Source organism: Stappia indica, assembly GCF_020177335.1.
Classification (GTDB): Bacteria; Pseudomonadota; Alphaproteobacteria; order Rhizobiales; family Stappiaceae; genus Stappia; species Stappia indica_B.
Genome location: NZ_JAIVMG010000003.1, coordinates 396222 through 506788 on the forward strand (window position 1 = coordinate 396222; position 110567 = coordinate 506788).

Sequence of the window (110567 nt, forward strand, 5' to 3'; positions counted from 1 at the left end):
GGCCGTGTCGCGATGCTTCTGGGGAACGCTTCCGGCGATCAGGGACAGGGTTTCCTGCAGACCGTTGTCTTCCTGCAGCCGGGCACCGCAGCCTTGCGCGACCTCCAGCAGGCGCTCCGGATCGAAATCCTTGAACACGGGCAGGGTGCGGATCACCTCGCCCATGGACTGCAATTCCTTGTCGGTCATGCTGCTGTCGGCGGCCGAAACCATCACCATCACGTAGATCAGGGCTTCCTGGAGGCTAATGCGCTCACTCATGTTGCGGTTCGAGCCTTTCTTGACTTCAAGCATGGGACGTTCTGACGTAAGCCGGGGGCGGGGAGAGTTCAAGCATGTTCTGCCGCTCGCGGGCGGCAGAGCGAAGCGGACCGGTTTTTTTGCCGTTTCCGGTTTCGTTTGCCCGGCGGTTGAATTAGTGTCCGCGCGCCCCCTCATGCGGCCCTCGTGCCCGTGCCGGGTATTCCAGAACACCTTCAAACCGAATGGTCCAAGACCCATGACCTCACCTCAGTTGCCCCCGCTCGATCTGTCACGATCTGTTGTCGAGGCGGCCCGGGACTCCAAAGCCTGGCCGTTCGAGGAGGCGCGGAAACTGCTGAAACGGGTCGAGGCCCGGGGGCTGGACCGCCCGGTGCTGTTCGAGACCGGCTATGGCCCCTCGGGCCTGCCGCATATCGGCACCTTTGGCGAGGTGGCGCGCACGACCATGGTGCGCACCGCCTTTCGCCTGCTGACCGAGGACAAGATCCCGACGCGGCTGATGTGCTTTTCCGACGACATGGACGGGATGCGCAAGATCCCGGACAATGTGCCGGACAAGGCGTTTCTCGAACCGCATCTGCACAAGCCGCTGACGGCGGTTCCCAATCCGTTCGGCGGCGACTATGCCAGCTTCGGCGATCACAACAACGCCATGCTGCGCCGGTTCCTCGACACCTTCGGCTTCGATTACGAGTTCGCCAGCGCGACGGAGTATTACAAGTCCGGCCGGTTCGACGCGGTCCTCCTGAAGGCGGTGGAGAAGTACCAGGCCATCATGGATGTGATGCTGCCGACCCTCGGCGAGGAGCGGCAGGCGACCTACAGCCCGTTCCTGCCGATCTCGCCGCTGTCCGGTCGGGTGCTCTATGTGCCGATGAAGGACGTCAATGCCTCCGAGGGCACCATCACCTTTGCCGACGAGGATGGGCGCGACGTGACCCTTCCGGTCACCGGCGGCAATGTGAAGCTGCAGTGGAAGCCGGATTTCGGCGCCCGCTGGGCCGCGCTTGATGTCGACTTCGAGATGTTCGGCAAGGATCACCTGACCAACGCGAAGATCTACGACAGCATCTGCGAAATCCTGGGCGGCACCGCGCCGGAGCATTTCGTCTACGAGCTGTTCCTTGATGAGAACGGCCAGAAGATCTCCAAGTCCAAGGGCAATGGCGTCACCATCGACGAATGGCTGACCTATGCCTCGCCGGAGAGCCTCGCGCTGTACATGTACACAAAGCCCCGGACGGCGAAGAAGCTGCACTTCGATGTCATCCCGAAGGCGGTGGACGAGTATTTCACCTTCGCCCAGAAATACACGGCGATGCCGGTGGAACAGCAGCTCGTCAATCCGGTCTGGCACATCCATTCCGGACAGCCGCCGCGCGTCGACATGCCGGTGCCCTTCGCCATGCTGCTCAACCTGGTGTCCGCCTCCAACGCGGAGAACAAGGATGTGCTGTGGGCGTTCATCTCCCGCTATGCGCCGGGGGTGACGGCCGAGACCCATCCCAAGCTCGATGAGCTTGTCGGCTACGCGATCCGCTACTTCGAGGACTTCGTGCGGCCGAACAAGACCTTCCACACCCCGGATGAGGTCGAGCTGGCCGCGCTGCGGGCTCTGGATGAGAAGCTGGCAGCCCTGCCGGCCGATGCGGATGGGGCGGCGATCCAGGATGCGGTGCTCGATGTCGGCCGCGCCATCGAGCGCTATCAGGACCCGAAGAAGAAGAGCCCGGACGGTGGTCCGGGGGTGTCGGTGGCCTGGTTCTCCGCGCTCTACCGGCTGTTGCTGGGGCAGGAGCGGGGGCCGCGCTTCGGTTCCTTCGTCGCGCTCTACGGCATTGCCGAGACCCGGGCGCTGATCGGCAAGGCACTGTCCGGCGAGCTTGCATCCGAGAGCTGACGAGCAGGACACGCATGATGCGGGAGGGGTGAGATGGTGGATGTCGCTGCGGGGCTAAGCTGGATCGCCTTTCCGCTTTATGCGGTGCTTGGCTTGCATGTGCGCGGGCGCACCCCGCGCCTGCCGCCGGCGGCGGGCAGCCCTCTCGGTCAGGCGGGGGAGGCCGGGAAACCGCCCGCCAGGCTGTTGGTGATCGGCGATTCCTCCGCCGCTTCGGTCGGCATTGCCCGCCAGTCCGACGGCATGGCCAGCCGGCTGGCGGAGACGCTGGCGCCCCGCTTGGGGGCGCCGGTGGAATGGCGCGCCGCCGGGTTCAACTCGGCGACCGCCGGCTCGCTGCGCGACCATGTGGTGCACAATCTGGAGCCGGTGGCCTATAGCCACATCCTGATCACCGTCGGCTTCAACGACATGAAGAACTTCCACTCCGGACGCCGCTGGGCGAAGGAATTCGGCGGCCTCATCTATGCGCTGAAGGCACGCTTCCCCGAGGCCCGGCTTTATTGGTCGCAGATGCTGGATCCGGCGGAAATGCCGGCCCTGCCGCCGGTGCTTGCCGCGATCCTGCGCCAGCGGATGCGCCTGTTCAACCGGCTCGGGGCATGCCTGTGCGGCGAGCGCGGCGCGGTGGCGATCCCGCCGGCGGCGGGGCTTCCCCCGATCGGCTTCTGCCCGGATGGCATTCACCCGTCCGAGGCGGGCTATCTCGGCTGGGCGGAGCAAGTGGCGCCCTACATGGCGTTGGACACGGCGGAGGCGCCGCAGGGGTAGCGTTCCTTGCGTCGTTCGCGCTCAGTTGTCGCTGAGCGGAGCCAGGGGGCTGCCATCCCACCCGGCGTTCTCCTCGACGCCCATGGTGTCTTCCCCTTCGTCCTCACTGGTTTCCATGCCTGGGAACCAGGGCGTGTCGATGATCTCCACTTCGCCGCCCGGCATCTCCAGTTGCGGCAGACCGGCGCCGTCTTCCGCCGGGTCGGGTGAGGGCAGACGTGTCGCCGGCGCGGCCGGGCCATCCAGTTGCCAGATCCCCTTTTTCGCAGCGCGCGCGGCCGCGGCGGCCTCGACGATCTCGGCCGGGGCGCCCGTGGCGGCCCGGGCCCAGCCATGTTGCACCAGCCATAGCGACAGGTCGGTGTCGCCCCGGCGGCAGCGGGCGGTAACCGTGTCGCTGTCGGAGCCCGCATCGCCTGCGGTGTTCGCGCCAGCCTCGGGCTCCTCCTTTGGGTCTGTCTCGCACGTGACGGTTTGTCGGCGGACGAAGCCGCGCAGCGCCGTGCGCGCGCGCATGCCGCAGGGCCAGTCGCCGCCAAGCCGCGAGGGGCAGGTTTCCTCCAGCCCCGGCGCGTCGATATCGGCAAGGCGCAAGGTCAGCCGCTTGTGGCGCAGGGTTCCTGCGTCGACGATCAACGGACGGCGGAACGCGAGCTCCTTGGGAACGTCCGGTGGCGGCGGGCGGGTTTCCGTTCCTGCCACCCGTTTGAGCGGTCCGGAGATCACCGGTGGCGGCAGAATGCCGGAAGGGGTGACATTGCGAATGCTGCTCGGGTGCGGTGCCTCGGGCAGGGACGGGGCGACGGCTGCCTTCGGGGGGGCGGTCTCTGCGCCGGCCTGAGCGTCCGTCTCGGGCTGGTCGGCGGCGGGCGTGTCTGGCGGGAGCGTTGCCACTGCTGGCGCCTCGGCGGGCGTCCCTGGGGACGGCGGAGTGCCGGCAAACCAGGTGGCAAGCCCGGCAAGACCGGCGGCCAGGGCCAGGCCGGTAACGATCAGCAAGAGGAGCGAGGCGCTGCGGCGCATGAAACCACCTGTGTCGGGGCGTTACTGGCTTGCCCAGATGATGCGGGCGATCCAGTCGATCTCGCTGAGACGGATCGTCGTTTTCGCCACGTCGTCTTTCACGCTGCCGCCGACCAGCGATCGGGTTTCCAGGAATGTCGTGGTCTTGCGTTGGAAGATCCGGACCGTCAACTCGCCACTGTGCGGCTTGATGATGATCCGGTCGCCGCGCCGCACCTTCGTCCGCGGCGAGACCACCACGATATCGCCGTCGCGGTAGAGCGGCAGCATGCCATCTCCGGTCACCTTGAGGGCATAGTCGCCGGCACCGCGTAGACTGGGCAGCGGCACCTCGTTCCAGCCGGAGCCGAGCGGATAGCCGCCATCATCGAAGAAGCCGCCGGCCCCGGCCTCGGCGCTGGCCAGCAGTGGCACGGTCTGCGGCAGGGGCAGCAGCAGGTCCTCCGCGTCTTCGGCCTTCAGGGCATCGGCAGCGACCGCATCGCCCGCCGCCGCACCGCTGCCGGTGAGCGCGACGAACTCCGACAGGTCCGCCTGGGTGGCGCTGAGGATCTTGGCGATGGATTCCATCGACGGCCAGCGCGGCCGCCCATCTCCGGCGGTGCGCTTGGACGGGTTGAAGGTGGTTGGATCGAGGCCGGCGCGGCGGGCGAGGCCGGAGGGGGTGAGCCCGTTCTTGCGGGCCAGAAGGTCGATGGCGCACCATACGCTCTCATGCGACAGCATTGTTCGGCTCCGGTTCGAAACTCCCGCGAGGGCGGCGCATCCGGTCTCAGGATATCCCCGTTTCGGTATATATTCCTAGATTGGCCAAACTGCCAGTCCGCGCGGGAATGCCTTTCGCCTTGTCTGGCAGGCCCAGCCCCTGTACTCCCACAACAATGCAAACCACGAATGTCGGGATGCTGCCAGCATGTCACTGATTTACAAGATTTCTCCTGCTCCGGCTTGGCGCGAGGCCGAAGCTCTGGGGCGTTTTACCGGTGCGCCGGTCGATGTTGCCGACGGCTTTATTCACTTTTCCACCGCCGAACAGGTCCGGGAGACGGCAAAAAAACATTTCCACGGCCAGGCGGATCTCCTGCTTGCGGCGATCGACGCCGACCGGCTCGGGGCGGCGCTCAAGTGGGAGCCCTCGCGCGGCGGCCAGCTCTTTCCCCATCTTTACGGCGCGCTGGAGATAAGCGCGGTGGTCTGGGTGTGCGAACTGCCGCTCGGTGCCAATGGGGAGCACAGCTTTCCGGAGGAACTGGAATGCTGACGCATCTGGCCGGGCGCGTTGCCCGCAAGGCGCTGTTTTCGATCGATCCGGAAACCGCACACGGCCTGACGATCAAGGCGCTCGCCAGCGGTCTGGCGCCGTCCTGCCCGGTGCCGCAGGACGGGCGCCTGGCGGTGACCCTTGCCGATCTGACCTTTCCCAACCCGCTCGGCATGGCCGCCGGGTTCGACAAGAACGGCGAGGTGCCGGACGCCCTGCTGGCGCTGGGCTTCGGCTTCAGCGAGATCGGCACCGTGACGCCTCGGCCGCAGGAGGGAAACCCCAAGCCCCGGATCTTCCGTCTTGCCGAGGATCATGCGGTGATCAACCGGCTCGGTTTCAACAATGCCGGCCATGCGGCGCTGCGCGCGCGGCTGATTGCGCGTCGGCACCGCGGCGGCGTCGTCGGCATCAACATCGGCGCCAACAAGGACGCGGCCGACCGGGTGGCCGATTATGTGACCGGGATCGAGACCTTCGCCGATCTGGCCTCCTATTTCACCGTCAACATCTCCTCGCCGAACACGCCGGGCCTGCGCGATCTGCAAGGCCGCGCGGCGCTGCGCGAGCTGCTTGCCCGGGTGCTGGATGCCCGCGACGGCGCGGCGGAAAAGCATGGGCGCTCCGTGCCGGTGCTGCTGAAGATCGCTCCCGATGTGGATGAGGCTGGGCTCGACGACATCGCCGCCGAGGTGCTGGCCGCACGGGTGGACGGGATGATCGTCTCCAACACCACGGTGTCGCGCCAGGGCCTGCGGGATCGGGCCAAGGCGGGCGAGGCGGGCGGTCTGTCCGGCCGGCCGCTGTTTCGCCGCGCCACCATTACCCTCGCCCGCACCCGTCAGCGGGTCGGCCCCAGCCTGCCGATCATCGGCGTTGGCGGCATCGACAGCGGCGAGAGCGCCTGGACCAAGATCACCGCCGGCGCAACGCTGATCCAGCTCTACACCGGACTGGTCTATCAGGGGCCGGAACTGGTCGGCGACATAGTGGGCCACCTGTCTCATTGCCTCGACCGGCATGGGCTGGCCCGGATCGACATGGCGGTTGGCCGAAATGTCGATGCCTGGTCGCGGGCCGATCCCGAAGGAGAAGGAGACCCGGAATGAGCTTGTCCATCTGGCACAACCCGCGCTGTTCCAAGTCGCGCCAGACCCTTGAGCTTTTGCGCGAGAAGGGCGTGGAGCCCGAGGTGCGGCTCTACCTCAAGGATGCGCCGGACGCGGCGGAGATCCGCGCCGCGCTGACCGCGCTCGGGCTCACCGACCCGCGCGCGCTGATGCGCAAGGGCGAGGCGCTTTACCGCGAGCTCGACCTGGCCTCCGAGTCCGATCCGGACCGGCTGATCGCCGCCATGGCCGCGAACCCGGTGCTGATCGAGCGTCCGGTGGTCTTCAACGGGACCCGCGCCGCCATCGGCCGCCCGCCGGAGGATGTGCTGGCGATCCTGTGACGGCGGGGCACCGCCTCAATAGGCGCTTTCCACGTCGCCCATCTCCACATAGACCGATTTGATCTGGCTGTAATGCTCGATCGCCGCGTGGCCGTTCTCCCGGCCGATGCCGGATTTCTTGTAGCCGCCGAAGGGCATTTCGATCGGCGTCAGATTGTAGGTGTTGATCCAGCAGGTACCCGCGTGCAGCGCGCCGATCACCCGGTGGGCGCGGCTGATGTCGCGGGTGAAGACGCCGGCGGCGAGGCCGAATTCGGTGGCATTGGCCCGGGCGACCGCCTCCTCCTCGCTGTCGAAGTCGAGCACGCACATCACCGGGCCGAAGATCTCCTCCCGGGCGATGGTCATGTGATCGGCCACATCGGCGAAGACGGTCGGCGCCACGAACAACCCGTCGGGCAGGCCCGGCACGTCGAGCCGGCCACCGCCGCACACAAGCCGCGCGCCTTCGCTGCGGCCGGCCTCCAGATAGCCCATCACCTTGTCGAACTGGCCGGTGGAGACCAGCGGGCCGGTGTCGACCGTCTCGTCCAGCGGGTCGCCCGCCCGGGCCTTGGCGGTGCGCTCGGCCAGACGCTGCAGGAAGCGCTCCTTCAGACCCTTCTGCACGAACACCCGGGTGCCGTTGGAGCAGACCTGGCCGCTGGAATAGAAATTGGCGTTGATCGCCGCCGAGACCGCGTTTTCCAGATCCGCATCGTCAAAGATGATCAGCGGCGACTTGCCGCCCAGCTCAAGCGTCACGTGCTTCAGCGTGTGGGCGGCGGTCTCCGCGACCCGCGTTCCGGTCGGCACCGAGCCGGTGAGCGACACCTTGGCGACGTCGGGGTGGGAGACGAGCCGGGCGCCGGTCTCGCCAAAGCCCTGCACCACGTTGAAGACCCCGTCGGGCAGGCCGGCTTCCTTGAAGATTTCCGCCAGCTTCAGGGCGGAGAGCGGGGTCAGCTCGGAGGGCTTGAACACCATGGCATTGCCGCAGGCCAGGGCCGGAGCCGCCTTCCAGCAGGCGATCTGGATCGGATAGTTCCAGGCGCCGATGGCGGCGACGACGCCGAGCGGTTCGCGTTTGGTGTAGGCGAAAGAGCCGCCAAGGTCGATGTGCTCGCCGGTGAGCGTTGCGGCCAGGCCGCCGAAATACTCAAGGCAGTCGGCGCCCGAGGCCGCATCCGCGACGAGGGTTTCCTGCAAGGGCTTGCCGGTGTCCAGCGTCTCCAGCACCGAAAGCTCGCGATTGCGCGCGCGCAAAAGGTCGGCGGCCCGGCGCAGCACCCGGCCACGCTCCGCCGCCGGGGTGGCCGACCAGACCTTGAAGCCTGTACGGGCCGCGGCAACGGCGGCATTGACCGTGGCGTCGCTCGCCCCGTTCAGGGCGGCGATGACCTCACCGGTCGCCGGGTAGCGGCTTTCCAGGTGGGGGCCGTCGGTATCGTCGAAATATGCGCCGCCGATGAAATGCGACGCGCTGGGTTGAGCACGCATGTCCGTCCCTTTCGGTTGTCGTGGCCTCGGCGGTCAGCGCTGCGAGGCGCGCCAGTCCGGATGGATCCAGGGCTGCCGGGTGGAGGCGGGCAGCGGATCGCGTCCGAGAATATGGTCGGCGATCTTCTCGCCCACCATGATCGACGGCGCATTGAGGTTGCCATTGGTAATTTGCGGAAAGATCGAGCTGTCGGCAACGCGCAATCCCTGGACGCCGATCACTCTTCCCTCAGGATCAACCACCGCGTGCCGATCTTCGGGGTTTCCCATCCGGCATGTGCCGCAGGGGTGGTAGGCGCTTTCCACATGCGCGCGGATGAAGTCGTCAAGCTCCGCGTCGGAGCGCACGTCGGCGCCCGGCTGGATCTCGTGGCCGCGATAGGGGGCGAAGGCGTCTTGCGCGAAAATCTCCCGGGTCAGCCGGATCGCCGTGCGGAAGTCTTCCCAGTCCTCCGGTTCGGACATGTAGTTGAACAGGATCGACGGGGCGACTTGAGGATCCGGCGAGGTCAGTGCCACCCGGCCGCGCGATTTGGAGCGCATCGGCCCCACATGGGCCTGGAAGCCATGCCCCTCCGCCGCCGCTTTGCCGTCGTAGCGCACGGCGAAGGGCAGGAAATGGTACTGGATGTCCGGGTATTCGATGCCGGCGCGCGAGCGGATGAAGGCGCAGCTCTCGAAGTGGTTGGAGCCACCAAGGCCGGTGCCGGTGAACAGCCAGCGGGCGCCGATCAGCGCCTTGGAAAAAAGGTTCCAGTGCTTGTAGAGGGTGATCGGTTGGGTACAGGTCTGCTGGATATAAAGCTCCAGATGGTCCTGCAGATTGGCGCCGACGCCGGGCCGGTCGGCCAGCACCTCGATGCCGAGCGATTGCAGCGCCTCGCCCGCGCCGATGCCGGAGAGCATCAGAAGGCGCGGTGAGTTGATCGAGGAGGCGGCGAGGATCACCTCGCGCGCCGCATGGGCGGTCTCGATGCGTCCGCCGCGCTCGTATTCGACCCCGGTGGCGCGGCGCCCGTCGAACAGGATGCGCCGGGCGTTGGCGCCTGAGATCAGGGTGACGTTGGGCCGCTTCAGGGCCGGTTTCAGATAGGCATTGGCGGCGGACCAGCGGCGGCCGCGCCACACGGTCATTTCCATGTCGGCGAAGCCTTCCTGCTTCAGCCCGTTGTAATCCTCGGTGGTCTCGTAGCCGGCCTGCCGTCCCGCCTCGATGAAGGCCTGGTAGAGCGGGCTCCACTTGCTGCCGCGCGTCACATGCAAGGGGCCGGAGGTGCCGCGCACGCCCGCTTCGCCGCCATGGCTGGTTTCCATGCGCTCGTAGTAGGGCGCGACATCCGCGTAGGACCAGCCGCGCGCGCCCATCTCGGCCCAGGTGTCGAAATCGCGGGCATGGCCGCGCACATAGACCATGCCGTTGATCGAGGAGGAGCCGCCGATCACCCGGCCGCGCGGAGTCGCCAGCCGGCGCCCGCCCAGATGCGGTTCCGGGTCGCTTTCGAAGCCCCAGTCGTAGCGGGCCATGTTCATCGGATAGCTGAGAGCCGCCGGCATCTGGATGAAGGGGCCGACGTCGCTGCCGCCCGCCTCCAGCACCAGAATCCTGTTCTGCGGCTCTTCCGAAAGGCGAAGGGCCAGGGCACAGCCGGCGGATCCGGCGCCGACGATGATGTGGGTGACCTCAGACATGGGTCTCCTCCCCGAGCTGGCGTTCGACATAGTCCTCGACCTGGCGCATGGCGCTCTTCGGCTGGGCGGCGCCATCGGCGAACACCCGCTGCAGCCACAGCCCGTCGATCAGCGCGGCGGTGCCCTCCGCCGCCCGGCGGGCGTGCTCGGCCGGCAGATAGGCGGCAAAGCCATGGGCGAGATTCGAGACGAGCCGGCGGTGGTAGATGCGCAGCAGCCGCCGCGTGTCGCTGTCGGTCCGGGCCTGCAGATAGAACGCAAGCCAGGCGGAAATCAGCGCCGGCTGAAACTGGTTGGGCGCGAAGCTTGCCCCGATCAGGGCGGAGATGCGCTCGCGAGCGGTGCCGGCCGTGGCCATGCGCGCCTGGGTCTCGCGCGACAGATCGGTCAGCAGCGCCCGCATGGTGGCGTTGAGCAGCCCGGCCTTGGAACCGAAATAGTGATGCGCGAGCCCACCGGACACACCGGCGCGGCGGGCGATCTCCGCCATGGTCGCGTCATTGAAGCCGCGTACGTGGATTGTTTCCACAGTTGCGTCGATCAGCGCCTTGCGACGCGAGGTTTCCATTCCGATCCGAGGCATGTCCCGTACGGCCTTCACATTCGAGTGCTGCGTGTGGCTGGCAGGATAGCAGGGATAATTTTGATTGGCCGTTCAATCAACAAAAAACAGAAAAAACGGCGGGAATTGCGTGAGGAACGTAAAAGTGTTTTGATGTCTTCCGCCAAGGGGAGGGGCTGGCGCGCTTGGCGCTGCCTGAAAAGAGGTCGCCCGGACAGGCGCCGCCTGGAGCGGGTTTGCTGCCGCGCATCCATTGCGGTGCCGCGGCCTGTCCGCCCGGATGGGACGCCGGTTCGGCGGTGCCGTTCCCCTGCCGAAACAGCCGCCGCGCCTTGCGGCGGAGGATGCAAGATCCGCCGGTGCGTGTTTTCTCGCGCAGCCGGCAGCCCAACGGAGGATGCGAATTCATGAAGACCCTTGCCAAGCGCCTTGGCCTTGCCGCGCTGGCCCTCGGCCTGAGCGCCGCGAGCGTTCAGGCCGCCGAGCCCGCCGCCTGCCAGACCGTCCGCCTGTCCGATGTGGGCTGGACCGACATCACCGCGACCACGGCGACCACCGCCGTGCTGCTCGATGCCATGGGCTACAAGAGCGACGTGAAGATCCTGTCGGTTCCGGTGACCTATGCGTCGCTGAAGAACAAGGACATCGACGTCTTCCTCGGCAACTGGATGCCGACCATGGAAGGCGACATCAAGGCCTATCGCGAGGATGGGTCGGTCGAGACCGTGCGCGAGAATCTGGAAGGGGCGAAATACACCCTTGCCGTGCCGAAATACACCTATGACAAGGGGCTGAAGTCCTTCGCCGACATCGCCAAGTTCAAGGACGATCTTGATGGCAAGATCTACGGCATCGAGGCGGGCAATGACGGCAACCGGCTGATCATCGACATGATCGAGGCCGATACCTTCGGGCTCAAGGGCTTCGAGGTGGTGGAAAGCTCCGAATCCGGCATGCTGGCGCAGGTGGCCCGCGCCGCCAAGCGCAAGCAGGACGTGGTGTTCCTCGGCTGGGAGCCGCATCCGATGAACGCCAATTTCGAGATGGCGTATCTCGATGGCGGCGATGACGTGTTCGGTCCCAACTATGGCGGTGCGACGGTCTACACCAATGTGCGCGCCGGCTACGTGGCCGAATGCCCGAACGTCGGCCAGCTGCTGAAGAACCTCAAGTTCTCGCTGGCCATGGAAAACGAGATCATGGGCGCGATCCTCAATGACGGCGAGGAGCCGGAAAAGGCCGCAACCGCATGGCTGAAGGCCAACCCGGAGGCGTTCGACGGCTGGCTTGAGGGCGTGACCACCTTCGACGGTGGCGATGCCAAGGCGGCGGTGAAGTCGGCGCTCGGCCTCTGAGCCTTTCAGATGACAGGTGCGGCGCGCCGGTCTTTCCCCGCGCGCGCCGCACCTTCCTGAGAAAAGAACCCGATAAGACAGAAAACGAAGGACGGGCCTGAACGTGGAGTGGCTGACCGAGAACAAACTGCCGATTGGCGCGGGGGCGAAGGCCCTGGTCGACTGGCTCACCGACAATGCCTATTGGCTGTTCGACGGCATCTCGCTGACGCTTCAGGCGATGATCGACGGGATCTTGTGGCTGTTGCAGACGCCGCCGGCGCTGGTGATCGTGCTCTTTGCCACCGGCCTTGCCTATCTGGTCCGGCGCAAGCTCTCCTTCGCCCTGTTCGTGCTGGCAAGTCTGCTCTTGATCATCAATCAGGGCTACTGGGAAGAGACCACCGAAACCCTGTCGCTGGTGATCGGCGCTTCGCTGGTGTGCATGATCGTCGGCGTGCCGCTCGGGGTTGCCGCCGCGCATCGGCCCAAGCTGTTCGCGGCCATGCGTCCGGTGCTCGACCTGATGCAGACCATCCCCACCTTCGTCTATCTGATCCCGGCGCTGATCCTGTTCGGCCTTGGCATGGTGCCGGGCCTGATCGCCACGGTGATCTTCGCCATTCCCGCGCCGATCCGCCTGACCCAGCTTGGCGTGTCCTCCACGCCGACCCAGCTTCTGGAGGCGGGCGAGGCGTTCGGCGCCACCCGGCGGCAGTTGCTCTGGAAGGTGGAACTGCCTTACGCGCTGCCGCAGATCATGGCCGGCCTGACCCAGACCATCATGCTTTCCCTGTCGATGGTGGTGATCGCCGCGCTTGTCGGCGCCGACGGGCTGGGCGTTCCCACCTTGCGCGCGCTTAACACGGTCAACATCGCCAAGGGCTTCGAGGTTGGTATCGCCATCGTGCTGATCGCCATCATCCTCGATCGCTTCTTCCGCACCAATGCAGCAGGAGGGCAGGGCTGATGAGCGAGCCAATCGTTTCCTTCCGCGATGTGGATATCGTTTTCGGCGATGATCCTGAGAGCGCGCTGCCGCTGGTCGATGCCGGTCAAAGCCGGTCGGACATTCAGGAAAAGACCGGCCAGATCCTCGGCGTCGCCGGCGCCAGCTTCGACATTCACGAGGGCGAGCTGATCGTGCTGATGGGCCTGTCCGGCTCGGGCAAGTCCACCCTGTTGCGCGCGGTCAACGGGCTCAACAGGATCACCCGCGGCGAGGTCGCCGTTCACGATGGCGACCAGGTGGTCAATCCCAGTAGTTGCTCCCCGGCCGAGTTGCGGCATCTGCGCCGCGGCCGCATCGCCATGGTGTTCCAGCAATTCGCCCTTCTGCCCTGGCGCACCGTGGCGGAAAACGTCGGTTTCGGGCTGGAGCTGGCCGGCATGCCGTCCCGCCAGCGCACGGCCAAGGTGGCCGAGCAGCTCGAACTGGTCGGCCTTGCCGAATGGGGCGGCAAATACGTGCATGAACTGTCCGGCGGTATGCAGCAGCGGGTGGGGCTTGCCCGGGCCTTTGCCACCGATGCGCCGATCCTGTTGATGGACGAACCGTTTTCCGCGCTCGATCCGCTCATTCGCGACCATCTTCAGGATGAGCTGCTGGCGCTTCAGGAAAAGCTCAACAAGACGATCATCTTCGTCAGTCACGATCTCGACGAGGCGGCGAAGATCGGCTCGCGCATCGCCATCATGGAGGGCGGCCGGGTGATCCAGCTCGGTACCCCGCAGGAGATCGTCCGCAAGCCCGCGACCGACTATGTCGCCGAATTCGTGGCGCATATGAACCCGCTCGGCGTCCTGCGCGCCCGTGACATCATGCGCGCGCCGCTGTCGGAAGACACGATCAATGGCGAGCGCTGCCCGCCGCGCACCCCGGTGCGGGAGGTGATCGAGCTGAAACGCCGCTCCGCCGATCCTGTGGTGGTCGAGGATGGCGGCAAGGTGATCGGGCTGATCGGCGAGGCGGAAATCCTTGATTGCCTGCGGTAGAGCTCCGGCGTTGCCGGGCGGTCGCTACTTGCCGGTGACGGCCGAGCGCGGCGCGGGGCCGAAAGTCGCGTCCGCTCGCCGCCGGCAGATCAAGGCCATGGTCACCCCGCGCGCGGCGAGGAACAGGTCGAACGCCAGCCACAGGCCGTGATTGCCGAGCAGGGGCGCCAGTGCGGCATAGGCGGCGAGATAGACGATGATGGAGGCGAGCATCATGTTGCGCATGTCCCGCGACCAGGTCGCGCCGATGAACACCCCATCCATCTGATAGGCGAGCGCGCCAAGAAGCGGCGCGGCGGCGGCCCAGGGCAGGTAGTCCATCGCCGCCGTGCGCACCTCTGGCGCGGTGGTCATCAGGTGGAGCAGCCAGCCGCCGCCGGCGTAGAACACCAGCGCGGCAAGCAGCGCAAGGGCAAAGCCCCAGATCAGGCACAGCCGCACCGACCGGTCGAAGGCGGGACGGTAGCGGGCGCCAACCGCCTTGCCCGCCAGCTGTTCCGCCGCCGTGGCGATGCCGTCGAGAAAATAACCGCCGATCAGCAGGAACTTTTCCAACAGCGCATTGGCGGCGAGGATCGTGTCGCCCTGCACCGCCGAGCGGGAGATGAAGAAGCCGACGGCGAACAGCAGCGCGAAGGAGCGGATCATGATGTCGCGGTTGAGCGCGACCATCCGCAGGAACCGGCGTTTGTTGAAGATGCGCACGCGGCTGGGCAGCGGTCCGCCGCGAAGGGCGCGGGCGGCCAGCGCCGTACCGGCAAGCGCCGCCACCAACTCGCTGACCACCGTCGCGGCGGCGACACCGGCAACGCCCCATTCAAGCTGCAGCACAAACCACAAGGACAGGGCGATGTTGAGCCCGTTCAGCCCGCTTTGCAGCACCAGCGCGGTGCCCGCCTGTCCCCGGCCGATGAACCAGCCAAGAAAGGCGTAGTTGAGAAGGGCGAAGGGAGCGGACAGCACCCGAACGAGGAAATAGGCGGTGGTCGCCTGTTTCACCGCCTCGCTGCCCCCCATCACCCAGAGCCCGGAGCCGAGCACCGGGCCGCGCAACAGCACGACCAGAACGCCGATGCCGAGGGCAACGAGACAGGCGCGATAAAGCACTGCCCGCTCTTCCTTGAGATCGCCGGCACCCACCGCCTGGGCGGTCAGCCCGGTGGTGCCGGAGCGCAGGAAGTTGAAGGTGGTGAACACCAGATCGAACAGGATGCCGCCAAGGGCGATGCCGCCCAGCAGCGCCGCGTCGCCGAGCTGGCCGATCACCACCGTGTCGACCAGCCCGAGCAGCGGCGTCGACAGATAGGCGAGGGTCATCGGTACGGCAATCGCCAGCACCGTGCGGCTGCTGACGTCGAACGGGCGCACCACGTGGCGGTCTCTGGCGGGCGTGAGGGTGTCCAAGAAGGGATGCTTTCGGCGAACGGGGCGGGAGTCGATGGGGCGTGACGCTAGCGAGCAAACGGGAGACGGTCAAACCGGGCATGGTGCTTGCCGGCGGGATCGGTGGTCCTGTTGCCCCATGCTTGCGTATGCCGCACATAGTCAGAGCATCGAACCGCCACCGGGGGAGGGGATCCGCCCATGCCGCTTGCCATTGTCCATCATCCAGCGTTTTGCGCGGACATGCCCGAGGGGCACCGGTTTCCCATGAACAAGTTCCGCCGCGTCGCGGAGCAGCTCGTGGCCGATGGGTTGGTGGCGCCAGGCGGGTTTCACGTGCCCCGTCCCGCGCCGGCGGCCTGGGCGGCGCTGGCCCATGAGCGCGCCTATGTGGATCAGGTGTTTTCCGCCGATGTGCCGCGCGCGGTGGCCCGCGAGATCGGCCTGCCGATGACCGAGGCGGTGGCGTTCCGCGCCCGCTGCGCCACCGCTGGCACCGTGCTGACGGCAACGCTGGCGATGGAGCGGGGCATTGCCTGCAACACCGCCGGCGGCAGCCATCACGCCCGGCGCGCCCATGGCGCGGGCTTCTGCGTCTTCAACGATGTGGCGGTGGCGATCCGGCTTGGCCTCTCGGTCGGGGCGATCCGCCGGGCGCTGGTGATCGACCTCGATGTGCATCAGGGCGACGGCACGGCGGATATCCTGACGGGCGATCCGGCGGTGTTCACCCTGTCGGTGCATGCAAGGCGCAATTATCCGGTGCGCAAGCGGGCCTCGACCCTCGATATCGCCCTTGAGGATGCGACCGGCGATGTCGCCTATCTGGCGATGCTGGCCGAAACGCTGCCGGGCATCCTTTCCCGCTTTCGCCCCGATATCGTCTTCTACAATGCAGGTGTCGATCCGCATGAGGAGGACCGGCTTGGCCGGCTGTCCCTGAGCGATGCCGGGCTGGAGGCGCGTGACCGCTATGTCATCGGCGCGGTGCGGCGGCTGGGCATTCCCCTCGCCGGGGTGATCGGCGGCGGTTATCTCGATGACATCGACCGGCTGGCACGCCGCCACACGATCCTGCACCGGGTGGCGGCGGAATTTGTGTGAACTGGGGGCGTCAGTCGTCCCGGCCCATGCTCAACAGCCGCAGCACCAGCCACACGGGAAGGACCACCACCGCGCCGAGCACGAAATAGCCGCCAAGGCGCCCGAGCGCCTCAAAGCCCATGGTCCACAGATGGCGGATGAAGGAGATGACACCGTCGAACAGGTCGAGCGGGTGCAGGTCGAGCGCGGAAAGCAGCACCCCGACGACGAAGGACAGGAACAGAAGGCGCAAGAGCACCCGCAAGGGGGAACCACCGATAAAGCGTTCGAGCGAGGTGTTGGACATCAAGGTTCCTGTCGTTCATGGGCGTGGCGTGCATCGGCGGCCGGATGGGGCTGCCGGGGCCGCTCTGCGAGATGTAGGCGCAAGCCGGGCTGCAATCAACGCCGCAGACGCGCGCGACGGGCGATTGGTCGAGGTGGGCGGTGAGATGTGATCTCCGGCACAGGCGGCGGGCCTCCAAGCTGCCACATTGCCGGTTGAAGACGGGCCTTGCGATCCATCGCCTCATGCGGTGTCATCGCAAGCGACGTCTTGACCGTGATTCGGCCTCTCATCGAGGCGGGTGCGAAAACGTCCATTCCGATCAGATCCTTCGCTGCGCGCAAGATGGCGCGGGCGCCGGATCGCTTCATTTGCCAGGGATTTTCCGAGCGCATGAAAGCCTTTTCTCTCGTTACCGCAGTCCTTCTCGGCCTGGCGTCGGCCGTGGCCCCGGCCGCCGCCGGGGGCGACAAGCCGCAGATTGCCGGGACATGGCGCATCGCCGCCCTTGCCACCTCCGGCGGCGCGCTGGTCGATCTCGATCTTGCCCTTGCCGCGCGCACCGAGGTGGTGGTCGACCGTCATGGCCTGTGGATGGCGTCCGCCGGCTGCAACCGGCTGCGCGGCACGCTGGAGCAGGATGGCCTTGATCTCAAGGTGTCGGACAAGGTGATGGCGACGCGAATGGCCTGTGAGGGCGTTGCCGGCGATCTGGAGCGGCGGTTCCTGAAGTTCTTCCCCGCAGCGGTCAAGGTCGACGGCATGCCGCAGCGCCTGTTGTTGCGCGATGGCGCTGGCGCCGCCGTGGTGCTTCTGGTCGGCAAGTAACCGGTTCCGCCTCCCTCTCCGCGTCTTCCCGGGTAAGCGTTCGCGCGACCCGGGATCGGCGAGCCACGGCCTGTCGGTTCCGGTCTTCTGAAAACGTTGGCCGTCCAGCTCCCGGCTCGGGGATGGGGTGCCCCTCCAAAAAGCTCTGGCCCATACGCTGACGGGCGGCCAATGGCCGCCCGTCTTTGTGTGCCAGCTGCTGCCGGTTCCGGTGCGGATCAGGCGGCCTTCTGTTCCTCGGCGGCTTTTTCCGGCGCAAACCGCGTGTAGAAGCGCTCGTCGGTCTTGGCCATTTCCCGCAGCAGCTTGTTCGGCTTGAAGCGCGGCCCCCATTTCTTGGTGAACTTGCGGCACAGCTCGACGAAGGCAGCGGTGCCCATGCCGTCGATGTAGGAGATCGTGCCGCCGGTGAAGGGCGCGAAGCCGAAGCCGAGGATCGACCCCACATCCGCCTCGCGCACGTCGGTCAGGCATTTCTCCTCGAAGATCCGCGCGGTCTCCAGCGCCTGCATCACCAGGAAGCGCTGCTTCAGCTCCTCCACCGAGAAGGCGGAGGCGGGCTTCGGCTTGCCGGTCACCTCCGGGATGCCCGGCCACAGCGACTTGTCGCGGCCGTCGTAGTCGTAAAACCCCTTGCCGTTCTTGCGGCCGAAGCGTTCACGCTTCACCACCATCTCTTCCAGGATGTTGTCGAGCGGCCCTTCCACGTATTTCACGCCAAGGTCCTTGCGGGTGGCGGAGACGATCTTCCAGGCCAGATCGAGTGCGACCTCGTCGCCGAGCGACAGCGGGCCGACCGGCATTCCGGCCATCCGGCCGCAGTTTTCGATCATCGCCGCCGGCACCCCGTCGGCCAGCATCATCAGGCCTTCGCGAATGTAGGTCATCACCACGCGCGAGGTGTAGAAGCCGCGCGAGTCGTTGACCACGATCGGCGTCTTCTTGATGGCCTTGATGTAGTCCAGCGCCATGGCCAGTGCCTTGTCACCGGTCTTGTTGCCCATGATCACTTCCACCAGCATCATCTTGTCGACCGGCGAGAAGAAATGGATGCCGATGAAGTTCTTCGGCCGTTTCGAGGCCTCCGCCAGCGAGGAAATCGGCAGCGTGGAGGTGTTGGAGGCGTAGATCGCCCGCGGCTTCAGCACCGCTTCGGCCTTCTCCGTCACCACCCGCTTGATCTCCCGGTCCTCGAACACCGCCTCGATCACCAGATCGCAATCGGCGAGAAGATCGTAATCCGCCGTCGGCGTGATCCGCGCCAGAAGTTGCTCCTTGTCCTCGGCGGTGGCGCGACCGCGCTGCACCGCCTTGCTGACGAGCTGGTCCGAATGGGCCTTGCCCTTGTCGGCCGCTTCCTGGTCCCGGTCGATCAGCACCACGTCGATGCCGGCCTTGGCGGTGACATAGGCAATGCCCGCGCCCATGAAGCCGGCGCCGAGAATGCCGATCTTGCGGATCTTGTTGGGCTTGATGTCCGCCGGTCGCCGGGCGCCCTTGTTCAACTCCTGCATGGAGACGAACAGCGAGCGGATCATGGCCGCCGCCTCCGGGGATTGCAGCACATGGGCGAAGTAGCGGCTCTCGACGGTCAGCGCCTGATCCATCGGCAGTTGCAGCCCCTCATAGACCGACTGCAGGATGCCGCGTGCGCCCGGATAGTTGTCATGGGTCTCGCGCCGGTAGATGGCATTCGCCGCCGGCCAGAACTGGAAGCCGGCGGGCGAGTAGATCGGACCGCTCGGCAGCTTGAAGCCCTTCTTGTCCCAGGGCTTTACCGGATCGACGCCATCCTTCAGCATCCGCACGGCGGTCGCCACCAGCTTTTTCGCCGGGGCGATCTCGTCCACCAGCTTCATTGCCTTCGCCTTGTCGGCGGTGAGCGTCTTGCCCTGCAGCAGGAACTGAAGGCCCGGCTGGGCCTCGGCCATGCGCATCACCCGCTGGGTGCCGCCGGCGCCGGGGAACAGGCCCACCTTGATTTCCGGCAAGGCCATCTTGACCGCATCGCCCTCGGCGGCGACCCGGGCATGACAGGCCAGCGCCAGCTCCGTCGCCCCGCCCATGCAGGTGCCGTTGATCGCCGCGACGAACGGCTTGCCGCAGGTTTCCAGCTTGCGGAAGATCAGCGTCAGACGCCGGGAGCCGTCGAACAGCAGCCGGGCCGCGCCCTCCGGATCCTTGCTGCGCTGGCCGTGGAACTCGCGCAGCAGTCCTTCCAGCATGGTCAGATCGGCGCCGCCGGAGAAGGTCGGCTTGCCGGAGGTGATCACCGCGCCGGTGATGGCCTCGTCCTCGGCGACCCGGTCGACGATCGCGTCCAGGTCGTCCATCACGGTGATGTCGATCACATTCATCGACTTGCCGGCCATGTCCCAGACAATGTGGGCAATGCCATCGGCGTCGACGTCAAGGGTGAAGTTCTTGTAAGTCATAGGGTAATCCTCCGCGTCCGCCGTCACACTCGCTCGATGATCGTCGCCGTGCCCATGCCGGCGCCGATGCACAGGGTGACCAGCGCGGTGTTGAGATCGCGCCGCTCCAACTCATCCAGCACCGTGCCGAGGATCATCGCCCCGGTCGCCCCGAGCGGGTGGCCAAGGGCAATGGCGCCGCCGTTCACATTGACGATATCCGCGTCGAGATCGAAGGCCTGGCGGTAGCGCAGCACCACCGAGGCAAACGCCTCGTTGATTTCGAACAGGTCGATGTCCTTTAGCGACATCTTCGCCGAGGCGAGCAGCTTTTCGGTAACGTCCACCGGCCCGGTCAGCATCAGCGCCGGTTCGGAGCCGATGTTGGCGAAGGCCTTGATCCGCGCCCGCGGCGTCAGCCCGGCCTTGCGCCCGGCGCGGCGGTTGCCGATCAGGATCGCCGAGGCGCCATCGACGATGCCGGAGGAATTGCCCGCGTGGTGCACGTGGCGCAGCTTTTCCAGCTCCGGATGCGCCTGGATGGCGACCGCGTCGAAGCCGCCCATCGCGCCCATCATCTCGAAGGAGGCATTGAGCGAGGCCAGCGACTGCATGTCGGTTTCCGGACGCATGTGCTCGTCGCGGTCAAGGATCGTCAGACCGTTGATGTCCTTCACCGGGGTCACCGAGCGGGAGAAATAGCCCTGGTCCCAGGCATGGGCGGCGCGGCGCTGGCTCTCCGCCGCATAGGCGTCGACATCGTCGCGGCTAAAGCCGTATTTGGTGGCGATCAGGTCGGCGGAAACGCCCTGCGGCATGAAATAGGAGGGAAGGGCCACCTGAGGATCGACCGGCCAGGCACCGCCGCTGGCGCCGATGCCGATGCGGCTCATGGATTCCACCCCGCCGGCGACCACCAGGTCATGCTGGCCGGACATCACCTGGGCCGCGCCGAAATTCACCGCGTCGAGGCCGGAGGCGCAGAAACGGTTGATCTGGATGCCGGGGACGGACTGGTCGTAGCCGGCGGCGAACACCGCCGCGCGGGCCACATCGCCGCCGGCCTCGCCGATCGGGTCGACGCAGCCGAGCACCACGTCGTCCACCTGTGCGGTGTCCAGCGTGTTGCGGTCGCGAATTTCCTCCAGCACGCCGGCGGCGAGCCGCACCGCCGGCACTTCATGCAGGGAGCCGTCCTTCTTGCCGCGTCCGCGCGGCGTGCGAACATGATCGAATATCAGTGCATCGGCCATGAAAGTCTCCTTGTTGAACTAATGGGTGCGAGGGGCCGGCGGCTACAGGCTGCGGGCGATCAGCACCTTCATGATTTCATTGGTGCCGGCGTAGATGCGCTGTACGCGGGCATCGGCGAACAGGCGGGAAATCGGATATTCGTTCATGTATCCGTAGCCGCCGAAGAACTGCAGGCATTCGTCCATCACCTTCGTCTGAAGGTCGGTGGTCCAGTATTTGGCCATCGAGGCGGTGACGCTGTCGAGCTGGCCGGCGACGTGGCGGGCGATGCAATCGTTGACGAACACCTGACCGATGGTGGCCTCGGTCTTGAGTTCCGCCAGCTTGAACTGGGTGTTCTGGAAATCGAGGACCCGCTTTCCGAAGGCCTTGCGCTCCTTGACGTAAGTGAGGGTGAGGGCAAGGGCGCGCTCGATCGCCGCCATCGCCTGCACGGCGACCAGGAGCCGCTCCTGCGGCAGTTGCTCCATCAACTGGTAAAAGCCCTGGCCCTCCTCCGGCCCGATCAGCGCATCGGCGGGCACGCGCATGTCGTTGAAGAAAAGCTCCGAGGTGTCGTTGCCCTTGAAGCCGAGCTTGTCGAGATTGCGGCCACGGCGGAAGCCTTCCACCGTGTCGGTCTCCACCGCGAACAGCGATACCCCCTTGGCGCCGGCGGACGGATCGGTCTTGGCGACGACGATCACCAGATTGGCGAGCTGACCGTTGGTGATGAAGGTCTTGGAGCCGTTGAGGAGGTATTGGTTGCCATCACGCACGGCGGTGGTGCGCACCGCCTGCAGATCCGATCCCGCGCCCGGCTCGGTCATGGCGATGGCGCCGATCAGCTTGCCCGAGGCAAGTCCCGGGAGCCAGCGTTCCTTCTGCTCCGGCGAGCCGTAATGCTGGATGTAGGGGGCGACAATCGCCGAATGCAGGGCGATGCCGAAATGGTCGAAGCCAGCAAGGCCGAGCCGGCGGATGATCACCGCGTCATGGGCGAAGCTGCCGCCGGACCCGCCAAGCTCTTCCGGCGCGGCGGGGCAAAGAAAGCCGCCCGCGCCGGTCTTTTCCCAGGCGGCCCGGGTGACGCTTCCGGCCTCGACCCAGCTTTCATAGTCGGGCGCGATGTCCCGCTCCAGAAACCGGGCGAAGGCGTCATCAAGCAGCGTCAGGTCTTCGCTCATCCAGGCTGGCGGCGGCACGAGTGGTGCTGTCACGTCATTTTCCTCCCGAAAAGGACGGCGGCGGCGCCCGGTTGCCGGACAACCGGTCCGGGCGCTCATGTGATGTGGGGTGAACCCGGCGGGCGGGAAAGGCCTAGAAGGCCTCTGCCGCCAGGCTCATCATCGTGTCAGCGCCGGCCTCGATCCGGGCACGGCGCACGCCGGTCTCCGGCATGTGCCGCTCCATGAAGTGGCGGGCCAGCGTCAGCTTGGTCTCGTGGAAGGTGGGATCGCTCGCCCCGCCATCGGCCAGTGCCTTGGCCGAGCATTTGGCCATCCGCGCCCACATGAAGCCAAGTGCCACCGTGCCGAACAGATGCATGTAGTCGGTCGACCCGGCACCGGCATTGTCCGGCTTGGCCATGGCGTTGTTCATGAACCACATGGTGGCCTGTTGCAGATCGTCGAGCCCGGCCTTGAGCGGGGCGAGCAACGGTGCCAGATCCGCGTTCTCGCTGTTTTCCTTCAGGAACGTGCCGACCTCGCCGAAGAAGGCCATCACCGCCCGGCCGCCGTTGCGCGGCAGCTTGCGGCCGACCAGATCCAGCGCCTGGATGCCGTTGGCACCCTCGTAGATCATGGTGATGCGGGCATCGCGCACGAACTGCGACATGCCCCATTCCTCGATATAGCCATGCCCACCAAGCATCTGCTGTGCGGCGACTGCATTGTCGAAGCCGGTGTCGGTGAGCACGCCCTTGATGATCGGCGTCATCAGGCCCATGTGGTCGTCGGCCGCCTGCCGCTCCGCCTCGTCGTCCGAGCGGTGGGAGACGTCCGATTGCAGCGCGGTCCACAGGACCAGCGCCCGGGCCGCCTCGTTGAAGGCGCGGATCGACATCAGCGTGCGGCGTACATCCGGATGGACGATGATCGGATCGGCCGGGCCGTCCGGGTTGCGGGGACCGTCGAGCGCGCGGCCCTGCAGCCGGTCGCAGGCATAGGCGACGGCGTTCTGATAGGCGACCACCGACTGCGACAGGCCCTGGATGCCGACCGCCAGCCGCGCCTCGTTCATCATCACGAACATGGCGTTCAGCCCGCGATGCTCCTCGCCGACCAGCCAGCCGGTCGCCCCGTCATAGTTCATGACGCAGGTGGCATTGCCGTGAATGCCCATCTTCTCTTCCAGCGCGCCGCAGGAGACCGGGTTGCGCGCGCCCGGATTGCCGTCGGCATCGGGCAGGAATTTTGGCACCACGAACAGCGAGATCCCTTTGGTGCCCTCTGGCGCGCCCTCGATCCGGGCCAGCACCAGGTGGACGATGTTCGAGGTCAGGTCGTGTTCGCCGGCGGAAATGAAGATCTTCTGGCCGGAAATCTTGTAGCTGCCATCGCCCTGGGGCACGGCCTTGGACTTGATCAGTCCCAGATCGGTGCCGCAATGGGGCTCGGTCAGGTTCATGGTGCCGGACCATTCGCCGGCGGCCAGCTTGGGCAGGTAGAGCGCCTTCTGCTCCTCGGTGCCATGCACCATCAGCGCGGCGGCGGCGCCCTGCGACAGGCCCGGATACATGCCCCAGGCCAGGTTGGCGCTGGAGATGAACTCCTGAATGATGCTGTTGAGGGTGGTCGGCAGCCCCTGGCCACCATAGGCCTCGGGCATCGACAGGGCGATCCAGCCATTGTCGCGATAGGTCCGGTAGGCTTCGTCAAAGCCCTTCGGCGTGGTCACCGAACCATCGTCCTGGCGGGTGCAGCCTTGCTTGTCGCCCACGGCGTTGAGCGGCGTCAGCACTTCCTCGCAAAAGCGCGCGCCCTCGCCAAGAATTGCCTCGATCAGATCGGGCGTCGCCTCGCCAAAGCCTGGCAGGTTGCTGTGACGCTCGAACCCCAGAACGTCGTTCAGCAGAAACAGGACGTCCTGAACTGGCGCTGTGTAACTCGGCATTCGCGTCGCCCTCCCGGCATGTTCCGCAGCCCGTCCCATGGGCCGCCTTGTCTTTGAGGTTTACGTTTCCGTAAACGTCACCTTGGGGGTTATACGGCGTGGAGCAGAGCGGGGCAAGATGCAACCTCGCCGATTTCCCGCTCATTTTGCATGGAAGCCGGCGATCCGGGCCGGAAAAAGGCAGAAATCCCGGAAAAACCGGCCCGGTTGCGCGCGTCAAAAAGAGTTTTCCGCAAATTGCGGATGCAACCAAAGGGGGAAGGTGTGTGGGAGAGGGGGCGACCTGAACCGGCCTGAACCGGCCGAAGTGTGATGACAAAGCCTCCCGGGGGAGGGCGTCCTCCCGGATGCCGCACAGGCGAAGATCCGGGACCGGAGAGCCACGGCCTCTCGGTTCAGTCCCTTGAAAACACGCCTCTTCTGGCTCCCTGATCCCGGGGCGTGCCAAAGCTTGCTCGGGATCGCGCCGAGCGGAGGTCAAGGCGGTTCTCCCCCAGGCATCGCCCCGCCCTCCGCGTCCTCCCGGACGCAGCAAAGCGAAGATCCGGGATCGGGGAGGCACGGCCTCTCGGCCCCAGTCTATTGAAAACGCAAGCCGTTCGGCGCTCCGGCGCCCGGGGCGCGCTGATGCGTGCCAGGCAGACGCCGAGAGGGAGGGGGGCAGAGGCGCTTGCGAGCAGTTACTCGCCCGTCTCGTTTTCCTTTTCCTTGAGCATCCCGGAGACGATCTCGACGGTGCGCCCCAGCTCCTCGATGGCCTGGTCGATGTCGCGGCGTTGCTGCACCAGGACGTCGATCTGCTCCTGAAAGCGGGAGAGGGCGACCCGAAGCTGAGTGACCTGACCGTCGCGCAGGTCATAAAGGTCAAGCATGTCGAGGATTTCCGCCAGCGAGAAGCCGACCCGCTTGCCCATCAGCACCAGCTTCAGCCGGGCCCGGTCGCGGCGGGTATAGACCCGGTTGAGGCCGTCCCGCTTCGGGTTGATCAGCCCTTTGTCTTCGTAAAAGCGCAAGGTGCGCAAGGTGACGCCGAATTCCTTCGCCAGATCCCCGATGGTGAAATGGGTCTTCTTGGTGGAATCGTCCTTGGCTGCGACGGCTTCGACGATGTCGTTGTTGACCGACAGCGCTTCACTCATGGGGCGGATCCTTGTTGATCGTCTTGTTGCGATGCGATGTGCATCGGTGTCCGGCGGGAGGCGGTGCCTTGTGTCGATGACGCAGCTCCTCCCGGAATGGCGGGCGGCGGGTGCCTGCCGCTTCTGCCTGCCATTACGTCACCTTCAAAGCCAATATATTCCGCAAACGTAAGCGTCAAGATCGAACTGTTCCGGACCGGTGTCGCGCGGTGCGGCGGGGCTCTGCTTGCGCAGTGACGCGGGGCTGCAAGTTTACGCTGCGTTTACCATAAGTTTCTGCCCCTTAACGGCCTGTTTACCATAAGCGGCGACAGTTTCATGAAAGGTCCCTCGGATCGCGCGTCGTCGCGGTGTCGTCCGGACGAAAATCATTCTTGCGTCGCAAGGCGCGCCCAACTCAGGGTAACGAGGACCGAACATGTCCTGGACTGCGCGAAACAGCGATCACCGAGGCGGCGAGATGGATGCCGGTCCCGACCGCGAGCCGGGACGGGCCAGCAGCGGATGGGCCGGCGATGCGTGGTACGAACCGCAGCACCGGGCACCCTTGTGGCAGCGCGAGGCCAGTGCCTCGGCGCAGGCCAGCGACGATGGCGGCCGGACCGACCGGGCGCGGGCACGCGACCAGTTGTCCGATGTTGCCGATGCGCTTCAGCGTTTGATGGACGTTCCCGCCGCCACGGTCGAGGTCGCCGCTCCCAATCGCCAGGCCCGCCGCGCGGCGGCAGCGCGGGCGCGCGGTGAGCGCGGCGCTTCCGAGCGGCAGCAGACACCGCCCGTGGCACCCGTCCCGGCGGATGCGCGCACCAGCCGTATCGAGGCGGTCTTGAAGGCGCTCGACCGGCTTGATCGGCGGGTGGACGATCTTTCGCATGCCGCTCCGGCGCAAGAGCGCGCACCGCAGCCTCGGCACACTGCCGAGCGGGCACCTTCGCGCCTCGACGGCTATGCCGCTGCCTCAGCTTTCCAGGGCGATGATCATACGTCCCGGCGTCAGGACGAGCGGCCCGCAGAGTTGCTTCGCCAGCGCGTCGCCCGTGATGAGGACCGCCGTTCCGATCGCTACGCCGGTGAGCGGTATCGAGACGATGGCTATGCCGGCCAGCGGCCGGCGACCGGTGGCTATGACAACAGCCGCTATGTGCCGCATCGTGACGCCGCCAGCCAGAACAGTGACCACTACCGGGACGACCGCTCCCGGGATGAGCGGTATGACGACGACCGGTATGGCGGCGGCTATGGCCATGGCCGGGCCGATGCCGCCTTCGCTCCGTCCCGCCCCCGTGAGGCTGTCGATCTGGCATCGGATCCTGGCGCGGGGCTGCGCCCGCTGTTTCAGGACCTGTCGCGCAAGATCGAGGCTGCCCGCGCGCCGCAGGAAGAGGCGCTTGGCGTCCTGCGTCAGGATATCGGTGCCCTGCGCGCCGTACTGATGGAGAGCCTTGCCAATGACCGGAACCGCGCCGCCCCGCGCGATACGGGCGAGTTGCGCCGCCTGTCCGACGCGGTGGAGCGCATGCGGGCGGATCGCTCGGACCTGCATCTCGCCCGGGAGCTGCGCGCCGAAATCGGCGACCTGCGCGCCCTGATCGGGCAATCGAATGTCGATGGCATGCTGAAGTCGCTGGAAAGCGGCTATGCCCATCTGGTGCAGCGGCTCGATGAGCTGGCGCGCGGCCAGGCCGATCCGCAGCTTGTGGACACGCTTTCCCTGCGCCTTGGCGACATCGAAGGCGCTCTGCGCATCGTGCCCCGGGCCGACCAGTTGATGGCGCTCGACGATCGGGTCGCCGATATCGGTCACCGGGTCGAGGAGCTGGTGCGTCGCTCGGGTGGCGAGGGGCTGGGGTCCCTCAAGGCGGAAATCCGCGCCGTGCGCGACGTGGTCGAACAGATCGACGTGCGCGATCTGATCAGTGGCATCGATGAACGGCTGCATGCCCTGTCCGACCGGTTCGATGCACTCGACCGGCTGGCGGAGGACCAGCGCAACATCTTCCATCGGCTTGATGCGATGGAAGACCGGGTGCCGAGCGCCGGGACCTTCGACCGTCTGCAGGACCGGCTGGAGCAGATCTCCGGCATGTTGTTCGAGGATCGGGCGGCACGCGAGGTCGAGCCGGATCCGCGTCTTGACGAGCGTCTGGGCGAGATTGCCGGCCGCTTGCAGCGGATCGAGAACGCGCGGCAGATGCCGCCGAGCTACGATGCCGCCTTCACCTTGCTGGAAAAACGCCTGATGGCGATTGACGGCAAGATTGATGCGATGGAGCGTCCGCAGCAGGTGACGCTGTCGTCCGAAGGCCAGCAGGCGGCAATAGAAGCGGATCTGATCGCCCGGCTGGAAGCGGGCATTGCCCGGCTCAACGACCGTTTCGAACACAGCAGCGGCAGCGGCCCCGGAGCGTCGGAGCTGGAGGCGCTGCATCGCGAGATTGCGGATTTGCGCGAAAGCGTGTCCCGCCCGGCGCTCAGTGCCGATCTTGAGGCTCAGCTGCGCGACCTCGCCCAGGCGGTCGGTCGTGGCGCGGTGTCCGACGATGCCAGCGTGCTGGCCCAGGTGGAGGACAAGATCGCCGCGCTTGCCGGCAAGCTCGATGCGGCGGAAAGTGGGTTTGCCCGGCTCGATCAGGTTCAGTCGCAATTGGCAGGCCTTGGCGGTTCCGGTGCGGGCGCCGATCCGAACGCGGCGATCGCTGACGCCCTGCGGACCGATCTGCACCGGCTGATGGACGCGGCGACCAGCTCCGAACAGCGCACGCGCGATACCATGGACAGCGTCCAGGACATCCTCGCCTCCATCAATGCCCGGCTGTCGGCGCTTGAAGACCCGATGGGCGAGGCAGGTTCGGTCCGCTCAGGCGTGTTGCACGACGATGACCGGCCGCTGGAGCCCGGTTCGGGCAAGCCCGAGCCTCGGGAGAAGCCGCAGGCCAGGGCGCGGATGGAGATGCCGTTGGCGGCGTCGGTCCGGCCCTCGGCACGCGATGACGCGGCGCGCCGTGCTGCGCAGCAGGCGGCGGGCGATGGTTCGGGCAAGGATGCGCGGGACCGCAAGGCTGATTTCATTGCTGCGGCCCGCCGGGCGGCTCAGGCCGCCTCCGCCCAGGCCGGGGAGCCGAAGACGGCACCTGTTGCCGGGCAGGGCGAGAGCGGCGGGACGGCCAAGGCAACCGCTGCCGGCTGGCTGCGTTCGCGCCTTGCCGGACGGCGCAAACCCGCCGCTGGAGAGGAGTCGGTTGCGGCGCCCTCCGAGCCCCGCGTTGAGGGTAGCGTTGGCGAGGATCGCCGCAGCGGATCGCGTAAGGCGGCAGCGACTGCGCCGCTGCGCGTCGATCCGGCCATGGATGACCTGCGGGCCGAGCCACGGACCAAGGATGCCGAGACGCCGGCCGCCGCTGATGACACGACCAGGAGCGGCCGCAGCCTGTTTTCGCCCGGTGGCCGGCGGGCGGTAATGCTCGCCGCCGCCGCGGTGGTGATTGCCATTGGCGCACTGCAGATCTTCAAGCAGGCAGGACCGGGCGCCTCCGATCCTGCGGCAGGCGATGCCCCGGCGGTTGCCGAACGCACCATCGAGGGCGAGGCGGTGGAGACCGCGCGCGCCGCAGCGGATGCGTCTTCCGGTCCTGCTGCGACGGAGGCGGTCGGGCCCGCGCGCGCCAGTGCCACGACGGCACCGGCCAGTGCACCGGTCAGCGCACCGGCCGGCCCGGAGGCTTCGGCACCGCAAACCAGGCAGGCGAGCGCCGCGAGCGGCTCCGCGCAAGGAACGGCGGAGTCCCTGGCAAATCTCGGTACGCCCGGGGTGGCCTTCGCGCCGCCGGGCGCGGCGAGCGGCGCCTTCGTGCCGGAGCTCGACAGCATTCCGGCCAACCGTTTCCAGGCGCGCGCACCTGGTGCCGACATCAGCAACCTGCCGACGGAGGTGGGGTCCGTGGCGCTGCGTCAGGCGGCAGCGGCCGGCGATCCGGCGGCCAATTTCGCCATCGCCGTGCATTATACCGAAGGCAACTCGGTCAAGCCCGACCTTGCCAGAGCAGTGGAGTATTACGAAAAGGCAGCGCGGGCTGGGCTCGCACCGGCGCAATACCGGCTTGGCAGCCTTTATGAAAAGGGCCGCGGCGTGGCCCGCGATCTTGCCAAGGCGCGTGAATGGTACGGGCGGGCGGCGGAAGCGGGCAACGCCAAGGCGGCGCATAATCTGGCGGTGCTCTATGCCGAAGGCCTGTCGGGCGAGCCGGAATTCCGCGATGCCGCCTACTGGTTCAAGAAGGCTGCCAACTTCGGCCTTGCCGACAGCCAGTACAATCTTGGCATCCTCTATGCGCGCGGCCTCGGTCTGGAGAAGAACCTGATCGAAAGCTACAAGTGGTTCGCACTGGCCGCGCAGCAGGGCGACCGGGACGCGGGCAACAAGCGTGACGAACTGGCGAACATGCTGTCGAAGGAAGAGTTGGCCGAGGCACGGCTGGCGGTCGAGACCTGGAAGCCGGCGCCGCGCGATCCGGCGGCGAACGAGGTCGACATGAAACCGGCTTGGGATGCGCCGGCGGAGACCGTCTCTCGGGCAAACCTGACGATGGATCCGGTCGCGCTGGTGATGCAGGCGCAGGAGCTGCTGATCAAGCGCGGCTTCGATCCGGGCACGGCGGACGGGCGCGTGGGGCCACGCACCCGCGAGGCGGTGCGGGCCTTCCAGATGACCGCTGGCCTGCCGGTCACCGGAGAAATCGACGCGGCGCTTTTGAAGGCGCTTGCCGCTCAGGCAATCTGACCGGCAAGGGCGATCTGACGGGCAAGCTCCGTTCGTGCCGGCAAGGGGCCGGCATGCCGGCCGGGAGGAAAGCTGCGATACGCGGCATTCGGCGTTGACAGCCGTTCCACGACAGCGCTTTATCTTTGAAGAGTGCTGTCTTTCTAGGGGGTTGCGGTCACGATTCCGTGTTCACCCGCTGGCGGGGAGGAGCCGGCGCCGTCTTTTGGAACGTCAACGGAAATCGGTTGACGTTCCAAAAGACGTCCGTTTCAGGCAAACTGAAGGATGCCTCCGCGCCGCGGCCAGGCGCGGCGGATGTCACTCCAGGGCTTTGGCGCTGGGCCTTGCGCTCTTCGTCGGGGCTGACCGTTCCAACGACCAACATGCCGCCCGCGCCAGGGAGCGGCGAAGCCGCCGGTGTCTCGTGCAAATTTATCTGCCCATCGCCGAATTGCCCGTCAACATGTTCATGTTGTTCGGGATGGGGGGCGCCGTCGGGTTCCTGTCCGGCCTGTTCGGCATCGGCGGTGGCTTTCTGCTGACCCCCTTGCTGATCTTCTCCGGCATTCCGCCGGCGGTCTCGGTGGCGACGGTGACGACCCAGGTGGTTGCCTCCTCCGCCTCCGGCGTCGTTGCCTATTGGCGCCGCAAGATGATCGACTTCAAGCTGGCGGTGATGCTGCTGGTCGGCGGTGTGATCGGCTCGGCGATAGGTGTGTGGCTGTTCGACGTGCTGCGCAGCCTCGGGCAGCTCGATCTGGTGATTTCCCTGTCCTATGTCACCTTCCTCAGCACCATCGGCGGGCTGATGCTGGTGGAATCCCTGCGCTCCATGGCGCGGCGACGCTCGGGCGCCCTGATGCCGGCGCGCAAGCCGGGCCAGCACAACTGGGTGCATGGGCTGCCGTTCAAGATGCGCTTTCGCCAGTCGCGTCTTTACGTCAGCGTGATCCCCATTGTCGTGCTCGGGGCGATCATTGGCTTTCTCGGCGCCGTGCTCGGCATCGGTGGCGGCTTCATGATGGTGCCGGCACTGATCTACCTGCTCCGGGTTCCGACCAATATCGTCATCGGCACCTCGCTGCTGCAGATCCTGGTGACGATGGCGGCGGCGACCTTCCTGCATTCGGTCTCCACCCATTCGGTCGATATCGTGCTGGCGTTCACCCTGATGGTGGGCGGGGTGATCGGTGCCCAGTTCGGCGCGCGCATGGGGCAGAAGCTGCGCGGTGACCAGCTCCGTCTCTTGCTCGCGCTGCTGGTTCTGGCGGTGGGCATGCGCTTCGCGGTCAATCTGCTGATCGAGCCTGAGGAGCTTTATTCCATCTCCGTTGTCGAGGAGGTGGCATGATGCGGCGCGTGTGCTCCTTTTTGCGACGTCAAGCCGGCGGAGCGCTGGCCGGCGCCCTTGCCCTTGCCCTGATCCTCCTCCCGGTTTCCGGCAAGGCGGAGAACCTCGTGGTTGACCTGTCCGATGACACGATCAACATCGAATCCAATTTCACCGGCGCCAACATTGTCGTCTTTGGCGAGATCGTCCGCGACGCGGCCACCGTCGGCCGGCCCGAGCCCTATGACCTCGCGGTGATCGTCTCCGGACCGCAAACCCGGGTGACCACCCGGCGCAAGGGGCGTTTTGCCGGGATCTGGGTCAATCGGGATGCGGAAACCTTTCTGGAGGTGCCCAGTTTTCTCGTCACCCACACGTCAAGGAGCGCGAACGAGATCGCCCCCCGTCCGGTGCTGGAGCAGCACCGCATCGGCCTGTTCAATCTCAATCTGCCGATCACCGGGGACTCCGGTGTGCCGATGAGCGATCGCGACAACTTTCGCCGGGCCTTCCTGCGTCTGCGCGTGGACAGCGGTCTTTATGCGGAGCGGTCCGGGGTGATCGAGTTTCTCAGCGATACGCTGTTTCGCACCACCGTGCCGCTGCCGGCCAATGTGCCGGTCGGCAATTATACGGTGACCACCTATCTGCTGCGCGGTGGGGCCTTGCTGGCCTCCAATGAGCAGTCGCTGGTGGTCGCCAAGACGGGGTTCGAACAGCTCACCTACCGGCTCGCCTACAATTACGCGGCCCTTTATGGCCTCCTGGCCATTGCCCTTGCGGTGTTCACCGGCTGGCTCGCCGGTGTGATCTTCCGCCGCGATTGAGGGGGCTTGCTGAGGGGGGCGCTCAGTCCTTCACCAGGCGCGAGGCGGTGAAAGGGTAGAGCCGCGCCTCGCCCAGCATGAACACGGAAAAGGCCTGGGTCGGGAAAATCTCTGTCCAGGCTTCGTCGAGCACGTTGAGCCCGCCGGTGAAGACGCCGAAGGCCGGCAGCACCAGCCGGTGGCCGTTGGTGGCGAAGCAGGGGCGGCGCACGGCACGGCCGTAGCGGCGCACCCGCGCCGCCGGGTGCAGATGGCCGGAAATCTCGCCCGGTTCGGCATCGGCCCGCGGCTCATGGCGGAACACCAGCCCGCCGAGTGCCACCTCTTCGGCCGTCTCGCCGCACAGACCGATCGGGGCGATCGGATCGTGATTGCCGGTGACCCAGATCCATTCCCGCCCAAGTTGCAGGGTGGTCAGCATGGCGCGGTAGCTGGCGGGCAGCCGGTCGGAACCATCGGCATCGTGAAAGCTGTCGCCAAGGGCGATCACCCGGCGCGGCTGGAAGGCCTCGATCACCTCGGCAAGCTTTTCCAGCGTCGCGGCGGTGTCATAGGGAGGCAGCATCACGCCCTTGCGGGCAAAGCTTGAGGCCTTCTCGAAGTGCAGGTCGGTGACGATCAGCGTATCGCCGTCGGGCCACCACAGGGCACCGCTGTCATGCAGCCCAACCAGTTCGCCCGCGATTGAAATATCGTGGCAAACAGGCGCGAAACGGCGCGTCTGTAGCTGGGCAGAAAACGACCTCACCGCATAGCCTCCCTGACAAGATCGTCCGCTGCATCGGCCAGAAGGGCTTCCTGAGCATCCCCGAAAATCGGTTCCTTGCCGATATCCAGCAGCACCGGAACCGCCAGGGGAGAGACCCGGGAAAGCGCAGCGTGTGCGATTTGATGACGGATTCGCCGCAAGAGTTGCCCCAGGCGGGAAATGTCCAGCAGCCCCGTCGCCGCATCCTGCCAAGTGGCCTGAAGCAGGATGTGATTCGGTTCGTGCTGGCGCAGCACATCGTAGATCAAATCTGTCGAAACGGTTACCTGCCGTCCGGATTTTTCCAGCCCCGGATGGCGTCGTTCGATCAGCCCGGCGATCACCGCGCAGCTTCGGAACGTGCGCTTCATCAGGCTGGAACCGGCCAGCCAGGCATCCAGGTCGTCGCCCAGCATGTCCTCGTCGAACAGCGCATCGAGCGACAGCCGACCATCGCCGATCATCGCGCCGAGATCGCCGAGCCCCCAGATGCCGAGCGCATAGTCGCTGGCGACGAAACCGAGCGGGTGTGCGCCGAGCCGTTCCAGCCGGCGGGTGAGCAGCATGCCGAGGGTCTGATGGGCCAGCCGTCCCTCGAACGGGTAGCACACCAGATAATGCTTGTTGGCGCGCGGGAAGGTCTCCACCAACAGGCCCTCGCGCAGCGGCAGCCGGGAGTGCTGCCGCTGCAGCTCCAGCCAGTCGCGCACCTGCTGCGGCAACGCATCCCAGCTCTCCGGATCGGCCAGCATCTCGCGCACGCTGGCGGCCAGATAGGTCGAGAGCGGGAACTTGCCGCCCTGATAGGAGGGGATCATCGGCGCGTCGGAGCGGGCGCGCGACACATAGGCCTCGTTCTCGCGGATCGTCTCGAAGCGCAGGATCTCGCCGGCGAAGAGGAAGGTGTCGCCCGGGGCGAGCTGGTCGACGAACCATTCCTCGATCTCGCCCAGCATCCGGCCGCCGCGCCCCACCGGCGTGCGCCGGCCTTCGGCGCGCGAGCGCACCAGCCGCACCTTCAGCATCGGCGCCTCGACGATGGTGCCCACATTCAGCCGGTATTGCTGGGCAAGGCGCGGATGGGCCAGCCGCAAGCGGCCGTCCGGCTGTAGTTTCAGCTTGGCATAGCGCTCGTAGGTCCTGAGCGCATAGCCGCCGGTGGCGACGAAGGCGACCACCTGATCGAAGGCCTCGCGCGGCAGCGTCCGGTAGGGTTCGGCGGAGGTCACTTCCGAAAACAGCTCGTCGGGCAGGAAAGGGGCGGCGCAGGCGCAGCCGAGCACATGCTGGGCCAGCACGTCGAGCGCGCCGCTGCGCAGCGGCGGGGTGTCCTGTTCGCCCCGGTGCGCCGCGGCCAGCGCCGCCTGGCATTCCAGCACCTCAAAGCGGTTGGCCGGAACCAGGAGCGCCTTGGAGGGCTCGTCCATGCGGTGGTTGGCCCGGCCGATGCGCTGCGCCAGCCGGCTGGCGCCCTTCGGCGCACCCACATTGATCACAAGGTCCACATCGCCCCAGTCGATGCCGAGATCGAGCGAGGAGGTGCAGACGATCGCCCGAAGGCTGCCATCGGCCATCGCCGCTTCCACCTTGCGCCGTTGGCCCACATCCAGCGATCCGTGGTGCAGGGCGATCGGCAGCGTGTCCTCGTTGATCCGCCACAGGTTCTGGAACAGCGCTTCCGCCTGGCTGCGGGTGTTGACGAAGACCAGGCTGGTGCGATGTGCCTTGATGGTGCGGTAGATGTCATCGAGGGCGTAGCGGGCCGAATGGCCGGACCAGGGCAGGCGTTCGCCGGAGGCGAGAATGCCGATATCCGGCCGCACCCCGCCGTCCGCCACCACCCAATCGGCGAGGGCCCGGGGCGTGTCCGGCTCTTGGCCCACCAGATAGGCGCGCAGATCCTCCGGTTCGGCGACGGTGGCCGACAGGCCGATGGTCCGCAAGCCGGGGGAAAGCCTTCGCAGGGCGGCAAGACCGAGGGAAAGCAGATCGCCGCGTTTGGAGGTGACCAGCGCGTGCAGCTCGTCGAGGATCACCGTGTCCACATCGGCGAGCATCGCCCGGCCTTCGGGATCGGACAGAAGCAGGGCGATCTGTTCCGGCGTGGTCAGGAGGATGTCGGGCGGCTGCCGCTTCTGCCGCTGACGCTTGTGCGTCGGCGTGTCGCCGGTGCGGGTCTCCACCTTGATATCCAGCCCCATGCCGGAAATCGGCGCTTCCAGATTGCGGGCGATGTCGACGGCAAGCGCCTTCAGCGGCGAGATGTAGAGGGTGTGCGTGCCTGTCCGTGACCGGGCCGCGCCGGCCGTCTTCTTCTTGCGCCGCGACAGGGCAACAAGGCTCGGCAGGAACCCGGCAAGGGTCTTGCCGGCGCCGGTCGGGGCGATCAGGAGAACTGACCGGCCTTCTGCCGCCTTTTCCAGAAGGGCGAGCTGATGGGCGCGGGGATTCCAGCCACGCCCGGCGAACCAGTCGGAAAAGCGCTTCGGCAGCAAGGGATCGGCGCGGGCGTCCATGCGCCCAGAGATAAGCGTTGGCGGGCGGCGCGTCGAGAGGGTCGCGGCATGGCCACGCATCCGCAAAAGGCAGACCTGCGGAAGGAGTTGCGCCCGCAGGCCGCTGCCGTAAACTCGCCGCCATGAGCGAGGGCCATCTCCAGCTTGCCAGGGCGGGGCTTTATTGTCCGGCTGGCGGGTTTCACATCGATCCGCTGCGCCCGGTGGAGCGGGCGATCATCACCCATGGCCATGCCGATCACGCCCGCGCCGGTCATGGCGCGGTGCTGGCGAGCGCGGAAACCCTGGCGATCATGGCCGCGCGCTACGGGCCGGAGTTTGCCGGCCGCACTGAGGCGCTCGTGCCCGGAAAGCGGCTGTCCATCGGCGGTGTCGGCGTTTCGCTGCATCCGGCCGGCCATGTGCTCGGCTCCATGCAGGTGCGCCTCGACGTTGCCGGAAGGGTGACGGTGGTCTCCGGCGATTACAAGCGTCAGCCCGACCCGACCTGCGCGCCGTTCGAACCCGTGCCCTGCGATGTGTTCATCACCGAGGCGACCTTCGGACTGCCGGTGTTCCGCCATCCGCCGGCGCGAGCGGAGATCGGCCGGCTGCTGGCCTCGCTGGCGCTCTTTTCCGACCGGACGCATCTCGTTGGCGCCTATGCGCTGGGCAAGGCGCAGCGGGTCATCGCAGAATTGCGCGGTGCCGGATACGACCGGCCGATCTATCTGCATGGGGCGCTGGAGGCGCTTTGCGCCCTCTACGCAGCGCATGGGGTGGCGCTGGGGCCGCTGGAGAGCGTCGGCGAGCGCGGGCGGGAGCTGGCCGGCGAGATTGTGTTATGTCCGCCCGGGCAACTGGCGGACCGCTGGGCGCGGCGCTTCGGCGACCCGGTGCGCGTGGCGGCGAGCGGCTGGATGCGGGTGCGGGCATGGGCGCGTCAGCGCGGCGCGGAGCTGCCGTTGGTGATTTCCGATCATGCTGACTGGGACGGCCTGTGCGCCACCATCACCGAGACCGGGGCGGACACCGTCTGGGTCACCCATGGCGCGGAGGACGCTCTTGTGCATTGGTGCGGGAAACAGGGATTGAATGCCCGGCCGCTCAACATGATCGGCTATGGTGACGAGGATGGAATCGCGCGGTCGGATACCCTGTCCGGGCCGCGATGAAGGAATGAAAGGGCGGGCGATGGCTGAGGACACCGTGCCACGGGATGACAACGAGATCGCCAGTGAGGCGGAGGCGGCGATTGCCGAGCTGTTCGAGGCCTATAGCGCTGGCTTCGACGATTATGACGGCGAGGCGGTGGCCGACTGTTTTGCCTTTCCCGCTGTCATCTGGCAGTTCGGCAAGGGCAATGTCTTCGTCGATGAGGAGGACCTTCAGGAGAACATCGAAAAGCTGTTCTCCGCGTTGGAGAAAGAGGGCGTTGTCCGCTCCGAATATTCGGTGCTGTCGGCCCATGTCAGCGGCGAGGTGGCGCTGGTGTCGCTCGCCTGGGTGCAATCCGATGCCAATGATGAGCCGGTGTTCGAGTTCACCTGCCATTACCAGCTTCTGTTCGACGACGATGAATGGCTCATCGCCATGATCGTCAACGAGCACTGATCCCGGCGGGCGGGGCGGGAGATGCTGCGTTTCGCCGCCCTGCTCGACCGCCTGTCCAGCGAGCCGGGGCGAAACGGCAAGCTGGCGCTTCTGACCGACTATTTCCGCACTGCGCCCGATCCGGCGCGCGGCTATGCGCTGGCCATGCTCACCGGGTCTTTGCGCTTTCGCCATGCCCGCCCGGCGGTGCTGCGCGCGCTGGTGGCCGGGCGGGTCGATCCGGTGCTGTTCGAGCTCTCCCATGATTTCGTCGGTGATCTCTCCGAGACCGTCGCCCTGATCTGGCCGGCGCCGGAGGCGGCGGAACGCAATGCCCCGCCGCTGCCGGAGGTGATCCGCCAGCTTGCCGATGCCCCGCGCGGCGCGGCGGTAGCCGAGCTTCTGGCCGGCTGGCTCGACGGGCTCGACGAGACCGGGCGCTGGGCCTTGCTGAAGCTGGTGACCGGCGGCTTGCGCGTCGGGGTGTCCGCCCGGCTCGCCAAGACGGCGGTGGCCGGGCTGGGCGAGCTGTCAGCCGATGACATCGACGAGGTCTGGCACGGGCTGTCCCCCCCGTACGAGAGCCTGTTTGCCTGGGCAGAGGGACGTGCCGGACGGCCCGTCACCGATGATCCTGTGCCGTTTCGCCCGCCGATGCTGGCCCATCCGCTTGGCGAGGCGGATCTGTCCGGGCTCGATCCCGCCGATTTCGCCGCCGAATGGAAATGGGACGGGATCCGCGTGCAGGCGGCGGCGGCGCCCGCTCCCGGCGGCGGCAGCCGGCAGCGGCTTTACAGCCGCGGCGGCGAGGATATCACCGCCGCCTTTCCCGATCTGGTCGGCAGTTTCGACTTCGAGGCGGTGCTCGATGGCGAGTTGCTGGTGGTGATCGAAGGCGAGGTGTGCAGCTTCTCCATGTTGCAGCAGCGGCTCAACCGCAAGACGGTTTCGGCCCGGCTCCTGGAAAGCCACCCGGCGGCGATCCGCGCTTATGATCTTCTGTCGCTGGAAGGGGAGGACCTGCGGCCTCTGCCGTTCGACCGGCGCCGGGCGCTGCTGGAGCGTTTTGTCCATCAGATCGTCCATCCGCGCATCGACCTGTCGCCGCTGGTGCCGTTTGACGATTTCGCCGCGCTTGAGGCCGCCCGCGGCGATCCTGGCCTGTTGCATGGCGGGCGGGACGCGGCGGCCATCGAAGGGGTGATGTTGAAACGCCGCGCCGCGCCCTATCTGCCCGGCCGCCCCAAGGGGGAATGGTACAAGTGGAAGCGCGATCCCTACCGGGTGGACGCGGTGCTGATGTATGCGCAGCGCGGGCGGGGCCAGTACTCCTCGTTCTACTCCGACTACAGCTTCGGCGTCTGGCGGGAGGGGCCGGAGGGCGCGGAGCTGGTGCCGGTCGGCAAGGCCTGTTTCGGCTTGACCGATGACGCGCTTGCCGAGATCGACCGGTTCGTGCGGGCGCATACGGTCAATCGCTTTGGCCCGGTGCGCGAGGTGGCGCACGAGGCGGAGACTGGGCTTGTGCTGGAGGTCGCCTTCGAGGGGTTGAACCGCTCCAGCCGGCACAAATCGGGGATCGCCATGCGTTTTCCGCGCCTTGTCTGCCTGCGCCGGGACAAGCAGCCCCATGAGGCGGATCGGCTGGAAACCCTGTTGGCGCTGCTGCCGGCCTGCGACCGCAGCGCATGACGAGGCTTGATTGCCGCGCCGCCCCGTCGCAGGGTGGCCGCTGATTTGCCCGCCGACGAAAACGGATCTCTCATGCAACACGTGATCGACTATTTCTACACCCATGCCTCGCCTTGGGCTTATCTCGGCCACCAGACCTTTCTGGCGCTCGCCGATGCCCATGACTATGCGGTGCGGTTTCGCCCGGTGTTGCTCGGCCCGGTGTTTTCCGAGACCGGCGGCCTGCCGCTGGCCAAGCGGCATCCGGTGCGCCAGGCCTATCGCCAGGTGGAGCTGCAGCGCTGGCGCGCCAAGCGCGAGCTGCCGCTGACCCCGCGGCCGGCCCATTTCCCGACCAACCCGGCTCTGGCCGACCGGATCGCCCTGGGGCTGGCGATGGATGGCGGGCCGACCGGCGCGTTCTCGCAAGCCGTGTTCGAGGCGCTCTGGGCCGAGGACCGCGACATCGCCCGCGAGGAGGTTCTGCGGGCGATCCTTGAGCGGCTCGGTGTCGATGCCGACAAGGCGATCGATCATGCCAATGAAAAGGACTGCGTCGCCAGATACGAGCAGAATCAGGAAGACGCGGTCATGCTTGGCGTGTTCGGCTCGCCGAGCTATGTGCTGCATGGCGAGGTCTTCTGGGGACAGGACCGGCTGGACCTGCTGGACGATGCCCTGACGAGCGGGCGCGGACCCTATCTGCCGGACTAGCTGTGCCGGACGGTGTTTCACGGTGGAATTGCATGGTCGCGCTTTTGCCACGAGATGCTGTCATGCTCTGTCCTCAGATGCCCGGCCCGGAAGAGATCGGGCCGGCAACTGGCGAACGGAACGAGGAACAAGGACGATGCGTACGAAAGCCCTCGGATGGATGACCGTCGCCGTGATCGGCAGCGGGCTGGTCGTCGGACCCGCCATGGCCGACAGCGCGGACCGACCCTCTGTCGATCCGGATCGCTATGTGCTGAGCCCGGTGGGGGAAGACGGGTTTCTGCGGCTTGACCGGCAAAGCGGCCGGGTCGCCGAATGCCGCAAGGCGAATGCCCATTGGCGCTGTCTTGCCGTGCCCGACGCGCAACTGGCGATGGAGCTGGAGATCGAGCGGCTGACCCTTCAGGTGGCCGAACTGCGCGAGGAAAACGCGGCCTTGCGCGCCCGGCTCAAGGGCGGGCCGGAGAAGGACGGCAAGGGAAGTGGTGGCCTGTCGCCGGAGGACGAGAAGGAACTCAACAAGGCGCTCGACTTCACCGAAACGGCGATGCGCCGCTTCTTCGGCCTGATGAAGACCCTGCGCGAGGAGTACGAGGGGCTGCAATAGCCGCGCTGGCCGGGGTCGCCCGGAGCCCTTCCGGCGGCGTATGTCTCGCCGCCGCCGGGAGAGGGAGATCTGGCGCTATGCCTTCATGACGCTCTGGGCGATCGCGCTGCGCACGCTGTCCTCCAGCGGCACTGATTTCCGGTGTTCCAGATCCATGGCGATGACCACCGCGTCGCACACCGCTGCCAGCCGCTGGGTTCGTGTTTCGAACAGGTGATGGCGGAAAGAGAAGGTGGAGCGGGCGGCGCCGGTCAGCCCGCTGACGCACAGCACCGGCTCGCCGGGCTTGAGCGGGCTGGCCCAGACCAGCTTCATTTCCACCGCGACCCGGCCAAGCCCGTGTGTCTCCAGCCAGTCATCGGTCATCGGCGTCATGTTCCAGACATGGGCCGCCGCTTCGGTGAAGCGGGCCAGGGCGAAGGCATCGTCGGCGCGTCCGTCCGGTCCCGCGTGCCGGGGCAGCACGGTCGACCGGTTGACGATCCGCCCGCCGGCGGCCTGCAATTGGGCCGGGGACAGGGAGGTCACCTGCTGGGCGGCGGACAGCCCGCGCGGCAGGGCTACCTCGGGCATCGGCGCGCTGTGATCCTCGAACCGTCGGCGCAGCTCCCGCGCCATGCTTTCGGCCGGGGCGTAGCCATCCGTTGCCGTGGCGGCCAGCGCGCCATCGCGGCACCGCCGCAGCTCATGCACCACCGTCAGCATGTAGGGACCGTCGAAGGCCACATGTGAGCTGGCGATCAGCGCATCGCCCAGATGCAGCTCGCGATGGTAGCGCACATGGCGCGCGCGCCGGGCGCCGGCAAGCGCGTCGGTCAGCCCGGTGATCAGGCGGAACTGGCGGTCGGCTTCATCAAACCGCTCGAAATAGAACTGCACATTGAGGTGATTGTTTTCATCGCATTCCCAGCGGTTCACAAAGGAATACAACGTCTCGACAGCGGCCATTCACGGCTCCTCGGGAGCAAAGAGGGAAAGGAGAAGGGGACGAAGTGGGGAGGGGAAGCTGGCCCGGCTAGGGTTCGCCGAGCGCTTCATGCAGGAAGCCCTCGATCCGCCGGTTGCTGTCCGCGGCGATGGTCAGCGGGAACTGCTGGAAGACGTGGCAGCCATCCGGATAGAGGGCAAGCTCGGTGTGGTTGCCGGCCATACGCCAGCGCTCGGCCATGAACAGCGTGTCATCGAGCAGCGGATCGGCGGTGCCGACCACGAAATGGGCCGGCGGCAGGTCGGAAAGGTCGGCCATCAGCGGCGAGATATCCGGCAGGGCGGGATCATGCCCATGTGCGAGATAGTGCCGGACGAACATGGTCAGATCGCGGGTGTTCAATACCAGCTTTTCGGCTCCCCAGCGCCGGGCGCTGGGGGTCAGGCGCAGGTCGAAGCAGCCACAGCCGAAGACGACGGCCTTGTACGCGCTGGCCAGTCCATGACCGTCCCGCAGCCGGATCAAGGTGGCGGCGGCAAGATTCGCCCCGGCGGAATCCCCGCCCATGGTCAGCTTGTCGATGCCAAGTTCCAGCCGGCCCGTCTCCACCAGCCATCTGGCGGCGGTCTCGCAATCGTCGAGCCCTTGTGGATAGGGGTGTTCCGGTGCCAGCCGGTAACCGCAGGCCACACCGATCAGCCCGGTCGCCTCGGCGATCTCCTCCAGCCGCATGTCATGCTCGTCGGCGCCGCCCAGGGTCCAGCCACCGCCATGCAGATAAAGATAGGCGCCGGTCGCCGGCCGGGTGCGCGGGGCAAGGATCCGCAAGGGGATCTCGCCATGCGGCCCGGCGATCATCCGGGTGCGCGCATGGGAGGAGCGCTGGGCGGGCGGGAAGGGGCCGTTGCCTTCGGCCCGCCGCTCGCGGATCACCGCCGGCGGGAAGGACCATTGGTCCGGCAGCAGGGCGAGGCGTCTTGCAAGTTCGCGGTTGAAGCTCCGCGCCTCGTCATTCCCGTCGTCGGAGGGAAGGGGGTGAAAACCGGTGACAGTCATTCGGCCCGGGCCTCGATCTGCTATTGCCGCAAGGCGGCCATCACCTCGCGGAGTTCAAGAACCGGACCCTAGTCCGTGCGCCGGGGCCTGCCAAGCCCTGCCAAGCCCTTGAGGGGGCGAAAGGTTCTTTCGCCACAAACGCAATTGCAGCGCGCACCGTCCTCCAGGGGGCGGTCGCGTCAACCGCTTGCATGGCAGGGGCGACCTTCGCATACTTTGCCCCGTCAACGGGCAATGGTGTGTGAATGATGCAGCGACGCAGAGGCGAACCGGTTGAAACATGGACCTTCGAGGATGACGGGCTGACCTTGCGTCAGCGCATGGGCCGTCTGGTCGCAAGGACGCAAGGACGCGGATTTTATCCGGTCGGCCGTTGGCTTGACGACTGGCTGGCGGAACAGGGCGCGCGGGACGGCGAGCTGACCGTCTTCCTGCGGCACACCTCCGCCTCCCTGACGGTGCAGGAAAACGCCGATCCGGATGTCCAGGACGATCTGCTCGATGCGCTCGACCGGCTGGCGCCGGAAGATGCGGGCTGGCGTCATTCGATGGAGGGGCCGGACGATATGCCTGCCCACGTGAAAACGGTCCTGACCGGTGTCAGCCTGCAGATCCCGGTGGTTGCCGGCCGGCTCGATCTGGGCACCTGGCAGGATGTCTATGTGATCGAGCACCGCACCGAGCCACATCAGCGCAGCATGACCTTGCGCTATCTGGGCACCTGAGGGCGGCACCGCCGCGCCCCATGGACGGCGCGGCGACACGTAAATCTGGCGAAGCCTCAGAGCGTTCCGGTAAAGCGTCGGCCCGCCTCGACCAGGGCGGCGGCAATGCCCGGTTCGCTGGCGGCGTGGCCGGCGTCCTCGACGATGCGCAGTTCCGCTTCCGGCCAGGCGGCGGCAAGGTCGATGGCGTTTTTCATCGGCGTCACCACGTCATGGCGGCCGTGGATGATCACGCCGGGGATCTTGCGGATCCGGTCGACATTGCGCAGCAACTGGTCGTCATGCTCGAAAAAGCCGCCATTGGCGAAGTAATGCGCCTCGATCCGGGCAAAGGCGAGAGCGTAATGCGGGTCGTCGAAGGCGTTGACCCGGTCCGGATCGGGCAGCACCGACAGGGTGCTTCCCTCCCAGGTGGCCCAGCGACGTGCGGCGGCAACGCGCAAGGCGGTGTCCTCGCCGGTCAGGCGCTTGTGATAGGCGGTCAGGAGGTCGCCGCGTTCCTCGGCCGGGATGAAATCGCGATAGGCGGCGAAAAGATCCGGATAAAGCCAGCTTGCGCCCTCCTGATAGAACCACTGCAACTCGGCCCGGCGCAGCATGAAGATGCCGCGCAGCACCAGCGCGCTGACCCGCTCCGGGTGGGTCTGGGCATAGGCGAGCGCCAGCGTCGAGCCCCAGGAGCCGCCGAACACCTGCCAGCGGTCGATGCCAAGGTGCGTACGCAGCCGCTCGATATCGGCGACCAGATCCCAGGTGGTGTTTTCCCGCAGCTCCGCATGAGGCCTGGAGCGGCCGCAGCCGCGCTGGTCGAACAGCACGATGCGATAGATCTTCGGATCGTGAAAACGGCGCATGATCGGACCGGCGCCGCCACCCGGGCCACCATGCAGCATGACCACTGGCTGGCCGTCCGGATTGCCGCATTCCTCGAAATAGATCTCATGCAGATCGCTCACCTTGAGCTGTCCGCTGTTGTAGGGCTCCGGCAACGGGTAGAGCGAGGCGGTCATCGGGAGATCCTTTGTTGAAAAAAGAGAGGGCGGCGTCGCCATGTCAGCGCAGCAGCAGCGCGGCGGCGGCGGCGACGGCGGCGGCGGGCAAGGAAAGAACTGCGGTGGCGCAGAGCCAGATCAGATACGATCCATAGGTGGTGTGGTCGTGCCCCGCAAGCCGCTCGAACAGCGCGGCCGGAACCCCGGCCAGCACCACGGTGACGCCGGCGCCGAGCAGATAGGCGAGAAAGGCGATGAGCGGTGCGCTGGTGAGCAGCAGCCCGGGGGCGAGCAGGATGATGGCGGCGCTGGTCTGCGGCAGCAGCAGCGGGTTGAACAGCCCGTTGATGAGCGCCAGCCCGGCAATGGCAAGGATGATCGAGGAGCGGCCGGGCATGGTCAGCCGGCCTTCATGGTGAGGAGCCCGGCGGAGGCGAAGCCGGCGACCAGGGCCACCCGGACGATGATCAGCCAGATCAGCGTGAACGCCAGCAACAGGCCAGCGGGCACGCTGGCCGGGGTGACCAGGCGCACGGCGGCGATCGCCGGATCGGTCAGGCGGACAAACGCCCGCTGAATGAAATGGCCGCTGCCGCCGCCGAGCCAGGCGGTGAGCACGATGCGGCCGAGAAGGCTGTACATCAGGGCCGCCAGGGCGAAGTTCAGAAGATGAAAGATCCAGTCGGCCACGGTTCGGTCCGTTGTCGGGAAAAGGCCACGGGCGGCGGCGCCGCCCGTGGGTCGTGTCGGGTCAGGCGGTGCGGTCGCGCATCACCGGACCGCCCGAAGGGCGCCGGATATCGTCGATCAACGCCTGCACCTCGCTGGAGGGGGCCGGCGTCAGCAGGCTGACGAGGATGGTGACGACGAAGCCGATCGGCAGGCCGAAGACGGCGGCGGAGATGTTTTTCACGCCATACCACTCGGGCATGCCGCCATATTGGGTCATGACCAGATAGTAGAAGGTCACGCCAAAGCCGGCGATGATGCCGGCGATTGCCCCGGCGGAGGTGCAGCGCCGCCACCAGATGCCGAGCACCAGCACCGGGAAATTGCCCGCGGCCGCCAGCGAAAAGGCCCAGGCCACCATCGACAGGATGTCCGCCGGACGGGTCGAGGCCACATAGGCGGCCAGCACCGCCGCGCCGAGGAGCAGCAGCCGGGCGATCAAGAGGCGCCGGCTGGCCGGTGCGCGCCGGTCGATCATCCGGTAGTAGACGTCGTGGCTGAGGGCATTGGCCAGTGCCAGCAGAAGCCCGTCCGCCGTCGAGATGGAGGCGGCGAGGCCGCCGGCGGCGACGAGCCCGGCGATCACGTAAGGCAGGCCGGCGATTTCCGGGGTGGCGATGACGATCACGTCCCGGTCGATCGCCAGATCCGGCAGCCGCAGGATGCCCTGGTTGCCGGTGACCTCGGCGCAGGCGGCCTGTACCGCTTCGACCGAGGCGGCATGGGCGCCGCAGATGTCGACCAGCCCGAGCCGTCCGTAGGTGTAGATCCATTCCGGCAGCGCATCGAGCCCGGCGCCGATGACGTTCTGGTAGACCTCCAGCTTGGCGAAGGCGGCATAGGCCGGCGCGGTGACATAGAGCAGGAAGATGAACAGCAGCGACCAGCCGACCGAGCGGCGCGCGTCGCGCACCGAGGCGGTGGTGAAATAGCGCATCAAAAGATGCGGCAGCGAGGCGGTGCCGATCATCAGACAGGCGATCAGCGCGAAGAAGTTGAACGGATCCAGCGAGGTAAAGGGCGCAAGATGCGGCTTCAGCGTTTCCGCCGTGGCCAGTCCGCCCGCCAGCAATTGCTGTTCCAGAACGGTGATTTCCTGAAGCACCGCGCCATAGGTGATCTGGGCGATGGGCAGGCCGAATTTCTGCGCCGACAGGATCGCCACCGGCAGCATGTAGGCGATGATCAGCACGAGATACTGGGCGACCTGGGTCCAGGTGACCGCGCGCATGCCGCCGAGCATGGAGCACAGCAGGATGCCGGCGAGACCCACATAGATGGCGATTTCGAAGGGAATGCCGAGAAAGCGCGAGGCGATGATGCCGGTGGAGTAGATCTGCGCCACCACATAGGTGAAGGAGCAGGCGAACAAGACGACGATGCCGAGCAATCGGGCGAGATTGCCGCCGAACCGGGCGGCGAGGAAATCCGGCACGGTATAGGCGCCGAACTTGCGCAGGTATGGCGCGACCAGCACCGCCACCAGCACGAAGCCGCCGGTCCAGCCGAGCACATAGGCGAGGCCATCGTAGCCAAGCGCATAGAGCGTTCCGGCCAGGCCAACGAAGGAGGCGCCGCTCATCCAGTCGGCGGCGGTCGCCATGCCGTTGTAGATCGCCGGGACCTGGCGGCCGGCGACGTAATATTCGCTCACCTTCACCGTGCGGGTGACGATGCCGATGCCGGCATAGACCGCAAGGGTGAAGAACACGAACAGATAACCGATGATCCGGTCGGGAACGCCGAGCTGTTCCAGAACGGCAAGCAGGATGACGAAGGCGACGAAACCGCCGGCATAGGTGCCGTAGATCCGGCCCAGATTGTTGAGGAAGGTGTCTTCCGGGGACGGCAGTCTCATAGTGGCATCTCTCCCCGCACGGGTTCGGGTTCGGCGACACCGGCGTTCCGGTCAATCGCTTCCTGACGTCCGCAGAACCAGAAGATCAGCGCGACGAAGACCACGAGCGAGCCCTGTGCCGCCATGTAGAAGCCGAGGGGGAAGCCGGCGACGGTGATGTCGTTCAACTGGAAGACGAAGCCGTGCACCAGAAAGCCGAAGACGAACCAGACCGTCAGGGTGCCGATCGCTAGCCGCACTGTCCGTCCCCACCAGAGCGTCTCTCCCGGCGTGCGCTGCCTCGGGCGCTTTGCCATACGTGTTTCCTCCCTCTGCATTCCATCCTCTGCGCTTCGGTGCCCGGACCGGCGCCCGAACCGCACATGGCTCCTCCCATGAGCCTTGTGCGAACGCTAGCATCCGAAGCGCAATGATGTTTATACGACTTTCAGAAAGCCGAAATCTATGAGAATACGAAGGAAAGATGGCCTGTTTGCCGAAGGGCGCGCCGGCATCCGGCTTGAAGGTCCGATGACCCGCCGGCGGATGCGGCGTTCGGCCGGTGAGGTGGCGGCGATGCCGGTTGGCCTTGAAGCGCTGCGCGCGAGCGACAATAATGCGGCAGCTTGTGTCGTTTCGTTTGCGCAATTTAAGGGTGTGGAATCAGTGTCTTCGCGGTTCCGCTCGCAGTCCGCACGATACTTGCGCAACAAGCCGGACGAAGATGCCGGCGATGAGGGGAGGAAACACGGGTGACGGAAAGCGCGGCCTATCACTTTGTCATCGCAGACGATCATCCGCTGTTCCGCGGCGCCTTGCGTCAGACCATCGAGTTGCTCTACGCCGGCGCGACCATTTCCGAGGTCGGAACGCTGGAGGACGCGGCGTCCGTTCTCGACAGCCAGGATGAAATCGACCTGGTTCTACTGGATCTGTCGATGCCCGGCATGCGCGGTTTTTCCGGGCTGATGTATCTGCGGGCGCAGTATCAGGGCGTGCCGGTGGTGATCGTCTCGGCGACCGAGGACCCGCCGACCATTCGTCGCTGCATGGAACTGGGTGCCTCCGGCTTCATTCCCAAGTCGCTCGGCATCGAAGTGATTCGCGACGCGGTGGCCGAGGTCATGGAGGGGGGAACCTGGACCCCGCCGGATGTGGATCTCAGCGAGGAGGACGGCGAGATCGCCGACATGCTGCGCCGGCTGGCAAGCCTGACGCCGCAGCAGGTGCGGGTGTTGATGATGCTGTCGACCGGCCTGCTCAACAAGCAGATCGCCTATGAGTTGAGCGTCTCCGAGGCGACCGTCAAGGCGCATGTCTCGGCGATCCTGCAAAAGCTCGGCGTCGACAGCCGCACCCAGGCGGTGATCGCCGCCGCCAAGATCGAACAGGGGCAGTGGCCGGCGGTACCTGTGCGTTAGCGGGGCCTCCGCCTACGCACCAAGCCGTCTAGGGCGTCACCCGGGCTTCCGGGAGCGGATAACCAAGGCCACCGCGTGAGCCGAATTTCCCCTGGTGGCATTCGCTGCAGGCGGTGATCACATTGACCGCCATCGGCGCCCCGTTCGGCATGACCGCCATGTAGAACCAGTCGCCGGTTTCCGGCGAGCGGCCCGCCTCGACCTTCTGCATGATGAACAGCGGCCCCTTTTGTGCCTTGCCGTCGTCGTTGACGGCGAAGCTTTCCTTGGCGATCACCGTGCCCGGCGGAATGGTGACGTTGTCTTCCTTGAACTTCAGATAGTCCGGCGCGCCGATCTCGTTCACGTAGGTGAGCAGAAAGCGGCCGCCATGGAAGCCGGGGGCGGCGGGAAAGGTGCTGGCGGGCGCCCAGGAGCGGTAGTCATTGACGAATTCGGCGGGGATCCAGCGCTTGTCGCCGGTCTTGTAGCCGGCGAGCAGATCGTCCTTGAGGCAGTCGTAGACCGCGGCCGCCTCGGCGCCGGTCAGCTCGGTGCCGGCCTTGCCCGGATCGCAGGTGGCATTGGCCGTCCCGGCCATTCCGGCGGCTCCGGCCAGAGCACCGATCAGGCCGGCCAGCGCCAGCGGTCTCATACGGGATTTCATCGTGTCACGTCCTTCAGCTCGTGTGGCCCCGACAACGGTCACCGAACCCTGAGATGAAGGCATCTGCGTGGCAACACAAGGCTTTACACGGTCGCTTGATCGCTCGTGACATCTGTGGCCGTGGCTGGAGCGGGGGCCGGCGTGCCGCGCAGCCGCGACAGCAGCGCCCGCAGCGCGGCCGGCTTGACCGGCTTGTTCAGGAGCTCGATGCCCTTGGCCTCGGCTTCGGCCCGCACCGCTTGCGTGCGGTCGGCGGTGATCAGGATCGCCGGTAGGTGGGTATCGAACTTCCACCTGAGCTGGACCACCGCCTCGACCCCCGTTCCCTCGTCGAGGTGATAGTCGACGATCAGCACATCCGGGGTCTCGCCGCTTTCGTAGGCCTTGCGCTCCGCCTCGCGCGGATCGTGGGCGGTGGTCACGCGGCATTGCCAGCCGCTGAGCAGCACCCGCATGCCGTCGAGGATCTGCGGCTCGTTGTCGATGGCCATCACATGCAGGCCCTGCAAGGAGCCCGCCGGCGCACGGGGAGCCGGTGCGGCGGCGCGGGCGGGCAGGGCGGCGGCGGCCGGCAGGTCGACGCGGAACCGGGAGCCGGTTCCCGAGGCCGAGCGCAAGGACACCGGATGGTCGAGCACCCGGGCGATCCGCTGGACGATCGCCAGTCCGAGGCCGAGGCCGCGCGCCTCCCGGGCGCCGTCGTCGAGGCGCTGAAACTCCTGAAAGACTGCCTGAAGCTTTTCCTCTGGAATGCCGATGCCGGTGTCGATCACTTCCACGCAGATCCGCCCGGCGCGGCGCCGCACCCCCACCAGCACCCGGCCGGTGCGGGTGTATTTGATGGCGTTGGAGACAAGGTTCTGCAGCAGGCGGCGCAGCAGACGCCGGTCGGAACGCACGGAAACCGAGCTGGGCAGGATGCGCAGGTCGAGCGCCTTTTCGCGGGCGATCGGCTCGAATTCCATGCGCAGCGGATTGAGGATCTCGTCAAGCCGGAAGACGCTGACCTCGGGCTTGAGCACGCCCGCATCCAGACGGGAAATGTCGAGAATCGCGCCAATGATCTCCTCGACCGATTCCAGTGACGAACTGACGTTTTCCGCCAGATCGCGGCTTTCGCCGTCGCTGAAGCGCTCGGTCAGGCTGGAGGCGTAGAGCCGCGCGGCGTTGAGCGGTTGCAGGATGTCATGCCCGGCGGCGGCGATGAACCGGGTCTTGCCGAGATTGGCCTCCTCGGCTTCGCCCTTGGCAAGGCTGAGCTCCTCGTTGACGCGGGTGAGTTCCTGGGTGCGTTCGCGCACCCGCTTCTCCAGCGTCTCGTTGGCGCGGGCCAGCGCCTCTTCGGCCAGCACCCGCTCGGTGATGTCGGTATAGGTGGTGACGATGCCGCCGCCGGGCATCGGATTGGTGCGCACCTCCAGCACGGTGGCGCTGGAGCCCATCTGTTCCTGAAACGTGCGCTGACGTACCGCCAGCTTGTCGATCCGGTCGGCGACGATGGTCTCGACCGGCGCGTTGCCGTACTCGCCGCGCTTGGCGTTGTAGCGGATGATCGCATCCAGCGGCGTACCGACCTGACCGTATTCCGCCGGCAGGCCCAGAAGCTCGCGGAACTGCCGGTTCCAGCAGATCAGCCGCAGGTCGCGGTCATAGACGGCGATCCCCTGGCGCACCTGGTCGAGCGCGGTCTGCAACAGGTCGCGGTTGTACTGGATGGCGACCGTGGCATCGTCCAGGAGCTTCATCGCCCCCTTGCCGGTGGGATCGCGCCGCTTGATCAAGAGCGACAGCACCAGGCGGGAGGAGGCGGCGCCGATGGCGCTGGCGAGGATCTGCTCGGAAAACCGCAGGATCTGCGCATCGGCCGGGGCGGTCATGTCGGTCTGGAGGCCGCGCTCCCGGGCAAAGCGCTGGAACGACCGGTCGGTGCGTTCCTCGCCCAGATAGCGGGCGATGGTGGAGCGCAGGTCGCCCACGGTCACCGAGGTGCGCCACAGCCGCAGAACCGGTGTCGGCGACAGCTCGGAGGGCACGAAGATGTTGGCCTGGAGCCGTTCGAGCGGTTCGGGCGCGCGCGCCAGCGACACCAGGACGAAGACCACCAGATTGACCGAAAGGCTCCAGAACACGCCATGGGTCAGCGGGTCGAAGGAGAGCGAGAACAGCGCTTCGGGCCGCAGCAGCCAGATGCCGAACGGACCGTCGCGCAGGATCGCGTCCGGAATCAGTCCCGACTGGGCGAAGGTGGGCAGCAACAGGGTGTAGAGCCAGAGGGCGAAACCGGACAGCATGCCGGCGATGGCCCCGCGCGCGGTCGCCCCGCGCCAGATCAGGCCGCCGAAGAACGCCGGGCCGAACTGGGCGATGGCGGCGAAGGACAGAAGGCCGATCGAGGTCAGCGCGGCGGTGTCCCCGGCGGCGCGGAAATAGGCATAGGAGAGCAGCATCGTCACGAAGATCGCCGCCCGCCGGGTCAGCAGCAGCATCTGGCTCATGTCCTCGCCGGAGGAGGAGATGATGGCGTCCTCGCTGCTGCGGCGCAGCACCAGCGGCATGACCAGGTCGTTGGAGATCATGATCGCCAGCGCCACGGCGGCGACGATCACCATGGCGGTGGCCGCCGACAGGCCGCCGAGGAAGGCGAACAGCGCCAGCCAGGGGTGATCGGCGGCAATCGGCAGGGCCAGCACGTAGCTGTCCGGGTTGGCGCTGGGGTCGAGCAGGATCATTCCGGCGGCGGCGATCGGCATGACGAACAGGTTGATCGCCACCAGATAGAGCGGGAACAGCCAGGTGGCGCGGCGCAGCTCGGAGCTGGAGTTGTTCTCCGTCACCGTCACGTGGAACTGCCGGGGCAGCATTACGATGGCACAGGCCGACAGCAACGACATCACCAGCCAGTTTCCGCCCGACAACTCGCTGGACATGGCCGCCGTGACCTCCGGGTGCGCCGCGATCGCCTCGCTGAGGGCGCCGGGACCATCGTAGAGCCAGAAGGTGACCCAGATGCCCACCGTCAGGAAGGCCACCAGCTTGACCACCGCTTCCGCCGCAATGGCCAGCATCAGGCCTTCCTGATGTTCGGTCGCGTCGATGTGGCGGGTGCCGAACAGCCAGGCGAACACCGCCATGCCGATGGCGATGATCAGGGTGATGTCGTTGAAATAGGGCAAGTCCGGCCCGCCATGCTCCAGGTCGATCTGGGCGATCATGGTGGTGATCGACAGGGAGACGGCCTTGAGCTGCAGGGCGATATAGGGAATGACCCCGACCACGGCGATGATCGCCACCACTGCGGCGACCGACTGGCTCTTGCCGTAGCGCGCGCCGATGAAGTCGGCGATGGAGGTGATCCGCTCGCTCTTGGCAAGGCGAATGATTCGCCGCAGCAACGGGTAGCCGAGGGCGAACACCAGCATCGGGCCGACGTAGATCGTCAGGAATTCCAGGCCGCTGTGGGTGGCGGTGCCGACGGAGCCGAAGAAGGTCCAGGAGGTGCAGTAGACCGAAAGGGACAGGGCATAGATCAGCGGCCGGCCCTTGCCGGGGATCATCGGCCGGGCGCGCCTGTCGCCATAACTGGCGATTGCGAACAGCAGCAGTATGTATCCGAGCGCCGCGAAGACGACGACCCATCCCTGGAGCATTGTTGTTGGTTCTCCTCGCGGCCCTTGCCTCCGGACCGTGGATCGGACCACAGTTGCCCGGCACTGTCCATCGAGACGAAAGCGGGAAGGCGGAAAGCGGAAATGTTGCGCGCTGCACTGGAACGACTGCGCTGGCCCGGCCGCAAGGGGCGAGAGGCTGGACGGATCGGCGACCCGGGGGCGCTGCGCCGGGCACTGGCCGAACAGGCCGTCTACCTCGCCGCCCGCTCGGTGACCGAATACACCCGCATGCGCGTCGGCCGTCACTGGCCGCGCCTGTTCGCCGAGGACAGCTTCCAGCAGGCGCTGGAGACGGCCTGCCGGGACACCCGGCCGCTGGTGCTGTTGTGGCTGGCCCGCACCGCCGATCTGGCGCTCTCGGGAAGCGCCGCAGCGGTTGTCGCCGACGCGGGCCGGGCGGCGCTCGGTGATCTCGATTGTGTGCCGCTGGCTGGAGGCGCGCCTGTGCTGGCGCATGTGCGTGCCGAACTCGCGGCACTGGGGGCGGCGCCGCCGCTGCCGCTGACCGATATCGTTCGGCCGCGCGAGGCGGCGCTCTTCGTCGATGCGCTGCCGCTCGATCCGATGTTCACCGAGGATGACGCGGACACCATTCGCAACAGCCTGCGGCTTCTGCTCGCCGGTGCTTATGAGACCTTCACCCGGCAACTCAACGGGCCGGCCCTGGCGCATGCCGCCGCCAAACCGGCGTCAGAGCCGGTCTCAGGATGACCCGCCCCGCCGGCTGTCCTATGACCAAACCCTGGAGCGCTGCGTGTCCCCTGGTTCTTCAACACCGCTGATCGCCCTTGAGGCGGTTGTCTTCGACACTGAAACCACCGGTCTTGACACCGCCAGCGCCCGGCTGGTGCAGATCGGCGCGCTGACCGTCGCCAGCGGAGACCTGGTCGCCGGTGAGGAACACGTGCAACTGGTCGATCCCGGCACGCCGATCCCGGAGGCTTCCACCGGCATTCACGGCATCACCGACGAGATGGTGCGCGGGGCGCCCTCCGCTGCCGAGGCGATCGAGGGCTTGCGTGCCTTCGTCGGCGAGCGGGTGACGGTCGGCCATACCACCGGTTTCGATCTGGCGATCTTTCAGGCCGAAGCACGCCGTGCCGGCGCGCCGGCCTATCGCCCGCGCGGGCTCGACACCCGGCTTCTGGCCGAGGTCGCCAATCCGGCGCTGCCCGGCTACAGCCTCGACATGGTTGCCGCCTGGCTCGGGGTGCCGGTAGAGGGGCGGCATTCGGCGCTGGGCGATGCCCGGATCACCGCGCGGGTGTTCCTGGGTTTGCTGCCGCATCTGGCCGCGCGCGGGGTCAGGACCCTGGCCCAGGCCGATGCCGCCTGCCGCCGTCTGACGCGGGTGCTGGACGATCAGGTCAGCGCCGGCTGGGTCGAGCCGCCGGCCGTGGCCGCCGGGCTTGCGGCGGAAGGCGCCTTTGCCCGGATCGACACCTATCCCTATCGACACCGGGTGGGGGAGATCATGACGCCCGATCCGGTGCTTGCCGGCATGGGCGATACGCTGGGCACCTGCGCCGCGCGGATGGGCGCCCGGCGGATGTCCTCGCTGTTTCTGCGGGAGGGAGCGGGCACGGAGGAGGCGCCCGCCTCGCCGCCGCAGGTGTCCGCCCTTGGCATTATCACTGAGCGGGACGTGCTGCGGGCGCTCAGCGCCTATGGCGCCGCCGCGCTGGACATGCCCGCCGGCCGGTTCATGTCGCGGCCGCTGGTGTCGGTGCCGGCGGAGGCCTTTCTCTATCGCGCGCTGGGCCGCATGGCCGATCATGGCCTGCGCCATCTGGCGGTCGCCGATGAAGGGGGCGCGCTGGTCGGGGTGGTGGCGGCCCGCGATCTGCTGCGGCTGCGCGCCGGCGAGGCGCTGTCGCTGGGCGATGAGATCGATCAGGCGGAAACGGTGGCGCAGCTTGCCCTTGCCTGGGCGCGCCTGCCGGAGGTCGCCGCCAGCCTGCTGGGCGAGGAGGTCGGCGTCAACGACATCGTCGGCGTCATCTCCCGCGAGGTCGGGGCGCTGGTGCGCAGCGCCGGGCGGCTGGCGGAGGCGGAGATGATCGCCGCCGGCGCGGGGGGCGCGCCGGTCCCCTACGCCCTGCTTCTGCTCGGATCGGCAGGGCGCGGTGAATGTCTCCTCAACACCGATCAGGACACCGCGCTGGTCTATGCCGAGGCGATGGACCGGGAAGGGGCGGAGCAGTGGTTCGCCGCCTTCGGTGCGCGGGTGACCGAAATCCTCGATGCCGCCGGCCTGCCGCGCTGCCCCGGCGGGGTGATGATGGCGCGCAGCGAGTGGCGCGGCAGCATCAATCAGTGGTGCGAGCGGATCGATCTGTGGCTGTCGCGCTCCCAGCCGCAGGACGTGCTCAATGTCGGGGTGTTCTTCGACCTGCGCCCCGTCGGCGGCACCGCCGCGCTGGCGGAGGACCTGATGCGCACCGCCTATGCCCGCGCCCGGGGGCGCACCGGTTTCGCGCGCATGCTCGCCGGTGAGCTCGACAGCTACCGTCCGCCGCTGACCCTGTTCCGGCGGCTGAAGACGGTCGAGGGGCGGCTCGATCTGAAACGGGCGGTGCTGTTTCCCGTCGCCGTGGCGGCGCGCACCCTGGCAATCCACGAGGGAGTGCTGCTGCGCGAGACCCCGGCCCGCCTTGCCGCCATCGGCGAGCGCCATCCGGCGGCAGCCAGCGATCTCGCCGCGCTTGCCCGGGCGCGCGATCTGGCACTGCGCCTGTTGCTGCGGGCGCAGCTCGACGCGATCGCGGCGGGCGCCTCGCCCGGGGAACAGGTGAGCGCGCGGGAGCTGTCGCGCAGCGACGCCGCCGCACTGCGCGGCGCGGTGCAGGCCCTGGCGCCCTTGCCGGAAATCCTGAGGGGCGTTCTGGCCAATCGCTGAACGGGCCGATTCACGCCGCCGCCACACCGTGATAGACAGCAGATGCAGGAGGAACGGCCAGACATGCCGGAACTTGTGACACAATGGGATCGGACGGGATTGAGAATGCTTCAGGAATTCAAGAAATTTGCCGTCAAGGGCAATATGATCGACATGGCCATCGGCATCATTATCGGCGCGGCCTTCAGCACCATCGTGTCGTCGCTGGTGGATGACATCATCATGCCGCCGCTTGGGCTGGTGCTCGGCGGCGTCGACTTCTCCGATCTGTTCGTCGTTCTGAAAGCCGGAACCACCCCCGGTCCCTATCCCACCGTCGAAGCGGCAAGCGAAGCGGGCGCGGTGACCTGGAACATCGGCCTGTTCGTCAACGCGGTGCTCAAGTTCCTGATTGTTGCCTTCGCATTGTTCATGGTGGTCAAGAGCATCAACAAGCTGCGCCACAAGGAAGCGGAAGCACCGGCGAAGCCGGCGGCTCCGCCGCGCAACGAGGTGCTGCTGGCGGAAATCCGCGACCTTCTGAAGGAGCGGAGCTGAGGTCTGATTGGCGCCTTCCGCCGCCGCGCGCGGCGGGAGGGTGGCTTTTTTGCGTTTCTTGCCGGCGGGATCGGCGTTCAAGGTGTAGTGGATCATGACTGACTGTGTCGCGGCATTGCGTCCGCAAGCCCGCATGGCGCCCGAAAGCGGGATCGTCGAGGTGGTGAATTTCGCGCGTGAGCGCTCCGATCTGATCCCCTTGTGGGTGGGCGAGGGCGACCTGCCGACGCCGGAGTTCATTCGCCAGGCAGCGGCTGCCTCGCTGGCCCGGGGCGAGACCTTCTACACCTATCAGCGGGGCATCCCGGCGCTGCGTTCGGCGCTCGCCCGCTATCACCTCGCCCATTACGGCCGCGACTGGGGCGCGGAGCGCTATTTCGTCACCGGCTCGGGCATGCAGGCGATCCAGCTTGCCGTGCAGGCAGTCGCCGGCGAGGGGGACGAGGTGGTCTATCCCTCGCCGGCCTGGCCGAATTTCCCGGCCGCGGTGGAGGTGATGGGCGCGCGTGCCGTGCCGGTGCGGCTGGAGTTTTCGCAAAACGGCTGGTCGCTCGACCCGGAGCGCCTGTTCGCCGCCGTGACCGACCGGACCCGGGCGATCTATCTCAACTCGCCCGGCAATCCCAACGGCTGGGTCGCCGATCGCCAGACGCTCCAGACGATCCTTGACGAAGCGCGCCGGCGCGGCCTGTGGATCATCACCGATGAGGTCTACAACCGGATCATGCTGGACGGGTCGGCCCGGGCGCCGTCGTTTTATGACGTGGCCGAGCCGGACGATCTGATTCTCTACGTCAACACCTTCTCCAAGAACTGGGCGATGACCGGATGGCGGGTCGGCTGGCTGTCGGCGCCGCCGGCGATGGGACAGGTGGTGGAAAACCTGATCCAGTATTCCACCTCCGGTGTGGCCGAGTTCATGCAGCATGGCGCGCTCGCGGCCATCGAGCAGGGCGAGGCGTTCCTGCAGTCCCAGCTCGAACGCTCAAAGTTGGGGCTTGAGATCGTCACCGAAGCGCTGTCGGCCACCGGGCGGGTGCGTTTCGCGCAGCCGGCGGGCGGTTTCTACCTGTTCTTCGGCGTCGAGGGCGAGCCGGACTGCCGGGACCTGGCGTTGAAACTGGTGTCGGAAACCGGCGTCGGCCTTGCGCCGGGGCGGGCCTTCGGAACCGGCGGCGAGGGCTTCCTGCGGCTGTGTTTCGCGCGCTCTGCCGACGATCTGCGCCGGGCCGGTGAGCGGTTGCAGGACTGGCTGTCGCGTTGACGCCGCCCGCCGGGATGCGTTACGGATTTCTGCGTAAGCAATTCAACGTAACCTTGCGCGGGCGAATAGAGAACGGTGGTCATGGTATCGGCCGAAGGATCTGCGCTCACGACGATGCAAACGGGCCGATAAGCGATGGATGAAGACCAATCCGGGGGCGGCCCGGTTACACCGAGTGTGTCCGAGGCACGCCTGTCGAGCGTGCTCGGGACGGCGGTGGATGGCATCGTCGTGATGGACCATCAGGCGCGGATCATCTTGTTCAACACCGCCTGCGAGAAGCTGTTCGGCTACACGGCGGACGAGGTGCGCGGCCAGAACGTCAAGATCCTGATGCCGGAGGACTTCGCTCTCGCCCACGACCGGTTTGTGTCCAACTACCTCACCACCGGCGAGAAGCGCATCATCGGCATCGGCCGGGAGGTGCGGGGCAAGCATCGCGACGGCCGGGAGTTCCCGATCGAGCTGTCCGTCGGCGAGGCGGTGACCCCGGAGGGGCGGCAGTTCATCGGCATCATGCGGGATATCAGCGCCCGCAAGGCGGTGGAGCAGCGCCTGGCGCAGGCGCAGGCGCAACTGGTGAGCATGACCCGCATCAGCGCCCTCGATGAGATGGGGGCGGCCATCGCCCATGAGCTGAATCAGCCGTTGACCGCGATCATGCTCTACCTGCAGGCCGCCAAACGGCAGGCCAGCTCCGGCAGCGGCGCCGATTCCAAGCTGGTGGAGATCGTCGACAAGGGCGTCAACGAGGCGGAGCGGGCGAGCAAGATCATCCAGCGCATGCGCCGGTTCGTGGAAAAGCGCGAGCCGGAACGGCGTGCGGTGTCGGTCGCTCCGCTGATCCGGGAGTGCCTGGAGCTGGTGACCCTCGGCAACGCCTGTGACGGGGTGGCTTTCTCCATTGATGTTGAGGACGATCTGCCGCAGATCAGCGCCGATCCGGTGCAGGTACAACAGGTGCTGGTCAATCTCATTCGCAATGCCCTGGAGGCGGTGCGGGCGGTCGAGGACAAACGGGTCTCGGTCTCCGCCGGCGTGCGGGAACGGGATATGATCGTTCGTGTGTCCGATTCGGGCGGAGGAGTGCCCGCCGAACTGGTGCCCAATCTCTTCAAGGCCTTTTCCGGCTCGAAGAAAAAGGGGCTGGGGCTTGGCCTCGCGATTTCCCGGTCGATTGCGCAGAACCATGGCGGGGATCTCGCCGTGGAACAGGCGGGAAGCAAGGGCGGCGCGGCCTTCGTGCTTCGGCTGCCGCTTTATGCGGTGAGCGCCTCCGCGGATGTGCAGGGCGCCGGACAAGAAATGGAAGGATCGTCTGAATGACATCGCAGCCGCATTTGATTCACATCGTCGACGATGATCCGGCGATTCGCGACGCCCTGTCCCTGGTGTTCGACCTCGGCGGGTTCCGGGCGGAATCCTTCAGCGACGGCGATGCCTTCCTGTCCTCCATCGGCGCTACAGATCCGCAATGCGTGATTCTCGACGTGCATATGCCGGGGCAGTCCGGGATCGACATCCTCAAGCGCTTGCAGGAACGCGACTTCTCGGTGCCGGTGTTCATCATCTCCGGGCAGGGCGATATTCCGATGGCCGTGGAGGCGATCAAGCAGGGCGCCCATGACTTCATCGAGAAGCCCTTCGATGCGGACACGGTGCTCACCCGGGTGCGCGAAGCCATCGAAGCGAGCCAGAAGAACGCGGAAAAAGCCGGTCCGGCGTCCACCGCCTTTCCCGGCGCCGACAGCCTGACCCCGCGCGAGCGCGAGGTTCTGAACGAGATCACTGCCGGAGCCTCCAACAAGGAAGCCGGCCGGACCCTCGGCATCAGCCCGCGCACGATCGAGGTGCATCGTGCCCGCATCATGGAAAAGCTCGGCGCGCGCAATGCCGCTGATCTGGTGCGGATCGTCATGACCCGGGCGCAGGCGCAGGACTGAGACCGGCCGAGACGCCCGATCCGGGCAGTGCTCCGGTGCGTTCGACACAGCGCCCAGGCTGCGTCTCCCGCGCCGCCTTCCGTGTTCCTGCGTAGTTTTCGGCGGCACCGATCCCTCTATACTTCTCCGCAAGATGAGACCTGCCCCGGCTCGACCGCGTCGAGAGACGCCATGAAGGGGAGGCGGTTCATGGTCGTGCAGTTCAGCGACTGTGCGGTCCCGGCCGAATGAGCGTGCCGGGACGATGGGGAGAGGCGCAGGTGACTGTTCATATCGTCGAAGACGATCCCGGGGTTGGTGATGCCCTGGCGCTTCTGTTGCAGCAGATCGGACATGAGGTGGTGGTCCATCCGGACGCCGAATCCTTGTTCGAGGATCCGCCGCCAGCGGCGCAGGATACGGTCATCGTCGATCTCGGCCTGCCCGGGGTCAGCGGCGTTCAGGTGATCCGCTGGCTTTCCCGGCTGAAGGCGTCGCCGAAAATCATCGCCATTTCCGGTCAGCCGCGCAAGGCGATCGAGAAGATGCTGGGCGACGACCAGCCGGCGATCCTCTTGCGCAAGCCGCTTACCGAGGAAGCGATCATCCGCCATCTGTGACAGGGCGTGCCGGTCGTCGGCAGGCGGTGCGCTCCGGGTCGAGGCCGGGACCAGCGCGTTTTTCCGCCCGATTGCGAATGCATTTGCTTTCCAATCCTCGCAACTAGGTAAAACGGCGTACGAAAACGCCCGAATTTCAGGAAGCCCCCTCGCTCATTAGGGTGGCACCATGGTCAGGAGGACCCGATGTCGGACGGGGCATCGGTTCCGGGGCAGGCGCGATGTTCGAAGCCTGCCTTGAAGATCCTCTTCTCCTGGCCCGGACCGCATCAGGAGGGTTCAATGGCTTATGCAGAGCGTATGCTGGACACCGCAGGTGGGCCGCAGGCCGCGTCACTGCCCGACGCGCTGGTTTTCGGGTTGAAGGATGGGATGTCGGCCACGGCCCAGTCCCATGCCCCGCATTCGGTGGTGTTCTATGAAGGGGACGACGCCACGCGCTTCTACGAGGTCGATGAAGGCATCGTCATGCTCTTCAAGCTGTTGCCCGACGGGCGACGGCAGGTTGTGGAGATCCTGAATCCGGGGACGATCTTCGGCGTAGCGGCGGGTGATCTGTATGACTGTTCTGCGGAAACGCTGACCCGTACGTCCTTGCGCGCCTTCGACCGCCGTGAGGTGGAGCGCTCGCTTCCCCTGCAACGGCACCTGACCCGCTGCCTGCTGACGCAGATGGAAACGCTGCATGACCATGCGGTTCTGCTCGGCCGCAAGTCGGCGATCGAGCGGGTGTCCAGCTTCCTGATGCGGCTGGTGCCGCAGCGGGGCGGTATCGGCTGCGCGGGGCCGGACAAGGAAAGCGCCTCCGACAGCCTTGATGTCATCCTGACCATGACCCGGCAGGAAATCGCCGATTATCTCGGCCTGACCATCGAGACGGTGAGCCGGGTGATTTCCGATCTGAAGCGGCGCGGTCTGGTCACCGTCGAGCGGCAGGACCGGATCCGCATCAACCGCATCTGCGGCATCTGCCAGCTTTCCGGCATTCACTGACACCGCCACCGGCGGACAAGAAACATTGGACGAGGGGTGGCGAAAAGCAAAGCTGCTTCCCCCTCCTTGCGTCATCTCGGCCCCCGAGCCGGGATCGGAGAGCCCAAAGGCAAGCGTTTTCAATGGACTGGAGCCGAAAGGTCGTGCCTCTCCGATCCCGGATCTCCGCGTGCGCTTCGTCCGGGAGGACGCGGAGTGTGGGGCGATGTCTGGCGTCGAGCCGCCCTTGCCCATGAGGTGGTGTCGTCCGAGGCAACTCCCTCTCGGCGTCATCCCGGCCCCCGAGCCGGGATCGGAGAGCCCAAAGACAAGCGTTTTCAATGGACTGGACCCGAGAGGCCGCGCCTCTCCGATCCCGGATCTCCGCGTGCGCTTCGTCTGGGAGGACGCCTCCCAGAGGGATGTCATCCTCACAATCGGCGGCCGGCGCGTGAACGCGCGGCCGCTTTTTTGTCTGCTCCTCAAGCCTCCGGACGTTCGGCTTCGCTGCTCTGTCAGCCCGGTGGCCCTCGCCACCGCTGCCGGATCAAACCGCGATCGAATGGCGCGCCGCGCCGGCGGCCAGATAGGCATCGAAGGCAGCGGCTGCGACACGGGCGTAGCGCTGGCCGGTTTCGGTGATCCGCACGACCCCTCCATCATAGGTCGCCAGACCGTCGGCGATCATTTCCGCGAGCCCGTCGATGCTCGTGTCGAAATGGCTCGGCGGGAAGCCGAAGCGTTTGGCGATGGCCAGCACATCGGCTTCGTGATCGGTCATCAGCCGTTCGATGATGTCGGCGCGGGCGCGGTCGTCGTCGTCAAGGGCAATGCCCTTGGCGACCGGCAGCTCGCCGGCTTCGATGGACCGGCGCCAACCGCCGATATCCGGCTGGTTCTGGCAATAGCCCTGGGGCAGGCGGCCGATGGAGGAGCAGCCGAGGCCGATCAGCGTGTCCGCCGTGTCGGTGGTGTAGCCCTGAAAGTTGCGGCGCAGGGTGCCGGCGGCCAAGGCGATCGCCATGCTGTCGTCGGGCAGGGCGAAATGGTCGAGGCCGATCGCCGTGTAGCCGGCCTCGCGCAGGGCGGCGCGGGCGCTGTCGGCCAGGGCGATCCGCTCCTCGACACCGGGCAGGTCTGCCTCCTTGATCAGCCGCTGGTGTTTCTTGAACCAGGGCACATGAGCATAGCCGAACAGTGCGATCCGCCCGGGGGCCAGTTCCCGCGTCAGCCGCACGGTTTCGTCGATCGTCGCAAGGGACTGATGCGGCAGGCCATACATCAGGTCGAAGTTCAGCGCGGTGATGCCGACACCGCGCAGAAGGGCCACCGACCGTTCCACCTGTTCGAAAGGCTGGATGCGGCCGATGGCTTTCTGCACGACCGGGTCGAAATCCTGTACCCCGAGGCTGGCGCGGGTGATGCCGATGGTGGCAAGGGTATCGGCAAGCTCAGGTGTCACCGTGCGTGGATCAAGCTCGATGGCATGTTCGATCTCGGGCGTGAAGTCGAAGCGGGTGCGCAGCCGCTCCGCCAGGGCCAGCAGGTTGTCGCGCGGCAAAAGGCTCGGCGTGCCGCCGCCCCAGTGAATATGCACCACCGGCCGGCGCAGGCCGGAGGAACCCGCCAGCCGGTCGGCGACCAGGTCGATTTCCCGCAACAGGGTCTCGGCATAGGCGATCACCGGCTCGTCCTTGCGCGCGCCCTTGGTGTGGCAGCCGCAATAGGTGCAGATCGTCCGGCAATACGGCACATGCAGATAGAGCGACAGCGGGGTGGCCGCATCGATCCCGTCGAGCCAGCCGCCATAGACGGCGGCGTCGATCCCGGCGTGGAAATGCGGCGCCGTCGGGTAACTGGTGTAGCGGGGCACGGTGCGCGTGGCGTAGCGTTGGTCGAGCTGGGTCATGAGCCGCATATGACAGGGAGCGGGGCGGGCTTGCCTTGATTTTTCTCAAGTGCGCTTTTCGGCATGGCCGCTGCGGCATTTTGCGCGGGGGCGGGGCGAGGGGCACGGCGAGCGCGGCTGAATGGGTTGATTGGTTGATTCAATCATGCATTGCGCCTTGCCTGGGGCTAGATTGTTGCCGTCCCCCTCTTGACGATTCTCCGGTTCGGCCATTTCCTCGCTTCGCTCCTCCCCCGGCCTGTCCCTCGTGGCGCTGACCGTTCTCACCTTCGTTACCGGCGGCGTCGGTGGCTGGGCCTTCACAGCGCTCGGCTTGCCGGCCGGCTGGCTGGCCGGAGGGATGGTGGCGGTCGCCGCGCTGGCGATCGCCGGCGTGCCCTGTGTCGTGCCGGACGCGCTGCGGTCGGTGGTCTTCGTCGTTCTCGGCCTGTCGATGGGCTCCGGCGTCAAACCGGAGACGGTGGCCCGGGTCGGCGAGTGGCCGGTGACGATGGGGCTCTTGGTGGGGTCGGTGGTGGCGATCCTGCTGGCGACCTATGTCTATCAGCGCCGCGTTGCCGGCTGGGATCGGCAGACCGCCTATTTCGCGGCGATCCCGGGGGCGCTCTCCTATGTGATGGTGCTGACGCTCGGCTATCCGAAGGCCGACATGGTGCGGGTGGCGCTGGCCCAGAGCCTGCGGGTGTTCATTCTTGTCGCCATCCTGCCGATGGCGCTCACCGGCGGCAGCGTCGCGTCGCTGACACCGGATACGGCGGCGGAGCCCTTCGTCGGTGGCAGCCTGTTGCTTCTGCTGGTGCTGGCCGGGGCGGGCACCGGCTGGGCGGCGCAGCGTCTCGGCGCTCCGGCCGGCGCGCTGACCGGGCCATTTTTTCTCAGTGCCGTCCTCAACGCCAGCGGGCTCTTCGTCTTTACCCTGCCGGACTGGATGACGGTGCCCTGTTTCGCCGCGCTCGGCTGCGTCATCGGCTGCCGCTTTGCCAGCGTCTCGCCCGCCGCCCTTGCTCGGCTCCTCGTGGTCAGCCTCGGCGCCTTTGCTGTCGGCATGTCGATCTCGCTGCTGATTTCGGCGGCCGTCTGGGCGTTTCTCGGCATTCCCTTCGGCCAGGTGCTGCTGGCCTTCGCGCCCGGCGGGCTGGAGGCGATGATGCTGCTGGCCTTCCTGCTCGATCTGGATCCGGCCTTTGTTGCAGCGCATCAATTGGTGCGCTACATCGGCATGGTGCTGATTCTGCCTTTCGTGACGTCGCGTGTTCTGGGGCCTCCCGAAACGGGGGGCGCCGGACGGAATCGGCTGGATATGCGGGATTCTGCGTAATATTCCGGATTTTTCGGGAATTTGATGTGCAAATCGTCGCATTCTCCGTTTGGCGGATGCAATGCATTGCAACATACCCTAAGCCATGTTGACCTGGATCAAGGCGGTTTTCGGGCAATGCGCCATACCGTCTTGCGGGACCCTGGCAAGGGGGTTTGGATCAATAACGGACTCGGGGCGCGGACATGGCTCAAGCAAAAGCCAAATACCTCACGCTTGAGGAAGGCTTCTTTGCGGCTTTCCTTATCGTGATTGCCTTCGCCTGCCTGATCATCGCTGGCAAGACCTATGATCAGGTGATGGCGTTTCACACGTCGCTCGGTGCGCTTTTTGCCGCCGTTGGCGCGTTCATCATCTTCAAGAACTATTTCAACGACGGCGGCATCGAGATCCCGCAGGAGATCGACGGCAAGCCGAACTACAATCTCGGGCCGATCAAGTTCGCCGCCTGGGCTGCCATGCTCTGGGGCGTCGCCGGCTTCACCGTCGGTCTGATCGTCGCGCTTCAGCTCGCCTATCCGGTGTTGAACCTCGACCTGCCCTGGACCAGCTTCGGCCGTTTGCGGCCGCTGCACACCTCGGCGGTGATCTTCGCGTTTGGCGGCAACGTGCTGCTCGGCACCTCCTTCTACGTGGTGCAGCGCACCTCGCGGGCGCGGATGCCGGGGCGGATCGCTCCCTGGTTCGTGATCCTGGGCTACAACGCCTTCATCGTGATCGCCGGCACCGGCTACCTGCTGGGCGCGACCCAGTCGAAGGAATACGCCGAGCCGGAATGGTACGCCGACCTGTGGTTGACCATTGTCTGGGTGTCGTATCTGCTGCTGTTCCTGGGCACGATCTGGAAGCGCAAGGAGCCGCATATCTATGTGGCGAACTGGTTCTACCTGGCCTTCATCATCACCATCGCCATGCTGCATATCGTCAACAACCTGACGATCCCTGTGACGATCTACGGCACCAAGTCCTACATCCTGTGGTCGGGTGTGCAGGACGCCATGGTGCAGTGGTGGTACGGCCATAACGCGGTCGGGTTCTTCCTCACCGCCGGCTTCCTGGCCATCATGTACTATTTCGTGCCCAAGCGGGCCGAGCGGCCGGTCTATTCCTACCGGCTGTCGATCGTGCACTTCTGGGCGCTGATCTTCCTGTACATCTGGGCCGGACCGCACCATCTGCATTACACGGCGCTGCCGCAGTGGGCCTCGACCCTGGGCGCGACCTTCTCGATCATCCTGTGGATGCCCTCCTGGGGCGGCATGATCAACGGCCTGATGACCTTGTCGGGGGCCTGGGACAAGCTGCGCACGGATCCGGTTCTGCGGATGATGGTCGTCTCCATCGCCTTCTACGGCATGTCGACCTTCGAAGGGCCGTTGATGAGCCTGCGTTCCGTCAACTCGCTGTCGCACTACACGGACTGGACCATCGGTCACGTGCATTCCGGCGCGCTTGGCTGGGTCGGCTACATCTCCTTCGGTGCGCTCTACTGCCTGGTCCCGTGGCTGTGGAACAAGAAGCAGGTTTACTCGCTGAAGCTGGTGAACTGGCACTTCTGGATCTCCACCATCGGCATCGTTCTGTACATCTGCGCGATGTGGGTGTCGGGCATCATGCAGGGCCTGATGTGGCGCGCTTACGACAAGCTCGGTTTCCTGGAGTACTCCTTCATCGAGACCGTCGAAGCGATGCATCCCTTCTACGTGATCCGTGCCATGGGCGGCGCCCTGTTCGTCGCTGGCGCCCTGATCATGGTCTACAACCTGTGGATGACGGTTCGTCATGGCGAGGCTGAGGAAGCCACGGCCATCGAGACCGGCGCCATGGCCCCTGCGCAGTAAGGGGGAGAGGCACCCATGTCACTCTGGAACAAGCACGAAATCTTCGAAAAGCACTCCATCGTGCTGGTCATTGGCATCCTCTTCGTGGTGTCGATTGGCGGTCTGGTGGAAATCGCACCGCTCTTCTATCTGAAGAGCACCATCGAGAAGGTGGAGGGGATGCGCCCCTACACCCCGCTGGAGCTGGCCGGACGTAACGTTTACGTCCGCGAGGGCTGCTATCTCTGCCATTCGCAGATGATCCGTCCGATGCGCGACGAGTTGGAGCGCTACGGTCGTTTCTCGCTGGCGGCGGAATCCATGTACGACCACCCCTTCCAGTGGGGGTCCAAGCGGACCGGTCCGGACCTTGCGCGCGTTGGCGGCAAGTACTCCGACGAATGGCACCGCGACCATCTGGTCAACCCGCGTTCGGTGGTGCCGGAATCGATCATGCCGGGCTATCCGTTCCTGCTTGAGACCAAGCTGAACGCCCGCGGGATCTCCGACCACCTGACCGCCAACGCGGTGGCCGGGGTGCCGTATTCGGAGGAGCAGATCGCCGAGGCCCGCAAGGACATGATGGCGCAGGCCAATCCTGATGGCGACGATGTCGACGCCTTCCTGGAGCGCTATCCCAACGCGATCGTCCGCGACTTCGACGGCAATCCGAAGGACGTGACTGAGATGGACGCCCTTGTGGCCTATCTCCAGATGCTCGGTACGCTGGTCGACTTCTCGATCTATGACGACAAGGCGAACCTGCGCTAGGGGAAGGGGATTGCGATGAACGAAGCTTACACCTCCGTCGCCAGCTTCGCCCAGACCTGGGGCTTGGCCTATTTCGTGCTCTTGTTTGCCGGTGTCCTTGTCTATGCACTGTGGCCGAAGAACCGCAGCCGGTTCGAGGATGCCGCGCAGATCCCCTTGCGGGAGGATTGATCAATGGCTGATACGCACACCAAGGAAATCGACGAAATCTCGGGCGTCGAGACCACCGGCCACGAGTGGGACGGTTTGAAGGAACTGAACAACCCGCTGCCCAGGTGGTGGTTGTACATGACCTACGCCTGTATCGTCTGGGCCATCGGCTACTGGATCGTCTATCCCTCCTGGCCGCTGGTCTCCAGCTATGCCACGGGTGTTCTGGGCGACAGCCAGCGTGCCAATGCGCTGGCCGCCTATGATGCCGGCATGGCCGAGCGCGCGCAGATCGGCGAGACGCTGGTCAATGCGTCGCTCGACGAGATTCAGTCGACCCAGTCGCTGCTTGAGTTCGCCATGGCGAACGGCAGGGCCGCCTTCGGCGACAACTGCGCCGCCTGTCATGGGTCGGGTGCCACCGGCGCCATCGGTTATCCCAATCTGCAGGACGACCAGTGGATCTGGGGCGGGTCGCTGGACGAGATCCACACCACCTTGCAGTACGGTGTCCGCTCGGGTCATGACGAGGCGCGGATCGGTGACATGCCGGCCTTCGGCGCCGACGGGCTGCTCGACAAGGAACAGATCCGTCAGGTCGCCAACTATGTGGGCGAAAAGGCGGGCCTTGAGCCGGAAGAGGGTGTCGACCTGGCCGCTGGCGAGACGGTTTACCTCGACAACTGTGCGGCCTGCCATGGCGAGGACTTGAAGGGCATGCGCGAGGTTGGCTCTCCCAACCTGCTGGCCCGGAACTACCTCTATGGCAAGTCGATCGATGCGATCGTCGCTCAGGTGACCGACTCCCGTAATGGCGTGATGCCGGCCTGGTCGACGCGGCTCGATCCGGCGACGGTCAAGTCGCTCGCGGTCTACGTCCACGCACTGGGCGGCGGCGAATAAGCGGCCTATTGCCGAACTGCCACGATACGGAAAAGGCGCCCCCCAGCGGGCGCCTTTTTTGTGTGATGGCCCAGGCTCCGGGAGCGTCTTGCCAGGCGCCGCGCGCGGCTTTCTGCTCTCAGTGAGCCACGAACTCTCGGGTCCAGTCTATCGGAAACGCGGGTCGTTTGGCGCCCCGTTTCCGGCTCCCCGTTTCCGGCTCCCTCATTCCCGGTTCAGAATCGCGATGAGGCCTGCCCTTGGGGCAACGGCTGTTCCACGCCGGACACCGCCCCTCTCTCCGCGTCTTCCCGGAGGCGGCGCAAGCGGCGATCCGGGATCGGCGAGCCACAGTCCGACGGGTCCGGCCCATTCACAACGCGCGTCTTTCGGCTCCGTGATCCTGGCTCGGGGCCGGGCAAACGCGCAGAGGGGCCGTCGCCCTTCGTATGGCCGCAGCGATAGCGCGAGGGCGGGGCGCCGGTGCGCCGCTTGAAGGCTCGGGCGAAGGCGCTCTGCCCGTCATATCCGAGCCTGTGGGCGATCTCACCGATCGGCAACCCCGTTTCGGTCAGCGCCCAAAGCGCATAGGCGAGCCGTGCCCGCTCCAGCAGGCTGCGGAAGGACTGGCCGCTGGCGTCGAGCTGGCGGCGCAGGCTGCGCACCGACAGGCCGCAGTCTCCGGCGATATCGGCCTGAGCGACCCCGCCCTGTCCGAGCCGGCGGTAGATCGCGTCGAGAATCCGGCGTTCCAGATCCGGCGGGGCGGTGCACGGGCGCGGCGGACGATCCCGCCAGGCGCTGTTCCGTCCGTTCCCCGCCATGACCGGCAGGTCGAGCAGCGCGGCGGGAAAGGCCAGGGTATTGGCGGGCTCCCCGTAAAGCGCGGCAAGCCCGGTCGCCCGCTCCAGGCCGGAAGGCCTGTCCCGCTCATGCTCGAAACCGAGCGCGACCAGATGCAGGGCATCACCGGCGAAGCGGCGCAGCACCGCATCGAGGAAGCCAAGGGTAAATTCCACGTCACGAGATCTTGGCCAGATCGACGGATCGTTGATCCGGTAGGTGAGAATGCAGGTGTCGCCCGCGACGGTCCGCCGGAACACGGTACCTTCCTGCAGATGAGCCAGATCCTCCAGCACCCGGTCGATCAGGAGGCCGAGCCGGCGCTCGCGCAATCCGGTCGGGAACAGGCAGTCAAGTGCGGGCTCGGCGATTTTGGCACCGCATTGCCAGAGGCGGGTGACATCGTCGTTCTGCTGTCCGGCCTGTTGCAGCAGGCGGGCAAAGGCGTCGAGCGGAATCGCCGCGTCCGCGTGGGCGGAAGGCTGAAGCGCCAGCCCCGTGTCCCTGAAGGCGCGAGCGGCATCGATGCCGGCGGCGCGCAAGGCATCGGCGATCAGCGGCAGGGCGGCCGCGACGATGGTGGCGGGGGGACTGGTCGAAGCGCACATGGCCGGATCCGATCGAAGGACAGAGCCTGGGGCGACTTGGCGGGTCTGTCAATCACCCGGGAAGGACTGGGGCACCCGGGAAGGACTGGGGCACCCGGGAAGGGCAGGGGCAAGCGGAGAATTGACCGAAGACGTGCGGCCGCTCAGGGAGTGGCCGCACGCCTTGTCGTCGGGTCAGTTGGGCAGACGGATCGTCAGTGCCGGGTTGTGCGGGAAGAAGTTGAACGGCCGCAGCATGAAGCCTTTCCACATGGTCGACATCACCGGCCAGTCCTCCGTGTGCGGCACGTGGTGAAAGCCCATCGTGTACCAGGTCACCACATCGGTGTTTTCAATGGGCCGGTCCTGCGCCGCCCAGCTTGCCAGCGTGTCGGTACCGTCGCTCTGGAAGGCGAACTGGCCGCCCGCATAGCGCTCCTCCGCCCGGTAGGGGGTGTTCCAGAGCGTGTATTCCACATAGGCGTTGCGCTTCATCGGCATGTCATTGACGTAGTCGAAGGGCGAGTAGGCGACCGAGTTGTTCGGCACGATCATGTAGCCGGGCCGGTGGCCGAGGGGGCCTTCGGCGGACATGTTCATGATGTGATACATCGCCGGCGTGTTCGGGTTGACCTTGAAGCGGCCGCCGAGTTCGGTCTTCGCCGGCACGGTCTGCGTCACCCACATGGACCGGCGCGGTGCCGTCTCCTCCGGTTCACCCGGCACCAGGGCGGTGCGCATGAAGGTGTTGTCCCGGCCGTCAATGTCGAAATCGAGCTTGAAGTTGAAGAAATGATCGTGGTTCGGTGCGATCAGGTTCGGGGCAATGAGCGTGCCGTGCCGGGTTTCCTCCGCTGCGCCCGCGTCCTGCATCGACCTGATCGCCGCGCCCTTGACCGCGTCCAGCCCGGTGGAGCCGACCATCACGTCGATGCGGCCATCCTGATGAAAGACATAGTCGACCAGATAGTCGTAATTGCCTACTTCGGAGGCGGAACGGACCACCAGTTGGGTCGCCGGGCGCCCTTCCGCCGGGGTCTGCTGGGTCTCGCTCTGGGCGAAGATCTCGTAGTGGCGCCAGGCCGGATCGCCGATGTTGCGTTCGAAGATGCACATCGCACCGGGAATGGTGAGCGGTTCGCCGTTGTCCTGATGCACCACCGCCGGCAGATAGGTGGCGTAGGCGGGGCAGTCGATGCCGGCGCGCAAGGGGGTCAGGAAAATGCCGAAACCGTATTCGCCGCTGTCCATGTAGGTGCGCCAGTACCAGCCGTCATCCGGGTCCATGTACGGCACGAACACCTCCGACAGATGCGCCTGGTAGAGCACCGAGCGCCAGCGTTCGCCGTCCCTCACGTCGATGTTGGACAGGACGACGCCCGGCCGCTTGTCGACGCGGGCGCGGAACCGCCAGATGTCCCAGGAAATCAGGCCATCCTCGATGGTGACGTTAGACCCGCCGGGCTGGGACAGCGTCGCCGGCGAGCTTTTCGGGCGCAGCGCGCCGGTGCGGGCTGCGACCTCCTCCTCGGTGTAGCCCCAGGGATCCTCCGGCACCGGCAGGGCGCCGGAATCGAGCACTTCGACCACCGAGCCGGCATTGAGGTCGACCACGGCGAACAGCCCCTCGATCGGCTTGGCGTAGAAGTTGGAGCCTTCCGGCAGCACGTAGCACGGCACTTTCATCAGCCGCCGGCCGGCTTCCTCGGGAAGGCCGAACCGGCCGGCCGTGAGCGGCAGGCAGAACACCTCCTCGGGGGCGAGGTTGCGTTTTTTCAGCCCGGCGATGAAGGCCGGGTCGCCGGTGGCCAGCTCCATCGCCGTCAGGAATTCTGAAAGCAGGATCATGGTCTCGCCGGCGGCGGGGACAACCGACACCACCTTGTCGGCGGCAAGGTCGATTTCGGCGACGAAGGCCCCGTCACTGGTCTTGTAGTGCACCTCGACCGTTCGCGGTTCCGGCGTGCCGGGCGTCCAGGCCAGGACCGTGGATTTGTCCGGCTCCTTCAGCGAGATATAGGGGAAGAGCGTATCATCGCTGACATCGCCGTTCTGGCGCAAGAGGGTGACCGCTTCGGAAATTTCCGCCTCGCTCAGCCCGTCGAGCGGATGGGCGGCAAGACCGTGCAAGGTGGCGGTCAGAGCGATGGCGCCGCCGGCAATGAGATGTGCAAGTTTCGTTGGTCGCATGAAGAGGCTCCCCCCCAAGGCTGGTGATCCCGTCCGGATGCAGGGAGCCGCCATTCTGCCGGGTGGTCTCCGCTGCCTCGCCAGGCTAGCGCGCGCGGCGGCGGCGCGTTGTGCATTTTGGGCCAAAATGTCGCACCTGGAAAAAAGAACGGAGCAAAATTGCGTCTTGTTGTTACCGGGTTGTGCGGAAAACAGGCCAACTTGCGTTACTATGAAACTGGATGCGCGCCGATGGAGGGATCGGCGGGGCCGGTCAAGGCCGGTGGGAGGACGCGGCAGGTGACGGATTGTCGCGGTGTTGACGTGTCGCAACCCCAAGGACATCCGCGCGGCATATGATGCGACCAAGCGAGAAGGGAGTGGGCGAGCTTATGCCCGGCTTCCAGGCCTTGCGTGGTCCCAAAGGGGCGGGACGACGAGAGACAGGAAACATGGACGGAACAATGCGCGCAGAAACGGATCCCGCCGGAGCCGGGGCTCATCCGGAGGAGTGGTTTGCCTCCGCCAAGAAGATCTATCCGATGGCGGTACATGGCACCTTCCGCAAGATCAAATGGGCGGTGCTGTTTGTAACCCTCGGAATCTATTACTTTTTGCCGTTCGTTCGCTGGGATCGAGGGCCGGACGCCCCCGATCAGGCGGTGCTGATCGATATCGCCGGGCGGCGGGCCTATTTCTTCTTCATCGAGATCTGGCCGCAGGAGGTCTACTACCTTACCGGCCTGCTGATCCTTGCGGCGATGGGCCTGTTCCTGATGAACGCGGTCGCCGGCCGGGTGTGGTGCGGGTATCTCTGCCCGCAGACCGTATGGACCGATCTGTTCCTGTGGATCGAGCGCTACACCGAGGGTGATCGGCGCGACCGGATGCTGCTTGCCAAGGAGCCCTGGGGGCTGCGCAAGGTCACCCAGAAGATCTCGAAACATACCCTCTGGCTGCTGGTCGCCTGGTGGACCGGTGGCGCCTGGGTCCTGTATTTCTCCGACGCGCCGACCCTGGTGAAGGATCTGGCGACGGGGCAGGGCCCCTTCGCCGCGTACCTGTGGATTGGCATCCTGACCTTCACCACCTACGCGCTGGCCGGACACATGCGCGAGCAGGTGTGTATCTTCCTCTGCCCCTGGCCGCGCATCCAGGCGGCGCTGACGGACGAGGAAGCGCTGAATGTCACCTATCGCTACGATCGCGGCGAGCCGCGCGGCTCGCTGAAGCAGAACCGCAAGCTGGAAGCCGACGGGCTGCCCGCCGGGGATTGCGTCGACTGCGCCCAGTGCTTCCATGCCTGTCCGACCGGCGTGGATATCCGCAATGGCACCCAACTCGGCTGTATCCAGTGCGGCCTGTGCATCGATGCCTGCGACGCGGTGATGGACAAGGTGGGCAAGCCGCGCGGCCTGATCGCCTATGACACGGACGAGAACGTCAAGCGGCGCATGGAAGGCAAGGAAACCTTCGTCCGCATCGTTCGCCCGCGCACGGTGATCTATGTGGCGATGATCGCGCTGGTCGCCGGCATCATGGCCTATGCACTGGCAACCCGCGCCTATGAGGGCGTGAATGTCCTGCACGATCGCAACCCGATCTATGTGGAGCTGTCCGATGGTGCGGTGCGCAACGGCTACACGATCCGCCTGTTGAACAAGCGCCCGCTTGCCCGCGACTTCATCCTGTCGGTCGAGGGCATGCCGGAAGGAACCCGGATCGAGGCGGTTGGCATCGAGGAGACCGTGCTCGGCAAGCCGGTTATTCCGGTGGGGCCGGACACCACCCGTGAGGTGCGCGTTCTGGTGTTCTCGCCGGCCGAGGCGACGATGGGGAAGACCACGCCGGTGACCTTCCGGATTACGGAAACGGTGATGGGCGATGTGGCCCGGGCGCGGGACTTCTTCAAGGCGCCATGATGATGGGAGGCCCCGGCATACCGGGGCCTCGTCTTTTCGCGGTAAATGTCCCGATGGGGCCATTGCCGACTGTCGCGTCATGCCGCAACGCGGTATGATGCCGCGCAAGGATGGTCCATCCATGATCCCATGGTTCATGGATACAACGTCAAAGCGATTGCACACATGACCTCAATGACCGAGCCGGCACGGAAGCCGGGGGGCGGAAAGCCGATTTCCGGCAAGACCGTTCTTGCCTGGATCCTGGGATTCTTCGCCGTCGTCTTCGCGGCCAATGCCGTGTTCATCTACCTCGCCGTCGGCTCCTTTCCGGGCGTTGTCACGGAAACGGCCTATGAGGAGGGGCTGGCGTATAACGAAGAAATCGCCGCCTCGCGCGAACAGGCGCTGCTCAACTGGACCGTGGACGGCTCCGTCTCCCGGATCGAGGGCACGAATGCCGCGATCCTGGTGGATGCGAAGGACGCCGAGGGCGCCCCGCTGGTCGGTCTGACCGTGACGGTGGTTCTGCTGCGTCCGGCGAGCGCGGAGCCGGAGCGCACGGTCGTTCTCCAGGAAGGGGAACTGGGGCGGTACCGGGCGGAGCTGGCCGACATGGCGGCGGGTCGCTGGATCGTCAAGCTGTTGGCCGAGGGCCGCGGTGGGGAAAGCTTCCGCTCGTTCAATCGGGTCTATCTCGACGAATAGAGCGGGCGCCGAACGGGACCCTCGGCGGCCGGACCGGGAGGTCGCCATCGCGAAGCGGCAATCGCCGGAAGGCGTCAGGCCGCTTCGTCGCGAGGCCTGCCGGGCACTGGCGGTCCGGGTATAAACTCAGTCTGATGCCTGTGCGGGTCCTTCGGCCGGCGCGGCGTCACGGGAAGATCGCGGGTGAAGTGGACGGCAGCTCTTCGCCCCGGCAGGGATAGCAGCGGCAATCATGACGGCGTATGAGCGGGATTGGGAAGCGTTTGTCACCCTTTCGCCGGAGGGCGAGGCGCATATGGATCTGGCGGTGGAAGGGGTCACCTGCGCTGCCTGCATGGTGGAGATCGAGCGCGGCCTTTCAGCCCAGCCGGGTATCCGAAAGGCGCGGCTCAATCTGACCAGCCATCGTCTGGCGGTCGACTGGACACCGGGGGAAAGCACGCCGGACCAGGTGGTCGAAACCCTGTCGCGGCTGGGCTACCGGGCCCATCCCTTCGATCCGGCACAGGTGCGCGAGCGAGCCGACAGCGCCGGGCGGGAGCTGCTGCGCTGTCTTGCCGTGGCCGGTTTCGCGGCGATGAACATCATGCTCTTGTCCGTTTCGGTCTGGTCGGGCAATGCCACGGGCATCGAGACCGAGACCCGCGATTTCTTCCACTGGCTCTCGGCGCTGATTGCGCTGCCGGCGGCGGTCTACGCCGGACGGCCGTTCCTGCGCTCCGCCTTCGCGGCGGTCTGGGCCAAGCGGCTCAACATGGACGTGCCCATCGTCATCGGCGTGACCCTGGCCCTGTTCCTGTCCGTCACCCAGACGATCCAGTCTGCCCATCACGCCTATTTTGAATCGGCGGTGATGCTGCTGTTCTTCCTGTTGATCGGCCGCTATCTCGATCACACCATGCGCCGGCGCACGCGCGCCTTTGCCGAGAATATCGCTGCGCTCAAGGCGGAAACAGCGGTAACGATCCTGCCCGACGGCCGCCTGCGCGAGGTGCCTTTGTCCAAGGTGGAGCCGGGCGAGCACATTCTGGTGCGGGCCGGCGAGCGGGTTTCGCTGGACGGAACGGTGCTCAGCGGGCGTTCGGACATCGACCAGAGCCTTGTCACCGGCGAGACGGCACTGGCCTCGGTCGGCGTTGGCGATCCGGTCTATGCCGGCACCATGAATGCCTCGGCCAACCTGACGGTGGCGGTCACGACCGCGTCCGGCGCGACCCTGCTCGATGAGGTGACACGCCTTCTGGAAGCGGCCGCGCAGGCGAAGTCGAGGCATGTGCAGCTTGCCGACCGGGCTGCGGCGCTCTATTCGCCGCTGGTGCATTTGGCCGCGGCCCTCACCTTCGTCGGCTGGTGGCTCTCCGGTGCCGGTTGGCAACCCTCTCTGGTGGTGGCGATCTCGGTCTTGATCATCACCTGCCCCTGCGCGCTCGGGCTGGCGATCCCGGCGGTGCAGGTGGTGACATCCGGGCTGATGTTCCGCGCCGGCGTGCTGCTGCATTCCGGCGATGCGGTGGAGCGGCTCGCGGAGGTGGACACCATCGTCTTCGACAAGACCGGGACCTTGACCCTGGCGGTGCCTGAGGTGGTCGAGACGGCGGTGCTGGACGATAGCGCACGCGCGTTGGCCGGGCGTCTGGCGCTGTCGAGCCGGCATCCGCTGGCCGCGGCCTTGGCGCGGGCGACACAGGCCGAGGTGCCGCTGCCGGATGCACGGGAAATGCCCGGTGAGGGCGTGTGTGCGGAGGTGGAGGGCCGGGAGCTGCGGCTGGGCAGCGCGACCTTCTGCGGATTGCCGGAGGCGCAGGTGCAGGCGGCGCTTGCGGCGCGGCCCGGGGCCTCGCTGCTGGTCTTTTGCGATGGTGCGGAGACGCCGGTGCCGCTGCTGGTGGAGCAGCGTGTGCGCGAGGATGCGGCGGAAACGGCCGCCGCGCTGCGCCAGGCCGGCTACCGGCTGGCGATTCTGTCCGGCGACCGGACGGCTCCGGTCGCTGCCGTGGCGCAGCAACTGGGGATCGAGGACTGGCAGGCGGAACTGCGCCCGGCCGACAAGATCGCCCGGCTGGAGCAATGGGCCGCGACGGGTGCCCGGGTGTTGATGGTTGGCGATGGGCTGAACGACGCGCCGGCGCTGGCCGCCGCCCATGTGTCCATGTCTCCGGTGACGGCGGTGCATGTGGCGCAGGCCGCCGCGGATGCGGTGTTCCTGGGCGATCGCCTGGCACCGGTGTTCGAAGCCTTGCGGCTTTCACGGCGCGCCCGTGCGGCAATGGCGCAGAACCTCTGGTTCTCGACCCTTTACAATGTGGTTGCGGTGCCTTTCGCCGTGGCCGGTTTCGTGACGCCGCTGATCGCCGCCCTGGCCATGTCCGGGTCCTCGGTCGTCGTGACGCTCAATGCGTTGCGGCTGCGCCTGGCGGCGGGGTCCAGTTCGGAACGGGTGTGACATGGATGTGCTGATTTTTCTGATACCGGTGGCCCTGCTGCTGGGCCTGATCGGGCTGGCCGGTTTCCTCTGGTCGCTGAAATCGGGCCAGTATGAGGATCTGGAGGGCGCCAAATACCGGATCCTTCAGGATGACGATCTGCCGGACGACCCGGCCAGATGACGGCTTGCGTGCCGGTGCGGATCGGCGGCGCAACCCGGGGTACGCCGTCGCGCGGCTTTGGCACATAGAGGCTAACCGTTATTTCAGATTTCACGTGCGACAAGGGGGGACATTGGAGGTTCTTGCGTGTCGTTGGATCTGTCATCCCTGACGTTTTTGCTGGTCGAGGACAGTGCGTATATGCGCACGATCCTGCGCACCATGCTGCAGGGATTCGGCGCCCGGCGGATCGTCGAGGCAGAAGATGGCGCGTCCGGCCTGGAGGCGATGGAGCGGGCCAATCCCGATATCCTGATTCTCGACTGGGTGATGCCGATTCTCGATGGCGCGGACATGGTGCGGATGATCCGCAATCCGCATAATCCCTTCGCCTATATTCCGATCATCATGGTCACCGGGCACACCGAGCGTAGCCGCATCATCGAGGCGCGACGCCTCGGCGTGCATGAGCTCCTGTCCAAGCCGATTTCCGCCAAGGCGCTGTATCAGCGGGTCAGCAGCGTGATTATGCAGCCGCGCGACTTCGTCAAGACCCCGAGTTACTTCGGCCCGGCGCCGCGTGAGATCCGCAACCGCCAGAAGATCTGGCAGGCCGTGGATGGGGAGGGCGACGGGCAGCCGGCGATCTCGACCATCGGCGGATAGGTTCTTGTGATTGCGCCCGCCCACCCCTCTTTCCCATTCGATCATCTCGTGAAAAAAGAGCGGTCCGGTCCAGCCGGGTCTCCCGTGATCGCGTGCCACCTGCATCCGGCGTTGGGCCGATGGCCAGTGACAAGGGGGCTCCCGCGCCTGTGTCGGCGTGGGGCGGACAGGCGTCATTTCAAGGTCTGAGGGGAGCAGGGAGGCTGGCGGGGAAGGCGAGGCGGGGCTGGTGTGATCTCAGGTGCCAGCGGCTCCGCTCAGGGAGCTTTGCGTTGCCGGGAGCCGGCTTTGAGCGATGGCGCGCCGCAATTCGTCCCGGTTGGAGACGATGTCGGCAAGCGTCACGGTGTCCAGATGCTGGAAGAAGCAGGAGAGCGCTTCATGCAACACCTTCTTCAGGTGGCATGATTCGTAGATTGCGCAGCGGGACTGGCAGGCCTTTTCCTCGCACTCCGTAAGGAAAAAGTCGGGCTCGATCAGTTTCACGATGGAAGAAATGACGATCTGGTCAGGTCTTTTCGCCAGAGAAATGCCCCCGCTGCGTCCGACGGTGGAATTGATGTAGCCGTTCTTTCGCAGGGTCTGAACACAGGATACCACCTGGGAGCGATGACTTAGGCTTTTCTCCACAATTTCGTCAATTGTGATGATTCTATCTTCGTATATGGCCAAGTACATTAACGTTCGAATCGCGATATCCGTTCGGTTCGTAAGGCGCATTGCCCGCTCCTGGCAGAAAAGTATGAATGAAGTCGCGGGAGATTACTTTAGGTTCGTTTCGTATTCAATTTTTAATAAACGATACATTTTAGATAGAGCTTTTGTTTTTGTTGTAAATCTATAATAAAATTTTAAATACTTTGAATGGATCATTTGAAGGGTGTGGTTCTGGACGCATCGAATATGTGTCGCGAAACAGATATTGGCGAAATATGAATTCGGAAACCTGGATGGAAGTCCGTGACTGGATTGACTTCATGGAATTGTACTCGGGGGATCGGCAGAGCCTGGTCGATGCGTGGGCGTTGGTGTCGCCCCGAATGCCCCAGATCCTCGATGGCTTTTACCAAAGCAGGATCGTGTCCGGCCAGAAATGGCGGCTGAAGGGGCTCTCGTTGGAACGACTCAAGGCAAGCCAGTTCTCTTATTGGGAGATGCTGTTTTCGGGCGTGCTGGATGAGCGATATCGCGCGCGTGTCCGGTGGGTGGCGGCCAGGCATTTTCAGGCCGGCGTGACGATGGCCGACTACATCGCGTCCTACGGGTGGTTTCTCAACGCCTTCGAGCGGGAGATCGCGGCGGTGGAGCCTTGCGGCGCACAGAGGGCATCGCTGATGGCGTCAGTGCGGCGGGTGGTCCTTCTCGACATGACCTTCGCCGCCTCCGCCTGCCATGTGGCGTATGTCGACTAGAGCGGCGCCGCTCGGCGGTCCTGCGGGGTCAATCGGAGGTCTTGTGGTCCTTGGTCGGGCCGGGTTTCTGGGCGTTCTTGCGCCGGCGCAGGTTCGCCCGCAAGGCCTCGGCCAGACGTCGGGCGCGCGCGTCGTCCGTGGCCGGCGCTTTCGGGCGGCCGTCCTGCGGGGGCGTGCTGTCGCTCGGGGGCTTGCTCATGGGTCGTGCCTGTTTCAACTGCTGTCCGGCAGGGTGCGCCGCGACTGGTGTTTTGGCCGATATCCGGCGCCCATTGCAAGGGGGGGGGGCGGTGTCGCGCGTCAAGTCGTCATCCATTTCGCCAACCGTCAGTATGGCGACGTATTCGGCGATCGCGTCAATGTCCTCCCAGGCGGCAAGGAGCTCGTCACGGAACGCCTCAGCCTGCGCCTTCGGCTCAAGCCCCATGGGGGGCATGGTGACTTCGTAGAGCTTTGTCATGGCCGTTCCCGTTGTTGGTGCCGCTCGACGGGCGCCATCGCGATGTGTCGCACTCTCGGTCGCCATCGATCCCCGCGCCGCTCCGGGGAAGGCCCCGGGAGCCATGCTGTTTGGGGCGCGCGCGCGTGGCCACATGTTCGCTGCGCCTTCTCGCCGGGCGCTGCAAGTTACGGCAAGCGTCTCGTCTTGAGATTTTCCACAGCATGCCTTGCCGACCCGCTTGACGGCTGCGGTTTTTGCCCTTAAACCCGCGCTCATCGCTGCCGTAGCTCAGGGGTAGAGCACTCCCTTGGTAAGGGAGAGGTCGAGAGTTCAAATCTCTCCGGCAGCACCATAAAATCAATGACTTAGAAGACATTTTCGGAGTGCTTCGAAGTTCATTGAACCTAAAAGTCGAGAATATCCGCCTCGTCCCGCAGGTGGTCCGGCGCAAATCTGGCATATGTCGAGAATGTCACTGACACATTCGAATGCCCGAGAAATTGCGCCACCTTCTCCATTGAAACGCCCTCGCTGACCATCCACACCGCCGCGCTATGGCGCAAGACATGCGGCGTCACATCCGAAAGCCCGGCGCTCTTGGCCGCGGCGCGGAACCCGGTCTTGATCGACGCGCAGGGCTTCCCGTTCCATTCGATCACGAATTCCGTCAGGGCCATCTTCTGCGCCTCTTTCAAGGCCTTCTCAACCCCGCTGTTCATCGGAACCCTGGCACGGCCTTTTCTCGGCCCAGTGGTGTCGACGCGCAAGTCGATCTCACGGCGCTGGAAATCAACCCTGTTCCACGTCAGGTCGAGGATGGCCCCGACCCGGCCAGCCGTTGCCAGCATAAGGCGGATCGCAAGCCTGATATGCGGCGCCGTGGCGGCTCCCAGCAGCGCCCGCGCCTCTGCCTTAGTTATCCAGCGGTCTTTCGGCGCCGGCAAGGAGGGGCGATCGATCTTCGGGGCATGGTCGATGATCTTCTGCTGGACGGCCCATCGAAGCACGGTGGTCAGATGGCCGAGCTCTGTCCGGATGGTGCCATCCTTGCGGCCTTGTCCGCGGCGCTTGGCGGTATAGGCGGCAATGTGACCTCTGTCGATCTGGTCGGGCCTGAGGTGTCCGAGCTCCGGCATCATTGCCTTGGCCTCAAAACCCATGGTCGTCACCACGGGTTTCCCGTCCTTTTCTTCGCAATAGGCGTCCCACAGATCGCGGATCGTGGCGGCGGTTGCCTGGTGCGCGAGCATTTCGCGCCGATAGACGTCTATCGCTTCGCGGTCGGCGTCCGCGCGTGTTTCAGCACGAAGACGGAACCGTCGTCTCGCGTCACCGTCTCGCCACGAGACGACGTATCGACCTTTGAGCCTGCCGATTGTGAGCTCGTGCTTTGACACTGCAGAAATTCCTCCACCGCCCCCGCCGGGATGCGATAGTGCCGTCCGAAGCGCACCGCGCGCAACTCCCCCCGCTTGATTAAATTGCGGATGGTGTTGGCGCAAACATGCCATTCGTCGGCGAGCATATCGGGTGTGTAGACGCGGGCCTGGGTCATGCATCACCCTCCTTTTGCCCTGACATCTCCCGGAGCGCTGCCCGGGCCGGTTCCAGCTCGGCAAGAGCGCCTTGCAGATCGCCGGTGCCGTCGAGATGATCGTGAATCCAGCTTTCTGCTACACGCAGCGCCAGGGCGATGATGGCCCTGTGTTTCAGTCGCTCGGCCATGATGGCGCGGGCAGCGGCATCAACGGTGTGCGGGCCAACAGCTGAATGGCCGTAAATCGCTGCAGTGACGAATGCCTCGCTCGAAACAACCTCTCGCGCGGCCCGCATCACGTCGTCAGGGTAGTCAGTCATGGCCGGTTTCTCCTCTCATCAACCCATCGGCGAATGCGAGCCGCCAAGTAGAGCCAGATAAATGGAATGGCAGCGAGCGCAAATGCCCCCAGCATGACCACGTCCTTGAAGATGAGATAGTCAGTCATGGCCGGTCCCTCCTCTGGGTCTTGGCGAGGGCTGCGCATATTGGTCATGAGTGGCGCGGGGGAAAGACTCCGCGTATCGCTTGGCGTCGTCAACAGTATCGAATGGAATTTCCATGAACGTAACACTGCCCCCCAGCGCCGCAGCAACCCCGAAGCCGCGCCGATCAACAATCGCGTGCTCGATACCTTGCGCCGTGTATATCTCCGCGCAGCCTTTTTTCTTTTTTGTCCATTCCATCATGCCGCTACCATCGCGGCCAGCTCGCCGTTCTGGTCCTTCTCGGCCTTGCCCCCATCAACCTCAACGCGGTATCTGTCGCCCGCGAAATGCGAGCCGTACCAGGCCATCACGGGCGCGACGGAAGCCTTGTCGCAACGGATGATCTGGACCTTGGGCCGCGCATCGCTGTTGATGAATTTCAGCTCATGGGCTTTCATCCCCACCTCCTTCATCTCTTGACCACGCCGCCGCCGATCCGCGCTTTCCACGCGCCGTCCCGGTTCGTCTGGAACGCCGAGCGCTTGCGCTTCACGCCGGCCGCCTTTGCAGCCATGCGGTACGTCTTCGATTTCGTCGCGACATCGGCCTTCGTCTTGGGTGGGTGGCACCAGTCGCAGATCGGCGCCAGGTTGCTTTCCCGGTTCTCACCGCCGTTGATCAGCGCCTTCACGTGGTCCAGATCCCAGCCGTCGCTGGCCGTGATCTTGCGCGTGCAGACGTGGCACTTGCCGCCGGCCTGCTGGAACACCCGGAGCCGGACGCGGGCCGGGGCCGCTGTGTCGGGTGTCTTGCCGATCCACTCCGGCACGCTGCGCCCGGTCATCTCCCGAACTCCCGCATCCGCGTCGTGTAGATCGCCGTACAGGCATCATTCGCGCCGGACGCCCGGATATCGGCCCGGTATACCGTGCCAATGACCCGCAGCGCCTCGCCGTCCTGTGCATCCTCGACGGCGCAGGCAAACCTTGCGACCACGGACGAGGCCAGCAGCGGGTTCTTCATGCGCTCTTCTTCCATCGCCCGTTCACCTCCGTTGCCCGCCGGCCAAGGTCGCCGTCCACCATCTCGCCGATGCGATCGCGCACCGCCTGCCAGTTGGCATCGCCGAGAAGGTGCGTCGAGACGTAGAACACCGCCCGGTCGAAAAACCGGCTGAACTCGGCCTGCGACATGCTCTCAAAGCTCATGGAGCGGGGCTTGAAATACGTGCGCCCGTCCAAGCCGATGATCGTGTCCACGCAGCCGCAGGCGATCTTGATCGCATCCCGCAGGGTTTCCTCGCTGCTATCCCACGCCCCGCTGTCGGTTGCCATTCGCAGCAGCGCAAAGAACATGCGGTGGTGCTTGATGTTGCGCGGGGTGTGCAGCCTGACCATGGCCGGTTTGCCCGCGGTCATGGCCTCGACCATTTCGCGGCCGTCGGCATCGAGCGGCACCAGAACGGAACCAAGCGACGGCACGTAGGCGCGGGAGAAAGCGGCTTGCTTGGTCATTCGCCGGGCTCCTTCTTGATGTGGTGGTAGGTCACGTTCAGCATGTCGCCATCCTCAAGCGCCCGGAGCATCCGGAGAACCCCGTTGATGTAGCCATTCGCGGCCGCCCTCTGCTTGGCAACGTCGAGAGCGAAGACCCAGCACAGCGCCCCAGACACCATTGTCACAGCGCCAAGCCACTCATTCGAAACAGCGGAGCTGACCACCCACAGAACGCCGCCGAAGGCGCAAATTACGACCGGTGTCGTGTCACGCAGGCTGTCGATCGCCCAATCCGCAACGGCCTTGAGAATGGAGAAAAGCCGGGTCATCACACGCCCCCCACACGCTGCATCGCCGCGTCACGCAGCGCCTGCGCCCGGTCAAGGTCCGGCGGGAAATCAAGCGCATCCTCCGGCGCCCGGGCCGACCAGATAGCTGCGACTGCATCAGCGTCAGCCGCTTGCGCAAGCTCCGCCTCCAGATCGGCGAGGAATTCATCCGGGTTGATCGGCCCGGTGTCGGCGGGGACCACCTGCGCTTTCAGCTCCGAAAGCTTCCGGTCACGCTCCTGGCCAAGCGATTGCTTCCAGTCGTCCGGCAGTGAGGCGAATGCGGCCTGAGCGCTTTTCTGCGACCAGAACTTTGCGTGCTTCTCTACGCTGTCGAGGCCGGCATTCGCCTTGGACAGGCGCGCATAGGTCTCGCGGCTGTTGGCCTTGGAGGCCGGCCCAGGCCGCTGTTGCGGGCACTTCTGGTCGGCTTGGTCGTCGGCGCGATTGTCGCGTCCGCCGTGCCCGTCATCATCCACCCCGGCGGCAAGCCCGAGTGCCGCCTTGAGCGTGTAGCGCTGGAGGTAGGTTATCGCGCTGCCGATAGCCTGGATGGTGTTCTTGTTGCCGGACGCGTCGACCGGAGCCGAGAGACTGGTTTCCTCGTAATGGCCGCCACGATGAGAAATGATGCAGGACACCTTGACGCCAGAGGCGCTGTTGTCGGTGCGCCAGCGAAAGGACAAGCCCAGTTCGGCCATGACCGGAGAAATGGCCGACGTAACGCTGTCCAGATCCTCGTATTGGTAGTTGGTCCGACCCTTGGCCGTGCTGAAATCGACCTTCTTATCCTTGACCACCCGCGGCATCTTCTCGCGCATGCGGGCCATCGCGTCGTCAAACGCCTTACGCGCCTGATTGGCTTCCCATCGATCCTGGAGCGACATCAGCTTTTCGACAACCTCCAGTCCGGCCCCGTTCGTCACGGCATGCGCCAGCATGTCGGCGGGTGTCATGACCGCGCCATGTGCCCCGGTCTGCAAAGCGCCGCTGTCGCGCGGCATGACCTCAACTGCATTTGCCATCACACTGCCCTCTTTTCTTCGATGACGCGCACGCCCGGGATGTCACGCTTGCCGGCGCGCACATCGGCATTCGCCAGACCAAGAGCGAATTCCTCAAGCTCGGCACGGCGGATCGGCCAGTAGTGCCGAAGCACTGCGGTCAGATCCTCGATTTCGGCGCGGTAGTAGGTCCGCAGTCCCGTGCCAGTGGTGGCCGCTTTGTCGGCGCGCTTGGCCTGCTTCTCCGCGTTCTTTGCTGCCGAGAGGATTTCCTCGGCTTCCTCGCGCGCTTCCAGATCGCCGGCGCTGGACCGCATGGCTTCTTCAGCGGCTCGGCGCTTTTCCTCAGCCTCGATGCGGGCCGCCTCGGCCTTGGCCCGGGCCTCATCCGCCAGCTTGTCGCGCCAGACGGCCAGCACGTCGCCAAGCGCCGACTTGGCCCGGTCGACCTTGCCTTTCTTCGGCTGGATCAGCGGGTTGTAGCGATCCTGGATGGCCTTCACCTGCTCATCGAGCGGGCGCTTTTCCTCCTTGCGCATCTCGTCAGCCTTCTTGCCGGCCTCATGGATCGCGTCCCGGATCTTCTCCACCGCGTCGTGCTGCTGCTGGTTCTGGATCGGCTCGCCATCGGCCCAGTTCTTGGCCTCGTCATAAAGCTCGTCGATCTTCAACACGATCTCATCAAACGGCGTGATGTTGCGGAGTGCTTGTGCGTTAGTCATTCTGCGGCCCTCATGAATTCGGTGCGGCGGCGCTCGCTCGCCTCAAGGGCGGCGGCCTGCCGGTCAACATCCTCTGCATTGCCGATCAGCCGGCGGCTGCGCCTGTGGCAGCGAGCCGCTTCGGCCTGCGCCTCGATTGCCTGGGCCCTGAGGCGATGCGCAAAGCCGCGCAGGCTCTCAGGGCTGGATGGCTGAAGGTCTCGTGCAACGCCCATTACACATCCTCCTTGGCGCTATTGCAGGCCGGGCACGGAACGCCGCGCCTCACTTCGCTGTCTGCCATGTCGAACAGCCATCCGGCGGCGTGCTTGACGCTGATGGCCTTGACGCGGAAGCGGGGCTTTGAACGCGCAGCGGCGGCCCACGACTTCGCGTGTCTCACCAAGTGTTTGTTCGCTCTTTCTAGGTGGAATTGTTTGCGCAAAGCGTTTCTGCGAATGTCGTCAAACTTGATTACTTTCTCGAAGTCATAGTAGCCGTACCGCCATCCACCGGCGGGATGGCCGTATGGCCCGGATGTGCGGGTCTCGTATTCGGAGACAAGTGACTCAAGAGCGCCCGTCTCCACACATCCACCCATGTAGACGTAGCAACGCTTCAGTTCGTCTACTGTGTTGTACGTGATAGCGGTGACCCCGCTAAAAGGAGGCACCACAGACCACCAGTCGTCTTTAACGGTGCGGCTAGACCCGTCGGCCATGGAAAGCGTAATTTCGGCGCCCGCAAAGGCTTTGAATCTTCCTTGCGCTTTCTCGTACTGAAGAGCTCTCACAAACGGACCGTCGCGACCGATCAAATACCTAACGCCGTTGATCGTCTCTTCGCTGTATTGGAAGCACACGGGAGCATCGAAAACGTACGCCCATTTTTTATTAAATCGAACCATCGCTACGATCTTCATCTCTTGCCTCCCGCTGCTTGCTGAGGCCCGCCGCGCGGGCCTGAGAAAGGGCCGGCGGACCGGCCAGTTGGGGATGGGTTATTCGCGCTCGTCTCTTGCCTGCGCCGCCAATCCATCGCGGTAAGCGAGCACGAGCAGTCCGAAAGACAGGGCGCCGCAGACAAAGCCGGCCAGGAAGGTGAGGGCGGTCATGACTGCCCCTCCGTCTTGTTGGCTAGCTTCATCAGGCCGTCGACATGGCCCGGCAACTCGTTCGCGCTGGCATGGATCAGCACTGGGCCAAGGCGCGGTTGCCGGCGCCAACCGAAAGACGTGGTGATGCTGCCAACGGCGCACATGGTGGTGGCCCATGCGTGGGGCTGCGGCAGGGAGATGGCTTTCATGGGGTCGGCTCCTTGATCAAGTCGGACTGAGGCCATTGCCCCCAGCCGAGGGCTATTTTGTCCTCAGTCGGATGCTTGTCTGTTCTTGGTCGTGATGGGGTGTCCCAACTGCGACCTTTCACCTTCCAGAGGAGGCGGTAGCCGGCGGCTCGAACACCAGCGCCGCCAACTCGACGTGCCGTTGGATCGCACTCGCCGCACGTATTGCCTCCGTCATCGACAAAACGGTTCCATTCGCTTGCGAGGATGTAGGTCAACACGCGTCGATAGCCTTTCGCGTTAGCCGCTCTGCGCGCCGCGCCGTAGAGCATGCTGTCGGCGTTCAATACCCCCAGCGTGCAAAGCCTGGTGACCTCGACGGTCAACCCGTCATCGAGCGCCCGCGCAACTGGCCTGCCCACTACGGCTACCCCGACAACAACTCCCTCATCATCGTGGACTGCATGACGCCATAGATCCCCGACCGGGGCGCCGTGATGGCGGTGATGCTCTCTGACAAAAGCCTTGGCCTCGTCTCGGGTGATCGGCCGGAGGTCAAGCATGTTGCGCGACCTCCATTTGACTCTTGGTTGCAAACCGGACGACGTAGACCGCCCCGGCCGGCATCCGCCAGCCCTTGGCGCGGGAGCGCTGGATACGCTTAGGCCCGTCGGTCATGGCGCCACCATCACGAATGCCGTGCCCCACATGGCGAAGGCCGCAGAAAAGGCGACGATGGAGATGATCGCGGTCAGATCGCGGATGATCTCGTGCATCACGCGGCCTCCACTTCGATAAACTCGCCTTCGACCGACAGGCGATATGCTTTGCCGGCCTCAACGCCGTTCTCGCCGACGAGAGACGCGCGCACAGCCACAAGATTGTCGTCATCATCGTAGGCCGCGAGCATGATTGCCCCGCCAACTTCAGCGGACGACACACCTCCAACGCCAAGGGCAGCAGCAATTGAATTCCTTCCCTTGACCGATGCGTGGCCGTAGTCGCCCGCCGCCGATGCGTGGCCGCGATTGCCCGCCGCCGATGCGTGGCCGGAGTCGCCCGCCGCCGATGCGTGGCCGCGATTGCCCGCCGCCGATGCGTGGCCGGAGTAGCCCGCCGCCGATGCGTGGCCGTAGTCGCCCGCCGCCGATGCGTGGCCGTAGTCGCCCGCCGCCGATGCGTGGCCGGAGTCGCCCGCCGCCGATGCGTGGCCGGAGTCGCCCGCCGCCGATGCGTGGCCGGAGTAGCCCGCCGCCGATGCGTGGCCGGATTCGCCCGCCGCCGATGCGTGGCCGGAGTAGCCCGCCGCCGATGCGTGGCCGGAGTAGCCCGCCGCCGATGCGTGGCCGCGATTGCCCGCCGCATATCCACCGTTACCCTGCTGCTCGGCCATGCGAGCCACCCAGGCGACAGCTTTGCGGGTCAGATCGCCAAGTGAAATGCTGGCCTTGATGGTGATTTCGCCAGAGGCAATCTTGCTGTCATCGCCCTCATCGCGGGCAATGTGCCCACCGATCTCAACGGCTGCGAATACGCTCGTGCAAGGTGCGTAATAGCCAAACACATCCAGCGGCATTTCGCACGAGTGGAACCCCCCGGCGCCGCAGCGGACAACGTCTCCGGCGTGCGTGTAGGTCTGGCCGGTTTCGTACTGGAAACCACGACAGGTCATGTCGCGATTGAAGCCCTTGTAGGCCGTGATGACCGTGCCCTTCTCCGCCATCACGCTGCCCTCCCCACGCCAAGCGCTGCGGCGGTCAGGCGGTGTTCCGCATTCGGGTCGCCGGCGTCCTCGAAATCATCCTCGGTCACATGGCCATTATCCCGAAACCATGCCGGCACATTCCGGAGCCGCGTCCAGCAATTGTAGAGGCCATGCACAACTGCCGCCTCGATTGCGTCCTTGGTGATGTCCACCGTCTGGCCGGTCACCAGGTCGAGCCTGAACACCTTCTGAACGTCGCAGAAATCACCATCCACCAGATCGGCGGAGAACTTCGCCAACGTGTCGCTGTGGTCGGTCTCGCGGATCGTGTCCATGCCGCCGACCCGATCGATGATGATCAGGCGGGTGGCGTTGTTGGTGCTTGCATGGGCTGACATGGCGTCTCTCCTTGCTGCTTGTTAAATTTCGCCGTAGCCGTCGCCGTCGCCGTCGCCGTAGCCGGAGCCGTAGCCGTCGCCGTCGCCGTAGCCGTAGCCGGAGCCGTCGCCGTAGCCGGAGCCGTCGCCGTAGCCGGAGCCGTCGCCGTCGCCGGAGCCGTAGCCGTAGCCGTAGCCGGAGCCGTAGCCGTCGCCGGAGCCGTCGCCGTCGCCGGAGCCGTAGCCGTAGCCGGAGCCGTCGCCGTAGCCGGAGCCGTCGCCGTCGCCGGAGCCGTAGCCGTCCAGCGCCGCAGCAGTTTGGACGTAGTGGCGTTGATCGCGCGGCAGCAGCCGCATCACAGCTTGCGCGGGCATCGCAGCCGAAACCCGGCCATGAAGCCGGTCGAGGACTTCGTAGACCCCGCCCCGGCAGGCGCCGGAACGGATCACGTCATCTGCTGTGATGATCGTGTCGGGTGCCATCACGCGGCCTCCCACTTGGCCCAGGCTTCATCCGTGATCGAGAACACAGCGGTAATGCCATGGAGCATCGGGATGTCGGCGGGGAGGCTGATCTTGCTTTTCTCGGTCGGGCCGGTGTCGCACAGTTCCATGACGCCGCGCGTGGTGCCCCAATAGATCGCCATCTTGGCGCCCTTGAGCGGCATGGACGTGGCCGTCAGGTCCTGATCATCATGGATCAGGCCGGCAAAAACTCCGCGATGTTCGGTGGTGATCAAAACAGGCTTCATGACGTCTCTCCATCTGTTGATGGGGAGAGTGTGGGGCAAAAATGACCCTATTGTCAACTCAAAAAAGGGGCAAATTTGCCCCCCCATATTCAACTTCAGCTATTAGTGAAAAATGACGCCCGCGCCCTCTTGACGGGAAAGTTATGCGAATATTGAATTACCAGCCAGGAGGCCGATATGCGTGATGGCGAGGTTTTTAGACGGTTCTGCGAACTGGATCGCGAGGCGCAAGAATTAGTCCTTGCGTTTGTCACCCGCCTTGGCGAGCGCGGCAATCATTCCGATCACTGCGCTCTGCTCGTCCTTGGAAAGGCTGGCGTACTGGCGAATAAAATCGGCTGAAATCCCGTTGATAGGAAGCCCGTCGATTAATGCGGCAAGCGGCTCGCGAATCTCTTCTGAGATATCTATGATGACTTCAACGGATGGAACCGGGCCAGTCTCGCGCAGTGCTCGCTTCAAGTAATCTGGGTCCTTGCCGATCGCGAGTGACACGGCGCGTAGGGATTTCCCCTTACGCGCAATCGCCGATCTGATGTTGTTTCGCCAGTCAATTTTCATGCCGAGAATTTAGCAAAATCGGTTGAATTTGCACGGGGGCTAATTTGAGCCTTGACATGGGGGCAAATCTGCCCCCATCATGCCCCCATGAGCGATATCCGAGAAAGCGTCGAGAAGTTCTTGAGAGCATCGGGCATGTCTCCGACCAGGTTTGGGCGTGAGGCTGCCAGCACCAAGAACCTGGTCAAGCGCCTCCGCGACGGCGGCGATGTCACCACACGCACAGCAGCAAAAATACAGGACTTCATCGCCTCGTATTCCTCCTCCCGTGCTGATGGCGATGGAGCAGCCGGCGCGCGCTCTCAAGGCGAATGAGCTAGCGCGCGCCGGCCCTCCCCGCGAGGGGGCAATTCTCGCGGAACCTGTTTCTCTACCGTCGGCTTTTCCCACTCCCTGGGGCCGGCCAACTGACCGGGCCTCCTCTTTGGCCCGGTCCTTTTATCCGCAGCGTCGAGCCGTTGGCGCGGTCTCCGCTGATCAATGCAAGAGGGGTGCTTGGCGGCGTCCTTCTGGTTTCAAAGAAAACCTCCTGCTCCACTGACAACAAAGGTGGAGCAGGAGGGTTTGCAAATGCGCAAAAAGTTTTTGCAGGAAGCGGAGAACGGAATGTCAGTTGCAGCGGCAAGAGAAATGGCCAGTGCGATTGTCCAGCGCGAGATCCGGGGCCCCGGAGACCTGAGCAACGCAATGCGCCGCATCGAGCAGCGCCACGGCATCCCGTATGGCCTGCTTTGGGGTCTGCGTTATCGCCCACCCAAGGACATCATGCTTGGCGCCTACAACGCATTGCGCCGCGCGTACCGGACCGAATGTGCGCGTCAGGCTCGTCTCCTCGAACACGAACTCAAGATGGCGGAAGCGGCTGGCAATGACCTTGATGATGCTTTGGTGGAGAAGGTTGAAAATCTGGTTCGTAAGGTCAAGGAGGCGAAGAAATGATGGTCGGTGAGGTCTATATCGCGGCCTCAAGCGCTGGCCCGGTGAAAATCGGGTTCTCCGCGAACGTTGAGCAGAGGCTCAAGACACTCGCCAGCGTCACAAAGACCAGGATGACGGTCCTTGCCAGAACCCCGGCCACAAGGCGCACTGAATTTTACCTGCATCAGGTGTTCGTGGAAACACGGCTGCATGGCGAGTGGTTTTCGCCATCGCAGCGCCTTCTCGACACAGCGAAGGCAATTTCTGAGAAGGGCATGGACGCGCTCCCGGAGATGGCGCACCCGGACCCCGGAGCCGCGCTCGGAGACGTGCGCAAGAGTGACGAGTTCACGGAAAGAGCCCGTTCGTCGCTGATCGTGATAGCCGGGCCAAGAGTTCACGGCGAGCGCATCGCCGATCTTTTCGCGCGTGTCGCGGCCCATACCGGGCTGACAAGGCGCAAAGTCAAAAGCATCTGGTACCGTGAAGCGGTGAGTGTATCAGCCGCTGAGTTCATCGCGATCCAAGAAGCTCACGATGCTGTCGTCATGATGATGATGCACCAAGCACAGCGTGGGCTTCTCCCCGACGCAACAGCAAGGCTGTACGCAGCGCAGAAGCCTTCGTGCCAGACAGAACTGGCCAGCGGCGCATGAGGATCACCCTTCCTTTTCCGGTGCCGCTTCACGCCTGTTTCATCAAGAGGCGGGGCGGCGGCGGCATCCCGACAAAGCGATACCAGGCCTACGCCACCGAGGCCGGATGGATGATCCGGGCGCAAAGCCCCAAGCCGATCTCTGGCCCGGTCAGGATCCGCATCGAGCTGGTCGCCCCGGATCGCCGGGAGCGCGATGCCGACAACCTCGGCAAGTGCGTGTTCGACACGCTGACCCGCAATCGCCTGATCGACGGCGACAGCAACCGCACGATCAAGAGCCACACCTTCGCTTGGGTGGAGGCCGGGCCGCCGTGCCGGGTCACGATCGAACCGCACAAGGAGGACGCATGATGCCCCCGGCACCGCTGAAGATCATCACAAGGCCCGTGCCGCCGATCCGGCGCACCAGCATCACCTTCCGCACGCTGCACCCGCCGCGCCGCACCGTGTGCGCTGGCGTCAGGCCCGCTTTCACGCTTGACGGTCTGGTCACCATCACCGTTGCGCTGATCACCGCATGCCCGGAACTCAAGGAGGCCCGCCCATGAAACGCGAAACCGAACGCGAGTTCAACGCTCGCCTGTCCGCCATGATCGGCGCTTACTGGATGAAGCGCGGCGCCAAGGTCGAAACCGTGTTGGATCACAACGCGCAGCCCACCGGAGACATGGGGCGTAGAGGGTGGAGCTATCTCGGCATCCGCTCGGACATGGTGAACGGCCTACCCGCGGGCCGGACTGACATGGGATGGACGGCATGAAGTCGTTCAAGGACAGCCAGGAATTCGCGTTCCGCCGCTATGTGCGCGCCGCGACCCGGAAAAGCCGGTTCCTGACCAAATCGCAACGGGTGATCGTCGCCGCGCTGTTCGACCTGTGGAGCCACCACAAGGAGAAGGGCCGCATCACCCCGAAGCGGGCCGTCATCGCCCGCAAGACCCTGACCAGCGAACGGACGGTTGCCAGCACATTGGCGATGCTCCGAGACGCCGGCGTGATGATCGAGATCGGCCGCGCCACCGGAGGGCGCGGGAAGGCGACGGCATACCGAATGAACCTCGGCGCGTTGCTGCTGCTGATCGGGGCGAAAATCCCGGACTGCGCGCCCGCCGGACTGGTCGAATACAAGCCCTTCAAGCCCGCTCGCTCGCGCCCGCTTCGCCCCGTCGCGCGGCACCGCAAGCAGCCGGCATATACCCTGTTTCACGGAAAAATCTCGGCCCGTGAAACCGTGCAAAAATTGCACGGCTATATAGAGAATAACAACCGTTCGAGCTTTTGGCCACCTTCCGAGCCAGTCCCTTGGCTGGCGCCGGAAATCGATCCGCGAGGTGTCGCGGCATGACCGACCTCTTCAAAAAACCCGGCCAGGTGAAGCAGCTTCGTCCGCATCAGGTGCGGGCAATCGAAATGCTTCGATCATCCCTTGGAAAAGGCAATCGCCGTGTCGTGATCCAGGGCCCCACCGGCTTCGGCAAGACGCTGGTCGCCGCCAAGATCATCGAACGTGCTCTTGGCAAGGGAAACCGGGTGATCTTCACCGCACCGGCGGTTTCGTTGATCGACCAGACCGTCGCGGCTTTCGAGGCTGAGGGCATTGAAGACATCGGCGTGATGCAGGCGAACCACCCGCGGACGAACAAGGACGCGGCGGTTCAGGTGGCATCGGTCCAGACGCTGAGCCGCCGGCAGATCCCGGATGCGGCGCTGATGCTGGTCGATGAATGCCACATGCAGTTCAAGGCGATCAACGATCTACTGGACAAGCGCAAGGATGTGTTTTTTGCCGGTCTGTCGGCCACGCCATGGGCACGCGGCATGGGCTTGCGCTGGCAGGACCTGGTGATCCCGACCACGATCTCCGAATTGATCGATGACGGCTACCTGTCGCGGTTCTCGGTCTATGGCCCGGACGTTCCGGACCTGTCCAAGGTGAGGTCTATCGGTGGAGACTACGCCGAGGACGCGCTGGAACAGGTGATGGGCGAGGCCAAGCTGGTTGGCAACGTTGTCGAGAACTGGCTTGCGCATGGCGAGAACCGCCCGACGCTGTGCTTTGCGGTCAACCGGGCGCATGCGGCCCTGCTGCACAAGGAGTTCTCCCGGGCCGGGGTGGCCTCCGCCTATGTTGACGGGTTCACGGATCGGGTGGAGCGGGAATATCTCGGCGCGAAATTCCGCGAGCGTGAAATCCCGGTGATCGTCTCGGTTCGGACCATGACGACAGGCGTTGACCTGCCGGTGTCATGCCTGATCGATGCCGCCCCGAAGAAATCCGAAATGCTGCATGTCCAGACAATCGGGCGCGGGCTGAGGGTGAATGATGGCACCGAGGATTGCGTTATTTTCGACCACGCGGGCAACTCGCTCCGGCTTGGCCTGGTCACGGATATCCACCACGACAAGCTCGACGCGACCAAGCCCGGCGAAAAGCGCGAGGCGGTGGCCGGTGCCGACAAGCTGCCGAAGCCATGCAGCAAGTGCGGCGTGATCGCCAGCGGTCTGGTCTGCACCAACTGCGGCCATGAGCGCCAGCGGATTGGTGATGTGGAGACGGCGGAGGGCCGGCTGGTCCAGATCACCGGCAAGAAGGTGGTTCCGACAAAGGCGGAGAAGCAACGGTTCTGGTCCATGGCCCTGTGGCTCGACGGAGAGCGTTGCAAGGCCGGAAAGTTCGCGCTGGCGATGCACCGGGCACGGTTCGGCGAATGGCCGCGTGGGCTGGACGATATCAAGGCCCCGCCGGACCAGGCGTTCTTGAGCTATGAGCGCAGCCGCCGGATCGCCTTTGCCAAGTCCAAGAGCAAGCGGAGGGCCGCCTGATGTTTCACCAGAAGACCAAGGACGCCGCGAAAGGCCAATGGCGGGGCATCCTGATGCACCTGGGCGTGCCGGGTGAGGCCCTGCGCGATCGGCACGGCCCGTGCCCGATTTGCGGCGGAAAGAACCGGTTCAGGTACGACAACCGCGATGGCAACGGCACGTTTATCTGCAACCAGTGCGGGGCGGGTGACGGGCTGTCGTTGGCGATGAAATTCACCGGGCGCCCGTTTATCGAGGTGGCGCCGCAGATCGACAGGATACTGGGCAATGAGCGGTTCGAGCGCGACGCGCCAAAGGCTGAGTATCGGCCTGACCAGATCCGCGCATGGCTGCGCGAGGTGGCCGCGCAGACGGTGCGGGTGGAGCCCGGCGATGTCGTTGACCGGTATCTGCAAGCGCGCGGCATTGGCGAGGAACACTATCCCAAGGCACTGCGCACGGCGAAGGGTCTGCGCGATGGCAAGGGCGGTGTGCGCCCGGCGATGGTGGCGACAGTGCAAGGGCCGGACGGCGCGAATGTGACGCTGCACCGGACCTACTTGCGGCCCGATGGGCTGGCGAAGGCCGAAATGGACAGCCCGCGCAAGATGATGCCGGGAGATATCCCGGACGGGTCCGCCGTGCGCCTTTGCGACGATTTTGCCGGCGGCGCGCTCGGTATCGGCGAGGGCATCGAAACATGCATGTCCGCCGCCGTGCTGTTTGAAATCCCGGTGTGGGCCGCGCTGAACACGGGCCTTCTGAAGAAATGGCAGCCGCCGGAAGGTTGCGACGAGGTGGTTATCTTCGCCGACAACGACGCGAATTTCGCGGGGCACCGGGCGGCCTATGAGCTGGCGAACCGGCTTTCGGCGAAGGGGCTGAGCGTGACGGTCAAGGTTCCGCCACTGGCCGGGCAGGACTGGAACGACGTGTTGATGGCAAAGCGCGGCGCGCGGCAACAGGAAAGGGCGATGGCATGACGGCTCTGCGGGTTCTGATCGGCTGCGAGTCGAGCGGTGTCTTCCGCCGGGCGTTCGCCGAGCGCGGGCATGACGTGTGGTCCTGCGACCTTCTGCCGGCCGACGATGGCAGCAACCGGCATATCCGCTGCGACATCCGCGAGATCCTGGGCGATGGCTGGGATCTGCTGGCGGTAATGCATCCGCCTTGCACCCGACTTTGCAACAGCGGCGTTCGCTGGCTCCACACGCCGCCGCCGGGCCGCACGCGCGCCGAGATGTGGCAGGAGCTGGACGAGGGCGCGGCCCTGTTCTCCGCGTGCTGGCAGGCGCCGATTGAGCGTGTCGCGGTCGAGAACCCCGTGATGCACCGGCACGCCCGCGAGCGGCTGCCTGTTGACCTGCCGCGTCCGCAGATCGTCCAGCCGTGGTGGTTCGGCGAGCCATATTTCAAGGCGACCGGCTGGTATCTGCGCGGGCTCCCCAAGCTCTTTGCAACGGACAGGCTGACCCCGCCTCGGCCCGGCACGGACGAGCACAAGCGCTGGTCTGCGGTCCACCGGGCGCCGCCGGGCCCGGACCGGTGGAAGGTCCGGTCGCGGTCGTTCGACGGTATGGCGGCGGCAGCAGCCGATCAATGGGGCGAGACGGCGGAGCGCCGGGAAAGGAAATCGGCATGAGCGCTCTACATCACTACATCTTGCCAGCCGGAAACGTCCAGATCGCGTTTAGCGGTGGCCGGACCAGCGCCTACATGCTGCACCAGATCCTTGAGGCCAATGGCGACTTGCCTGATCGCTGTGAGGTCACGTTTCAGAACACCGGCAGGGAAATGCCGCAGACGCTCGATTTCGTTGCCGAGGTCGGTCGGCGTTGGGGCGTTGAAATAACTTGGCTTGAGTACAGGCCGGATAAGCCGTTCTTCGAGATCGTCGGACGACAAGGCGCCAGCATGGAAGGCGAACCGTTCGAGGCGCTGATCAAGAAGAGGAACTATCTGCCGAACCAGCAGACCAGATTTTGCACCATTGAGCTGAAAATTAGGACGGCGAAGCGATTCCTGATGTCGCTCGGTTGGAAGCATTGGACCAACTGCGTCGGCATACGCGCCGACGAACCGCACCGATTGAACAAACCAAAGCCGAGAGAGCGTTGGACGGTTTGGACGCCTCTTGCCGACGCTGATGTCGGCAAGCAGGACGTGGCCGCATTCTGGAAGCGCCAGCCGTTCGATCTTCAACTTCCGAACGTTCGGGGCAATTGCTGGCTCGGCAACTGTGACGGCTGCTTCTTAAAATCCGAAGCGAACGTTGCCGCCTTCACCCGCGACTATCCAGAGAGAGCGGAATGGTGGGAACGCATGGAAACGTTGATCCCACCAACGAAGGGGGACGCATGCACTTTCTCCAAGCGATACAGTCGCGCCGAGATGCGCGAATACATGGAGCGTCAAGGCGATTGGGCCTTGTCGACCGAGGGCGCGCTTTGTCAGGCCGACGATGGGGAGTGCACAGGATGAAAAATGCAGTGCCGACGTTCTGGGCAGAAATTTTGATCGCTGGCGATGTCCATGATGCAACGCGGATCTGTCGCGAATACTGCGGATGCGGGCTCTGCGTGACAGTCCAGTCTGCTGAGTACGTTTACACGGGCGGATCTCAATCGGGCGTGATTGTCCGGCTGATCAACTACCCGCGCTTCCCGGCTGATCGCGAGACGATCCTCGATCACGCCAATGCGTTGGCGGAGCGACTCCGCGCCGGTCTTTTCCAAGACAGCTACAGCGTGATGACGCCGGAAGAAACCCGATGGTATTCGCGACGGGAGGCGGCGGAATGAGGCAGCAGGACAAGGACGATCTGTCAGCCGTTGCAATGGCGATCTTGTTTGCGGTTGGCATCGTGGTTGCGATTTTCGCGCTCGCTGGTGTCGCCGGCTGGATGACGAGCAAGCTTCGCCCGGACGCCTGCACCACCACCATTTCCAAGACACATCTGGACCGCGTGGAGGCTGAGTGATGGCACGTAAGGGGCGCAAGCGGAAGACGGTGGCACGGCAGCCGAACGGCCAGCCGCGCCGGGATTACGCAGCGGATAAGCTGCGCGAGGATGTGATCATGCAGCGGGTGCGTCACTACCGGCTGACGCGGGAGCAGGCCGGATCCGAGCGGGCATCGCATGCCCTTGGCCGGGCCTATCTCCGCAGCCAGATTACCGACGGCATGTATCACGCGGGCCGCGAATTCGAACGACTGTGGGTCTCCCGGGCCATGGTGATGGGCATCCCGCAGCCGCACCCCCGGGCCTGCAACATCGCCGACGAGGTGCGCGGCGGTCAGGGCGGATACCTGAGCGCGTATTTCGTGGAGTCAGTAAAGCGCCGGTTTTCGGAGTGCGCCGACAAGCTTGGCGGTCGCATTGGGGCAGTCATGGCCGTTGCGGTGGACGATATTGACACGGCAGACTGGAGCGAGGCGCGCTTGGATGTTCTTCGGTCCAGGCTGTCGTTGCTTGTGGAAAACTTCGGCTTGGCGGATGATGGCTACCTTGCCGCGTGGCGTGTCTCGTGATACAAACGCAATTAATAGATCATCCGAAATTGTGAGTTTCGCCCGAATGGGTAACGAGGGGATCACCCTAAACGCCTGCTGTGGCAAGGTGTTGCGGTGATTTTGACCCTTTGAGGAAATCGCCCCCACGGGGCAACGTAATCGGTGCGGCGTGCTCTAGCGGGGGAGCGGGGGGGGCGTAATCAGGAGCGCCAACCTGAGCCGCACCGAAGCTGATCGGCGGTGTGTGAGACAACAGGCTCTTACGCGGGTCTGTCCGCCGAAACTAATCATGCGGCGGCGTGGAAAGCGGACACGCGGCCAGACGTGGCAGGCCGGCAATATGTGGTAGCAGAACCGGTCGCGATAGTCAGGCGGTCTTTCGAAACCCGCTTGATGCGAGGCGTACGAAATGTCGGTTCGAACCCGACCGCCCCTAGCCGGAGTAGCGACCGGCCCGCATGACATCTATCAGGCGCGGCGGCATGGCGACATGCCCGCACTGTGCGGATAGCCAGTAGGCCGCACGACTTCCGTTCCGATCTGGATAAGGGCCGGACGCCTGAACAATCCGGTATCCCCGGACAGTTGGCCCGCCGAAATGAGGTTACGGGTTTCCCCCGTATCTCAGCGAAAAGAACAGGTTAATCAAAAGGCTGCGATCAAACGGCGGCCCTCTTAGCCAGAGCCTAGCCCATGCGTTGCGTCCACTATGTCGGCTTTCGCGATGACCGGTTCCTGGCCGCGTATCGTGCATTCGGCGGCCCGGTGATCATCCACCGGGTGTGGGACAAGCGGGCGCGCCGGGAGATTGACCCCGAGGCCGATCTGGTGGTGTTCGCCAATGGCCCGCACGACCAGGCGCCCCGTGCGCGCAATGGTGACGATCTGGTGGAGGCGTGAATGGCTTGGTGGAAGCGGCGCTATGTCGGAACGGTCAGTGCGAGGACGGTCTATGTCAACCGTAAGGGCGAGACTATCCGGGGCGCCGTGGAGTTCGGCCGCTGGATCCTTACAGAGGGAGTGTTCGGTCGTCGGGCCAAGCTGATCGGTGACCCTGGCGCTTCAGCCTTGGTTGACATCAAGCGGTCCGCGGTCAAAGCCTGGCTGGCCGGCGGGCCGCTGCCGGATCTGGACGAGGAGACCAGACCGCGCGGCCCGGCCCCTGTCCTGCGGATCGTCAAGAGCGGAGAGTGATATGCCCGCGCTGGAAAACGCTCGTCATGAGGTCTTTGCGCAAGGTGTCGCCAAGGGTCTTTCGCAGGACGAGGCTTACGCGCGCGCCGGCTACAAGGCGAGCCGCTCGGCGGCATCGCGGCTGTCAGCAAATGTGAGCGTCAAGGCCCGCATCGCTGAGCTGGTCGGCAAGGGCGCTGAGAAGGCCGAGGTGAGCGTTGCGCAGGTGCTGCAGGGCCTCATGGTCGAAGCGACCCGCGAGGGTGAGGGCTCGTCACATGGCGCTCGGGTGTCGGCCTGGTCGCAGATCGGCAAGCATCTCGGCATGTTCGTTGAGCGTGTTGAGCATGACGTGCCAGCGGAGAGCCCGCTGTCTGCCCTTTTGGAGCGTATTGCTGAGCATGGCCGCAAGATCCACGATTGACCCGGATCAGTTTCTGGATCCGATCTGGCGCGTGTCGAACCTCTACCACATCACGGACAAAAATGGCGCTCGCGTGCCATTCAAGCCTAACGATGCGCAGCTGTCGTTTCTCAAGGATCTCCACCAGCGCAACATCATTCTGAAGGCGCGGCAGCTTGGGTTCACCACGCTGAGCGCGCTGATCCAGTTGGACGCCTGCATTTTTGGCCGGGACGTGCGGGCCGGCATCATCGCTCACCGGCTTGACGACGCGAAGGTGATTTTTCGCGACAAGGTCAAGTACCCGTATGACAATCTGGACGAGGGCCTGAGAGCGGAAATGCCCGCGACCCAGGACAGCGCGGACACCCTCACTTTCGCCAACGGGTCATCTATTCGCGTTTCCACCTCGATGCGTTCGGGGACGCTGCAATACTTGCATATCTCCGAGTATGGCAAGATCTGCGCGCAGTATCCTGACAAAGCGCGCGAGATCAAAACTGGTGCTCTTGAAGCAGTATCCAAGTCCGGGTTTGTGACCATCGAGAGCACGGCGGAAGGTCAGGAAGGCGATTTCTTCGACAAGTCGCAGGAGGCGCGGCGAATGCAGACCGCCGGCGCCGAACTATCGCCTCTGGACTATCGGTTCCACTTCTTCCCGTGGCACCAGGACCCTGAATATTCACTTCCTGGCCTTGGCGTCATCACCGATGAGCAACACCGGTACTTCGAAAAGCTGGAGGCAGAGGAAGGCATTGTCCTCAGCCGCGGGCAAAAGCTCTGGTACGTGACCAAAGAGGGCGCGCTCGGCGGCGACATGAAGCGGGAGTACCCGTCGACGCCGGATGAGGCCTTCGAACAGGCCTTAGAGGGGGCGTTCTTCACCCGCGAGCTGCATCTGGCGACAAAGCAGCGTCGGATCGGCTCGTTCTCGGTCGACCCGGCATACCAGGTTCACACGGCGTGGGATCTGGGCCGCAACGATCTCAACACGATCTGGCTGTTCCAGACCATTGGCGGGTTCCACCGGTTCGTTGGCTACTACGAAAACAGCGGCGAACACATCAGCCATTACGTCAAATGGCTGCGTGACTGGGCCGACGAAAACGGTGTGACGTTCGGGTCTCACTATCTGCCGCACGATGGTAAGCGCGAAAGTCTCTGGCTGGAGAACGGCACCATGGGCGTGATGGAGAAGCTGCGGTTTTTCCCCACCATCGTTCCGCGCGCGGCATCGCACCAGGAGATTATTTCGGCCTGCCGGGCGGTGTTCCACCTGTGCCAGTTCGATGAGCAGGCCGCCGGCGATGGCCTTAAGCGGCTGCGGGCATTTCGCAAAGAATGGGATGATGTGCGGGGCGTGTTCAAGGACCGCTATCTCCACGACATCAATTCGCATGGTGCCATGGGGTTCGCGACGTTCGCGCTGTCCGGTCACTCTGGCGATGACATCACGGTGAGCGGCACAAGGCGCCGCGGGTATTTTGACGACGAAGCGGAAGGCTGCGGCTCATGGATGACAGCGTAGTTGAGAGCGTCGAGCCAGAGGCGGACGACATCGCGCCGACCACCGCGACAGAAGCCGATGAGCTGATGGATAAGTTTCGCCGCTGGTATCGTGACGACAGCGCGCATGCGTCGGCGTGGGTGGAGAACGCCCGAGAGGATTACCAATTCGTCGCTGGCGATCAGTATTCGGCAGAGGAGAAAGCCTCTCTGCGAGCGCAAAACCGGCCTGACGTGGTGTTCAACCGCTTGGCGCCGATGGTCCGCAGCATCGCCGGGTATCAGGTCAACCAGCGGCTGGCGACGATCGCAAAGCCGACCGAGCCGGGCGACGAGCAAAGCGCGGAAATCGCGAATGCGTCGATCAGATGGTTTCGTGACCAGTCGGACGCGCAATTCTCGGATGGTGACGCTTTCGAGGACGCCACCATTTGTGGGATGGGCTGGACGGAAATTCGGCTCGACTACGAGGAGGACCTGGACGGCCACCCACTGACAAAGCGTCTCAACCCGCTTCAGATGCGGTGGGATCACCGCGCCCGCGAGCGCAATCTCAAGGACGCGCGCCGCATCTGGCAGATCATCGAGGATATGCCGCTCAGCGAGGCCCGTGAGATGTTTCCGGAGGCGGATATCACCGACCTCAACGCCAAATGGGCCCTGGACGTTGGCGGTGACGGCGCCCCGGAGGACCAGGGCGAGGCGGACCGGTACGAGGGTGACGGCGAAGAAGAGCAGATCGGCACTGAGCGGTTGGTGACGATTGTGCGCGTGCAGTGGTGGGAGCGCGAGACGGTCTACCGCGTCATCAGCCCGCAAACTGGCCGACTGGAAACGGTCGATGCCGCGACCTTTGATGTGCTCAAGGCCCGGCTCCCGGGAATTCGCGGTGTGCGGCAACGGCGCAAGGTCTACAGGCAAGCTTATCTCGGCAAGACGGTGCTTGAGCAGGGCCCAACGCCTTGCAAATGGAATTTTTCGCTCCAGTGCGTGACCGGGTTTCGCGACCAGATCAAAGGCCATTTCTATGGCTTGGTCACTGGCCTGAAGGATCCGCAACGGTGGGCCAACAAGTGGATGTCGCAAACCATGCACATCCTCAACGGATCGGCCAAGGGCGGCGTCATTATCGAAGATGACATCGCCGAGAACATGCGCGAGTTCGAAAGGTCATGGGCGCGCCATGACGCGGTCACCAAGGTCCGGAAAGGGGTTCTGCAGCAGGGCCGCATTCAAGACAAGCCCAGCACGCCCTTCCCGTCAGGCTTCTACCAGCTGATGGATATGGCCATCAACGCAATGCGTGATGTGTCTGGCGTCAACCTTGAAATGCTCGGCCAGCGCGACGCGAACCAGCCTGGCGTTGTCGAGACGCAGCGCCGGTCAGCCGCTCTCACAACGCTTGTGACCCTGTTCGAATGCATGCGGATGTACCGCCGAACGCAGGGCGAGGTCATCATCAGCATCGTGAAAGACTATTTGCCCGAGCATGTGCTCCAGCGTGTGGTCGGTCAGCAGCTTGGGCAGATAGTCCCGGCGTTCATGCAGTCTGAAACGCGGTTCGACATCATCGTGGACGAGGCGCCGGAAAGCCCCAATGCCAAGGACCTGATTTGGTCGATGATGGGGCAATCGATCCACCAGCAACCGCCGCAGGTGCAAGCGGTGCTTTGGAAATACAGCCCGCTGCCCGGCTCGGCCGCTGCCGAAATGACGCAGGCGATCCAGTCGGCCATGCAGCCGGCGCCGCCGGACCCGAACCAACAGGCCGCCATGCAGGCGCAGCAGCAACAGGAACAGGCGAAGATCTCCGCAGACATCCAGAAAGTGCAGTTTGATGTCGAGGCAAAACGCATCGATCTGGAAGCGAAGGCGCTGGATCTGCAAGCCAAGCAAATCGATCTGGAGATCGCCCGCGAGAATGCGCGTGTTGCCGGCGTGAAGGCCCAGGCCGATCAAGTTAAAGCCGAAGCTGGCGCTCTGAAGGCGGTGGCCGACTCTGGTGTTCAGGCGGGGGCCTTTTCTGAGCCCCCCCAGACTTAAGCGCAGTCATTGCGCTTTGCGCAGGCGGGCAGCGTATGTCCGCACCGGCTATCAGCAGCCGTAAAAGAGCGACCCAACATGAGCGATATCGAACAGGACAACCAAGACTACAGCCCGGAAGAACTCGCCGCGCTTGGTGAGGCCGCGCCGGATGATGGCGCACCGACCATGGAGGACCCGGCGCCGGAACCCGAAGCCTCAGCGGGAGACGACACCGGCACTGACGGTGGCGACGATGGTGACAAGCCAGCCGAGCCGGACGGTGCAGACAAGCGGGTGCCGCTAGCCGCATTGCATGAGGAGCGCCGGCGCCGCCAGGAACGCGATGCGAAAATCGCCGAACTGGAACAGCGCGTGACGATCCTGCAGACCGTCGAGGATCGGTTCGCGCAGTTTGCAAAGCAAGGCACCCTGCCGCAGCCGGAGGAGCAGCCGGCGCCGCCGGACCCGAGTGAAGACCCGTTGGCCTATATCGACCACCTCGGCCGACAGGTGTCAGCGCTTTCGGAGCAGCAGCAGCAATCAGCCGCCGCGAGACAGGCGGAAGAACAGCGGCGGAATTTCCTCGGGATTGTCCAGACAGAGGAAGCGCAGTTCAAGCAGCAAGCGCCTGATTACGAGGACGCAGCGGCGTTCGTGCGCAATGCCATTGCGCAGGAGATGGAGATCATGGGCGTTCCGCCGCAGATGCAGCAGCAGGCTGTTGGCAACCAGCTCCTGAACATCGCGATTTCGGCGAAGGAAAGCGGCAGGACCGTGCCGGAAGTCGTCTACCAGATGGCAAAGATGCGCGGCTATGCGAAGGCTGAAGCATCGGCGGCGGACGCAGAGACGGCGGCGGCCAAGGAGGCGCTGGACCGGATCGACAAGGGGCAGCGCGACAACCGCGACGTGACGCCGGGAGGCGCCGGCAGCGGGGCCATGACGCTTGAGAAATTCGCGGCGATGTCGGAGGCGGAGTCCTTCGCATGGCTGGAGAAAAACCCGAAGGCCGCTGAGCGGCTTCTGGGGGCATAAGCAGGAGGGTTCCCTCCTTTCGTCATGCCGGACGGTAAGCGGCGCGGTCGGCAGCCAGCGACTTGAAACATGGCTTTCGCTCGGTTCGCAGCGTCACGCGGGCAACTCAACAACCAGCATCGACAAGGATATACCCCATGTCTGTCACCAGCTATGGCGTCAACGACGCTCTTGCTGTCAAGGCCTGGTCCAAGAAGCTGGCGCATGAGGCGAGCAAAGCCACGCCGATTGCGCCGCTTATCGGGACGGGTGACAACAGCATCATTCGCAAGAAGACCGAGCTCTCCAAGTCTGCGGGCGACAAGGTCACCGTCGGCCTGCGCCGGCAACTTTCCCAGGCCGGCGGTGTCACCGAGAACCAGCTTCTGGAAGGGAATGAGGAAAGCCTCACCACCTTCTCCGATGCGCTGGTCATCAATGAGATTGCGCACGCTGTTCGCGTCAAGAACAACGGCACGATCGACACGCAGCGTGTTCCTTTCAACCTGCGCAACGAAGGCAAGGGCGCCCTTGCTGACTGGTACGCCGACCGCATGTCGCTGATGGCTTTCACCCAGCTCTGCGGCTACACCGCGCCGACGATCACGTTTGAGGGTGAGACCTTCTCTCTGAACTCGACGCATTGGGGGTTCAATCTCCCGAGCGCGCCGAGCGCCAACCGCAAACTGTTCGTCAATGGCTCGACGGATGAGGCCAATACTTCGGCTCATGTCATGACGCTGACGATGATCGACTATGCCGTGGAGCTGGCGAAAACCGCCAACCCGAAGATCCGGCCGATCCGGGTAGGCGGCGAAAAGAAGTATGTGATGTATCTGCATCCGTACCAGGTGAAGTCGCTGCGCACGAACACCTCTACCGGTCAGTGGCTGGACATCCAGAAGGCGGCGATGGCCGGCGGGCAGGTCACGAAAAACCCGATCTATTCGGGCGCGCTCGGCGAGTACAACGGCGTCATCCTCAGGGAAAGTGAGCATGTGACCCCTGGGGTTCACTCGTCCACCGGCGAAGTGGTCGCCACGGTCCGCCGCGCCATTCTGCTTGGCGGAGACGCTGCCATGTTCGGCGTCGGACAGGAGGGCCGTGAAACCAGCTACAAGCTGGTGGAGAAGACTTTCGACTATGACCGCGAGCTGGGCATCGCGGCCAAGAACGTCATGGGCATGAAGAAGTGCGTCTACGACGGCGAGGATTTCGGCGTTGTGACCATTTCCTCCTATGCCGCTGCCGGCGCTTAAGGAGGGCTGGAAATGGCTACTGGAACGACCGGAACCACTGCGCGCCAGTTCAGCGCGCAGATGGTCCATTACCTTCGCAAGACGATCACCGCTTCCGACGACGGAAGCGCGGTCAAGGTTGGTGTGATCCCGTCGGGCGCCGTCATCTTGCAGGCGATGTCTGGCGCCGCTGTCGTTGAGGTGTTCAACGACACTGGAACCGACCTTCTGGATATCGGCGTGTCGGATGCGACCGGCGGTGTGGCGGCGGACGACGATCTGTTCGCCACCGATCTGGATATTTCAACGCTTGGGTTCAAAGCGTTGGACGAGTCCGTCGGCGGGCTCCGCCTTAGCGCGGATACCACGATCACCGCGACCTATGCCGGTCTCAATTCGGACGCGACCACCGGCCAGGCCGAAGTGGTGATCTGCTACGTGCCGGACAATGACGGCTGACCATGCCGGTCTATGACACCGATTGGTCGTTGATTGATTTCAACGAACCAAAGCAGGCGGGCGGGGCGAAGGCCTCGCCCGCTTCTGTTGCCAAGGGCTCGTGCCCATACTGCGGGCGCCGGGTCGGGCGCGGTCTGCACCTCCACATGAAGGCGTGCAAATCCAATGACAACGCTCTCCACACTGAAGACGCGGATCGCGGCTGACCTGGACGATACGTCTGGCGCCTACGGCGATGACATCGCAGATGCGATCAGCCGCGCCATCGAATTTTATCAGCCGGTCCGTTTTGGCTTCAACGAAACCCGAGACGAGACATTCACCACCGTCGCTGGCCAGCAGATCTATTCCAGCGAAGACGATACGGCCATCCCGGCCTTCTACAGACTGGATCTGGTGACGGTCACTGTCGCCGGACAGGTGCGTCGCCTTGATCGTGTCGACCCGGGGGAACTCGAACTCCTGAGCGACAGCTCGGCGTCAACGGGCGACCCATATGCCTACGCCTATTTCGACAACTCCCTGCGCCTCTATCCGATCCCCGGCGCGGGCTACACCATCCGCATGGTCGGTCATATCAAGAAAGCTGCACCGGCGAGCGATGAAGAGGCCGGCAATGTCTGGATGACAGAGGCCTATCAGTTGATCCGCTGCGCAGCGAAAAAATACCTCGCTGAGAACGTGACAGAAGATGCTCAGCTTCAGGCCCGGATGGAGCGGGCGGAAGAACGGGAGCTTGGCCGGCTCGTGAAGCAGTCTGGCGCGCGGATCGGGAGCGGCATGATTGTGCCGACGCAGTTTTGACCCCGTTCGCCGCCTATGCACCGGATCAGCCAGGGTTCTACTCTGCCGGATCACCGCTCATTCGCAACGTCATCCCGACACAAAGCGGCTATCGGCCGTTCCCCGCGCTTGCGGCCCTGTCCTCGGCACTGCCGGCACAGCCGCAGGGCTTTTTCTTCAATGTCGAGGTGGACAATACCGTCACCATTTTTGCGGCGACGGCGGACAAGCTCTACAAGCTCGACGCGACGGACTACAGCTGGGACGACGTTTCCCGATCCTCTGGCGCCTATACCGGAAACTCAACGCAGGGCTGGACCTTCGCGCGCTTTGGCGATCAGGTGCTGGCGACCAATGGCAATGATGATGTGCAGAGCTTCATCGTCGGGACCAGCACGAAATTCGCCGACCTGGCGGGGTCTCCGCCGAAAGCGCGGCGCGTGGCAGTCGTCGGCGATCACGTCGTTCTTTATGGCCTGACGGATAATCCGAACCGGATCCAATGGAGCGGTACGAACGACGCCACCGAGTGGACACCGCTCAAGAACAACGCTGACTATCAGGATTTTCCGGAGGGCGGCGAGATCATGTTCGTTGCGGCGGTAGAGCGCAATGCGATTGTGCTGCAGCGGTTCAAGGCGCGCGCGATGACCGCGACTGGGGAAAGCGGGTTTGTCTTCACCTTCGCAGAAATCGAGAGCCGGGGCGCCGTCTCACACCGGGCCTGCACGGCGCATGGCGGCCGTGTTTTCTTTCTGTCTGAGGATGGCTTCTTTGTCATGACGCCCGGGGCCGGATCGCAGCCGATCGGTGCTGAGCGGGTAGACGCGACGTTCAAAGCGGCGGTGACCAGCGTCGAGAACCTCGAAATTGTCACGGCCGCAGCTGACCCCATCAACAAGATGATCGTGTGGGCCTACTCGACCAATGGCACGACGCTGGACCGGGCCATCGGATACGCTTGGCAGGTAGATCGCTGGGTCGACCTAGAGCTGGGCACGCTGTTCGGGCTGAGCGCCGGGGCCACCTCAGGATACACGCTTGAAGCGCTGGCCGTTGAATATCCGAACCTTGATGCCATGACGATCAGCCTGGATAGCCCCCGGTGGCTCGGCGGGCGCCCGGCGTTCGCGGGGTTCGATGCCTCTTACCGACTCGGGTTCTTCGACGGGGCGAACCTCGAAGCCACGCTCGACACCGCAGACATGAGTTTTTCGGAAGGTCGCAAGGCGCGGATCAGGGCGTTCCGGCCGATCACCGATGCCACCGCGATTTATGGGCAGATCGGCAATAAATCGCGGTGGAACGGGCCGACAGCGTGGGGTTTGGAGCGCCTTGCCTCATCGCAGACCGGACGGGTGATCGTCAACCAATCGGGGTTCACGCACCGAATTCGCTGCCGGATCCCTTCGGGTGCCGATTGGACGGGGATTGCCGGTGTTGAGGCTATCGAAAGCACGGTGCAGGGGCTGAAATGAGCATCACAGTCAGTTTCCCCGCCGGATTGAGAACCCAAGTCGTCGCGCCCGCAACCACCAACAAAACCACGATTTTCGCAGGAGCTGATCGCGTCGAGCGCTACGTGGACACGGTCCGCGCCACGAACAGGACCGGCAGCGCGGCAACCCTGGTTCTGCACTTTGAAAGCGGTATTAGCGCAGGCGCTGAAGGTGTGGTTTTGCCTGTCACCAGCGTTGCTGCAAATGCAACTGAAGTGATCCCCGTCGGAGTTTCTGTCGGGCGCAATGACGCGCTGAAGGCCACGCTCGGCACGGCCGGCGCAATCGATCTGATCATCACCTACGCTGAACGAACGCAGGGGGCAAGCTGATGCCTGACGGAACAGATCCCGCGAGCTCCTGGCAGAACCAGGGCCAGAACAATTCGCCGTTGAACGGCTGGAACATGCCTCAGGGGTCGACATGGGCCGGCGCCGGGACTTTTTGGGGGCAGCAGCCCGCGCCAGGGGGCGGAGCCGCGACAACGCAGCAGCCTGCTGCTGGCACGCCGGCCTACCAGCCAACCAACACGCAAACGCCGCTCGGCCAAGTGGACTATCGCACCAACATCATGGGCCACGATGGGCAGACCTTTACGGCCAACAGCGACCCGTCGAATGCCTCGCAGTTCGGGCAGAATTATCTTCGCCCTGGCTTCAACATGGCGCAGTCATATTTGAACCAGGGTGTTGGGTTCAACCCGTTCGAAGGCAACCGCGTTGCCGGGTTCACCCCGCAACAGCAGGCCTATTTTCAGGGCGTTCAGCAGCAATTCGGGAGCACCCCCGGCTACCAGCAGTCTGCGGAAAATACCGTGGGTGCCGTCGCCGGTGCCGGCGGCATCGCGCCGGGCATGCAAGGCGACCTGAACACCTTGGGCCAGATCGCCAGCGGTGCAAACGGCATCACGACCGGCCAGCAGTTCCAGAATCAGGCGAACAATCCACTGACGGCGATGCAGCAGGGCGCCGGGCAGTTCTATCAGGGCGCACAGCAGGGCTTCGGCCCGTCGTACTCCGAGCAGAACCTCGCAGATGTGGCGAAGGGTGGTGGTGCGAACCCGTATTTCCAGGACCAACTCGCCAATCAGCTTGACCAGGTTCAGTCGCGGATCAACGCGCGGATGTCCTCGGCCGGCCGCTACGGGTCCGGCGCCTATGGCGATGCGATGGCGCGGGGGCTCGGGGCAACGGCGACGGATGCACTGTCGCGAAACTACGAGTTCGAGGCCGGCCGGCAGATGCAGGCCAACCAGCTCATGGACCAGCAGCGCCAGCAGGATATCGCAAACCGGTTCACCGGAGCAGCAGGCGCCGCGAACCTCGGGCAAAACGAGATCCAGAACCGCATGGCAGCGCTGCAGGGTCTGACCGGGACGCAGCAGCAGAACATCGCGAACCGCGCCGGGGCCGCATCGCAGGGGATGCAGGGGCGCCTTTCGGCTCAGCAGGATGCGCTTAGGGCCGCGGCACTGGCCCCGACAATGCAGCAGAGCCAGATCACGCGGCTGAACCAGCTCATGAACTCAGGGGCGATCCAGCAGAGCCAGAACCAGGACGAGATCAACGCGGCCCGCGATCTCTACAACGAGCAACAGCAGGCGCCTTGGGAGCGCCTGCAGGCCTACATGGGGACCATCGGGCAGCCGCAGAGCGGATCGATCGGGCCGCAGCCTCAGGCACCTGGAGGGCCATCCACGGCGCAATCTGTTCTTGGCGGCGGGCTGATGGGCGCGCAACTCGGCAATGCGTTCGGCATGCCCCTGCTGGGCGGTCTCGCTGGCGGCATTCTTGGAGGATTGTTCTGATGGGCTTGTTCGACACAGGGGCCGCCGGCGGTCTGTTCGGGGGGGCGCTGTCCGGCGCCGGCACGAAACTCGGGGCGTTCATCGACAAGAACCCGATGGCGATGATGGCCGCCGGGTCTGCTCTTCTGGACGGTCAGGGATGGGGCGGGGGCGCGCGCGGTTTCATGCAAGGCGGGCTGCTGGACACGCAGAACCGCCGCGTCGAAACCCAGGACAAGAGGGAGCAGCAGGCATTTGAGCAGCGTCAGACGCTGTTTGACCAGGCCCAGCAGGACCGAAGGTCACAGGTGGAGAGGGCCAACAAGACCCGCGCATGGTTCCAGCAGAAAATGCCCGAGTATGCCGACGCGCCGATGGAAGTGCAGCGTGAGGTTCTGAAGTCCCTGTTCTCCGGCCAGAAGCCGACCGGCGACATGCAGGAATACGAGTATGCGCGCAGCCAAGGGTTCGATGGGTCGTTTATGGACTATCAGTCGCAACTGAAAGAGGCCGGTGCGACGAATGTCACTGTGGGTGGCGGGAAATACGGCACCATTCCGCAGGGGTTCATGCTGCAGGAAGACGAAGGCGGCGTGCGTCTCGCCCCGATCCCTGGCGGGCCGGCGGACGCAGAGGCGCAGAAGGCGCAAGAAGCGGAGTCCGAAGCCTTGGGCAATGCCCTCACGCAGACGGACATTATCACCACGGCGGCGCAACGCGCGCGAGAGGCCGCGAAAGACCGGGCGTTCGGAGCTGTGGGGCAGAACATCGCGCAATGGAACCCGTATTCGGACGCGGCCGAAGTGGCGCGGCAGACCGAGGTTCTGAAGGCGCAGGCGAAGATCGAGAACCTGAATGCCATGCGGCGACAGTCGCCGACCGGCGGCGCGCTCGGGAACGTGACTGAGAAGGAGTCCGCAATGCTTGCGGCAAAGAGTGGCGCGCTTGATCCTGCCAGCCCGCATTTTGAGCGAGACCTTGCAGATTTCGAACGCACACTGCTTCGCACCATCCATGGCCACGCCATGGGCGATAGGATCTTTGAAGCCAAGTATGGCGCAACCCAAAAAGGCGGCGGCGGGTATCGCATCCTGGGGGTCGAATAATGCCGGTCTACACCATCGAAACCCCGTCCGGGCGCCGCCTCAAGATCGAGGCCGACACGCCGGAAATCGCCATGCAGGGCGCGCAGGAATGGAGCGCGGCGAATGAGGGCGACAAGCAACCGGGAAAGCGCACGGTCGGGGCGCTGGAAGCGTCGAACCGTGGCGTTGAACAAGGCCTGACATTCGGGTTCGGGGACGAACTCATGGCCGGCGCAATGGCGCCTGTCGAGGCCGTCGTGGGCGGCTTGCAGGGCAAGGGCTTCGGTCTGGGTGATGCCTATAACCGCAACCTTGAGCGCGAGCGGGCCATGTTGCAGCAGGCACGCGAGGATAGCCCGATTGCGTCTGCGATCGGGGAGATCGGCGGCGGTCTGATGACCGGTGGCGGACTGGCAAAATCCGGCGCAACCTTGATCGGGCGCACGGCAGGCAAGGGGCTGGCAACGCGAGCCGGTGCGGGCATGCTGGAAGGCGCGGGCTATGGCGCCGCTTATGGCTTCGGATCGGGCGAGGGGGGCGCTGGCGAGCGCCTCAAGAGCGCGGGGCAGGGTGCGGCGGTTGGTGGGGCTGTCGGCGGAGCGATCCCGGTCGTCGGCGCGGCGGCGAAGAAGGTACTCTCGCCTGTGGCGCGCAAGATCGGCAATAGGTTCAACCCGCGCGGGGCGGAACAGCAGCGCGGGATCGACCGTGTTCTGAAGGAGGCGAAAGGCGCCGGCCTGACGCCTGACGATTTGGTGCAGGGCGTCCGCGACGGACGCACGGTCGGGCAGATGGACCCGAACCTGTCGGATCTGACGCGCGCGGTGAAGCGGCAGCCGGGGGACCACGGCGGCATGGTGGATAAGGCTCTTGACGCCGGTTATTCCGCCAACAACCAAGCCGCGAAGCAGGCTATTTCGGATGGGCTTGGGGATCAGAACTTCTACATGTGGCGCGACATGTTCGCCAAGTCGAAATCCAAGGGCGCGCAGAAGGCCTATGATGCGGCCTTCAAGCGGAATTGGGGGAAGAACGGGCCGCCGTTCGAGCTCGACAGCATTGTGAAGTCCGGCCGGATCCCTGCCGAGGCGCTGCGATCAGCGCAAAGGATCGCGCAGGCCGAGGGCCGCCCGTTCGGCAAGCAACTTGTGGCCTCGATCGATGACGCCTCTGGCGCAGTGACCTTTTCTCGCCT

Annotated in this window: 116 protein-coding genes, 1 tRNA gene and 1 pseudogene (2 of these 118 cut by a window edge); 68 read left to right on the forward strand and 50 right to left on the reverse strand. The window is 65.3% G+C overall.

Annotated features, from left to right (window positions below):
- Positions 1 to 261: the 5' portion of a tellurite resistance TerB family protein gene (locus LC062_RS06175; protein ID WP_224910152.1), read on the reverse strand. Its footprint begins 153 nt before the window's first position; the window shows 261 of its 414 coding nt (coding positions 1-261); the start codon lies at positions 259 to 261; its stop codon lies off the left edge, out of view.
- Between the two features lie 238 nt (positions 262 to 499).
- Here LC062_RS06175 and LC062_RS06180 point away from each other — a divergent pair, with 238 nt between their 5' ends.
- Both LC062_RS06180 and LC062_RS06185 read left to right on the forward strand, forming a co-directional pair.
- The gene (locus LC062_RS06180) at positions 500 to 2164 is read left to right on the forward strand and encodes a lysine--tRNA ligase (protein WP_224910153.1); all 1665 of its coding nucleotides are present in this window, start codon (positions 500 to 502) and stop codon (positions 2162 to 2164) included.
- Between the two features lie 33 nt (positions 2165 to 2197).
- Positions 2198 to 2935: an SGNH/GDSL hydrolase family protein gene (locus LC062_RS06185; protein ID WP_224910154.1), complete on the forward strand. Its 738-nt coding sequence runs from the start codon at positions 2198 to 2200 to the stop codon at positions 2933 to 2935.
- Positions 2936 to 2956: 21 nt separating this feature from the next.
- Here the strand turns inward: LC062_RS06185 and LC062_RS06190 are convergent, their stop codons facing one another.
- Positions 2957 to 3958, reverse strand: coding sequence for a thermonuclease family protein (locus tag LC062_RS06190; protein WP_224910155.1), 1002 nt, complete (start codon positions 3956 to 3958; stop codon positions 2957 to 2959).
- A 21-nt stretch (positions 3959 to 3979) separates the two neighbouring features.
- Positions 3980 to 4684 carry a S24 family peptidase gene (locus tag LC062_RS06195; RefSeq protein WP_224910156.1) on the reverse strand — a complete coding sequence of 235 codons (705 nt, stop codon included), beginning with the start codon at positions 4682 to 4684 and terminating at the stop codon, positions 3980 to 3982.
- A gap of 187 nt (positions 4685 to 4871) precedes the next feature.
- On the opposite strand from LC062_RS06195, the gene LC062_RS06200 reads away from it, so the two are divergent.
- The 3 genes from LC062_RS06200 to arsC are packed head-to-tail and all read left to right on the forward strand — an operon-like array spanning position 4872 to position 6672.
- Entirely contained in the window at positions 4872 to 5219 is a 348-nt protein-coding gene (locus tag LC062_RS06200; protein ID WP_224910157.1) for a DUF952 domain-containing protein, read from the forward strand.
- Positions 5213 to 6328 carry a quinone-dependent dihydroorotate dehydrogenase gene (locus tag LC062_RS06205; RefSeq protein WP_224910158.1) on the forward strand — a complete coding sequence of 372 codons (1116 nt, stop codon included), beginning with the start codon at positions 5213 to 5215 and terminating at the stop codon, positions 6326 to 6328. The genes LC062_RS06200 and LC062_RS06205 overlap by 7 nt, the downstream gene beginning before the upstream one ends.
- A complete protein-coding gene (gene arsC, locus LC062_RS06210; protein WP_224910159.1) occupies positions 6325 to 6672 on the forward strand; it encodes an arsenate reductase (glutaredoxin) in 348 nt (115 codons plus the stop codon). Before LC062_RS06205 ends, arsC begins: the two co-directional genes overlap by 4 nt.
- Positions 6673 to 6687: 15 nt before the next feature.
- Here the strand turns inward: arsC and betB are convergent, their stop codons facing one another.
- The 3 genes from betB to betI are packed head-to-tail and all read right to left on the reverse strand — an operon-like array spanning position 6688 to position 10423.
- Complete coding sequence (gene betB / locus LC062_RS06215) at positions 6688 to 8151, reverse strand: betaine-aldehyde dehydrogenase (protein ID WP_224910160.1); 1464 nt, start codon at positions 8149 to 8151, stop codon at positions 6688 to 6690.
- Between the two features lie 33 nt (positions 8152 to 8184).
- The gene (gene betA / locus LC062_RS06220) at positions 8185 to 9840 is read right to left on the reverse strand and encodes a choline dehydrogenase (RefSeq protein WP_224910161.1); all 1656 of its coding nucleotides are present in this window, start codon (positions 9838 to 9840) and stop codon (positions 8185 to 8187) included.
- The gene (betI, locus tag LC062_RS06225) at positions 9833 to 10423 is read right to left on the reverse strand and encodes a transcriptional regulator BetI (RefSeq protein WP_224910162.1); all 591 of its coding nucleotides are present in this window, start codon (positions 10421 to 10423) and stop codon (positions 9833 to 9835) included. Before betI ends, betA begins: the two co-directional genes overlap by 8 nt.
- A 386-nt stretch (positions 10424 to 10809) precedes the next feature.
- Here betI and LC062_RS06230 point away from each other — a divergent pair, with 386 nt between their 5' ends.
- The 3 genes from LC062_RS06230 (at position 10810) to choV (ending at position 13731) form a co-directional block, all read left to right on the forward strand.
- A complete protein-coding gene (locus tag LC062_RS06230; protein ID WP_224910163.1) occupies positions 10810 to 11757 on the forward strand; it encodes a choline ABC transporter substrate-binding protein in 948 nt (315 codons plus the stop codon).
- A 103-nt stretch (positions 11758 to 11860) separates the two neighbouring features.
- Complete coding sequence (gene choW / locus LC062_RS06235) at positions 11861 to 12706, forward strand: choline ABC transporter permease subunit (protein WP_224910164.1); 846 nt, start codon at positions 11861 to 11863, stop codon at positions 12704 to 12706.
- Positions 12706 to 13731, forward strand: a complete 1026-nt coding sequence (gene choV, locus LC062_RS06240) for a choline ABC transporter ATP-binding protein (RefSeq protein WP_224910165.1) — start codon at positions 12706 to 12708, stop codon at positions 13729 to 13731. Before choW ends, choV begins: the two co-directional genes overlap by 1 nt.
- Positions 13732 to 13755: 24 nt before the next feature.
- Here choV and LC062_RS06245 read toward each other — a convergent pair whose 3' ends face one another.
- Positions 13756 to 15135, reverse strand: a complete 1380-nt coding sequence (locus tag LC062_RS06245) for an MATE family efflux transporter (RefSeq protein ID WP_224910166.1) — start codon at positions 15133 to 15135, stop codon at positions 13756 to 13758.
- A gap of 180 nt (positions 15136 to 15315) precedes the next feature.
- Here LC062_RS06245 and LC062_RS06250 point away from each other — a divergent pair, with 180 nt between their 5' ends.
- Entirely contained in the window at positions 15316 to 16218 is a 903-nt protein-coding gene (locus tag LC062_RS06250; RefSeq protein WP_224910167.1) for a histone deacetylase family protein, read from the forward strand.
- Between the two features lie 10 nt (positions 16219 to 16228).
- On the opposite strand, the gene LC062_RS06255 is transcribed toward LC062_RS06250, so the two are convergent.
- On the reverse strand, positions 16229 to 16504 hold the full coding sequence (locus LC062_RS06255) for a DUF6460 domain-containing protein (RefSeq protein ID WP_224910168.1): 276 nt from the start codon (positions 16502 to 16504) through the stop codon (positions 16229 to 16231).
- Positions 16505 to 16876: 372 nt separating this feature from the next.
- On the opposite strand from LC062_RS06255, the gene LC062_RS06260 reads away from it, so the two are divergent.
- Entirely contained in the window at positions 16877 to 17311 is a 435-nt protein-coding gene (locus LC062_RS06260; RefSeq protein ID WP_224910169.1) for an META domain-containing protein, read from the forward strand.
- A gap of 218 nt (positions 17312 to 17529) precedes the next feature.
- Here LC062_RS06260 and LC062_RS06265 read toward each other — a convergent pair whose 3' ends face one another.
- The 5 genes from LC062_RS06265 to LC062_RS06285 all read right to left on the reverse strand — a co-directional run bounded on the left by LC062_RS06265 (position 17530) and on the right by LC062_RS06285 (position 25214).
- A complete protein-coding gene (locus tag LC062_RS06265) occupies positions 17530 to 19746 on the reverse strand; it encodes a 3-hydroxyacyl-CoA dehydrogenase NAD-binding domain-containing protein (protein WP_224910170.1) in 2217 nt (738 codons plus the stop codon).
- Positions 19747 to 19769: 23 nt separating this feature from the next.
- On the reverse strand, positions 19770 to 20978 hold the full coding sequence (locus tag LC062_RS06270) for an acetyl-CoA C-acetyltransferase (RefSeq protein ID WP_224910171.1): 1209 nt from the start codon (positions 20976 to 20978) through the stop codon (positions 19770 to 19772).
- Between the two features lie 42 nt (positions 20979 to 21020).
- Positions 21021 to 22145 carry an acyl-CoA dehydrogenase family protein gene (locus LC062_RS06275; RefSeq protein ID WP_224910333.1) on the reverse strand — a complete coding sequence of 375 codons (1125 nt, stop codon included), beginning with the start codon at positions 22143 to 22145 and terminating at the stop codon, positions 21021 to 21023.
- A 133-nt stretch (positions 22146 to 22278) separates the two neighbouring features.
- Entirely contained in the window at positions 22279 to 24075 is a 1797-nt protein-coding gene (locus tag LC062_RS06280) for an acyl-CoA dehydrogenase C-terminal domain-containing protein (protein ID WP_224910172.1), read from the reverse strand.
- Positions 24076 to 24755: 680 nt separating this feature from the next.
- Positions 24756 to 25214, reverse strand: coding sequence for a MerR family transcriptional regulator (locus LC062_RS06285; protein WP_224910173.1), 459 nt, complete (start codon positions 25212 to 25214; stop codon positions 24756 to 24758).
- Positions 25215 to 25632: 418 nt separating this feature from the next.
- On the opposite strand from LC062_RS06285, the gene LC062_RS06290 reads away from it, so the two are divergent.
- The 3 genes from LC062_RS06290 to LC062_RS06300 all read left to right on the forward strand — a co-directional run bounded on the left by LC062_RS06290 (position 25633) and on the right by LC062_RS06300 (position 32130).
- Positions 25633 to 29991, forward strand: a complete 4359-nt coding sequence (locus LC062_RS06290; protein WP_224910174.1) for a peptidoglycan-binding protein — start codon at positions 25633 to 25635, stop codon at positions 29989 to 29991.
- A 406-nt stretch (positions 29992 to 30397) separates the two neighbouring features.
- A complete protein-coding gene (locus LC062_RS06295; protein WP_224910175.1) occupies positions 30398 to 31324 on the forward strand; it encodes a sulfite exporter TauE/SafE family protein in 927 nt (308 codons plus the stop codon).
- Positions 31321 to 32130: a TIGR02186 family protein gene (locus LC062_RS06300; RefSeq protein ID WP_224910176.1), complete on the forward strand. Its 810-nt coding sequence runs from the start codon at positions 31321 to 31323 to the stop codon at positions 32128 to 32130. Before LC062_RS06295 ends, LC062_RS06300 begins: the two co-directional genes overlap by 4 nt.
- 22 nt (positions 32131 to 32152) lie before the next feature.
- On the opposite strand, the gene pdeM is transcribed toward LC062_RS06300, so the two are convergent.
- Together pdeM and LC062_RS06310 are read right to left on the reverse strand one after the other, a co-directional pair.
- Complete coding sequence (gene pdeM, locus LC062_RS06305) at positions 32153 to 32878, reverse strand: ligase-associated DNA damage response endonuclease PdeM (RefSeq protein ID WP_224910177.1); 726 nt, start codon at positions 32876 to 32878, stop codon at positions 32153 to 32155.
- On the reverse strand, positions 32875 to 35394 hold the full coding sequence (locus LC062_RS06310) for a ligase-associated DNA damage response DEXH box helicase (RefSeq protein ID WP_224910178.1): 2520 nt from the start codon (positions 35392 to 35394) through the stop codon (positions 32875 to 32877). Before LC062_RS06310 ends, pdeM begins: the two co-directional genes overlap by 4 nt.
- A gap of 122 nt (positions 35395 to 35516) precedes the next feature.
- On the opposite strand from LC062_RS06310, the gene LC062_RS06315 reads away from it, so the two are divergent.
- From LC062_RS06315 to LC062_RS06335, 5 genes are all read left to right on the forward strand, one after another.
- Positions 35517 to 36548 (forward strand): ligase-associated DNA damage response exonuclease, encoded by a 1032-nt coding sequence (locus LC062_RS06315; protein ID WP_224910179.1) that lies wholly within the window; start codon positions 35517 to 35519, stop codon positions 36546 to 36548.
- Between the two features lie 19 nt (positions 36549 to 36567).
- Positions 36568 to 36987, forward strand: coding sequence for a nuclear transport factor 2 family protein (locus tag LC062_RS06320; RefSeq protein ID WP_224910180.1), 420 nt, complete (start codon positions 36568 to 36570; stop codon positions 36985 to 36987).
- A gap of 21 nt (positions 36988 to 37008) precedes the next feature.
- Positions 37009 to 38658 carry a cisplatin damage response ATP-dependent DNA ligase gene (locus LC062_RS06325; RefSeq protein WP_224910181.1) on the forward strand — a complete coding sequence of 550 codons (1650 nt, stop codon included), beginning with the start codon at positions 37009 to 37011 and terminating at the stop codon, positions 38656 to 38658.
- A gap of 72 nt (positions 38659 to 38730) precedes the next feature.
- Positions 38731 to 39351, forward strand: coding sequence for a 2-hydroxychromene-2-carboxylate isomerase (locus tag LC062_RS06330; RefSeq protein WP_224910182.1), 621 nt, complete (start codon positions 38731 to 38733; stop codon positions 39349 to 39351).
- A 136-nt stretch (positions 39352 to 39487) separates the two neighbouring features.
- On the forward strand, positions 39488 to 39958 hold the full coding sequence (locus LC062_RS06335; protein ID WP_224910183.1) for a hypothetical protein: 471 nt from the start codon (positions 39488 to 39490) through the stop codon (positions 39956 to 39958).
- Between the two features lie 75 nt (positions 39959 to 40033).
- On the opposite strand, the gene LC062_RS06340 is transcribed toward LC062_RS06335, so the two are convergent.
- Both LC062_RS06340 and LC062_RS06345 read right to left on the reverse strand, forming a co-directional pair.
- Positions 40034 to 40906 carry a thioesterase family protein gene (locus LC062_RS06340; protein ID WP_224910184.1) on the reverse strand — a complete coding sequence of 291 codons (873 nt, stop codon included), beginning with the start codon at positions 40904 to 40906 and terminating at the stop codon, positions 40034 to 40036.
- Positions 40907 to 40973: 67 nt separating this feature from the next.
- Positions 40974 to 41942: an alpha/beta hydrolase gene (locus LC062_RS06345; RefSeq protein WP_224910185.1), complete on the reverse strand. Its 969-nt coding sequence runs from the start codon at positions 41940 to 41942 to the stop codon at positions 40974 to 40976.
- Between the two features lie 320 nt (positions 41943 to 42262).
- Here LC062_RS06345 and LC062_RS06350 point away from each other — a divergent pair, with 320 nt between their 5' ends.
- Positions 42263 to 42667 carry a secondary thiamine-phosphate synthase enzyme YjbQ gene (locus LC062_RS06350; protein ID WP_404829689.1) on the forward strand — a complete coding sequence of 135 codons (405 nt, stop codon included), beginning with the start codon at positions 42263 to 42265 and terminating at the stop codon, positions 42665 to 42667.
- 56 nt (positions 42668 to 42723) lie between these two features.
- Here LC062_RS06350 and pip read toward each other — a convergent pair whose 3' ends face one another.
- The 5 genes from pip to LC062_RS06375 form a co-directional block, all read right to left on the reverse strand.
- Positions 42724 to 43677, reverse strand: a complete 954-nt coding sequence (gene pip, locus LC062_RS06355) for a prolyl aminopeptidase (RefSeq protein ID WP_224910187.1) — start codon at positions 43675 to 43677, stop codon at positions 42724 to 42726.
- 43 nt (positions 43678 to 43720) lie between these two features.
- Positions 43721 to 44056 carry a hypothetical protein gene (locus LC062_RS06360; protein WP_224910188.1) on the reverse strand — a complete coding sequence of 112 codons (336 nt, stop codon included), beginning with the start codon at positions 44054 to 44056 and terminating at the stop codon, positions 43721 to 43723.
- 2 nt (positions 44057 to 44058) lie between these two features.
- On the reverse strand, positions 44059 to 44349 hold the full coding sequence (locus LC062_RS06365; protein ID WP_224910189.1) for a YggT family protein: 291 nt from the start codon (positions 44347 to 44349) through the stop codon (positions 44059 to 44061).
- Between the two features lie 61 nt (positions 44350 to 44410).
- Positions 44411 to 46246, reverse strand: a complete 1836-nt coding sequence (locus tag LC062_RS06370) for a sodium:solute symporter family protein (RefSeq protein WP_224910190.1) — start codon at positions 46244 to 46246, stop codon at positions 44411 to 44413.
- On the reverse strand, positions 46243 to 46542 hold the full coding sequence (locus LC062_RS06375) for a DUF4212 domain-containing protein (RefSeq protein WP_224910191.1): 300 nt from the start codon (positions 46540 to 46542) through the stop codon (positions 46243 to 46245). The genes LC062_RS06370 and LC062_RS06375 overlap by 4 nt, the downstream gene beginning before the upstream one ends.
- A gap of 435 nt (positions 46543 to 46977) precedes the next feature.
- Between LC062_RS06375 and LC062_RS06380 the strand changes: the two genes are divergently transcribed.
- Positions 46978 to 47646, forward strand: coding sequence for a response regulator transcription factor (locus LC062_RS06380; protein ID WP_224910192.1), 669 nt, complete (start codon positions 46978 to 46980; stop codon positions 47644 to 47646).
- A 28-nt stretch (positions 47647 to 47674) separates the two neighbouring features.
- Here the strand turns inward: LC062_RS06380 and LC062_RS06385 are convergent, their stop codons facing one another.
- A complete protein-coding gene (locus tag LC062_RS06385; protein WP_224910193.1) occupies positions 47675 to 48292 on the reverse strand; it encodes a cytochrome P460 family protein in 618 nt (205 codons plus the stop codon).
- Positions 48293 to 48375: 83 nt separating this feature from the next.
- Complete coding sequence (locus LC062_RS06390) at positions 48376 to 51939, reverse strand: PAS domain-containing hybrid sensor histidine kinase/response regulator (protein ID WP_224910194.1); 3564 nt, start codon at positions 51937 to 51939, stop codon at positions 48376 to 48378.
- Positions 51940 to 52041: 102 nt separating this feature from the next.
- On the opposite strand from LC062_RS06390, the gene LC062_RS06395 reads away from it, so the two are divergent.
- The 8 genes from LC062_RS06395 to LC062_RS06430 all read left to right on the forward strand — a co-directional run bounded on the left by LC062_RS06395 (position 52042) and on the right by LC062_RS06430 (position 60195).
- Positions 52042 to 52671, forward strand: a complete 630-nt coding sequence (locus LC062_RS06395; protein WP_224910195.1) for a hypothetical protein — start codon at positions 52042 to 52044, stop codon at positions 52669 to 52671.
- Between the two features lie 43 nt (positions 52672 to 52714).
- Positions 52715 to 54859, forward strand: coding sequence for a DUF294 nucleotidyltransferase-like domain-containing protein (locus LC062_RS06400; RefSeq protein WP_224910196.1), 2145 nt, complete (start codon positions 52715 to 52717; stop codon positions 54857 to 54859).
- A 105-nt stretch (positions 54860 to 54964) separates the two neighbouring features.
- On the forward strand, positions 54965 to 55396 hold the full coding sequence (gene mscL / locus LC062_RS06405; RefSeq protein WP_318246095.1) for a large-conductance mechanosensitive channel protein MscL: 432 nt from the start codon (positions 54965 to 54967) through the stop codon (positions 55394 to 55396).
- A gap of 94 nt (positions 55397 to 55490) precedes the next feature.
- Complete coding sequence (locus LC062_RS06410) at positions 55491 to 56660, forward strand: pyridoxal phosphate-dependent aminotransferase (RefSeq protein WP_224910198.1); 1170 nt, start codon at positions 55491 to 55493, stop codon at positions 56658 to 56660.
- A gap of 177 nt (positions 56661 to 56837) precedes the next feature.
- Positions 56838 to 57986, forward strand: a complete 1149-nt coding sequence (locus tag LC062_RS06415) for a two-component system sensor histidine kinase NtrB (RefSeq protein WP_224910199.1) — start codon at positions 56838 to 56840, stop codon at positions 57984 to 57986.
- Positions 57983 to 58603 carry a response regulator transcription factor gene (locus tag LC062_RS06420; RefSeq protein ID WP_224910200.1) on the forward strand — a complete coding sequence of 207 codons (621 nt, stop codon included), beginning with the start codon at positions 57983 to 57985 and terminating at the stop codon, positions 58601 to 58603. The genes LC062_RS06415 and LC062_RS06420 overlap by 4 nt, the downstream gene beginning before the upstream one ends.
- A gap of 260 nt (positions 58604 to 58863) precedes the next feature.
- A complete protein-coding gene (locus LC062_RS06425) occupies positions 58864 to 59202 on the forward strand; it encodes a response regulator (protein WP_224910201.1) in 339 nt (112 codons plus the stop codon).
- A gap of 282 nt (positions 59203 to 59484) precedes the next feature.
- Complete coding sequence (locus LC062_RS06430) at positions 59485 to 60195, forward strand: Crp/Fnr family transcriptional regulator (protein WP_318246096.1); 711 nt, start codon at positions 59485 to 59487, stop codon at positions 60193 to 60195.
- Positions 60196 to 60721: 526 nt separating this feature from the next.
- Here the strand turns inward: LC062_RS06430 and hemN are convergent.
- Positions 60722 to 62083, reverse strand: coding sequence for an oxygen-independent coproporphyrinogen III oxidase (gene hemN / locus LC062_RS06435; protein ID WP_224910202.1), 1362 nt, complete (start codon positions 62081 to 62083; stop codon positions 60722 to 60724).
- Between the two features lie 247 nt (positions 62084 to 62330).
- Between hemN and LC062_RS06440 the strand changes: the two genes are divergently transcribed.
- From LC062_RS06440 to ccoP, 5 genes are all read left to right on the forward strand, one after another.
- A complete protein-coding gene (locus tag LC062_RS06440; RefSeq protein WP_224910203.1) occupies positions 62331 to 63401 on the forward strand; it encodes an AbrB family transcriptional regulator in 1071 nt (356 codons plus the stop codon).
- Between the two features lie 185 nt (positions 63402 to 63586).
- On the forward strand, positions 63587 to 65242 hold the full coding sequence (ccoN, locus tag LC062_RS06445) for a cytochrome-c oxidase, cbb3-type subunit I (protein WP_224910204.1): 1656 nt from the start codon (positions 63587 to 63589) through the stop codon (positions 65240 to 65242).
- Positions 65243 to 65257: 15 nt separating this feature from the next.
- Positions 65258 to 65992, forward strand: a complete 735-nt coding sequence (ccoO, locus tag LC062_RS06450; RefSeq protein WP_224910205.1) for a cytochrome-c oxidase, cbb3-type subunit II — start codon at positions 65258 to 65260, stop codon at positions 65990 to 65992.
- A 15-nt stretch (positions 65993 to 66007) separates the two neighbouring features.
- On the forward strand, positions 66008 to 66163 hold the full coding sequence (locus tag LC062_RS06455) for a cbb3-type cytochrome c oxidase subunit 3 (protein WP_181761964.1): 156 nt from the start codon (positions 66008 to 66010) through the stop codon (positions 66161 to 66163).
- Between the two features lie 3 nt (positions 66164 to 66166).
- Positions 66167 to 67045, forward strand: a complete 879-nt coding sequence (ccoP, locus tag LC062_RS06460; RefSeq protein ID WP_224910206.1) for a cytochrome-c oxidase, cbb3-type subunit III — start codon at positions 66167 to 66169, stop codon at positions 67043 to 67045.
- A gap of 215 nt (positions 67046 to 67260) precedes the next feature.
- Here the strand turns inward: ccoP and qhpR are convergent, their stop codons facing one another.
- Together qhpR and LC062_RS06470 are read right to left on the reverse strand one after the other, a co-directional pair.
- Positions 67261 to 68475: an AraC-like transcriptional regulator QhpR gene (gene qhpR, locus LC062_RS06465; RefSeq protein WP_224910207.1), complete on the reverse strand. Its 1215-nt coding sequence runs from the start codon at positions 68473 to 68475 to the stop codon at positions 67261 to 67263.
- Between the two features lie 174 nt (positions 68476 to 68649).
- On the reverse strand, positions 68650 to 70644 hold the full coding sequence (locus tag LC062_RS06470) for a copper amine oxidase (RefSeq protein WP_224910208.1): 1995 nt from the start codon (positions 70642 to 70644) through the stop codon (positions 68650 to 68652).
- 443 nt (positions 70645 to 71087) lie between these two features.
- Here LC062_RS06470 and ccoG point away from each other — a divergent pair, with 443 nt between their 5' ends.
- The 5 genes from ccoG (at position 71088) to LC062_RS06495 (ending at position 76483) form a co-directional block, all read left to right on the forward strand.
- The gene (gene ccoG, locus LC062_RS06475) at positions 71088 to 72545 is read left to right on the forward strand and encodes a cytochrome c oxidase accessory protein CcoG (protein ID WP_224910209.1); all 1458 of its coding nucleotides are present in this window, start codon (positions 71088 to 71090) and stop codon (positions 72543 to 72545) included.
- A 165-nt stretch (positions 72546 to 72710) separates the two neighbouring features.
- Complete coding sequence (locus tag LC062_RS06480) at positions 72711 to 73232, forward strand: FixH family protein (RefSeq protein ID WP_224910210.1); 522 nt, start codon at positions 72711 to 72713, stop codon at positions 73230 to 73232.
- Between the two features lie 232 nt (positions 73233 to 73464).
- Positions 73465 to 75675, forward strand: coding sequence for a heavy metal translocating P-type ATPase (locus LC062_RS06485; protein WP_224910211.1), 2211 nt, complete (start codon positions 73465 to 73467; stop codon positions 75673 to 75675).
- A gap of 1 nt (position 75676) precedes the next feature.
- Positions 75677 to 75838: a cbb3-type cytochrome oxidase assembly protein CcoS gene (ccoS, locus tag LC062_RS06490; protein ID WP_224910212.1), complete on the forward strand. Its 162-nt coding sequence runs from the start codon at positions 75677 to 75679 to the stop codon at positions 75836 to 75838.
- Between the two features lie 126 nt (positions 75839 to 75964).
- Positions 75965 to 76483, forward strand: coding sequence for a response regulator (locus LC062_RS06495; RefSeq protein WP_224910213.1), 519 nt, complete (start codon positions 75965 to 75967; stop codon positions 76481 to 76483).
- A 237-nt stretch (positions 76484 to 76720) separates the two neighbouring features.
- On the opposite strand, the gene LC062_RS06500 is transcribed toward LC062_RS06495, so the two are convergent.
- Entirely contained in the window at positions 76721 to 77203 is a 483-nt protein-coding gene (locus tag LC062_RS06500) for an RrF2 family transcriptional regulator (RefSeq protein WP_224910214.1), read from the reverse strand.
- Positions 77204 to 77433: 230 nt separating this feature from the next.
- Between LC062_RS06500 and LC062_RS06505 the strand changes: the two genes are divergently transcribed.
- Complete coding sequence (locus LC062_RS06505; protein WP_224910215.1) at positions 77434 to 77895, forward strand: protoglobin domain-containing protein; 462 nt, start codon at positions 77434 to 77436, stop codon at positions 77893 to 77895.
- A 28-nt stretch (positions 77896 to 77923) separates the two neighbouring features.
- Here LC062_RS06505 and LC062_RS06510 read toward each other — a convergent pair whose 3' ends face one another.
- Positions 77924 to 78355, reverse strand: a complete 432-nt coding sequence (locus tag LC062_RS06510) for a hypothetical protein (RefSeq protein WP_224910216.1) — start codon at positions 78353 to 78355, stop codon at positions 77924 to 77926.
- Positions 78356 to 78614: 259 nt separating this feature from the next.
- On the opposite strand from LC062_RS06510, the gene LC062_RS06515 reads away from it, so the two are divergent.
- Positions 78615 to 78689: transfer RNA gene (locus LC062_RS06515), tRNA-Thr, on the forward strand.
- A gap of 52 nt (positions 78690 to 78741) precedes the next feature.
- Here LC062_RS06515 and LC062_RS06520 read toward each other — a convergent pair.
- The 21 genes and pseudogenes from LC062_RS06520 to LC062_RS06615 form a co-directional block, all read right to left on the reverse strand.
- A complete protein-coding gene (locus LC062_RS06520; protein WP_224910217.1) occupies positions 78742 to 79734 on the reverse strand; it encodes a tyrosine-type recombinase/integrase in 993 nt (330 codons plus the stop codon).
- Between the two features lie 14 nt (positions 79735 to 79748).
- Positions 79749 to 79892, reverse strand: a pseudogene (locus tag LC062_RS21640) (helix-turn-helix domain-containing protein); the annotation flags it as partial.
- The gene (locus tag LC062_RS06530) at positions 79889 to 80194 is read right to left on the reverse strand and encodes a hypothetical protein (protein WP_224910218.1); all 306 of its coding nucleotides are present in this window, start codon (positions 80192 to 80194) and stop codon (positions 79889 to 79891) included. The pseudogene LC062_RS21640 and the gene LC062_RS06530, both read right to left, overlap by 4 nt.
- The gene (locus LC062_RS21335; RefSeq protein ID WP_263625481.1) at positions 80191 to 80322 is read right to left on the reverse strand and encodes a hypothetical protein; all 132 of its coding nucleotides are present in this window, start codon (positions 80320 to 80322) and stop codon (positions 80191 to 80193) included. The genes LC062_RS06530 and LC062_RS21335 overlap by 4 nt, the downstream gene beginning before the upstream one ends.
- Positions 80315 to 80563 carry a hypothetical protein gene (locus LC062_RS06535; RefSeq protein ID WP_224910219.1) on the reverse strand — a complete coding sequence of 83 codons (249 nt, stop codon included), beginning with the start codon at positions 80561 to 80563 and terminating at the stop codon, positions 80315 to 80317. Before LC062_RS06535 ends, LC062_RS21335 begins: the two co-directional genes overlap by 8 nt.
- Entirely contained in the window at positions 80560 to 80760 is a 201-nt protein-coding gene (locus LC062_RS06540) for a hypothetical protein (protein WP_224910220.1), read from the reverse strand. Before LC062_RS06540 ends, LC062_RS06535 begins: the two co-directional genes overlap by 4 nt.
- Positions 80761 to 80771: 11 nt before the next feature.
- Positions 80772 to 81146: an HNH endonuclease gene (locus LC062_RS06545; protein ID WP_224910221.1), complete on the reverse strand. Its 375-nt coding sequence runs from the start codon at positions 81144 to 81146 to the stop codon at positions 80772 to 80774.
- A complete protein-coding gene (locus LC062_RS06550; protein WP_224910222.1) occupies positions 81143 to 81325 on the reverse strand; it encodes a hypothetical protein in 183 nt (60 codons plus the stop codon). Before LC062_RS06550 ends, LC062_RS06545 begins: the two co-directional genes overlap by 4 nt.
- Entirely contained in the window at positions 81322 to 81816 is a 495-nt protein-coding gene (locus tag LC062_RS06555; protein ID WP_224910223.1) for a DUF1367 family protein, read from the reverse strand. The genes LC062_RS06550 and LC062_RS06555 overlap by 4 nt, the downstream gene beginning before the upstream one ends.
- The gene (locus LC062_RS06560; RefSeq protein ID WP_224910224.1) at positions 81813 to 82127 is read right to left on the reverse strand and encodes a hypothetical protein; all 315 of its coding nucleotides are present in this window, start codon (positions 82125 to 82127) and stop codon (positions 81813 to 81815) included. Before LC062_RS06560 ends, LC062_RS06555 begins: the two co-directional genes overlap by 4 nt.
- Positions 82127 to 83131, reverse strand: coding sequence for an ERF family protein (locus LC062_RS06565; RefSeq protein ID WP_224910225.1), 1005 nt, complete (start codon positions 83129 to 83131; stop codon positions 82127 to 82129). The genes LC062_RS06560 and LC062_RS06565 overlap by 1 nt, the downstream gene beginning before the upstream one ends.
- Before the next feature lie 20 nt (positions 83132 to 83151).
- Positions 83152 to 83853 carry a hypothetical protein gene (locus LC062_RS06570; RefSeq protein ID WP_224910226.1) on the reverse strand — a complete coding sequence of 234 codons (702 nt, stop codon included), beginning with the start codon at positions 83851 to 83853 and terminating at the stop codon, positions 83152 to 83154.
- Positions 83850 to 84068, reverse strand: a complete 219-nt coding sequence (locus tag LC062_RS06575) for a hypothetical protein (RefSeq protein ID WP_224910227.1) — start codon at positions 84066 to 84068, stop codon at positions 83850 to 83852. The genes LC062_RS06570 and LC062_RS06575 overlap by 4 nt, the downstream gene beginning before the upstream one ends.
- A complete protein-coding gene (locus LC062_RS06580; protein ID WP_224910228.1) occupies positions 84068 to 84754 on the reverse strand; it encodes a hypothetical protein in 687 nt (228 codons plus the stop codon). The genes LC062_RS06575 and LC062_RS06580 overlap by 1 nt, the downstream gene beginning before the upstream one ends.
- A 188-nt stretch (positions 84755 to 84942) precedes the next feature.
- A complete protein-coding gene (locus LC062_RS06585; protein WP_224910229.1) occupies positions 84943 to 85137 on the reverse strand; it encodes a hypothetical protein in 195 nt (64 codons plus the stop codon).
- Entirely contained in the window at positions 85134 to 85679 is a 546-nt protein-coding gene (locus LC062_RS06590; RefSeq protein ID WP_224910230.1) for an XF1762 family protein, read from the reverse strand. The genes LC062_RS06585 and LC062_RS06590 overlap by 4 nt, the downstream gene beginning before the upstream one ends.
- A 212-nt stretch (positions 85680 to 85891) precedes the next feature.
- On the reverse strand, positions 85892 to 86839 hold the full coding sequence (locus LC062_RS06595; protein ID WP_224910231.1) for a DUF7666 domain-containing protein: 948 nt from the start codon (positions 86837 to 86839) through the stop codon (positions 85892 to 85894).
- A complete protein-coding gene (locus LC062_RS06600; protein ID WP_224910232.1) occupies positions 86839 to 87219 on the reverse strand; it encodes a hypothetical protein in 381 nt (126 codons plus the stop codon). The genes LC062_RS06595 and LC062_RS06600 overlap by 1 nt, the downstream gene beginning before the upstream one ends.
- Before the next feature lie 21 nt (positions 87220 to 87240).
- The gene (locus LC062_RS06605) at positions 87241 to 87681 is read right to left on the reverse strand and encodes a hypothetical protein (protein ID WP_224910233.1); all 441 of its coding nucleotides are present in this window, start codon (positions 87679 to 87681) and stop codon (positions 87241 to 87243) included.
- Positions 87681 to 87950 (reverse strand): DUF6948 domain-containing protein, encoded by a 270-nt coding sequence (locus LC062_RS06610; RefSeq protein ID WP_224910234.1) that lies wholly within the window; start codon positions 87948 to 87950, stop codon positions 87681 to 87683. The genes LC062_RS06605 and LC062_RS06610 overlap by 1 nt, the downstream gene beginning before the upstream one ends.
- A 234-nt stretch (positions 87951 to 88184) precedes the next feature.
- On the reverse strand, positions 88185 to 88445 hold the full coding sequence (locus LC062_RS06615) for a hypothetical protein (RefSeq protein ID WP_224910235.1): 261 nt from the start codon (positions 88443 to 88445) through the stop codon (positions 88185 to 88187).
- Positions 88446 to 88598: 153 nt separating this feature from the next.
- On the opposite strand from LC062_RS06615, the gene LC062_RS06620 reads away from it, so the two are divergent.
- From LC062_RS06620 to LC062_RS06755, 28 genes are all read left to right on the forward strand, one after another.
- Positions 88599 to 88826 (forward strand): hypothetical protein, encoded by a 228-nt coding sequence (locus LC062_RS06620; protein ID WP_224910236.1) that lies wholly within the window; start codon positions 88599 to 88601, stop codon positions 88824 to 88826.
- A gap of 255 nt (positions 88827 to 89081) precedes the next feature.
- The gene (locus LC062_RS06625) at positions 89082 to 89450 is read left to right on the forward strand and encodes a hypothetical protein (RefSeq protein ID WP_224910237.1); all 369 of its coding nucleotides are present in this window, start codon (positions 89082 to 89084) and stop codon (positions 89448 to 89450) included.
- The gene (locus tag LC062_RS06630; RefSeq protein WP_224910238.1) at positions 89447 to 90085 is read left to right on the forward strand and encodes a GIY-YIG nuclease family protein; all 639 of its coding nucleotides are present in this window, start codon (positions 89447 to 89449) and stop codon (positions 90083 to 90085) included. The genes LC062_RS06625 and LC062_RS06630 overlap by 4 nt, the downstream gene beginning before the upstream one ends.
- Entirely contained in the window at positions 90082 to 90438 is a 357-nt protein-coding gene (locus tag LC062_RS06635) for a RusA family crossover junction endodeoxyribonuclease (RefSeq protein ID WP_224910239.1), read from the forward strand. The genes LC062_RS06630 and LC062_RS06635 overlap by 4 nt, the downstream gene beginning before the upstream one ends.
- Complete coding sequence (locus LC062_RS06640) at positions 90435 to 90635, forward strand: hypothetical protein (RefSeq protein WP_224910240.1); 201 nt, start codon at positions 90435 to 90437, stop codon at positions 90633 to 90635. Before LC062_RS06635 ends, LC062_RS06640 begins: the two co-directional genes overlap by 4 nt.
- Positions 90632 to 90847 carry a hypothetical protein gene (locus LC062_RS06645; protein WP_224910241.1) on the forward strand — a complete coding sequence of 72 codons (216 nt, stop codon included), beginning with the start codon at positions 90632 to 90634 and terminating at the stop codon, positions 90845 to 90847. Before LC062_RS06640 ends, LC062_RS06645 begins: the two co-directional genes overlap by 4 nt.
- Positions 90844 to 91431 carry a hypothetical protein gene (locus LC062_RS06650; protein ID WP_224910242.1) on the forward strand — a complete coding sequence of 196 codons (588 nt, stop codon included), beginning with the start codon at positions 90844 to 90846 and terminating at the stop codon, positions 91429 to 91431. The genes LC062_RS06645 and LC062_RS06650 overlap by 4 nt, the downstream gene beginning before the upstream one ends.
- Positions 91428 to 92909 carry a DEAD/DEAH box helicase gene (locus LC062_RS06655; RefSeq protein ID WP_224910243.1) on the forward strand — a complete coding sequence of 494 codons (1482 nt, stop codon included), beginning with the start codon at positions 91428 to 91430 and terminating at the stop codon, positions 92907 to 92909. Before LC062_RS06650 ends, LC062_RS06655 begins: the two co-directional genes overlap by 4 nt.
- Positions 92909 to 93871, forward strand: a complete 963-nt coding sequence (locus tag LC062_RS06660; protein WP_224910244.1) for a toprim domain-containing protein — start codon at positions 92909 to 92911, stop codon at positions 93869 to 93871. Before LC062_RS06655 ends, LC062_RS06660 begins: the two co-directional genes overlap by 1 nt.
- A complete protein-coding gene (locus tag LC062_RS06665) occupies positions 93868 to 94530 on the forward strand; it encodes a hypothetical protein (protein WP_224910245.1) in 663 nt (220 codons plus the stop codon). Before LC062_RS06660 ends, LC062_RS06665 begins: the two co-directional genes overlap by 4 nt.
- Positions 94527 to 95369 carry a phosphoadenosine phosphosulfate reductase domain-containing protein gene (locus LC062_RS06670; RefSeq protein ID WP_224910246.1) on the forward strand — a complete coding sequence of 281 codons (843 nt, stop codon included), beginning with the start codon at positions 94527 to 94529 and terminating at the stop codon, positions 95367 to 95369. Before LC062_RS06665 ends, LC062_RS06670 begins: the two co-directional genes overlap by 4 nt.
- Positions 95366 to 95689 (forward strand): hypothetical protein, encoded by a 324-nt coding sequence (locus LC062_RS06675; RefSeq protein WP_224910247.1) that lies wholly within the window; start codon positions 95366 to 95368, stop codon positions 95687 to 95689. The genes LC062_RS06670 and LC062_RS06675 overlap by 4 nt, the downstream gene beginning before the upstream one ends.
- Positions 95686 to 95868: a hypothetical protein gene (locus tag LC062_RS06680; RefSeq protein WP_224910248.1), complete on the forward strand. Its 183-nt coding sequence runs from the start codon at positions 95686 to 95688 to the stop codon at positions 95866 to 95868. Before LC062_RS06675 ends, LC062_RS06680 begins: the two co-directional genes overlap by 4 nt.
- Entirely contained in the window at positions 95868 to 96419 is a 552-nt protein-coding gene (locus tag LC062_RS06685; protein WP_224910249.1) for a hypothetical protein, read from the forward strand. Before LC062_RS06680 ends, LC062_RS06685 begins: the two co-directional genes overlap by 1 nt.
- Before the next feature lie 675 nt (positions 96420 to 97094).
- On the forward strand, positions 97095 to 97301 hold the full coding sequence (locus tag LC062_RS06690; protein WP_224910250.1) for a hypothetical protein: 207 nt from the start codon (positions 97095 to 97097) through the stop codon (positions 97299 to 97301).
- Complete coding sequence (locus LC062_RS06695) at positions 97302 to 97595, forward strand: hypothetical protein (RefSeq protein WP_224910251.1); 294 nt, start codon at positions 97302 to 97304, stop codon at positions 97593 to 97595.
- A 1-nt stretch (position 97596) separates the two neighbouring features.
- Positions 97597 to 97998 carry a terminase small subunit gene (locus LC062_RS06700; protein WP_224910252.1) on the forward strand — a complete coding sequence of 134 codons (402 nt, stop codon included), beginning with the start codon at positions 97597 to 97599 and terminating at the stop codon, positions 97996 to 97998.
- Complete coding sequence (locus tag LC062_RS06705) at positions 97976 to 99505, forward strand: terminase (protein ID WP_224910253.1); 1530 nt, start codon at positions 97976 to 97978, stop codon at positions 99503 to 99505. The genes LC062_RS06700 and LC062_RS06705 overlap by 23 nt, the downstream gene beginning before the upstream one ends.
- Positions 99490 to 101526: a portal protein gene (locus LC062_RS06710; RefSeq protein ID WP_224910254.1), complete on the forward strand. Its 2037-nt coding sequence runs from the start codon at positions 99490 to 99492 to the stop codon at positions 101524 to 101526. Before LC062_RS06705 ends, LC062_RS06710 begins: the two co-directional genes overlap by 16 nt.
- Positions 101527 to 101604: 78 nt before the next feature.
- A complete protein-coding gene (locus LC062_RS06715; RefSeq protein WP_224910255.1) occupies positions 101605 to 102543 on the forward strand; it encodes a hypothetical protein in 939 nt (312 codons plus the stop codon).
- 137 nt (positions 102544 to 102680) lie between these two features.
- Positions 102681 to 103781, forward strand: coding sequence for a N4-gp56 family major capsid protein (locus tag LC062_RS06720; RefSeq protein ID WP_224910256.1), 1101 nt, complete (start codon positions 102681 to 102683; stop codon positions 103779 to 103781).
- Positions 103782 to 103793: 12 nt separating this feature from the next.
- Positions 103794 to 104219, forward strand: coding sequence for a hypothetical protein (locus LC062_RS06725; protein ID WP_224910257.1), 426 nt, complete (start codon positions 103794 to 103796; stop codon positions 104217 to 104219).
- Positions 104220 to 104384: 165 nt separating this feature from the next.
- On the forward strand, positions 104385 to 105023 hold the full coding sequence (locus LC062_RS06730) for a phage adaptor protein (RefSeq protein WP_224910258.1): 639 nt from the start codon (positions 104385 to 104387) through the stop codon (positions 105021 to 105023).
- A complete protein-coding gene (locus LC062_RS06735) occupies positions 105020 to 106480 on the forward strand; it encodes a hypothetical protein (protein WP_224910259.1) in 1461 nt (486 codons plus the stop codon). Before LC062_RS06730 ends, LC062_RS06735 begins: the two co-directional genes overlap by 4 nt.
- Complete coding sequence (locus LC062_RS06740; protein WP_224910260.1) at positions 106477 to 106833, forward strand: hypothetical protein; 357 nt, start codon at positions 106477 to 106479, stop codon at positions 106831 to 106833. The genes LC062_RS06735 and LC062_RS06740 overlap by 4 nt, the downstream gene beginning before the upstream one ends.
- The gene (locus tag LC062_RS06745; protein WP_224910261.1) at positions 106833 to 108308 is read left to right on the forward strand and encodes a GumC domain-containing protein; all 1476 of its coding nucleotides are present in this window, start codon (positions 106833 to 106835) and stop codon (positions 108306 to 108308) included. Before LC062_RS06740 ends, LC062_RS06745 begins: the two co-directional genes overlap by 1 nt.
- Positions 108308 to 109393: a hypothetical protein gene (locus LC062_RS06750; RefSeq protein WP_224910338.1), complete on the forward strand. Its 1086-nt coding sequence runs from the start codon at positions 108308 to 108310 to the stop codon at positions 109391 to 109393. Before LC062_RS06745 ends, LC062_RS06750 begins: the two co-directional genes overlap by 1 nt.
- Positions 109393 to 110567 carry the 5' portion of a hypothetical protein gene (locus tag LC062_RS06755; protein WP_224910262.1) on the forward strand. Its footprint extends 841 nt past the window's final position, so only the first 1175 of its 2016 coding nucleotides appear in the window; the start codon lies at positions 109393 to 109395; its stop codon lies beyond the right edge, outside the window. The genes LC062_RS06750 and LC062_RS06755 overlap by 1 nt, the downstream gene beginning before the upstream one ends.

Coding starts and splice junctions, on each gene's coding strand:
- LC062_RS06180 (WP_224910153.1), top strand. CDS start 500: ATGACCTCACCTCAGTTGCCCCCGCTCGATCTGTCACGATCTGTTGTC.
- LC062_RS06185 (WP_224910154.1), top strand. CDS start 2,198: ATGGTGGATGTCGCTGCGGGGCTAAGCTGGATCGCCTTTCCGCTTTAT.
- LC062_RS06190 (WP_224910155.1), bottom strand. CDS start 3,958: ATGCGCCGCAGCGCCTCGCTCCTCTTGCTGATCGTTACCGGCCTGGCC.
- LC062_RS06195 (WP_224910156.1), bottom strand. CDS start 4,684: ATGCTGTCGCATGAGAGCGTATGGTGCGCCATCGACCTTCTGGCCCGC.
- LC062_RS06200 (WP_224910157.1), top strand. CDS start 4,872: ATGTCACTGATTTACAAGATTTCTCCTGCTCCGGCTTGGCGCGAGGCC.
- LC062_RS06205 (WP_224910158.1), top strand. CDS start 5,213: ATGCTGACGCATCTGGCCGGGCGCGTTGCCCGCAAGGCGCTGTTTTCG.
- arsC (WP_224910159.1), top strand. CDS start 6,325: ATGAGCTTGTCCATCTGGCACAACCCGCGCTGTTCCAAGTCGCGCCAG.
- betB (WP_224910160.1), bottom strand. CDS start 8,151: ATGCGTGCTCAACCCAGCGCGTCGCATTTCATCGGCGGCGCATATTTC.
- betA (WP_224910161.1), bottom strand. CDS start 9,840: ATGTCTGAGGTCACCCACATCATCGTCGGCGCCGGATCCGCCGGCTGT.
- betI (WP_224910162.1), bottom strand. CDS start 10,423: ATGCCTCGGATCGGAATGGAAACCTCGCGTCGCAAGGCGCTGATCGAC.
- LC062_RS06230 (WP_224910163.1), top strand. CDS start 10,810: ATGAAGACCCTTGCCAAGCGCCTTGGCCTTGCCGCGCTGGCCCTCGGC.
- choV (WP_224910165.1), top strand. CDS start 12,706: ATGAGCGAGCCAATCGTTTCCTTCCGCGATGTGGATATCGTTTTCGGC.
- LC062_RS06250 (WP_224910167.1), top strand. CDS start 15,316: ATGCCGCTTGCCATTGTCCATCATCCAGCGTTTTGCGCGGACATGCCC.
- LC062_RS06255 (WP_224910168.1), bottom strand. CDS start 16,504: ATGTCCAACACCTCGCTCGAACGCTTTATCGGTGGTTCCCCCTTGCGG.
- LC062_RS06260 (WP_224910169.1), top strand. CDS start 16,877: ATGAAAGCCTTTTCTCTCGTTACCGCAGTCCTTCTCGGCCTGGCGTCG.
- LC062_RS06265 (WP_224910170.1), bottom strand. CDS start 19,746: ATGACTTACAAGAACTTCACCCTTGACGTCGACGCCGATGGCATTGCC.
- LC062_RS06270 (WP_224910171.1), bottom strand. CDS start 20,978: ATGGCCGATGCACTGATATTCGATCATGTTCGCACGCCGCGCGGACGC.
- LC062_RS06275 (WP_224910333.1), bottom strand. CDS start 22,145: ATGAGCGAAGACCTGACGCTGCTTGATGACGCCTTCGCCCGGTTTCTG.
- LC062_RS06280 (WP_224910172.1), bottom strand. CDS start 24,075: ATGCCGAGTTACACAGCGCCAGTTCAGGACGTCCTGTTTCTGCTGAAC.
- LC062_RS06285 (WP_224910173.1), bottom strand. CDS start 25,214: ATGAGTGAAGCGCTGTCGGTCAACAACGACATCGTCGAAGCCGTCGCA.
- LC062_RS06290 (WP_224910174.1), top strand. CDS start 25,633: ATGTCCTGGACTGCGCGAAACAGCGATCACCGAGGCGGCGAGATGGAT.
- LC062_RS06300 (WP_224910176.1), top strand. CDS start 31,321: ATGATGCGGCGCGTGTGCTCCTTTTTGCGACGTCAAGCCGGCGGAGCG.
- LC062_RS06310 (WP_224910178.1), bottom strand. CDS start 35,394: ATGGACGCCCGCGCCGATCCCTTGCTGCCGAAGCGCTTTTCCGACTGG.
- LC062_RS06315 (WP_224910179.1), top strand. CDS start 35,517: ATGAGCGAGGGCCATCTCCAGCTTGCCAGGGCGGGGCTTTATTGTCCG.
- LC062_RS06320 (WP_224910180.1), top strand. CDS start 36,568: ATGGCTGAGGACACCGTGCCACGGGATGACAACGAGATCGCCAGTGAG.
- LC062_RS06325 (WP_224910181.1), top strand. CDS start 37,009: ATGCTGCGTTTCGCCGCCCTGCTCGACCGCCTGTCCAGCGAGCCGGGG.
- LC062_RS06330 (WP_224910182.1), top strand. CDS start 38,731: ATGCAACACGTGATCGACTATTTCTACACCCATGCCTCGCCTTGGGCT.
- LC062_RS06335 (WP_224910183.1), top strand. CDS start 39,488: ATGCGTACGAAAGCCCTCGGATGGATGACCGTCGCCGTGATCGGCAGC.
- LC062_RS06340 (WP_224910184.1), bottom strand. CDS start 40,906: ATGGCCGCTGTCGAGACGTTGTATTCCTTTGTGAACCGCTGGGAATGC.
- LC062_RS06345 (WP_224910185.1), bottom strand. CDS start 41,942: ATGACTGTCACCGGTTTTCACCCCCTTCCCTCCGACGACGGGAATGAC.
- LC062_RS06350 (WP_404829689.1), top strand. CDS start 42,263: ATGGGCCGTCTGGTCGCAAGGACGCAAGGACGCGGATTTTATCCGGTC.
- pip (WP_224910187.1), bottom strand. CDS start 43,677: ATGACCGCCTCGCTCTACCCGTTGCCGGAGCCCTACAACAGCGGACAG.
- LC062_RS06360 (WP_224910188.1), bottom strand. CDS start 44,056: ATGCCCGGCCGCTCCTCGATCATCCTTGCCATTGCCGGGCTGGCGCTC.
- LC062_RS06370 (WP_224910190.1), bottom strand. CDS start 46,246: ATGAGACTGCCGTCCCCGGAAGACACCTTCCTCAACAATCTGGGCCGG.
- LC062_RS06375 (WP_224910191.1), bottom strand. CDS start 46,542: ATGGCAAAGCGCCCGAGGCAGCGCACGCCGGGAGAGACGCTCTGGTGG.
- LC062_RS06385 (WP_224910193.1), bottom strand. CDS start 48,292: ATGAAATCCCGTATGAGACCGCTGGCGCTGGCCGGCCTGATCGGTGCT.
- LC062_RS06390 (WP_224910194.1), bottom strand. CDS start 51,939: ATGCTCCAGGGATGGGTCGTCGTCTTCGCGGCGCTCGGATACATACTG.
- LC062_RS06395 (WP_224910195.1), top strand. CDS start 52,042: ATGTTGCGCGCTGCACTGGAACGACTGCGCTGGCCCGGCCGCAAGGGG.
- mscL (WP_318246095.1), top strand. CDS start 54,965: ATGCTTCAGGAATTCAAGAAATTTGCCGTCAAGGGCAATATGATCGAC.
- LC062_RS06410 (WP_224910198.1), top strand. CDS start 55,491: ATGACTGACTGTGTCGCGGCATTGCGTCCGCAAGCCCGCATGGCGCCC.
- LC062_RS06420 (WP_224910200.1), top strand. CDS start 57,983: ATGACATCGCAGCCGCATTTGATTCACATCGTCGACGATGATCCGGCG.
- LC062_RS06430 (WP_318246096.1), top strand. CDS start 59,485: ATGGCTTATGCAGAGCGTATGCTGGACACCGCAGGTGGGCCGCAGGCC.
- hemN (WP_224910202.1), bottom strand. CDS start 62,083: ATGACCCAGCTCGACCAACGCTACGCCACGCGCACCGTGCCCCGCTAC.
- ccoN (WP_224910204.1), top strand. CDS start 63,587: ATGGCTCAAGCAAAAGCCAAATACCTCACGCTTGAGGAAGGCTTCTTT.
- ccoO (WP_224910205.1), top strand. CDS start 65,258: ATGTCACTCTGGAACAAGCACGAAATCTTCGAAAAGCACTCCATCGTG.
- LC062_RS06455 (WP_181761964.1), top strand. CDS start 66,008: ATGAACGAAGCTTACACCTCCGTCGCCAGCTTCGCCCAGACCTGGGGC.
- ccoP (WP_224910206.1), top strand. CDS start 66,167: ATGGCTGATACGCACACCAAGGAAATCGACGAAATCTCGGGCGTCGAG.
- qhpR (WP_224910207.1), bottom strand. CDS start 68,475: ATGTGCGCTTCGACCAGTCCCCCCGCCACCATCGTCGCGGCCGCCCTG.
- LC062_RS06470 (WP_224910208.1), bottom strand. CDS start 70,644: ATGCGACCAACGAAACTTGCACATCTCATTGCCGGCGGCGCCATCGCT.
- ccoG (WP_224910209.1), top strand. CDS start 71,088: ATGCGCGCAGAAACGGATCCCGCCGGAGCCGGGGCTCATCCGGAGGAG.
- LC062_RS06480 (WP_224910210.1), top strand. CDS start 72,711: ATGACCTCAATGACCGAGCCGGCACGGAAGCCGGGGGGCGGAAAGCCG.
- LC062_RS06485 (WP_224910211.1), top strand. CDS start 73,465: ATGACGGCGTATGAGCGGGATTGGGAAGCGTTTGTCACCCTTTCGCCG.
- ccoS (WP_224910212.1), top strand. CDS start 75,677: ATGGATGTGCTGATTTTTCTGATACCGGTGGCCCTGCTGCTGGGCCTG.
- LC062_RS06500 (WP_224910214.1), bottom strand. CDS start 77,203: ATGCGCCTTACGAACCGAACGGATATCGCGATTCGAACGTTAATGTAC.
- LC062_RS06505 (WP_224910215.1), top strand. CDS start 77,434: ATGGAAGTCCGTGACTGGATTGACTTCATGGAATTGTACTCGGGGGAT.
- LC062_RS06510 (WP_224910216.1), bottom strand. CDS start 78,355: ATGACAAAGCTCTACGAAGTCACCATGCCCCCCATGGGGCTTGAGCCG.
- LC062_RS06530 (WP_224910218.1), bottom strand. CDS start 80,194: ATGACTGACTACCCTGACGACGTGATGCGGGCCGCGCGAGAGGTTGTT.
- LC062_RS21335 (WP_263625481.1), bottom strand. CDS start 80,322: ATGACTGACTATCTCATCTTCAAGGACGTGGTCATGCTGGGGGCATTT.
- LC062_RS06535 (WP_224910219.1), bottom strand. CDS start 80,563: ATGATGGAATGGACAAAAAAGAAAAAAGGCTGCGCGGAGATATACACG.
- LC062_RS06540 (WP_224910220.1), bottom strand. CDS start 80,760: ATGAAAGCCCATGAGCTGAAATTCATCAACAGCGATGCGCGGCCCAAG.
- LC062_RS06545 (WP_224910221.1), bottom strand. CDS start 81,146: ATGACCGGGCGCAGCGTGCCGGAGTGGATCGGCAAGACACCCGACACA.
- LC062_RS06550 (WP_224910222.1), bottom strand. CDS start 81,325: ATGAAGAACCCGCTGCTGGCCTCGTCCGTGGTCGCAAGGTTTGCCTGC.
- LC062_RS06555 (WP_224910223.1), bottom strand. CDS start 81,816: ATGACCAAGCAAGCCGCTTTCTCCCGCGCCTACGTGCCGTCGCTTGGT.
- LC062_RS06560 (WP_224910224.1), bottom strand. CDS start 82,127: ATGACCCGGCTTTTCTCCATTCTCAAGGCCGTTGCGGATTGGGCGATC.
- LC062_RS06565 (WP_224910225.1), bottom strand. CDS start 83,131: ATGCCGCGCGACAGCGGCGCTTTGCAGACCGGGGCACATGGCGCGGTC.
- LC062_RS06570 (WP_224910226.1), bottom strand. CDS start 83,853: ATGACTAACGCACAAGCACTCCGCAACATCACGCCGTTTGATGAGATC.
- LC062_RS06575 (WP_224910227.1), bottom strand. CDS start 84,068: ATGGGCGTTGCACGAGACCTTCAGCCATCCAGCCCTGAGAGCCTGCGC.
- LC062_RS06580 (WP_224910228.1), bottom strand. CDS start 84,754: ATGAAGATCGTAGCGATGGTTCGATTTAATAAAAAATGGGCGTACGTT.
- LC062_RS06585 (WP_224910229.1), bottom strand. CDS start 85,137: ATGAAAGCCATCTCCCTGCCGCAGCCCCACGCATGGGCCACCACCATG.
- LC062_RS06590 (WP_224910230.1), bottom strand. CDS start 85,679: ATGCTTGACCTCCGGCCGATCACCCGAGACGAGGCCAAGGCTTTTGTC.
- LC062_RS06595 (WP_224910231.1), bottom strand. CDS start 86,839: ATGGCGGAGAAGGGCACGGTCATCACGGCCTACAAGGGCTTCAATCGC.
- LC062_RS06600 (WP_224910232.1), bottom strand. CDS start 87,219: ATGTCAGCCCATGCAAGCACCAACAACGCCACCCGCCTGATCATCATC.
- LC062_RS06605 (WP_224910233.1), bottom strand. CDS start 87,681: ATGGCACCCGACACGATCATCACAGCAGATGACGTGATCCGTTCCGGC.
- LC062_RS06610 (WP_224910234.1), bottom strand. CDS start 87,950: ATGAAGCCTGTTTTGATCACCACCGAACATCGCGGAGTTTTTGCCGGC.
- LC062_RS06620 (WP_224910236.1), top strand. CDS start 88,599: ATGAGCGATATCCGAGAAAGCGTCGAGAAGTTCTTGAGAGCATCGGGC.
- LC062_RS06625 (WP_224910237.1), top strand. CDS start 89,082: ATGCGCAAAAAGTTTTTGCAGGAAGCGGAGAACGGAATGTCAGTTGCA.
- LC062_RS06630 (WP_224910238.1), top strand. CDS start 89,447: ATGATGGTCGGTGAGGTCTATATCGCGGCCTCAAGCGCTGGCCCGGTG.
- LC062_RS06635 (WP_224910239.1), top strand. CDS start 90,082: ATGAGGATCACCCTTCCTTTTCCGGTGCCGCTTCACGCCTGTTTCATC.
- LC062_RS06640 (WP_224910240.1), top strand. CDS start 90,435: ATGATGCCCCCGGCACCGCTGAAGATCATCACAAGGCCCGTGCCGCCG.
- LC062_RS06645 (WP_224910241.1), top strand. CDS start 90,632: ATGAAACGCGAAACCGAACGCGAGTTCAACGCTCGCCTGTCCGCCATG.
- LC062_RS06650 (WP_224910242.1), top strand. CDS start 90,844: ATGAAGTCGTTCAAGGACAGCCAGGAATTCGCGTTCCGCCGCTATGTG.
- LC062_RS06655 (WP_224910243.1), top strand. CDS start 91,428: ATGACCGACCTCTTCAAAAAACCCGGCCAGGTGAAGCAGCTTCGTCCG.
- LC062_RS06660 (WP_224910244.1), top strand. CDS start 92,909: ATGTTTCACCAGAAGACCAAGGACGCCGCGAAAGGCCAATGGCGGGGC.
- LC062_RS06665 (WP_224910245.1), top strand. CDS start 93,868: ATGACGGCTCTGCGGGTTCTGATCGGCTGCGAGTCGAGCGGTGTCTTC.
- LC062_RS06670 (WP_224910246.1), top strand. CDS start 94,527: ATGAGCGCTCTACATCACTACATCTTGCCAGCCGGAAACGTCCAGATC.
- LC062_RS06675 (WP_224910247.1), top strand. CDS start 95,366: ATGAAAAATGCAGTGCCGACGTTCTGGGCAGAAATTTTGATCGCTGGC.
- LC062_RS06680 (WP_224910248.1), top strand. CDS start 95,686: ATGAGGCAGCAGGACAAGGACGATCTGTCAGCCGTTGCAATGGCGATC.
- LC062_RS06685 (WP_224910249.1), top strand. CDS start 95,868: ATGGCACGTAAGGGGCGCAAGCGGAAGACGGTGGCACGGCAGCCGAAC.
- LC062_RS06690 (WP_224910250.1), top strand. CDS start 97,095: ATGCGTTGCGTCCACTATGTCGGCTTTCGCGATGACCGGTTCCTGGCC.
- LC062_RS06695 (WP_224910251.1), top strand. CDS start 97,302: ATGGCTTGGTGGAAGCGGCGCTATGTCGGAACGGTCAGTGCGAGGACG.
- LC062_RS06700 (WP_224910252.1), top strand. CDS start 97,597: ATGCCCGCGCTGGAAAACGCTCGTCATGAGGTCTTTGCGCAAGGTGTC.
- LC062_RS06705 (WP_224910253.1), top strand. CDS start 97,976: ATGGCCGCAAGATCCACGATTGACCCGGATCAGTTTCTGGATCCGATC.
- LC062_RS06710 (WP_224910254.1), top strand. CDS start 99,490: ATGGATGACAGCGTAGTTGAGAGCGTCGAGCCAGAGGCGGACGACATC.
- LC062_RS06715 (WP_224910255.1), top strand. CDS start 101,605: ATGAGCGATATCGAACAGGACAACCAAGACTACAGCCCGGAAGAACTC.
- LC062_RS06720 (WP_224910256.1), top strand. CDS start 102,681: ATGTCTGTCACCAGCTATGGCGTCAACGACGCTCTTGCTGTCAAGGCC.
- LC062_RS06725 (WP_224910257.1), top strand. CDS start 103,794: ATGGCTACTGGAACGACCGGAACCACTGCGCGCCAGTTCAGCGCGCAG.
- LC062_RS06730 (WP_224910258.1), top strand. CDS start 104,385: ATGACAACGCTCTCCACACTGAAGACGCGGATCGCGGCTGACCTGGAC.
- LC062_RS06740 (WP_224910260.1), top strand. CDS start 106,477: ATGAGCATCACAGTCAGTTTCCCCGCCGGATTGAGAACCCAAGTCGTC.
- LC062_RS06745 (WP_224910261.1), top strand. CDS start 106,833: ATGCCTGACGGAACAGATCCCGCGAGCTCCTGGCAGAACCAGGGCCAG.
- LC062_RS06750 (WP_224910338.1), top strand. CDS start 108,308: ATGGGCTTGTTCGACACAGGGGCCGCCGGCGGTCTGTTCGGGGGGGCG.